The organism is Rhizobium grahamii, assembly GCF_009498215.1.
Classification (GTDB): Bacteria; Pseudomonadota; Alphaproteobacteria; order Rhizobiales; family Rhizobiaceae; genus Rhizobium; species Rhizobium grahamii_A.
The window spans coordinates 1,247,672-1,363,014 of record NZ_CP043499.1; the positions used below are offsets into that span (position 1 = coordinate 1,247,672).

Consider the following 115,343-nt stretch of genomic DNA (forward strand, 5'->3'; position numbering starts at 1 on the left):
CGGTGTCGCGCGCGGCTTGCATAGCTTCGTTTATCTTTTTCTCGGCAGAGGGGTCGGCGCGGGCATGTTCCTGGATGGTCACCTCTATCGGGGAAGCCACCAGAATGCCGGGGAGATCGGGCACATCATTGTGGTGCCGAATGGCCGCCCCTGCCCCTGCGGCAAGCACGGATGCCTCGACCGCTATGTCTCGCTCGGCTCGGCCTATGAACATCTCGGTATCGAAGTTGCCGGCAAACAGTCAGCAGAAGAGATCGAGACGCTCTTGGATGCAAACCGCGAGGCGACGGATGCCTGGGTAGAGGCCGCGGTCGAGCCCATGCGTCAGACGATCGACTTTCTGGAACTTGCTTTCGACCCACAGGCAATCGTGCTGGGCGGCTCGATGCCGCCTTCGCTGTTGAACCTGCTTGCCGATCGCCTGGAGCCTCTTTACCCGCCCGTCGATCCCGCCGCTGACCGCGGTTTGCCGCGCATTCTGATCGGCGTAAGCGGTGGAGACACCGCGGTTCTGGGATCCGCGGCGCTTCCAATTTTTTCCGAGACAAACCCGCAGTTCGAGATACTGCAGAAACCCCTGGGCTGACGCTTCAGGGATAGGCGTAGAGCACAGGCATCAGGCCGGCGACTGCCCGGAAGCGTTCCCAGGATTTATCAGCCGGTCTCGTCCATGCGCTCTCGGCAAGCGCCGAGATACGGGGGAACACCAGCCGATCGAAGACGGCTCGATCGGTCATCGGTTCCGACCAGATGCAGGCCTGGATACCGCGTAGATTCTTCTTCTGCTCATCGCTCCAGCCTTCGACAGGATCGAAGTTATACAGCGTCTCCGGTTCCGACCACCCGGCCCAGCTGGCGCCAGGCTCATCCCAATCGGGGCTGTTTGCCATGTCGAGGTAATAGACCTGCCCGGGGCAGACAACCATCTCATAACCCTGGCCGGCAAGAGCGGCCGAGACTTCGACACTGCGCCAACCGCAGAGATAGCTCTTCGTCTTGTCGATGACGTTGCCATGCGCGGCTTCTTCCCATCCGCCCGTAATGCAGCCCTGTTCGGCAAGGAACTTCTGAACCCTTGCGAGGAAAATGGACTGCAGGACCGCAGCGCCCGATCCGTCGATGTCGTCGGCACCGTGCGTGTTGGTAATGACGTTGAGACGTTTGGCGTGGACCTCGGCCATTGTATCGCCACCGATCTCGCGCAAGCGTGCCAGCGCTTCGGGTGAGCCGGACCAGGCGCCCAGCGGCACTTCGTCGGCACCGATATGGATCGTCTTGAATGGGAACAGCTCGATCAACTCGCGCAGGATCGTCTCCAGCACCTCATAGGTCTTCTCGCGAACCGGGTTGAGGCAGTTGTCCGGGAAACCCTGGACCGAGTAATAGCTTCCGGCTTCCTGCGGGTCGCGCAGCTCCGGGATAGCCTGCTGCATGGCAAAGCAGTGACCGGGGACATCGATCTCAGGCACGATTTCAATCCCAAGCTCCTTGGCGTGAGCAACGATCTCCCGCACCGCATCCTTGGTGTAGTAGCCACCGGTACGGGCCGCGCCGGACCCGAGCAGCGGTGGAATAGCCAGGCCATGTCCACGCCAGGCTCCAACCTCGGTCAATGCTGGATAGGCATCGATCTCGACACGCCACGCTTCATCGTCGGACAGGTGCCAATGGAAGCGGTTCACCTTGTTCCAGGCGAGAACGCTGAGCAGTTTCTTGATCTCAGCCTTGCCGTAGAATTGGCGGGCAACGTCGAGGTGCAAGCCGCGCCAGCCCATGGACGGTTCATCGCGGATCTCGCCTTCGACCGGAAAGCGGAACGCATTCGGATAGAGATGCGCTCCGCGCCAGACCTGGCCGAGTGTGATCAAGCCGTAGAGCAGACCGGTCTGCGTGCTGGCCGCAATGCGAACGGCATCGGCGGCGAAAGTGATGCGATAGGCTTCCGCCGAGAAGCCATCGGCAACCTCCAGAACGACAGGCATTCCGCCTTCGGATGCTGGTCGCACGATCCCTTCGACGGAAAAGAGCTGGTCGACGAGGCCGGTGAAGGCAGCTGCCGCGGCCGTTGCCCGGGGATCAGCGGAGCTGATTGCGAACCCTGGCGGGACAGAGCGCTTGCCCGACACCGAAACCGCGTTCGGCCACGGGACGATCGCCACAGGCACCGGCGGATTGGCAGGAACAGGATAGATCTCAGCGCCGCGCTTCAGCGGCGCATTGTTGGCAAGCGAGCGCGTCGGCTCGACCGCGAGGGACTGCGTGCTACCGTCACCGAACGCCACATAGGCGCCGGTCGCACCATCAGTCCAATGCTGGAACGGCCAGCTGAGGGCCGAGATCGTCAACGTCCATGTCTTGCCAGCGCCGAGCTCGAAATTTTCGGGCGGCAGAAATTCGGTGAAATTCGACAGGCGGCGCCCGACCGTCCCTCCCTCGATCAGAACCGCTGGATCAACCCGGCCCGGTCCGCTGATACATAGCGTAAAGCCTGCGATCGGTTTTGAGGACAGGTTCTTCAGATGGAGCGTGTAAGCCTGGCTTCGTCCCTCCGAAGCCGGGAGCCACGACGTTTCCAGCCGGAGAGCGGGCGGAAGCTTTATTGACATGTTCACCTCTTCGCGAGCATCGGGATACATGGCGCCTTTAAGCGGCGATGCCGCGCCTTCCCCTGAGATCGCATTTTTCGATTTCTTAAACTGGAAGATATCGCCGCGCCTCATTTACTCAATCAATTTGATTTAATCAATCGATACGTAATTGAAGACACTTGTTCACAGGCTCTCCCGGGACGGTTCCGGGCCGAACGTACGTCTCAGCAACGCAGCCGGTCGGCGCCCCTCGCCGTTGCAAAAAGCCAAACCTATATTAGGCGCAAACAGGCCGGCGATTTCCGTCGGCGACATCGGAGACATGAATGAGCCGCGATCCATACGAGCTTCTCGGCGTGAAAAAAGACGCCACACAGAAGGACATTCAGACTGCATTTCGAAAGCTTGCCAAGAAACTCCATCCCGATCTGAACCCGGGCGACAAGACAGCCGAAGAGAAATTCAAGGAAGTCTCGACGGCCTATGAGATTCTCGGCGACGAAGACAAGCGCGCGCGATTTGATCGCGGCGAGATCGACATGACCGGTGCTGAACAGGCGCCAAGAAACTATTACCGCGAATATGCGTCCGCATCCGGCGCCGAGAACCCGTATCACAACGGGTCGGGCTTTGCCGACTTCGGCGACAGCGACGACATTTTTTCGAGCTTCTTCTCCGGCCGGTCGCGCGGCCAGCAGTTCCGCTCGCAAGGACACGACCGCCACTATTCGATGGAGGTCGATTTCCTCGACGCCCTCAACGGGACGAAGACCCAGATCCGCTTGCCGGAGGGGCCAGCGCTTGACCTCCAGATCCCGGCGGGAACCCGCGACGGGCAAACGCTGCGCCTGAAGGGCAAGGGCGACCCGGGCATGAACGGCGGTCCGCCGGGCGACGCTCTTGTCGAGATCAAGGTTCGCCCGCACCGGTTTTACGTCCGGGACGGCGACGACATTCGCTTCGACCTGCCGATCTCGCTTTCGGAAGCAGTCCTCGGGGCAAGATACGCGTCCCGACGCCATCAGGTGCGGTGAACGTCACGCTGCCGGCGAATTCCAGCAGCGGCAAGGTATTGCGTCTGAGGGGCAAGGGTGTGCCAAAGCGCGGCGGTGGGGCCGGAGACGCATACGTTACCGTCAGGATCGTGCTGCCCGAAGCGCCGGATCCTAAACTCGCCGAGCTCATCAGCAGCTGGGCCGAGACCAATCCTCAGGATCCGCGAAAAGCGATGGGAGAATAAGGATGGACGACCTCGAATTTCGCCGGATCGTGAAGGTCGATGTCACGGTGCTGGAAATCTGGCTCGATCAGGGCTGGCTCCTCCCGCAGGCCGAGGATGGCCGGCGCCACTATGGGCCGGCCGATGTCGCGCGTGCCGAGCTGATCCTCGACCTTACTCAACGCATGGGGGTCAATGACGAGGGTGTCGACCTGATCATCGACCTCGTCGACCAGATTCATGGCCTTCGCGGCACGATGCATGAAATGCTCGATGCCATGGAGCGCCAGGACGACGATATCAGGCATCGCATTCGCGATAGGCTCGACCACATCCGCCGCTTGCGCGGGCTTTGAAACGCCGGCGTTTCCGAACCACGGCGGGAGACGGCGCCGAGAAGCGCCGTCTGTGCTTATGCCGCGACCACGTCGAGCCCGATGTCGAGCGTCGGGGCGCTGTGCGTCGCCCATCCCACGGAAATGAGGTCGACGCCCGTGGCAGCGATTGCGGCGACGGTTGAAAGGGTTACCCTGCCCGAGGCCTCGCTGATCGCACGGCCGTCTATCATGGCAACGGCCTCGCGCAGCTGAGCGCAGGTCATGTTGTCCAGCAACACCGCGTCGACGCCCTCTTCCATGGCCTGCTGCAGTTGATCCAGCGTATCGACCTCAACCTCGATCTTGACCATGTGCCCGACACCCGCCTTCGCGCGACGGATCGCCTGGAGAATGCCACCGGCAATGGCGACATGATTGTCCTTGATGAGCACCGCGTCGTGGAGCGCGAAACGATGGTTGACGCCGCCGCCTGCACGCACGGCGTATTTCTCCAGGGCTCGCAGACCCGGCGTCGTCTTGCGCGTGCAGGCAATCGACGCGCTGCTGCCTTCTATGGCTTGAACGAGCGAAGCAGTTACGCTTGCGATCCCGGAGAGATGGCCGAGGAAATTCAACGCCGTCCGCTCTCCAGTCAAAACGCCACGCGCAGGCCCGCTGACCGTTGCGATGACATCGCCCGGCGATACGCGATGACCATCCCTGATGTGACGCTCGAACTTGATATCTGGATCGATCAAACTGAAGGCGAGCTCTGCGGCATCGAGACCGGCGATGGTACCGGGTTGGCGCCCTACCATTGCCAAAGTGGTTTGATGGTCCTCCGGTATCACAGAGGCGGACGTCAGATCTCCGGCGAGGCCGAGGTCTTCCAGCAGTGCTGTACGGACGATCGGCTCGATGATGACACGGGAAGGTGAAACAAGCGTCATCTCAGGCGCTCCTTGCAAAATTGTCGACGAGGGTATCTGCGCGGGCAAGGCCTTCTTCCAAAGTCAGGAAACTGCGCTCGGCCTTCTCCCGTTTCTCAGGAAAATCGCTGCGCGCATGCGCGCCACGGGATTCTTCCCGCAGAAGCGCCGATACAGCGATCAGGAGCGCGGTCAACGCAGGATCACGGCTCGCACCGGCTGACCTAGCAAGCGGCAAGAGCGAAGCAATCGCGCTCTGGAGCCCGCAACGCTCGCGGATCACGCCGAGCTGGCGGGAAACGATCGCACGCACGGCGCCAGCGTCGGCAGCGCAAGCGCCAGTCATGAAATCGCCTGGGGAGACGTGCCGAGGCCGAGTTCCGGAAATATCGTCCGCGGCACGCAGTCCCATGACCGCGGCCTCCAGGAGGGAATTGCTGGCAAGTCGGTTTGCTCCATGCAAGCCGGTTGCGGCGGCCTCGCCCACGACCCAGAGGCCTTTCACCGAGCTCCGCCCGCAAATGTCGGTCGCCACTCCTCCCATGTGATAGTGAGCAGCCGGACGAACCGGAATGGGTGCCCGTGCAGGATCGATGCCGGCCTCATGGCACAATCGGTGGATTGTCGGAAATCTAGCCGCGAATCCAATGCCGAGCGCCGACCGGGCGTCGAGAAACACGCGGCGCCCCTGCGCGAATTGTTCGGCAATGGCGCGCGAAACGACGTCGCGCGGAGCAAGCTCCTCGCCATCGACGCCCACCATGAAGCGGTCACCGAGATCGTTGATCAGGATAGCGCCTTCGCCGCGTACCGCCTCGCTGACCAGAGGCATAGGCCGGCGAGAGCAAGCCAGAGCGGTCGGATGGAATTGAACGAACTCCAGGTCCGCCAGCACGGCACCCGCACGGGCGGCCATCGCTATCGCCTGACCAATACTCGCAAGAGGATTGGTCGTCGCTTCGTAAAGCCCTCCGACCCCACCAGTCGCCAGCACAATCCGGGAGGTTGGAATGACAGCTGCGCCTGCAGGACCGAGAATCTGCAGGCCCGAAACCGCGCCGTCGCTCGTGAGAACGGCTGTCGCCTCACACCCTTCCAGCAGTGAGATCGACGATCGTGTAGAAACGGTAACCGCCATAGCCTGCGTGATGGCTGCACCCGTGCCGTCTCCCCGGGCGTGGATGATGCGGCGACGTTGATGCGCCGCTTCCAGACCAAAGGCAAAACGGCCGTCGGCGTCACGATCGAAGGAAACGCCTGCTCGCTCCAGCGCGGCGACAGCTTGCCCCGCATCCGCAAGGATCGACCGCGCCACCGCCTCGTCACAGAGACCGTCGCCGGCACGAAGCGTGTCCTGAAGATGCAGCGAGGGGCTGTCGTCATCGGCAAGTGCGGCAGCAATGCCGCCCTGCGCCAGGACGCTCGAACTCCCGCCTGCGAGTTTGCCGCGGCTGACGATCAGGACCGGCTGCGGAGCAAGCTGAAGCGCCGTCATCATCCCGGCAAGGCCGCCACCGACAATGACCACATGATCGCGAAACGCCTCCAGAATGTCGCTCATATCGCCAGCATCCTTTCGACGGCGCGGCGCGCTGCGACCGCCACCTCGGGGTCGACCACGACTTCGTGGTGATTTTGCTCAAGCGCCGTTCGTATGTTGGAGAGCGTGATCCGCTTCATGTGCGGACACAGATTGCAGGGCCGGATAAACTCGACGTCGGGGTGATGCACGGCAACGTTGTCGCTCATCGAGCATTCCGTGAGAAGAACAACGCGCGCTGGACGCTTGGCCGCCACATAGTCGGACATAACCGCGGTCGAGCCCGCGAAATCCGCTGCCGCGACCACCTCAGGCGGACATTCCGGATGCGCAAGCACCGTGACCCCCGGATGATTTTCGCGAAGTTGCCTAACGTCCTCCGCGTTGAACAGCTCGTGGACCTCGCAGTGCCCATGCCATGCGAGAATCTCGACATCCGTCTCGCGCGCCACGTTGCGCGCCAGATACTCGTCGGGGATCATCAGAACACGCGGAACGCCGAGAGACTCGACCACCTGTTTCGCATTGCCCGATGTGCAGCAGATATCGGAGGCGGCTTTGACGGCCGCCGACGTGTTGACATAGGTGATGATGGGAACGCCGGGATGCGCTGCCCTCAGCAGGGCGATATCCTCCGGCGTAATGGAATCGGCGAGCGAGCAGCCGGCAGCCATGTCCGGTATCAGCACGGTTTTCTCGGGATTGAGCAGCTTGGCGGTCTCGGCCATGAAGTGAACGCCGGCGAGAACAATCACATCGGCCTCAATGTCGATTGCCTTGCGCGCAAGCGCCAGGCTGTCGCCAACGATATCCGCGACGCCGTGGAAGATCTCTGGCGTCTGATAGTTGTGCGCGAGGATGACGGCATTGCGCTCGCGCTTCAATCGAAGGATCGCCTGGACGTCGTCCTCGAACATCATCCATTCCGCCTTTGGAACGACGCGGCTTACTCGTTGGTAAAGGTCATCAGTCGTCAAGGATTGGTTCACGGTCGCTCCTCCATTATGCTCCATTTGAGCATATCACGGGCAAATAGATATTCTCAATGTGAGCATATGTCAATTGCGAGAGAGAGGCAGTTTCGAACCGGCGAGCTCGCGCTCTTCGAGAACAGCATGGCGGTAACGAAAGAGCTTGGCCGGCCTACCACCGGTTTCTGCCTCGGTCTGGCCCGTTTCCTCGACAAGATCCTGCTGCTCGATCAGTCGACGGAAGTTCTGCTTGTGCAACGTGAGCCCCGCGAGGGCCTCGACGCTGCGCTGCAGCTGCAGCAAGGTGAAAGTGTCAGACATCAACTCGAATACGACGGGCCGGTATTTGATCTTTGCCCGAAGCCTTGCGATCCCGGTCGCAAGAATGCGCCGATGATCGGCAAACATCGCGCGCCCGAAGTTGGCGTCGCCGCCCGCCTCAGCAACGAGTTTCGCTTCGTAGAGCAACTCGTAGCGCTGCAGGACGAGATCCTCGTTCCAGGAAATGTCATCGAGCCCAAAAGCGAAGGCGGCGCGGCGTTTGCGCTCGGCACGGCGCGCCGGCTCGCTCTCGGCCCAGGCCGCAAGACCATCGACAAGCTCGCTCAGGACGGCCGGGATCCCCCTTCGCCGGTCTTCCCAGGGAAGATATTCGTACCAGCCATGCCAGCCCGGCCGCCCCGCGCCGGCCTGCTCACGGACGAGCCCGAGATAGCTGATCGAGATCGTCCGACCACCCTGGATGTCATTGTTGCGATCCCGATCCGCGAAGGTATAGAGCTGCTCGAGATAACCTACCGGATGCGCCGTCTGCTCCTGAACCCATTCCCTCAGGCCGCTCTGCAACGTCCGGTGCCCCATTTCGAACGGCCCCGACGGCAATGCCTGACCCGAGCGGATCGTCATGACACGCGGCTCTCCCGCTGTCACGGCCGTTAACACAGCGATCAATTCTGCGTGGGCAAATCCAATGGTCAATGCGCGGCGATTCTCGTGTTGTCGGATGCTCCATCTCTGACACAACAGCGGCGGAGGCGAAAGGACTGCCCCTCTGCCCGCGCCCATCAATTAGCAGGAATTCTCAATAGACATTAGCAGCGCCGCCTAAAGGGCTCTTTGGCGCTGCGAAAACCTAAGAATATCGTACCTTTAAGGCGCGCGTGGAGCGCGCGAAAGGGAGCGCGAACGACCAACCATGGCGCTAAAAACATTTTCTTCTAATGAAGATCTATGGTTGCCGTCCCAACGTATAGGTTTTTTGTAACCAAGCGACCTGTTTCAGGTGCACGTCAGGCTTTTCAGCCACATGCACCATAGGCAAGAAAATTTGAGGGGCACAATTGATCCGTTCAAATATCTTCGATAGGTTGTTTAATCGCAGAAAAGTCGCGCCACAACCGGCGTTGAAAGGATAGGGCCATGAAAGACGCACCGCATTCAGTCGACGTCCACGTCGGAAAAACCATTCGCATCAAGCGTCTGATGCGCAAGGTCTCGCAGACCGAGCTGGGCGACCGGGTTGGCGTGACCTTCCAGCAGATCCAGAAATACGAGAAGGGCTCCAACCGCGTATCGGCAAGCATGCTGGTGGAAATCGCGGGCGCCCTTGAAGTCGATGTGCGGTCTTTCTTTGAAGATCTGGCTCCTCAGGGCACGGCCAACGACAATCCGACCCCGAGCGAAGAGTTTGTCGTCTCCCGCGACGGCGTCCTGCTCAATGCGGCGTTCCTTTCCATCAAGAACGAGCAGGTCCGCAAGAAGATCGTCAAGCTCGTCCAGGCTATCGCCGGCATGGAACTGGCTGAAGGCGAAGCTGCGGAATAACGCGGCCTCGCCTCACAGGTCAGTGGCAATCCAGGACGACGATGTTTTCGCGTGCGTCCTTGATCGCGATCTTGGTCTTTGCACCCATCAGCTTTTCCAGATTGACGTCGAGTTCCCGTTCGGGATCGATTCCATCCCAATCGATCACGACTTGAAGCAGCGCCATGTTGGCGAGATGAGTCAGATTGTGCAGCTTGAGCTTCGCAGCCTCTTCCTTTGCCGCTGAAAGCAGCCGGAAGATCCTTGCGTATTCGCTGCCCGTGCCTTCGTCCTTGGTCTGAATGTTCATCAATGCCGCCTTCTCAGATGATCTGGAATCCGCTTGAATTCCAGTCCTGTGACGATGATCGAGGTCGGGCGTTACTTGAGCGTTACAGGCGTGACGGAGCGCGCAACTTCACTGCGAAGCAGCTCCCAATGAGAGGTTGCCGCAAAGCCCCAATCGCAGCTGCGCGACACCGGCTCAGCCTGGTGATGAAGGTACCGCAGCACGGTTTCCGCATCGGCGCGCTTGCGCTCGACCTTGTTGGCACGAACGAGGCGCAAGATCTCCTTGGCGCGACGCTCGTCGGCAAAGCCGCAGCGTTCGATTGCCTTGGGATAGGTGCGCTCGGAAAAATGCAGCGCCCTGCCCGCGATGAGCAGCATCTTAGATTCTTTCTCGGAGATTCCGTCGGCGCGGCGGAGCATTTCGACCGTCGGCTGAAAATCGACCCACGGGATCGAGAGCGGCAGCCAGCCAAGCTCCTCCGGGGCATGAACAAGCGCGACCGCCTCGTCGTCCATCAGGCGACCTTCGGCATAGTCATCGTAGATGGTTCCGAGACCCACCATCCCGAAGGCGGCGCACTCGGCCGCCCGCAGCGCGCCCATGCTCGCGCCACCGGCGACGACGACATGCGCCTGCAGAGCGTAAAGGATTTCCTTGTGCCAGACGGACGGCACTTCGCCGAAATAGCCGTCGACGATGCCGATCGCGCGCGCGCCATCTTCCACCGCCTGCAGGATGTCGCCACGGGCAGCTGGCGGGCGAAACACGATCGACGGATAGGCCTTCCGAAGGGTTTCGAGATCGGCCCCGAAACTTGGGCCCGCGAAGATCACTTTCATATCTGCATTCCTTGCATGGCCCGCACCGCACGAAGGCCGAGCTGGATGAATTCGCCGCTGACATCCACTTCCAGGCCCGGCACGATCACACGGACGACCGAGACGGGCAGACGCGGATGGTCGATCGGCACCGCCACCAGCTGCGTGATGCCCTTCGAAGCGAGGCGCTCAGCGATATGGGAGATCGTTTGCTGGATGCTGCGTTTTGCCGGCTCCATGGAAGAGACCCAAGCTCTTGGCTGCTCGTCGCACAGTTCGATCAGCTGCTGCATCGGACCGTTCTCGTCCAGCCTTTGGTAGATGCGCGGGGAAAAATCATCGCGGCTGCCGGCAATGGCCGTGAGCCGGCTCTGCGCCGCCTCCGTGATTGCCCGCAGGATCGCGCGAACAGGATCAGGATGGCAGCCGCATCCGCCGCAGACATGCGTCCAGCGCGCATCGACGCGTTCGCCGAGATTTCCGGGGATGATTACGGCCAGGAAGCTCGGAACGCCGATGTCGGTCGTCATGTCGAGGACAAGAAGCTGCATGCCTGCGCGTTTGATGCGATCAACGATGATGTCGACAACCGGATCGCCGAGAGAGCCAGGATCGACCCGCGCTCCTTTCAGCTGATCGTATGGACGCAGCTGCATCAGTGCCCAGGCGTCTCGCTCGACAAGTTCGCAAAGCCCGTGCAGTACGGCTTCAGCCGGCCGGTTGCCCGATGCGAGGCCGTCGCTCGACTGCTCGAAGCCGCTCGGCCGGATGCCGCGGTGGTCAAGCCCCACGAGCGACCACGGCACGAACACCTGCCGGTTGGAAAGAATATCGAAGCCCTCACACCAGGCGATCGGGTCCGTGCCGATGTCGGAGGGTACGCAACGAGCAACCGAGTCGAGGTCGATCATGGGCGCTTTCTCGGCCCTCAAACCCTCGACGGACGCCATGATCATGTTATCAGGCCGCATCTCGGCGACACGCGTCTCGACGGCCTCCATGGCCGCGGAGGTCATGGCTGCCTCCTCGTCGATGCCTTTTCCCTGAAAGACCGAGAGCGTGTGGCTGTTCGGGCGGGTCGCGAAAGCGACGGGAATATCGAGGAGGTCGAGCGCGGTCAGCAATCCGACGCGGGTAATGCCAAGCTCGGCAAAATGCGGCTTGATCGCCGCGAACGTCTGCCCAGGCGTCAGTGATCGATCATGGTAGGCGTTGACACCACCGGCCGAGAGACCGAGATCCGTGATCAGATCCTGCAAAGCACCTTGGGCAGACATTCGCATCGACCTCAACGGAACTTCAGCGCGTGAACGATGCTGGCCGTAGCGTTCGTGTCGAACTGAACGGACTGCTGCTTCAGAGCAGCCTGGGCAGCGGACGAAAGGCGAACGGCGGGCGCGGTCTTGATGTCTGTCGAGTTCATTAGGTTTCTCCAGCTGGAAGCAGCGCTTTGCTGCGGGCGAGGAGAAGATGAAGGCGAGGCGTTATTCCGGCGTGACTGGCGTCCGCGCCCAACGGCGACGGAAATCCGGCAGGTGTAACGGTTTAGGACAGACCGGCAAGCCGGAGCCCATCGATGAGCTGGCGCGTGTCGTCAGGGTTGCGATCCGGTACAAAGCGCCAGACGTCGTCCGTGCGGAAATCCGGGAAATTCTCGAGCACGATAGACGCGTAGTGGGCGGCCGCCTTTGCATTCCCGTTCTTCGCGTGCGCGGCGGCGAGCAAGCGCGCGGTCGCCGGACGCGCCTTCACCCGGTCCAGAACCTCGATCGCCTTGGCGTAGTTTTCCTGGACAAAATAGATGCCGCCGAGGTTCCAGTAATAGTAATCCGGCGGCAGCGGATTAAGTTTCAGCGCCGCCAGGCTGAGCTCGAGGGCTCGGTCGCTCTGGCCATCATGCACCAATGCGTCGGCGTGATCTGCGAGAATATCGGCGTCATTCGGGCTCAACATCTGCGCCTCCGCGAAGAAGTCGAGGCTTTCGGCAAAGCGCCGACGATACAGGGCAACAAATCCAAGCTCCCGCATCGCGCGTCCGCTGTTCGGATCCGCGTCACGCGCGTGCCAGGCAGAGCGCTCCGCTTCCTCGAGAAGCTCGGTTTCCCGCATGCCGCGGACCAACCATTCCATCCCAAGCACGCGCGCCATGCCGGCATGTGCGGACGAGAAGCTGTCGTGTTTCGCGAGCGCCGACTTGAACCATTTACGCGCCTGACGCAGGTGCTGCAGATCCGTCTTCGAGACCAACCGCTTGCCTTCAAGGTACAAGCGGTAGGCGGACGGACTGACCTCTTCCGCCATGTCGGAGAGTTCTCGCCGCTCGATCGTATCAACGAGGGTAAGAACGATCCGGCGCGCGAGCAGACCGAAGGAGTGCGTGACCTTCTGCATCGCCAGCGGAAGATCGATCGCCCATAGCACCTCCGCGGTCGACGTCTTGGTCAGTCGGCACGTTGCATAGATATCGTCCTCGCGGCCGTGGATCGTCACATAGACCGTATAGTCGAAACGCAGCTCGGGCGGCGTCGGCTGGTTGACCTCCGCCACACTTCGATTGAGAATTTCGACGCTTGTGTGGGCGGCAATAACCTTGAAGCCACGCTGCTGGCTGAGCCCGATCGTCACCTCTTCGAGCAGCGCGCGACCGATCCTCTGCAGCAGTGGGTCGGACAGCATGGTCTCGGGCGGCAGGATCAGGACCCGCGGCTCGCCCACCAAGTCGGCATTCGCGAGCTCTGGCGGCACGAAGACACTCGCCTTTGCAGCCGGCGCCGGCGGCGTGATGATCCCGAGCTCATAGGCGAGAGACTGCGTTGCAGGCTCCGGCTCCGCGCCGAACTCAGTCTTCAATTCATTCCGGCAGCGAAGATAAACCTGCCGCGCCGCCGCAGCGTCGCCGGCGCTCGTGTGAGCGCGCATCAGCGCCCGGCACGCAACCTCATTCGACGGATCATTGTCGATCAAACGCCCGGCAAGCAGCAGAACATCCCGTGATGCCAGGCTGCCCGCGTCCTCGACGAGCCGCGTCAGGTGCGTGTCGCGCCATTCGACTGCGCGACGGCGCTCAAGTGCCAGTCGCTCGTCGGCCTCTATGGTCGGCGCACGAAATCCTTCGAGAAGATCGCCGTCAAGCAAGTCCCAGCTTTCACGTTCAAGCGGCGGCAGCGTGTCGCGCAGAATGAGGACATCGACCTGCCAATGGCCCGCGTTAAACGTCAGATCGGTATTGGTTGCGTCCAGCAGCCGAGGGAACTCGGACGGCACGCTTCGCTCGATACGGGCAAGGAGCTGCCGCAAGCTGCCAGCACGCTGCTTTGCAGCGTCGGCATCCCACAACACATCACGCAACGTTTCCCTGTCCATCGACAGATGCGGCGAGGTCACGAGAAGAGCAAGAAGCGCGTATGCCTTCTCGGGAAGCAGAAGCTCACGCCCATTGGCGAAAAGCGAGGGCTTTCCGAGCAAACGAAGCAGAAGGCTGTGCTGGGCAACCAACGTCAACAGACAACTCGCGATTGGATAAGTCGGCCCGATTATAGGGGCACGCGATCCAAAGGCAAAAGGATTATGGCCACTTGGTTGAATTTTTCAACCACCGGATTAAGGGTAGGATTATGATTTTGTATACAAATATTTCATAACATATTGATTAACTTGACGATTCAAGGTATTTTTAGGTTACACCTAAGGAGTCTCGGATGCGAGTTGCTATGCAAGTTTTCCACGACGGCGAGCGATTCCCCATGTTGTTGGGCGATGACAACGTTCCTTTATTCGAGCCCTTAGTGTGGGTAGCGACAAAATACCGGGCCGCAAGCGCCGCCTCGATGGAGGCGGCGCTGCGCGGAGCGATGTTCTTGCATCGTTTCTGCGACCGCCATCAGATCAACTTGTCGATGCGATTGAAGCGAGGGAACGTTTTCAGTTTAACCGAAATTGAGGCTTTGCTACGTGAGGCTTTGATCCCCGCCAAGTTCGCTAACGATGAAGTTTCAGTCGGGCGGATGCGCAACCGCTCAAGGAAGTCTCAGGATGAGGCCTATCTGCCAAAGCGGATACCTGCTTCCAGAAAGGCTGCTACCGTGAAATCTTCGACGGTTGCACACCGACTTATGTTTGCCACGCAGTATGTCTTGTGGCTCGCCGATCGCCGAGTTGTGTCGATTCTGGAAAGCGATTACGGAAGTCAGCGAACCGAGGAGCGGATAACTCGGTATCTTGCTGCAGTGCAACGAACGGTGACGGCTATCCAAGCGCAGATTCCCACCCCATCGTCCGGTGACAGGCTGAGCCTGGGCGACGCCGGCAAGAAGCTGTTCATGCAAGTGGTAGACCCAAAATCCAGCCAAAACCCTTGGAAAAGACCCTTCATTAAGGTTCGCAATGGCGCGTTGGCGCAGCTGCTGTTAGCCGTTGGAATTCGCCGTGGTGAACTTCTCGCACTCCGCAGGCGTGATTTCGATCGAAGGGAGGGAATTCTCAAAATAGTGCGGCGGCAAGACGACCCTACCTATCCCAAGAAACGCCAATCCAATGTCAAAACTAAAGAGCGCGACCTAGCTTTGACTGAAGATATGTGCAGGGTGCTCGAGGCCTACTTAGTCGAACGCAACAAGATTGCGCCAGCGAGAAAGCATGACGTTCTATTTGTAGCTCAAAACGGTGCTCCACTATCAGAAAGCTCGTTCACGGCCATTTTTGGTGTGTTAAAGACTCGTTTCCCGCTGCTGGGGCCACTATGCGGCCACGTCCTTCGTCATCAATGGAACGAAGACTACTCTAATCTGGCAGATCGAGAAGGCATGTCGGAAAAAGATGAGAACGAAACTCGAATTTATAACATGGGCTGGAGCGAAAAGTCTCATATGCCTTCTCACTACAACCGCCGGCGGATAAGAAAGAAGGCGACTGAATTTTCCCTAAAGCATCAAAGTCAGGTTATGGCCAATGCGACGATTAAACCCGATGAATGACCGGCCTAGCGATTTTTCGCCCGATTGATTTGTCGAAGCGGCCGGTCAAGGAACTCTTCCGTCAGGTTCTTGGTGCTCGCGTTGACCGCCCACCTTGCGAACTTCTCCAACAGCGTATCAACTAAAGCCTGCAATTCGTTTACTTTCCGCTCGAGATCACGAACCTTCTTGTCGGCTTGGTTTTCGGAGTTTGTCGAACGTTTTGAGCATGGCTCTGGGCAGCTTTATAGGCACGGAAAGCGCTTTTTATCTGCTCGTATTTTGACAGTGTCTGCCTAGTATAGAATAATCCTGTTTTATTGCCGACCGCAGCGCATAAATCGTCCCATGTCAGCGTCCCGCTCCAGTTATTGATTAGTGTTACCACAGTTCTAACCATCGCAGCGGTCATGGCGGGCGACCGACTACCCTTCTTGTTTCCTTTCCGCTTCACGACTTCAATCTTTCAGTCGAACTCGGAGGTCAAAGGCGTCCGGCGGAACAATTATGTTGCCAGTCGCGGCTTCGTGATCTCTGACTGCCTGCTCAACGAGCGAATACCGGCCGGACTTTGACAACCGGATGACCGCTCCATCAGGGATCGTATCGTCCTCAAGGATGGCTTTCAGTTGCGATAGTCGATCAATAGTCTCTTGGTGACTATTAACCCAATCGTCTGCACCAAACTCCTCGAAAATTGCCCCATGTTTGGCCTGTTCCAAGCTTAACTCGGCCAAAGCTAGTGCATCGTCCACTCGCGCTTTGTGGCTTGGATCGAATCCTTTGATGCATAAGTGTTCGGTGCAGTGCAAACAATCCATGAACATGGTGCATGGAGCGCCAGAGAAATCATGTTCGCAATATCCGATCTCCGTGGCATGCCCATGGAAGCGCTTTGGGACTTGTAATTTTGAAACCGGTGCGCGTTGCTCTGACCGTAAAGCTGCCGTCCCATTATTTCTCTGAAGTCGTTTTACCTTGTGTATCAACTCCGCAGGTGAGCGATGGTCGTAGGCCCGGTTCTGGTTGAGGTCGACACGTCCACTCCATGCGGCTATCTCGTATTCCGAAAGGCCACCTCGCTGCGCGAGTGTGTTTAGAAAATGACGGAAGGCATTCGTCTTCAACGTTATAGGCTGGTCTGGCGTCGACAGGCCGAGGCGTGCGAATACCCCCCTGCTTTCATGAAGCCCTCTTGAACACGGGAGTAGGTTATGGGCTCAAACATACAAGTGAACGCCTGCGTCTTCATATCGAATAGATTTTTGGGCACGACGAGTAGCGCCTCGCTGAACTTCAGCCCGGTTTTCCTGTCCATAATCGGAAAGGTAGATGGCAACATTGCTATAAAAAGACGCTCCACCTCGCCAAACGAGTAGCGAGCAGTCGGTCCCCCCACGACACTTTTCAAGCGTCTGTTAGTCGCCCACCATTTTGAGGTAATACCTGTAATGAGGGAGATATCATCGACCGAAAGGTCTTTACCGCGAAGGTGCTCTAGGTCTGAAGTCAAAAAAAGGGCACCCGGATTTTTTTCGTACCATAAGGCCACATCCCGCGCCGCCGACGTACATTTTCGGAGCAGTCCGATACTTTCCTTCGCGAGCGGCGTGAGTGCTTCGGGTATTCCCTTGATGAAATCCTGGTGCCTTTTCGATCCCGCCCACCAGAGCATATAGCGGTCGTCGTGAGGATCGAGAGGCCGGACCTCGCAATGCGACGGCAAGGCGAATAACTCGTTGATCCGGCTCGGCGCGACGACGAGGAGCGCCATGACATTTGTCAGTATTACGTCGCGAGGATGTGTCGCCAACAAGCGTGCCTTAGGTAGAGCTTCCAGAGCTTCCTCTGATGGCAGGCCTTTTTCAGATGCCTTTCTGTAACTTCTCGATACCCCATGTCGGTAATCCGGGGGTGCAAACGGTGCTAGCCGGTTCGTAAATAGAAATCTTGATAGCTCTGCGAGAGCCACCCCCACTCTCGCAGCGTGGTAGCTGCTCGTCTCCCCTGCTATTGCGACCGCAGTGTCTACGAGAGACGAGGTGAGGTTTGTCAAGTTAGGTACCATTCCGGTCGTGCGGTACGCTTGGAGGAGAGTTTTGTAGGCACTGAGAGACAACAATGGCGCGGCTTCTCGCCGTTCAATACTCTCGCGATATCTGAGGACGGACTTGATCTGCGCAGCGAATGGCTCTTCGAGCGGCACCGGGGTAAAGGTACCCTCTTTATCTCGGTCGCAGAAGCGCAGCTTAATTCTATGTGGACGACCTCGAACGAAATATGAATCCGTCACATCCCAAATCGGCTCATCAAAGATAAGGTCTGGCCCCCAAATTGTGAGGTCCTCTTTCGCGAAGGCTATAAATCTGGTCATATTACTTTCGGCGGAGGCAACTCCGTCTGGTGTGAAGATCATCACGCAATACCTTTAGTCTGGGCGACTTTCATGTCGGCGCATTGCCTCACGACCTCGGCACATGCGACAATTGTTTCGTCGAGTGCACTAGCAACGAAGTCCGACCCAAGATCGAGCAATCTCCCCCGCCGAGCCAACAATCCATCCAACATTGCTTCGTGGGGGCCTTCAAGCCATGGCCTGAAAAGTCGGCAGGTGTAACACGCAACCGGCTTGCCCAAATGGCAGGAACCGCATTTCCCGCATCCCCCCATCGAAAACGGAACTCCTCCGGGACTGACTGATCCGATCACAGGCACGTCGGTGGATGTGGCCTGCGAGATGATCGTTCCAGCGAACCTTTGAGCGAGCGGCGCAAGGTATATGCTGAGTTTCTTATTGAGGTTCGCAATTAGTTCGGAACGGACTTCAACATAAGCTTTCGACGACTGTTCGTTGGTGTGGTCAAGAATTGCGGCAATCTCGGCTACCGATCGGCCTTCTGCAGCCGCCCTAGTTCCTAAATTTTTCCTACACCTATCCGAAGTGACCCGAACTGGTTGCCCAGTCCTTTCCGAGACGACCCGCAACTTTGTCATTGTCTCTCCGTAGAGCCTCGCAATCTTGTATGGAGGAACAGGGACGGGACATCCGGACCCATCGTAAACGATACCTTCCGCATTTTTTTCGGGAAAAAGAGGTGCATCGCTGATCCGCGTAGCGTCCACCTTCGCAGCATCTTCACTTACAGCGCGCACTTGGGCTTCAACGATAATCCCGAGCTCAGGAACCAATCTCCGCTCAGTAAAGGTGTGTCGATAATGTCCCCCGGCTGCTTGGCGCGTGGCACATTTAGCCGGTAAACCTTGCCTCCGTCGGCTTCCTCGACTGAAAGGTCCTTCACCAAGAAACTCGCGGTTTGTGTTGGCCGCAACCCTAAGACCATTTGAAGAAGTGATATCGCGTAACTGTCGAGGTCTACGTTGCCTGCCGCGAACTCTCGATGAAGAGTGGAAGTCAGTCCATCAAACTCTAAGGTACTGAATGCGCCCTTGAGCGGGTCGAACAACCGGGCGACAAACAAATTCTGGTTTGGCGATAGTCCGGTTGGAGTTGCCAGTAGAAGAGCGGCAGCTCGTGTGAGGCCTGGCAACTCGATCTTGCTCCAGTAGCGGAGAGCCGCGCTCACTTTTAATATCACAAATGGGGACAACGCCCGCGACGCGCGATCGTTCAAAACATGGGCATCTGTAATTTGCGTAGCCGTCGGATCACTCTCCCATACCCTGTGAAGGAATGCACGCGTAAACCTGTAATACGAATGCGCTGTGATGACCGGCTTGAGTCTTAGACAGGTCGTTACGAACTGCTTAAATTTACCTTTCAGCGCCGGAGGGACCGGGACGGTTTCGAAATCAAAGTGATGCTTTGACCAAGGGTCGATGATGTACCAATGATCCTGCTCGGGATCGTAGAGGTAGCCATCTCGAGTCCTGGTCTCCGTGGCCGCTTTGTCGCCGTATGACATATCTTCCCCGCTCGGCAGTCACTTGCGCTCCAGCCGTTTGACTAACAGAATTGACAGCTTTGATTTTTATCGCGCGCGGAGTTTGGCCAACCTGAAGAGGAGGCTCCTGTACGAACAGACTCGCGGCACAATATCGCAGACAGCGCTCATCGCCTCTCCCAAACTGGCGGAGTTGAAATCAACATTCCTCATTACGCCATCTATCTAGCATATTCCATCAAGACGGTCAACTAAGGCATTGATTTCACTGGGGTCTTTAATTTCGTGTCTTTAATTGTGCGGCATCAAAAACAGCAGACTGGTTTGAAAAATCAGGACCCCAATGTCTGCCGACTTCCTTCTAGGGCATTCGCACGCGCCCCGTGAGAATATCGAGGTCGGGATATTCTAATGGCCAACCAAATCTCGATGCCAAACTTCAAAGGTTGGTACTACGGTCTGCTTGTCAGACCAAGCAGCATATGAAGCGCGGATAGTCGTCGCGACGTTGCATCACCCAGCCGAAGCTCCCCACAACGCATACTCAGGATATCCAAACTGCGATGCTTCTGGCATTCACAGCCGGCATATTGAATGACAATCCGATCGAGTTCGCTGGGTTTATCGCCGATCATGGACATGATGTTTGACCCGGAGGCCCCCAGGCTCGCACGACTTGGCAAGCGAGACCCAAGATAGCGATCATTGAAACAGCTAAACGGCATTAGCCGTCGAAGGCCGGTCCCGCCATGTGCGAACGTGGATCGGTTCTCGATCGACGCACTCTCAGTTCGCGCCAAAACCTCGAAGCACGAAAATCGACAGCCCTATGGTCTACTTCGCAGCCCGCGGTTTCACACCGGCGCGGCCATCACATAGTCCGCTATGAGCTTGAGGGAAAGCAAAAGCAGCGTCACTTCGATAATCCGGAAGAAGACGCCGTCGGGCAACATCTGGGTCAGCCTCTTCCCGACGACCGTCCCGACGATTGCCGCCGGCGCGAGCCACAGAACCAGCTTAGTATCGAAGTTGGAGAATTGGTGAAGCTCCCAGTACGGAATGATCTTTGCCGCGTTGACGATGGCAAACAAGATCGTCGCTGTGCCCGCGAACTTCATCTTCTCCAGGTTTTGCGGAAGCACGTACATCTGGAAAGGCGGCGCGCCCGAATGCGAAACGAAGCTGGTGAGCCCCGTTAGAATGCCCCAGAACGTCCCTGGCGCGACCTTGGCATCGGCCTCACCTCGGCTCGCACGGTAGCGCCGGCCGAACCATGCGTTCAGACAGAACAGCACACCGACAAGACCCACCAGCATGCCGATGAACAAGCTCGATAGGTGAGCGCTGAACCCCCATCCGATGGCCACGCCAACCAGCGATGCTGGGGTGAGGATCATCAGATTTCGACGCGAATAGCTGTGCCGATAAAGGTAGAGGCCCACCATGTCGCTGGCGACGAATATGGGCAAAAGGAGCGCCGCCGCGGTCACAGGCGAGATGACTGTCGCCAGCAGTGGAACCGATAGTGTCCCGACGGACGGAAGTCCGCCTTTCGAGAGACCAACGACGAAGGCGGCGATGACAGCGACTGCAATAATGATTGGGGTGTGCTCGATCATGACTGAAGCCGTGAACCTATGCGAGAAGCGGTATAAGCGCGTCGATGCTCTTCTTGGCGTCCCCGTAGAACATCCGCGTGTTGTCCTTGTAGAAGAGCGGGTTCTCGATGCCAGAGTATCCCGTACCCTGACCTCTCTTGGACACGAAGACTTGCTTTGCCTTCCAGACCTCCAGGACGGGCATGCCGGCGATCGGGCTGCCCGGGTCTTCCTGCGCGGCCGGATTCACGATGTCGTTCGACCCGATGATGATAACAACGTCGGTTTCATGGAAGTCCTCGTTGATCTCGTCCATCTCGAGCACGATGTCGTATGGAACCTTGGCCTCTGCTAGGAGGACGTTCATATGACCCGGCAGCCTCCCCGCGACGGGGTGGATCGCAAATCGCACCTGCTTCCCGGCTGCGCGTAGCTTTCGAGTGAGCTCTGAAACCGCCTGCTGGGCCTGAGCGACCGCCATGCCGTAACCGGGTACTATTACGACACTGTCGGCGTCGTTGAGTGCCGAGGCCACACCGTCGGCGTCGATCGCCACCTGCTCTCCGATGATTTCCATCACCGAGCCACTAGCTGCACCGAAGCCGCCGAGAATGACCGAAACGAACGAGCGGTTCATCGCCTTGCACATTATGTACGAAAGGATAGCGCCCGATGATCCGACCAGCGCGCCGGTGACGATCAGAAGATCGTTGCCCAACGTGAAGCCGATCGCCGCTGCCGCCCAGCCCGAATAGCTGTTCAGCATGGAAACCACGACAGGCATGTCCGCCCCACCGATGCCCATGATCAGGTGATATCCGATGAACAGCGCAAGGATCAGCATCAGAACGAGCGGCCAGATTCCCGCGCCATTCGAATAGACCAGCAGGAGACCCACAGAGAAAAGTGCCGCGACTGCGTTCAGGTAGTGTCCGCCTGGGAGTTTCGTCGCTTTGCCGTCGACTTTACCCGAGAGCTTGCCGAAAGCGATGACCGAGCCCGTGAAGGTCACAGCGCCGATGAAGATGCCCAGAGACACTTCGACCTTCATGATCGATAGTTCAACCGCGCTCTTGTGCGCGAGGGTTGCCGCAAAGCCGTTGAGAGAAGCGCGAGCAGCTTCGTCCAGCGCGATAACGCTTGCCGCCTCGATATGCGTGTTGAAGCCAATGAACACCGCGGCTAGGCCGACAAACGAATGCAGTGCTGCGACGAGCTGCGGCATTTCGGTCATCTGAACGCGGGAAGCAACGACATACCCGAGCACCGCACCAATAGCGATCAGCGGTAGAAGGATCAATCCGTTGGCGATACCCGGCCCGATCAAAGTCGCCACCGTTGCCAGAGCCATACCGACTATGCCGTACCAAACTGCACGCTTTGCGCTCTCCTGCCCTGACAGACCTCCAAGCGACAGAATGAAAAGAATGGCCGAGGCGATATAGCCGGCCGAAACGATACCTACCGACATCGATACCTCCTACGAGCGCTGGAACATGGCGAGCATGCGCCGTGTCACGAGAAATCCGCCGACCACGTTGATCGTCGCCACGAGAACCGAGCACGCGGCAAGCGTCACCACCAACCAGTTCCCGGACCCGACCTGCATTAGCGCACCGAGAATGACGATACCCGAGATCGCATTCGTTACGGCCATCAGTGGAGTGTGGAGGGAATGCGATACATTCCAGATGACCTGGAAGCCGATGAAGCAGGCCAACACGAAGACAACGAGGTGGTTCATGAGGCTCGGCGGCGCGTACGCACCCGCAGCAAGCAGCAGAGCTGTGCCAATCAACAAAGTGAAACCCTGCTGCTTGGTCTGCGATCGGAATGCACGCATTTCTTCAGCGCGCTTCTCCGCCGGAGTGGCTTCCCTAGCCTTTTCCTTTGGCTTCTGCGCCGCAATAGCCTTGATCTTCGGAGGCGGCGGAGGGAACGTGATCTCTCCGGCAAACGACACGGTCGCCCCCCTGATCACGTCGTCGTCCATGTCGTGAACGATCTTGCCGTCCTTACTAGGCGTCAGGTCCGAGAGCATATGACGGATGTTCGTCGCGTAAAGCGTCGATGCCTGATTGGCCATGCGGCTTGGAAAATCGGTGTATCCGATGATCACCACGCCGTTATCGGATACGACACGCTGGTCGGGCACAGTCAGATCGCAATTTCCACCGCGTTCGGCGGCGAGGTCAACGATGACCGAACCGGGCTTCATCGACGACACCATGTCCGCAAGCCACAGCTTTGGGGCATCCCGACCTGGAATGAGCGCTGTCGTTATCAGGATGTCGATCTGCGGTGCCAGCTCACGGAATTTGGCCAGCTGCTTCTCACGAAACTCAGGTGAAGAAGGTGCGGCATAACCACCGCTGGCAGCACCATCCTGTTGTGTTTCCTCGAAATCGAGGAAGACGAATTCAGCGCCCATGGACTCGATCTGCTCTGCCACCTCCGGGCGCACGTCGAAAGCGTAGGTTATTGCGCCGAGAGACGTCGCCGTACCGATCGCGGCGAGACCCGCCACGCCCGCGCCAATCACGAGCACGCGCGCTGGAGGCACCTTTCCCGCTGCAGTGATCTGGCCAGTGAAGAACCGACCGAAATTGCCGCCGGCTTCGATAACCGCGCGGTAGCCGGCGATGTTCGCCATCGACGACAGCGCATCCATCTTCTGGGCACGTGAAATCCGCGGAACCATATCCATGGCGATTGCATTCACACCATCCGCCGCAACACGATCGAGCAAGGCAGTGTTCTGTGCCGGATACAGGAACGAGATGAGGGTCTTTCCGGACGGTATTTCGTCGACCTCCGATAACTCTGGCGGTCGGACTTTGGCGATGACGTCGGCCTCGGCATAAAGAGCGGAAGCAGTGTCGACGACCCGCACCCCGGCATCGAGGTAGACCGTGTCGGCAAACCCGGCCCTGAGACCTGCGCCGGCTTCGATCAGGCATTCATAGCCAAGCTTCTGCAGATGCCTCGCCGAATCGGGCGTCATCGCAACGCGCGCTTCAGCGGAGGCCACTTCCTTCGGTGTCCCGACCTTCATGGTCATATCCAAGTTGTGAGAGGGAGAGAATAAGGCGAACGCCGGCGTAGCCGGCGTTCATTACGGGCTTGACCACAGGGTTGCTCAAGCCCAATTCGAGCGGCGATCAGACCTTCTTGCGCTTCTGTCTGTAAACGTCGGCCACGACAGCGGCCACGATGATCGCGCCTTTGATGATCTCCTGGTAATACGCATCCACACGGAGGAAGGTGAATCCCGAAGACATAACGCCGAGGATGATTACCCCGATCACGGTGCCCGTAATCCGTCCCACACCACCGGCGAGCGAGGTTCCGCCGATGACGGCCGCAGCGATAGCATCGAGTTCGTACATCACGCCCATGCCGGACTGGGCGGTTTGGGCACGCGCCGCGGTCACAATACCCGCCAGGCCTGCCAACGCACCAGCGATTGCGTAGACCTTGATGAGATGTGCTTCGATGTTGATGCCCGAAACTCTGGCAGCTTGCGGGTTAGCGCCGATCGCGTAGGTGAACTTGCCGTAACGCGTGTACCGGAGTGCAATGTGAAAGATCAGGGCGACGACGAGGAACACGATAACAGGCCATGCACCGCTACCGATGAAATTGAACTGGTCAGTCAGTCCGGAGACGGGTTGACCTTTAGTGTACCACTTAGAAATGCCTCGGGCAGAAACCATCATACCAAGCGTGGCGATAAACGGCGGGATTTTCGTGTAGGCGATCAGCCAACCGTTGACCAATCCTGCTGCCAGGCCGATCAAGATACCCGTTGCAATCGGTATGATGGCGGGCAGATCAGTCATATTCGGGTATATCGCCCTGGTCCACGTCGAGGATTGGGCAAAACCGGCAGCGATCATCGCGGTCATACCAACAACCGATCCGGAGGAAAGGTCGATACCGCCGGTGATAATGACCTGCGTGACACCCACGGCTATGATGCCGATTACCGAGACCTGGAGAACCATGATCGTTAGGCGCTGCGAGTTCATCAAGAAACTCTGATGGACGAAAATCCATCCCAGAATTTCATAAACGAGTGCGATACCGACAAGCACTAGGAAAATGCTCAGCTCCGTAGGCAGCCTCCGTTTCCGCGGCGCTGGGTGATCTTGGGTTGCAGTTTCGGCTAGGGCTTTGCTTTCCATAATAAATCTCCTCCGATCCGGCTTCAGCGGGATGCGAGTTCCATGACCTTGACTTGAGTGGCCTCGCTACGATCCAAGAAGCCAGTGACCTTGCCCTCGTGCATGACCATGATGCGGTCGCTCATGCCGAGAACCTCGGGCATCTCCGATGAGATCATCAGTACGGCGACGCCCGCCTTCGCGAATTCGGTGACAATCCGGTGGATTTCTGCCTTTGCACCGACGTCGATGCCACGAGTGGGTTCGTCGAGAATTAGAATCCGTGGGTTGGTAAGTAGCCAACGCCCAATCAGAACCTTTTGTTGATTGCCGCCGGACAGGTTTTCAATCCGCTCGAACAGACCTGGTGTCTTCACTCGTAGGCGCTTGGCCATATCCTCACAGGCTTTTTCGACAGCGCTCTCCTGAACGAAGCCGCCTTTGACAAATCTGTCGTGAAGAACGGCGACCTGCATATTCTGCAAGATATCCAGGATCAGAAGACACCCGGTATCCTTGCGGTCCTCGGTGAGAAAGGCCATGTGGTTCTGGATCGCGACGGCGGGCGATTTAATGTCCACCCGCTTACCATAGAGGTCGATCGTGCCCGAGCTCGCTGGTGTCACACCGAAGATAGTCTCGGCGACGTTCGAACGCCCCGATCCGACAAGGCCAGCCACGCCCATAATTTCGCCGGCCCTGACGTCGAAAGAGACGTTTTCGAAGACGCCCTTGAGCGTCAGATTTTTCACCGAGAGGACGACGTCGCCGATCGCAACGTCTTCCTTAGGGAACATCTGCGTGATTTCACGTCCGACCATCATTTTGATGATGTCGTCGCGGGTGACGTCAGATGCCGCATGGGTACCGATGTAGCGCCCGTCGCGGAACACTGAGAACTCGTCAGAGATTTCGAAGAGCTCGTTCATCTTATGCGTAATGTAGACGATCCCGATACCGTGCGACCGCAGGTCCCGGATGATTGAGAACAGGTGCCCAACCTCGGTCTCCGTCAGCGCCGAAGTGGGCTCGTCCATAATGAGAACGTCGGACTCATAGGATACCGCCTTCGCGATTTCGACCATCTGGCGGCTTGCCACCGAGAGGTGCCGCACTTCGATCTCGGGATCGATGTCGATCCTCAGACGCTTGAAGAGGTCGGCGGTCATGCGATGCATTTCGCCGTGGTTCACGAAGCCCAACCTGTTCCGCGGCTCCCGTCGAATCCAGATATTCTCCGCCACGGTCATGTATGGCATCAGGTTCAATTCCTGATGGATCATCGCGATTCCGTTTTCCAGCGCGTCGAGCGGAGATTGCAGTCTGATCGGAACGCCACGTAGGGTGACTTCGCCCTGGTCTGGTGTGTAAATCCCGGCAAGGATTTTCATCAACGTTGATTTGCCAGCACCGTTTTCCCCCATCAGTGCATGGACACTACCGCGCTTGAGCCGGAACGATACGTCGTCGAGAGCCAATACCCCTGGAAACTCTTTGCGAATACCTTCAGCTGCAAGAAGGAATTCGGCATTTGGGACGGCACCGCTGCGGCGAACCGCGGCCATCGTAGATGGACTGATTGATGTCATAACTGGCCTCCCCATTTAGACATTGGGGCGCGGTTTGGTACCGCGCCCCAGGTACCGTTAGTTCTTCGCAGTGTACTGGGCGAGGTTGTCCTTGGTGACGAGTTCGAACGGGATGTAGGTCTTCTTCTCGACCTTCTCACCGCGCGCGAGCTTGAGGACGGTATCGATCGCGCCTACACCCTGACCCTTTGCGTTCTGGAAGACAGTCACGTCCAGATCGCCCGCCTGCATTGCCGCCAAGGCATCTGCTGTCGCGTCGACACCGCCAACGACGACCTTGTCCATCGACTTGCCAGAAGCCTTGAGTGCCTGGATAGCGCCGAGTGCCATTTCATCGTTGTTGGCGATGACAGCGTCGAAGTCACGTCCGGCCGACAGCCAGTTGGTCACGAGGTCGAGCGACGGGGTGCGCATCCAGTTTGCGCTCTGCTCGTCAACAACTTCGATGCCCTTGCAGGCATCGGTCGCGAGAACGTCGTGCGTTGCCTTCGTGCGGCCGCGCTGACCAGTGGTACCCAGCTGACCCTGGATGATGACAGCCTTGCCCTTCCCGCCGAGCATCTTGCAAACCGTCTCGGTTTCCAAAGTGCCTGCTTGCTCTTCGTTGGAGCCGACGAATGCCTGCTTGTCCGGGAGGCTGTCGACGTTCGACGGGGCGTTGTTGACAAACACGAGGGGGATGCCAGCTTCAGCGGCGCGCTTGGAGATAGCCGCACCAGCGTCGGCGTCCACGAGCATGATGACAATTCCATCAACGCCGGCGGCGATGAAGTTGTCGACCTGGCTCTGCTGCTTGGCGATGTCACCCTGGCCGTCTTCGGTGTTCACCGTGACGTCCTTGAGACCCTTCGCATGATCTTCCATCGAGTGACGAAGGCCCGTCAGCCAATTGTCGTCGAAAAGCGACATGGCGACGCCAATCGTCTCGGCATGTGCGACGGCCGACGTCATGGCAACGAATGCCGCGCTGAGCATCAACTTCTTCAGTTTCATTTTCTTCTCCTCCACAGTGACGCGGGGCCCTCGGCGACCGCTTGAAAACCGGCAACAGTTATCCAATCCGGCGGAAGGTCATTCCGCTGGTTCCACCGCCCGGCCGCGGTGTGATTTCTTATGGATGCCTTAGCCTGTTGCCGAACCCGTTCCCGTCAGGTTCGGCCTTCAGGTCATTCCATGTCAGGCGAACTTCGGCTTCAGCCAGCCGCCGCCTTGTTCATGGCTGTCGACGACCGCGTCGACAAATGCCACGCCCTTCAAACCGTCATATGATGTCGGGACATTTGCTCCCGACGCGTTGGGCTCGCGACCGTCGGCTTTTGCTCGGATCGATTCTGCAAAACCCTGGTAAAGATTGGAGAAAGCCTCGATATAGCCTTCTGGGTGTCCTGGCGGTGTGCGCGTGCGCGCCCGTGTCTCCAGGCTCAGGTCGTCGCGCCCCCGCTTGATAACCTTTGGAGCGCCGAACAATTCCGTGAACACGAGTTCGTTCGGTGCCTCCTGGTGCCAGGCGAGGCTGCCCTTCTCGCCGAACACGCGAAGACGAAGACCGTTTGATTGGCCGATCGCGACCTGCGACGACCAAAGCAGACCACGCGCGCCGCCTTCATAACGGATCATGACGTGAGCGTTGTCGTCCAGTGCTCGACCCTCCACAAACGTGGCAAGGTCGGCAGCGATCGCCTCGGCCTTCAAGCCCGTCACGAACCCTGCCAGATGATAGGCATGCGTGCCGATGTCACCGATCGAACCGCCGCGGCCGTTCTTCTTGGGATCGGTGCGCCATGCCGCCTGCTGATTACCCTGCAGTTCGATCCCGGTCGCCATCCACTCGAGCGGGTACTCAACCTGGACCACCCTGATCTTTCCGAGGTCGCCGCGCGAAACCATCGCGCGCGCCTCGTGGATCATCGGGTACCCGCTATAGGTATAAGTGACACCGACGAAGCGCCCGGTCTCTTTGGCCAGGTCGTGCAACGCAATCGCGTCCTCGATGGTGGTGGTCATCGGCTTTTCGCAGATGACCTCGATACCGGCTTCGATGAACGCCTTGGCGATCGGAAAATGCGTGTGGTTCGGCGTGCAGATCGCGACGGCATCAATACGGTCAGGGCGGTTGCGCTCGCCTTCTACCATGGACTGGAAACTATCGTACGAACGGTCAGCCTCGATGAAGTTGTCCGCCGCAAATGCATGGCCGCGAGCGGCGTCTACGTCGAACGCGCCGGCGACAAGCTCGAACTGGTTATCGAGGCGAGCTGCGTAGCGATGGATGCCCCCGATATACGCGCCGAGACCGCCACCGACCATTCCAAGTCGCAACCTGCGTTTTGAGAGAGACGAGCTGCTCACCGAATTACCCTTCAATTCCGAGAATTTCGTTGTTCACCGCACGGTCCGCGCCCGACTTCACGAAGTCGTCGAAGGCGCGTTCCGAAACGCGGATGATGTGATCGCTAATGAACCGAGCGCCCTCAGCCGCTCCGTCCTCGGAGTTTTTGAGGCAGCACTCCCACTCGAGCACAGCCCAGCCATCGAAATCGTAGCCGGAAAGCTTCGAGAAGATCGCGCCGAAATCGACCTGGCCATCGCCCGGCGAACGGAACCGGCCGGCTCTGCTGATCCAGGGCTGATAGCCGCCGTATGCACCGGTCTTCCCCGTCGGGCGGAACTCCGCGTCCTTGACGTGGAAGGTCTTGATGCGCTCATGATAGTGGTCGATGTATGTGAGGTAATCGATCGACTGAAGCACGAGGTGGCTAGGGTCGTACATGATGTTGCAGCGTGGGTGGTTGTCGACCCGCTCCAGAAACATCTCGAACGTCAGGCCGTCGTGCAGGTCCTCCGTCGGATGGATTTCATAGCAGACGTCGACGCCTTCGCGGTCGAACGCGTCGAGGATCGGCCGCCAGCGGCGTGCGAGCTCGTCGAAGCCGTCGGAAATCAGGCCATCCGGCCACTGCGGATAGGGATAGAAGTAAGGCCACAGGAGCGTGCCACTGAAGGTGGTGTGGCGATCGACACCAAACCGCCTCGATGCCTTGGCGGCGCAAAGCAGCTGGTTTACGGCCCACTCCTGCCGAGCCTTTGCGTTCCGATGAACCTTCTTCGGTGCGAACGAATCCGCCGGCAGATTGAACGACGGGTGAAGCGCGACGAGCTGGCCCTGTAGGTGGCTGGCGAGATCGGTCACCTCAAGGCCATGTTCGGCCAACGTACCCTTGAACTCATCCACGTAATCCTGGCTCTCAGCGGCAAGCTCGAGATCAATGACGCGGGTATCCCAAGTCGGAATCTGAACGCCCTTGAAGCCCTTGTCAGCGGCCCATCCTGCCAAACCCTTGAGGTTGTTGAACGGAGCCTCATCTGCCGCAAACTGAGCGAGGAAAACTGCGGGACCCTTGATAGTGCGCATTTCTTTCACCTGGATTTAAAGAGCTGCAGCGGGATGGGGAACACCGTCGTACGCACCCCAGATACCCTGATCAAAATTCACGATCGCCCCGGTCATCAATCCTGACTCGGCGGAAGCGAGGAAAGCGATTGCCCGGGCGACTTCGGCAGGTTCGATCAGCCTTCCGTTAGGCTGCTCTGCCGCGGCCTTAACCAGCCAGTCGTCGGGCTGACCATCGATTTCACGCTGCGTTCGATCCTCTCCTTCCGATGCCATCCAGCCGATGTTGAGGCTGTTGACTCGGATACGGTTCCGGAGGACGGCGTAAGCAGTATTTCTCGTCAACGTGTCCAGCGCGCCCTTCGACGAGCTGTAGGCCGCGAGGAACGGCTGTCCGCCCATCGATGACATCGTGGAGATATTCACGATCGTGCCTTCGATCTTGTCGCGGCGGAGAAGTTTGACCGCCTCCTGGATCAAAAAGAACGGAGCGCGGATATTGATCGCGAAGAGCTTGTCGAAGAGCTCAGGGGATGTATCGATGATTGTTCCGCGGTCGGTTGCGCCGGCGACGTTGATCAAAGTATCCACACGGCCGAACGCCCGGTCCGCTTCCGCAATGACATTCCGGCAATCATCCACCACCGAAAGGTCGGCGCGTACAAAAAGGGCGCGGGAGCCGAGCTTCTCGAGCTTGGCGACCTGTTCCCTGCCCTTCGATTCCGATCGCCCACAAATGACAATGCCTTCTGCCCCGCGACTAGCGAACAGCTCCGCTGTCGCGGCACCCAGACCTTGGGTACCTCCGGTGATGACGGCAATCTTGTTTTCGAACTGGTTTTCCATTTTCAACCTCAACCCCGCCCGTCACACACCAACACGCTGGCGCTTGCGGCCTTTTTGCTGGTCTTCGGCAGCCGCATTGACTTCCTTGCGTGCACTGACCTGAGGGACACCGACATCCCACCAAGCATCGCCCGGCGTCCATGTGAAGGCGTCAGAAACGATCGTGAGAACGGTGGTGCGGTCGGTCGACTTTGCCCACTCAACTGCGGCACCGAGATCGGCAAGACTTTCAACATGCCGCGTGAGCGCGCCCATCGCTTCGGCATGCTTTGCAAAGTCAACCGCGAACGGCTCCTTCACGCGGCAATCCTTGAGAAGGTTGTTGAAACCCGGAGTGCCCTTGGCATTCTGCAGTCGGTTGATAACTGCGTATCCGCCGTTGTCGCAGACGATGAGGATCATCTTATGACCTGAGAGCACGGTCGAATACACGTCCGAGTTCATCATCATGTAGGTGCCATCGCCAATCATGACGATTGGAGTGCGACTCGGATCGGCCATGGCTGCGCCCCAGCCAGCCGCGATTTCATAGCCCATGCAGCTGAAGCCAAATTCGCAGTCGAAAGTGTTCGGCGCTTTCACACGCCAGTTCTTCATAACTTCGCCGGGCAACCCGCCTGCAGCCGTGATCAACAGATCGCGTTCGCCGGCCTTCTCGTTCACGACACCAACGACCTGAGCATAGGTAGGAATGGCGGCATTCGTTGGCTTCTGATAGCCGTCCAGTGCTGAATTCCACTTCGCGAACTCGGCTCGACCTTTTTCAGTCCATTCGGCGCTCGCCTTGTAATCACCGATGGCCTCCTCAAGCTCGGTGATGCTCTCCAATGCGTCGCCGACCACAGCAACGGCCTGGTGCTTATGGGCGTCGAAGCGAGCAGCGTTGATCGCGACGAACTTGGCATCCGGCGAAAATGCCGTCCATGAGCCCGTCGTGAAGTCCATAAGACGCGTGCCGACCGCAAGGATCACGTCGGCGTCGGCGGCCATGGCGTTCGCCGATGTAGACCCTACGATACCAATCGGACCTACGTGCGCTGGGTGGTCATGGGTGACGGTCCCTTTGCCGGCAATGGTCTCGCAAAGCGGAATGCCATGTTTTTCGGCGAATGCAGCGAGTTGATCCTGGGCTCCGGAGTAGCGGGCACCGCCGCCGGAAATGATCAGCGGACGCTTGGCGCGCTTGAGCGTTTTCACAGCCTGTTCGAGGCTGCCGCGATCCGGCCGCTGACGCGGTGAACGGTGCAACGTCGGCTCAAAGAAGCTCTCGGGATAATCCCATGCAATTTCCTGGACGTCCTGTGGCAGACCGATGAACGCAGGACCGCAGTCCGCGGGATCGAGCATCACGGCGACCGCCTGCGGCAGAGACGAGATGATCTGTTCAGGATGAGTGATACGGTCCCAGTAACGAGTAACCGCTTTGAAGGCATCGTTCACGGTCACAGTCGGGTTGCCGAAGTGCTCGACCTGCTGCATTACGGGATCGGGGCGGCGGTTCACGAAGGTATCGCCGGCCAACAACAGTACAGGAAGTCTGTTCGTATGAGCGACGCCAGCAGCAGTGACCATGTTGAGGGCACCTGGCCCGATCGACGCCGTGGCGACCATGATCTGGCGGCGGCGGGTTGCCTTCGCAAATCCGATTGCAGCGAGCGCCATTGATTGCTCGTTCTGGCCGCGCCACGTTGGCAGAACGTCTTGAACTGCCTCAAGAGCCTCGGAAAGGCACGTCACATTGCCGTGTCCGAAAATTGCGAACACGCCAGGGAAAAGCGGCTCGCGCTTTCCGTCAACTTCAGTAAACTGGTTGCAAAGGTAGCGCACCAGGGCTTGAGCCATGGTCAAACGAACGGTATTCATAGATGCCTCCCAGATCGACAAAATGGGTCGATCAATTTTGTCCGGGAATTTTTATTGCGACATTCGAATAATTGCAAGTGATTTTGCTAGCATCTTCGCGAAACAACCGCATGTGGCTGTTTTCGCTTGCTAAAATAGACGCAATAAAAATTGTCATCCTGACTTGGTTGCAACTCTTGTCATTTTGGTCGCGCGGGCCGAGGTTTATTCACCAAGCCAACATCATCGAGTCCGCCTCTTCGCCACCGACGGCCACGCGCGCTTGCCCCTCAGCCGCCGAGAATTTTTATTGACAATTCGTATATTATGCAATTTTTCTTGCGCGGCGTCGTGATCAGTTTGGGACGCGACTACCTTGGAGGAAAAATTGCTAAAGATCGCTCTACTTGGCTGCGGCAGAATCGGAAAAATGCATGCAGCAACAATCGACCGCGCACCGAATGCCACACTCGCAATCGTGTTCGATCCGATTGCGGATGCCGCGAAACAGGTCGCAGCTCAGTTCAAGTGCCCCGTAGCAGCAACCGCAGAAGACGCCATTGACCAGGCAGATGCTGTATTGATCGCCACATCAACACCTACCCATGCCGATCTCATCGAGAAGGCTATCGCAGCAGGCAAAGCTGTCTTTTGTGAGAAACCAATTGATCTATCGCTCGAGCGAGTGCTTGCATGCAGGCGCGCGATCGCCGGATCGAAGTTGCCTATCCAGATCGGGTTTAACCGGAGATTCGATCCAGGCCACAGAGCCGCCCGGGATGCAGCACGTGCCGGCGATATCGGCGACATCCAGCAGGTCATCATTACCTCCCGCGATCCCGGTTTTGCATCTCGAGACTATATCAGGGCGTCAGGCGGTATCCTCCGCGACATGACTATCCATGACTTCGACCTTGCCCGCTACATGCTGGCCGAAGAGCCTGTCGAGGTCTTCGCGACGGGTAGCGCGATCATTGACCCGACGCTTGCCACCGAGTTTGGCGATGTGGACTCTGTCATGGTCGTTATGAAGACTGCGAGTGGTAAACTCTGCTCGATTACGAATTCGCGCGTCGCTACATATGGGTATGACCAGCGTGTCGAACTGCTGGGCGCGAAGGGCATGGTCATCTCCGGCAATCGCCGCCCTCACGAGCTGCAACGTTTCGGCGGCGAGAGCACTGGTGGTGGAGAGCCTTATCTCAACTTTTTCATCGAGCGTTACACCGAAGCGTTTGCCGCAGGTCTTGAGTCGTTCATCAAGTCCGCGATCGCTGGTTCGGCGACCGAGGCTGACTTTGACGATGGCGTGAAGGCCCTAGCACTCGCAGAGGCGGCGGTTGTTTCGCTGAGGGAGAACCGAACCGTCGGGGTATCGGAAGTCCTCAAGTAGTTCATAAGCAGCCATGTCACCGGCGCGTGCGGCTGACGTCTGGTTCGTCACGCGAGAGATGACGCCTTAATCGCGATCCCGCTTGGCGAAGTGACGCCAAGCTAGGCGGGTTCGCTTCCACTACCGAAGTTCATATCGCGATCGGCCCTTGCTGTCAGAAAGGCTTGAAGTCCAGGGTATGGTGGTGCACCGGCTTTCTCCGCCTTGCTGTATTGCACCACGCTTTCGCGCCAACACATATCGGAATGAGGTCCGGACATCACTGATAACCTTCCTTCCTGCAGACCAAAAGAATGGAGAAGATTATTGCGGATTTCATCGCAAACATGGTTGGCCGCACGCGTAAGCTCCAACATCAGGTCTTCAACAAGGTCCACATGAAATTCATACCGGTCGAAGAGCCTGTGGTAACGTTCCTCGTTCCATTCATCGATTTGATAAAATTTCTTTGTGATCAACTCGTCATCGTCGATACGCGAGGTCTCGCAATGCTCATTGAACTTGCCGATAAAATCGCGAGCGACTACTGCGAAGTTCTGCAGCGCGCTCTCAAGCTCGGGATAGCGACGCGGCCAGACACGTTTCACCGTCCACGAAACTACGGTGGTGAGATCATCGCGAACGGATTTCTCAAGCCCTGGCTGCCCGGAGCTCAACACGAAGCTCGACCATTCCCTCCACCGGTGCATATGGCAAAGGTTTAACCACTCGTCGACGTAGCCAGCGTAGGTGATATCGTCACGAACTTTCTGGGCGTCGTAATTGGGGTTAGAACCGACCCAGGCTTCGTGGTCGGCCTTTAATATTTGCAGGCGTTCGACCGTCCAATGGAGCGGCTGCTCATCAATCTCTCTGTGATGGTTTCGACATAGCAGCAACAGGTTTCCATAGAGGTCTCGTTCTGCCGGCGTTAACGGAGAAACTCCACGCGGACCGTCTACACTTTCCGCGACCATATGGGCCATTTCTCCGATCAACGCCGGGTCGTCGGTCTCGGTCTCGTCAACAACAAGAAGTTTGCGGCAGTCTGGCATCGAACACCGTGCCGCCGACTTCCCCCAGAGCATCTTGGCAGTCTTTGAAGATATTGGCATCGTTGAGATCAATCTGGATTTGACGTGCACAGGACACCAGATGAACGTGGTTCACGATCAACGGCCCCCCATCCATTTCGGCGTCATGCGTCGGTGATTATGAGTAGGTCAATTGATATGGTAGTGCGTATCCCAGAAACTCGTCGTGCGGATGCCGCAACGTTGTCCACCGCCGATAGCCAGGAAACCCGACCGGCCGCTCTCGGCTTGCTGCGACAGTAAGTATCAACTCTCGCTTCGCTCGCGAAATGGCAACAAAAAAGGCGGATCGCTCGTCTGCAATCTTCCCCCAGAACGTTTCTTCCTCGACTCCCATTACTGCCACGGTATCGAATTCCAAACCCTTGCTTTTGTGAACGGACATGACCCGTACGGCCCGATCTGCGGCAAACGCGGAGAGGGCCAACCGGATATCCTCATCGTGCGAAAGCACGTCGTGCAATCTGTTTACTGCCGCGTCGACCAGTTCGTTTAGCCTACTGCCGTGAGCGTAGTCTGGCGACATGGCGACGATCGCGTCGCGACCGACGACCTGAAAGAGACGTTCAAGGATACCTTTCAGCCCCACCACACTCCCTTTTGCAATGCCACCGCGAGCGATGACCTCCCGCGTCTCGGTAACGAACCTATTCCATCGGGAACGGGCACGGTATTCCTGCTCGTCATCCATCGCCCGACCGTACACGATCGCGTCTATCAACCGTCGGTGGGCGTCGCCACTTTCAGCTGTTCCAGCGACAAGCAAAAGGTCAGTGATGACTTTAACGATCGGCTCCGCCGTGAATTCCTGCGTACTATCTTCCTCACGAAAGGGAATTTCGTGCGCTTGAAAGGCCGCCCTAAGGCGCTGACAGACATACTGCTGATCGCGGCTGACAAGGACGGCAATTTCGGAAGGTTCTAGTCCCTCGTCAATCCGGCTTTTTACCGCCGCAGCAAGCTTTTCGGCCTCTTCAGTCGCGTCAGCGGCTGTGAGGACTGTTATTGAGCCTTCCTCACCGGGCAAATCAGCGTCATCGACCGCCGCCGACGGGTCCATCTTCCGCACCATCGCGTTTTGCATTCTTTTGAGCCGGGGTTTTGCACGGAAATTCTGGTAGAGGCTTAATGGCGTCGCTTTGAAATCCCTTGCGAAGTCTTGAAATATACCCTCAAGCGCTCCTGCCCATCCCATGATCTTCTGTTTAGTGTCGCCTACGGCTGTCAGCTCCGCGCCCGAGCTAAAGAAGCAACTCTTCAAAAACTCATATTGTTCGCCGGTACAATCTTGGAATTCGTCCAAAAAGACGTGGCTATACGTGTGTTTCAAGGCATTCTTGGCGATGGTATTGGACTTCACGATCGTGGTGGCCAACGGGACCATGTCCTCGAAGGTGATCGACTGTCCTTGCACCCTGCGTTCGCCGACGCTGTAATCGGGTTCAAGTTGATCTTGGCCCACCAATGCCGTCCGAAATCGATCAATGATGCGCTTCGCAAAAGCGTGGAACGTGTAGCTGTCGAACCGGCTTGCGAGTTCGTGACCACATCGGAGCCTGACCCTGCCTTTTAAGTTTTGACTCGCATCGGCCTTAAACGAGATCGCGAGAATACGGCTCGGATAACGGCAAGTCGCAGTGCGGAGCAGAAAGTCGGCACGTTGCGCGAGAGCTTCAGTTTTTCCGGCCCCAGGACCTGCGGTGAGCGCCAGGTTGCCGGACACCGCTCGAGCTGCCAGAAGCGCGTTAGGTTCAAGCGTTAAACCGCCTGCGGGTGTCCACCGGTCCCGAGAGATCATTCGGGAACTACCTTCAGAGCATTAAGGGCGTGCTTAACAAGACGATCCAACGAGGCGGGCGTAAAAGCTTCGATTATGAAATCGTCAAGCTGTGACATTGCTCGAATATGCCAGACGGGTTTACTTCCGTTCTTGAAGCGACGATTGTAAGCGTCGAAATATGACAGCTGGCTTTCGCTGTACTGATCTGTCGCGGTATCGTGCGACTTCCCTAGCACTGATTTGAACGTTGCCTCATCCGGAACGACCAATTCGGCCTGGTCAACGTCGTATGCAGCGGGAAAAGCAATCATCATTGCAAAGTCGAGGTCGAGCGGCGTCGAGAAAAAGATACCTTTTCCTTCAAGCCAGCTGATGACCTTAGGACCGACGCTATCGGCAGCGAGTAGTCGCGAGGGAGAGTTCCATACTGGATATTGGTCGGTGATGGCCGCTGTGACACCTGTTTCCTCCACATCGGAATAGGCAAGCAGTTGCTTACAAACGTATCGAATTCGTCCCCATCCACCTTCGTGCCGAGAAAGATCGAGATCAAGCAGCGTTACGAACGGAATCTCCAAGCCGTGAAGCAGTCTCCAGAAATGGTTCACATGCCTACCGCCCAAAGGCACTACCGAGATCGAGGCGTCGTCGATTTTTGTGCCAGCGGCACTTATAAGGCGGGGTAGAACTACCTCTTCACTATCGCCTTCGCCGAGTACGACATAGCGGGCGAAATAAAGCTCAGGGTACGCTTGAACCGCCTCCTGCACGAACTTGTGCGCATCAGCCTCTTTTTCCGTATCAGGAAGAACGATCCTCCTTGAACGTGTCGTCCGGTCCGCAGCCAAGCGCAAATAACGAACGCTTCTCGGATCGACCCGACGCATTATCGACGCTGAATGGGTTGCCAACACAGCCTGCGAATCCTGGCCCGCTGAGAACTCTTTGAGGCTTGCCACGATCCGACCCAGGTAGTGCGGCGATAGACTGTTTTCAGGTTCTTCGACGGCGATCATGTTGAACACTGCCGGGCGAAGTTTGTCGATGTCGAACTGGCCCTCTAACTCTCCAGCGAGGACACGCTGGCTGAGCTGATGAACCCCCATCACGATCGACAAGTACAGTATCGATTGCTGCCCATCGCTAAGGCGTGAGAAATCGACCCGCTCTTCATCATGCCCAGGCGCGAACACCAAGCTCATGTGGCGCAGGAGAGCTTCGATTTCGTTTCGTCCGAAAAAGACTGACGGGTTCGTAAAGTGGCTGCCCTTATGGAGCGTTGTCCATGAACTGGACAACGCGCTCGTCACGCTGGTCATTGCGGCGTTACCGGCAAGTGCGGAGCTGATCTGTTCCGTGAGCCCGTCAACAGCGGTCCGTTCGCTCGCCCAATTCGCAGCTCTGAGTAGTCGACCGAGCAGTGCATTCGCTGAGTAGGAAATATGGTCGGCCGGATCACGTCGGGCTGGTAAATAATGGACTTGAATGCTGTTGCGGTCCTGTTTCGCAACCCGACTTTCAACGGTCGGCTGGCCGCCTGCATCGGTTTTCTGAACGTTGGTAAAGTTCTCCTCGATTTCACCGTCTTGGTCGAGAACGGCCATCAAGCGGAAGCGAATCTGTACCGGGCCCTCCGGTGCCATAAGTTGCATGTGGGCGAACGCACCGGGAATACCGGGCTTTGGCGATCCGTCGTCGACAACGAGTTCCGGGAATTCAAAATCCGCCTCCAGCCAAAGCTGTCGCTTCGAGGGAGTCTCACTCTCATTGCAAGGGACATGGAAGTCCGATTTGCGAATCTTTCGCTGGCCCGGGTCCAAACTGAACATTCTGGCCAACGCTTGTAGTACCGCAGTTTTACCCGATCCATTTGGACCGAGCAAAAACGTCATGTTGTCGAGATCGATCGTTGTCGGAATTACGCCGAAAGACCGGAAATTGCTGAGCCGAAGACGAACAAGTTTCATGATTCCCCCATGACCAATGGATTAGCAAATCACCATGCAGCGCGGAAGGTTACTCTACCGACTTGAGCAACTTTAAGCTGCTTTTTCCATGGTTTCAGCTACGAGCTGGCATAGATTGGGATCGTCGAAAATAACGCCTTACGGCTTGCGGCGGAGGTTTCCTGTAACGGTAGGAATGCGCGGCGCGTCCTTGCCGTTGGTCTGCAGCATGGCGGCCAAGGAGACTGCGATACACTGCGTCAGACACATCGGCGCTGCGAGGCTGCGGGAGAAGGAGTACTCGTCTTCCGGCACAGTGAATAGCACCGCCGCGCCTTTTGCCAGCGGGGACAGCTGGCTGTCGGTAATTGCCACCATCGGCGTTCCATTCTGCGCTGCCACATCCGCAATCGCGATTACTTCCTTGGCGTAATGCCTGAACGAGATCGCGACAAGCACGTCCTTGGGGCCCATAACCTGGGCCATTTCGGGCGCGAGACCACCGGCGGGATCGAGCAGAACGACCCTTCTACGCAACATCGAAAGAACATAACGAAGGAAACGCGCGATCGGCTCAGAACGTAGCTGGCCGACGATAAAGATCGTGTCGGCGTCGTTCAAGACTGTCGCCGCCTGCGTCAGGTTTTCCTCGCTTACCGTGTTCAGAAGGCCCTGAAGCGTGGCAATGTCTCTGACAACTAGATCGTGGAGGAACCCGAGATTTCCATTTTTCTTGGTCTTCTCAAGATCGGCATCCAGCGCGCTGATGCGCTCTCGGTAACCCGGCGCAGCCGTGGACAGGCGCGTCTGAAAAACTGCCTGGAGCTGTTTAAACCCTGAAAACCCGAAATGCTGGGCAAACCTCACCAAGATCGATGGGTGTGCGCCGCATTGCTCGGCAATGACGTTGATGGACTGCATCGCGACGATATTCGGGTTTTGCGTGATGAAGCGGGCGACCTGCTGGAAGCGATCACTCAAACTGTCATATTGCTTTGTAACCTCATTGACGAAGCCCTCGTAGTGAGCAAGCTGGACTGGCGGCTCGGTCGTTTCTTTTGTCCGTGGCATGCTGGCGGCTCCCATCCCGGTTACAAGTTCCCGTCGTTGCGACAGGTGAGTTGCCGCCCACAGGTATTGCAAGAATCCCAACTTCGCAATGAATTATGTGGAGGCGCGAATTGCGCCCCCACGATAGCCTAGCACTCAGTAGGGTGCGTCAGGGAAGTAGTACTGTGCGGCGTTGTCCTTGGTGATGAGCGGGCTGCCGAGGACGTAGCGCCCGTTGATCGGGGCCTGGGTTGCGAACTTCATCGTTGTGAGTTCGATCGCCGGGATGATCAGGGTTGGCGGATAGAAGATGTCGGCGTCAACCATGTCATTCCCGTCTTGGACGAGCTTGATGACCTTGTTCATGCCCGAGCCGCCGAGCACTTTCACGCCTTTGCGATCCGTCTGTTTGATTGCCTCCATTGCACCAAGCGCGGCGTCGTCATCGCCAGCCCAAACACCGTCGATCTTGGGGAAACGCTGAAGGTAATCCTGCATAACCTCGAAACCCTTGTCCGGATTCCAGTTGGCGTACTGCATGTCGAGAATTTCGATCTTCGAATCCTTGAGGGCGTTCTGGAACGCCTCGATACGGATGTTGTCAATCGCCGTGGGAATCCCACGCATTACGACGATTTTGCCGCCGTCCGGGAATTTTTTCTTGAAGTACTCTGCAGCGGCGACCCCGTACTGCGGATTGTCGCCGCCCACGTAGAGGTCCTCGATGTTCTTCTCGGCGAGGCCACGATCGACGACCGTGACGAACACGCCCTTGGCCTTCGCTGCTTTAACCGGCTCGGTGAGCGGATCGGATTCCTGTGGCAATACAACGAGCGCGTTTATCTTGCGGCTCATCAGGTCTTCGATGTCGTTGACCTGTTGCGTAGCGCTCGATGAAGTGACGACAACGAAGTCGATGTTCGGAAACGCCTTCTTCATGGCTTCGACGGTGCGCTTCGTGTGGTAGACGAGGCCCCCTGTCCAACCGTGGTCAGCCGCGGGTATCGAAATCCCGATCGTCGCGTCGGCACCGTACGAGGTGCCTGTCAGGCCGGCAAGAACCAGTCCTCCAGCCACGACGACATTCCTGAGTTTACTGAGCATGCGTTACCCTCCCATTGGGCGTGAGTTTTGAAACGGCAGTCGCCGGTTCGGTTCAGATTGAAGATTTGGAGAAGCTAACCTTGGGATCGATCACGCTGCAGGAGCACTGCGATGACGATGATCGCACCTTGGACCGCCCCGTTAAGATACGGCGAGATAAATCCGGTGAGGTTCAGGATGTTGGAGATGAAGCCGAGAATGAGAACGCCGACGACGGTGCCCCAGACACGTCCGAAGCCTCCACCAAGCGCCGTACCCCCGATTATGACGGAAGCGATCGCTTCGAGTTCCCACATCATTCCCGTCGACGGCGTCGCCGCACCGAGGCGTGGTACGTAGATGACGGTGGCGATCCCAACGCATAGGCCTTGGATGACATAGGTCAGAATACGCACACGATCGACCGGGATTGCCGAGTACAGAGCCACGTAACGGTTGGAGCCAATGGCAGCGACATGACGTCCGAAGCGCGTGCGCCGCAAGACCACTTCGGCAATCACCGCGATCGCGATGAAAACGAAGATCGGAACGGCAATCCCACCGATCGTTCCATAGTAAATCGGTCGGGCTGCATCGCGGAGGGCGAAGTCCAACGAGATGGAGCCCCCGTCGGAGAGCCACGTCAGGATCGAGCGGAAGACCCCCATGGTTCCGAGCGTCACAATGAACGCTTCCACACGCCCCTTGACGATCATCGCACCGTTGAAGAAGCCCGCTGCGGCTCCGAGCAGAAGCGAAAACACGATGCCGGCGGCAACAAGGAGCCATCCCGTACCGAATGACCCCGTGGCCTGGTTCATGACCATGATCGCTACGCCTGCCACCAATGCGCTCAGCGAGCCCACCGAAAGGTCCAGTCCCCCAGCGGTGATGACGAAGGTCGCGCCGATAGCGATGATGCCGATGATCGCGCTTCGCGTGAACACGTTCGAAAGATTTTCGGCACCGAGAAAGCTGCTGCTCATCAGAGAGCCAATGATCATCAAGAAGATCAGTGCAAGGAGAGGACCTGCAGCCTCGAATGCCTTGAGCGCTTTCTGACGGCCCGAACCGCCGGCGCTACCGACGTGCGTTGCCGATATATCGGACATTATCTAACTCCTCCTGAACGCCCATAGCGAGCCTTATGATCTCGCCCTCGTTGATGCCATCGCCCGACAATTCCCCGACAGCTTTGCCTTTGCGCATCACGACAACACGGTGCGCGAGGCCGACGACCTCCTGCATCTCGGAGGACACAACGACGATCGCCTTTCCCCGAGACGCCAGATCGGCGATGATCTTGTAGATTTGCTGTTTTGCTCCGATATCGACGCCCCGTGTCGGCTCGTCGAAAATGACAACGTTCGGATCGCTGGCCAGTGTCTTGGCGATGAGGACCTTTTGCTGATTACCCCCGCTGAGAGAGCCGGCCGTTGTGTCGATGTCTCCGGTGCGGATGTCATATGCCGACACGGCGTCGAGCAACTTTGCCCGCTCCGCCTTTTTGTCGATCCACGTTCGTCCGGAAAGCGCTCCAGATGTCAGTGCGAGGTTGACAGCGAGTGGCTTGCCCAGCAGCAGCCCCTTTGCTTTTCGATCCTCCGTGAGATAGGCGATACCCAGCTGCCATGCCTCGCGCGCGGCCGGCAACTTCCGTACAGTGCCGTTCAATCGGAACTCAACGCAGGTTGCCGAACGCAGTCCGCAGATCGCCTCGAAGAGCTCTGTGCGGCCCGAGCCTACCAAGCCGGCGACGCCTAGAATCTCGCCCTGCCCTACCGAGAGCGTCGCCTCGGAGACAAAGCCTCGACTGGCGAGGTTGTTGATGCCGAGCACTTCAACTGGGTTCACCGGAGGGCACTTGGCCGGGAAGATTTCCGCAAGCGGACGACCAACCATAGCCTCCGCCATTTGCGATTCACTCAATTGGGACGCCCGCTCCAGGCGAACGATCTGTCCGTCGCGCAAGACCGCGACCCGATCAGCGATTTCCTTTACTTCGTCGAGACGGTGAGACGTAAATATGACGGACCCACCGGCGGCCCGGAATTCGCGCACACGTTCGAACAGCCGCTCGGCCTCGGTGCCAGAAAGCACCGCGGTTGGCTCGTCCATCAACACGAGCCGCGGATTGCGCGCGAAAGCCTTCGCAAGCTCGATTAACTGCCAGTCGGAAACCGGCAAGTCCTTGAGTTTAGCTCGCGGGTTGGCCGATGACCCAAGCCGCGCAAGGCTTTCTTTGGCAAGGCGCTGCATGATTTTTGTGTCGGTGAAGGGTCCCTTGCGCACTTCTCGGCCGAGGAAAACGTTCTCGGCCACGGTGAGATGTGGTGCGAGGCAGAACTCCTGATGGACCATTATGATGCCTGCAGCCTCTGCACCAACAAGCGAGGTGGGAGCCGAGACATCATCGAAGCTTGCTGTGCCGGCAGTCTGTTGGGCAAGACCGGCGATGATGCGCATAAGCGTCGACTTACCCGCGCCGTTTTCTCCAACCAGCGCAAGCACCTCGCCAGGCTCGACATCGAGATCGATCCCTTTGAGAACAGCGACCTGGCCATAAGATTTCGTGACTTCCTTCAGTGAAAGGAGCGCCATTGGTTATGCTCCGATCGCTGCTCCGCTGGGCGCATGTATCTGGTCGTGGTTCACCACCAACGCCGGGTCGAGCTTCCCATCGAAGAAATTCAGGATGTTCGTAGCTGCGGAAATGGCCATTCGTCGGGCGCACGCCTCCGTCAGCCCTGCGTTGTGCGGTGAGACGATGGCCCTTTCGCATTTGAGAAGAGGACTATCTGTCGCCGGCGGCTCGTCGGCGAAGACGTCGAGGCCCGCTGCGGCGAGACGCCCGTTGTTGAGCGCCTCGACCAAGGCCGCCTCGTCAATCAGCCCCCCGCGCGCCGTATTGATCACGATCGACGTAGGTTTCATGATCGCGAGTTCGCTGGCTCCGATAAGAGGTTGATCTCCGACCTTAGGCACGTGAAGGGACACGACGTCAGCAACGCGTAGTCCTTCACTTAAATCGGTGACCGGCTTCGCTCCACGGGCCAGGATAGACTCATCCGCCTGGAACCTGTCGTATGCGAGAACATCCATTCCGAGTGCTGATGCGATTTCCGATAGACGCCGTCCAATCCTGCCGAAACCGACGACCAGAAGTGTTTTTCCGTCCAGCTCGTCACAGTCGAGACTGTTTCGATAATTCCAGTCTCCGGCTCGCATGCGCTGATCGAACAGTACAGTCCTGCGTGCTGCAGCCAGCATGAGCATCGCCGCATGTTCTGCGACTGCCCTCGAATTGACATCGCCGACGACGGTCAGCGGAATCTTCCGCTCGTTGAGCGCGTTAACATCGACCGCGTCGTAGCCCACACCGTGACGCGATACGATCTGCAGTCGGGGCGCGGCGGCAATGTAATCCCCCGGCAGCGGTTGCGTCCTGATGAGAATCGCGTCTGCGGTCTCCAGATACGGCTGATAGCTCACCGACGACACTTCTTCGACGTAGTCGAGCTGAACATCCGGCCGGTTCAAAACAGCAAGCCCGTCCGGATGGAGCTTTCCCGCAACAAGAATACGCACCATGTCAGTAGCCTCCCTTGGCGGCGGCATCGGACTTCGCGGCATCGCTCCCGGTAAGCTCACGGAATTTTTTGACACTTGTCTCAGCTGCACCAGCCAGCAGGCGGACATCGTTGGACACGGTCACAAGATCGAAGCCCCAGCTCACCGCCTCGGCAGCGTAATCTGCAGTGCCGTTGTGAAGAGCAGCTCGCTTCCCTGCCTTGTGGGCGCGTTCAAGAATGTGTTTGATCGCATCGATCATTTCCGGCTCCCGTCTGTCGAAGCCGGGAGCGTACTTGCGCCCCTGCAAGCCAAGCGTGAGATCGGCAGGTCCGATATAGACGCCGTCCAGGCCGGGCGTCGCCAAGATATCTTCGAGATTCTCAAACGCCTGAGCCGTCTCGATCATGGCAAGGCAGATCATTTCGTCGTCCGCCTCGTTGGCATAGCCGGCCCCCGCGGAAAAAAGCGCACGGCTTGGACCGAAACTACGAACACCATTTGGTGGATATCGAACGTAGGAGACAAGCTGCTCGGCTTCGGCTCGCGTGTTGATCATCGGGCAGATGACCCCATACGCGCCTGCGTCCAAAGCCTTCATGATGTCGGCCGGGTCGAGCCAGGGGACGCGAACCATAGGAGTGACGCCGCTTGCGCGCATCGCTTGCAACATCGGCACAGCGCCGTCATATCCGACGATCCCGTGCTGCATGTCGATTGTGATAGAGTCATAGCCCTGTGCAGCCATGATCTCGGCGCTGAATGAATTGGCAATTGATAGCCAACCATTGAGCACAGGTTTCCCATCCGCCCAGAGGCGTTTAATTCCGTTGTTGATCATGTTTGACTACCTTAGATGACCATTTGGGCCAGCTTGACGTTGGAATAGTCGAGAATGCCCTCGACGCCACCTTCACGGCCCATACCACTTGCCTTGATACCGCCGAACGGGGCCTCCGCCGCCGCCAGCGCAAAGCTGTTGACCCCGACCATACCCGCAGCGAGCGTCTCAACAGCCTCGCGAGCGCGGCCTTGGTCTCTGGTGAAGACGTAGGCCGAGAGCCCCATTTCAGAGGCATTTGCTCGCTCAAAGACCTCGTCCTGTCGGGAGAATGGCGTGATCGCGGCGATAGGACCAAAGTTTTCTTCCGCCAACGCCAGACCGTCATCCGCGAGACCGGAAATAACCGTGGGCTCGAAGAAGAACCCGGTATTCATCTCGGCAGGACGCTTGCCGCCGGTGACGATCTTGGCCCCGCGGGAGCGGGCGTCTTCTACGATCGCCTCAATCGCAGACAACCGACGCTGATTGATCAGCGGGCCCATCTGAGTATCCTCTTTCAGACCATTGCCGAGCTTCAGCGCGCCAGCACGACGCGCGAACCCTTCGACGAACTGGTCATGCAGGGATTCATGCACGTAGAAGCGATCCGGGGTCACACATACCTGGCCAGCGTTTGCGTATTTCGTCGCGACCGCTAGATCGAGGGTCTTTTCAAGGTCCGCGTCATCAAAGACGATCATCGGCGCATTGCCGCCGAGCTCCATGCTCACCCGCTTCACCGTTTCGGCGCTGTCGCGGATCATCTGCTGTCCGACGTTCGTCGATCCGGTAAGCGAGACCTTCCGGACGACGCTGGACGCCATGATGGGCTTGTAAGTGTTGGACGTCGGGCCGATCAGCAGATTCGCCACCCCGGCGGGTACACCAGCCTCGCGGATGCAATCGAACATGATCATCGCAACACCGGGTACTTCGACCGATGGGCGGACGATGACGGAGCAGCCCGCCGCCAAGGCGGGAGCCACCTTGCGCGCAATCAACGCGGCTGGGAAGTTCCATGCGGTGAACGCAGCGACAACGCCGACAGGCTCATGACTGATCTCAAAGCGTCCGCCGGGAACGCGACTTTCTACCACGCGCCCGTATATGCGGCGGGCTTCCTCGGCGTACCAGCGGAATTGATCAACCGCCAATCCCCACTCGCGCCCGGCTTGGACCAGTGGCTTTCCGGTCTCCAACGTGATCTGGCGAGCAGCTTCGCTGGCACGTGCCGCCATAACGTCTGCCACTTTATGGAGCAGATCGGCGCGGGTCCAAGCAGCTGTCGCTCTCCACTTTTGGAACGCGCGTTCAGCCGCAGCAATCGCCGCGTGTGTATCCTCTACCGAAGCCGCGGGCACAACGCCGAGGACCTCGTTGGTCGCAGGATCGGTGATCTCAGTCGACGCGCCGGTTGGTTTACCCGACCAGCTTCCATCGATGAACAGACCAAAAGTGTCGTACATGTATCCTCCTCCTACGCACCCTTAACGACGCGCCTGCCATAGAAAATGTGACTCAAAGCAATAAGCAATATTAATTGCGTGTCAAGATTTTTTGCAATTAACGATGCTCTAGCTTGGAACGACGCTCCCGGCCCATAGACCGGGAGCGCCGCAGGTGCCTTGGGAGGCGAAACCCTATGCCTTATTTGTAGTCGTTGGCATTTTCTTTGGTGACCAGCACCGTGCCAGGGTCTGTGACCATCTCGACCTTCTTGCCGGCCTTGAGGTCGACAAGGGTCTGTATGCCCAGGCCAGCCATCTTCGCCGGAGCCTGCGCGACCGATGCAGTCATTTCCCCGGCGAGGATCGAGTTTGCTGCGTCGGGATTTGCGTCGTAACCGACGACCATAACCTTATCCAACTTCGCTGCAGCCTTCAGAGCTTCGACAGCACCAAGTGCCATGTTGTCGTTGGAACCGAAGATGCCCTTGAGTTTCGGATTGCCGCTGAGGATCGACTCCGTCACGGAGAGGCCCTTTGCTCGGTCCCAGTCGGCAGGTTGAGCTGAAACGATTTTCATGCCGCATGCCTCAAGGGCTTCTTTCGCCCCGTTGTAGCGGTCTGCCCCGTTCGTCGTCGTCATAACGCCTTGCAAGATCGCGACGTCCGAGCCTTTCTCAAGCTTTTTGCACATAAACTCGCCGGCCAGCTTGCCCCCCGCAAGATTGTCGGTGCCGACAAACGGAACGTCCTTGTTCGAACCAGCGCCGTCGACGAACACCACGTTGACGCCAGCTTCTTTCGCTTGATCCACGACTGGCCCGAGTGCGGCGGGGTCGGTCGGCGCGAGAGCAATGCCCGAAACCTTCTGGGCAATCAGGTCCTCGATTTGACTGATCTGGGCCTGAATGTCTGTTTCGCTAGGCGGCGCGACGACGAGAACCTCCACGCCCAGTTCCTTACCCTTTTCCTTTGCGCCCTTTTCAAAGGCAGCCCAGTAAGGATTACCGGCAGCCGGACCCTTCATGCTCACGACATAGGTATCCGCCATCGCGGTCCCCATCATCATTGCAAAGGCGACGCTCGACAGAAGCACAGTTTTCATTGTCAATCCTCCCGATTGGATCGTCTCTGGAAATCCACCGAGCGCGCAGAGACGGGACGCGTCGGAATTGGCTTTAAGCTCTGACCGCGGCCTTCCGTCGAAGGACGTCAATGTAGACGGCGGCGATAATGACGATGCCGATCAGGATCATCTGCCAGAAGGCGCTCACGTTGTTGATGTTCAGGCCATTGCGTAGGAGGCCCATGATGAGGACACCTGCCAGAACGCCAAGAACGCTTCCCCTACCTCCGAAAAACGAAGCCCCGCCGATGATCACGGCCGCGATTGCGTCCAACTCGATGCCAATACCTGCGTTGGGAAAACCGCTTCCGGTGCGGCCAACAAGGAGCAATCCTGCCAGCCCTGCGAAAAAGCCGCAGATCATGTAGACGATGATCAGGACGCGATCGACGTTGACGCCGGACACACGCGCCGCATGCGGATTGCCGCCGATCGCGAAAATGTGGCGACCCGTTGACGTGAACCTGAGGAACAGCCAGAGGCAGACAGCGCAGACCGCCACAACAACCAGACTGACGGGGATACCGGCCGGTGGATCGAACAGACCGAGCGTCCAGTACTTCAAACCAAGGAAGCGCGTTTCCGGAGCCAGGCCGGTGACGGGCGCACCACCGGTAATGAGGTAGGTCAGCCCTCGGGCAATATTCAGCGTCCCAAGTGTCATGATGAATGGATGAGGTAGCGTCAGCCATGTTAGGCCCGCGCCATTGATCCAACCAACTGCCAAGCCCACGAGCGGCCCAACAAGCAGGCATAGCTCCCACGGAACACCAGCTTGGCCGGCAAGAGCGATGCAGACCATCCCAAGGGCCATGGTGGAACCGACTGAGAGGTCAATACCACCGGTAATGATCACGACGAGCATACCGAGTGCCAAAAGGGCCAATGACGCGTTTTGCTTGATAATGTTAGACAGGTTCTCAGCTGAGAGAAACACGTCAGGCTTGATGAGTGCCAATACGAGCATCATCACCACGACGACAGCAATAATTCCGTAGGTCTCAAGATGTTTAGAAAGCTTGGGATGATAGAACATCATTTCACCTGGTCGTGGGCGAGCTGTGCTGAATGGCCTTTTGTGCCCATGATCCAGCCGATGACTTCATTTCGGTTCGTATCGGCGAGCCTCGACTCGGCGAAATTGGTGCCCTGAAAGAGCGCGATGACGCGGTCGCAGCAGTAAAAGATGTCGTCCATTCGGTGTGAGATGATGATCACCGCGACGCCGTGTTCCTTCAGAGACCGTATGAGGTCCAAGACTTTGCCGACTTCCTTGATCGCAAGCGCGGCTGTCGGCTCGTCCATGATGACGAGCTTTGCGTCGAAAGCGGTGGCCCGTGCAATTGCGACCGCTTGGCGCTGACCACCACTTAGATTCTCGGTGTTCTGATCGATCGATTTGACGTGGATTTTCAGCTTGTCCAAATGGTCGGCAGCCATCTGCCGGGCTCTCGAATGGTCGACTATTCTCAACGGACCGACTTTGGGACCAGGTTCGCGCCCCAGATAAATGTTCTCATAGATCGGCATGTTCCCGGCCAGCGCGAAATCCTGGTAGACCATTTCGATCCCGAGCTTTCTGGCCTCCTTGGGGCTGCTGAAGTGGACACTCTTGCCCTGGAAGACCAGCTCGCCCTCGCTCGGCGCGTAGAGGCCAGACAGGATTTTCATCAACGTGGATTTACCCGCACCGTTGTCGCCGACAACACCAAGGACCTCACCCTCCCCAACATGAAAGTTGATGTTGGAAAGCGCAGTAATCGCGCCGAAATATTTGGATATTCCCCTGGCTTGCAGAAGAATGTCTTTGTTCGAATCTATTGCGGTCAAAACCTCTCCTCCCACCGTCCCTCGGACGTTGGCACTTACTTCCAACGATTGATTGCACCCCTCACCGGTGTTTGGTCACGATGGGTCGATCCTGGCATTACCAGGGCACGGCTCGGTGAAATGGGACTTTAGGTCTGCCGCCGCACAAAGGCCGGCGGGAAACAGCGCGCCTTGCGGCTAGAGGGTTAACTCTTCTGTCAAGACCGCTCCTCCCGCTTGACGCTATCTAATGCTACACGCAACATTAGTTGCAGTTTTTGCTTCGTGTCAACAAAATTTCCGTATTTAATTGCAAGCAGCTTATATTACGCAGGATTTCCACTCACCGCCGGATTGAGCGGAGTCCGACGCGGCCTCAATGAACTTGACCCCGAGCGCTCCGTCCCAAACGTCAGGGTATTCCAACATTCCTTCCGGAAGTTCAGAACCAGTCCGGCGGGCCTCAATTGCGATTGCAAACTCCTCGTAGAGATTCCCCCAGGCGTCGGAGAGAGCTTCAGGATGTCCGCGGGGCATATGGACGAACCGTGCGGCCGAGACATCTATCCCAGCGCCTTCGCCGCGCGACAACATCTGCGCCGGAGCGTTGAACGGCTTGTAATGGAGATACTCGGGATTCTCCTGGTTCCATTCCAGGCTCGCCTTATCGCCAAAGACCCTGATCTGAAATCCGCAATGCGTTCCTGCGGCGACCTGCGAAATCATGATCGTCCCTGGCACCCCACCGACGTAGCGCACATGCATGAAGGCGGTATCCTCCAGCGGTTTATCTGGACCCAGCGTGTGAAATTCCGCTCGAACCGTTTCCATTTCGAGGCCCGTCACGAAGGTACCCATGTGATGGCAGTGGGTACCGATGTCACCCGTTGTAAACGCTCGACCGACAAGCTCCGGCTTTACTCGCCAAGCTGCCCCGGCCCCTGCTTGATCCGGCGGAACCATTGCCCATTCCTGAAAGTACTCGACATGTACCTGACGGATTCTACCGAGAAGTCCTTGGCGGATCATTGCACGCGCTTGGCGAACCATAGAATGCGCCGCGTAGGCGTAAGTGACACCAAAGATAAGGCCGGTGTCCTTCTGACGACGGACGAGATCAAGCGCATCCTCGAGATTGGTAGTGAGGGGCTTGTCACTGATGACATCAATGCCTTTTGCCATAAAGGCGCAGGCTATGTCGTAGTGCGTATTGTTTGGCGTGGTGATCGCGACAGCGTCTATGCCGTCATCACGCTCTGCTTCCTTGGCAGCCATTTCCCTGTAATCGGAATAAATTCGATCCTGATTGAGCAGCCATTCGCGGCCGGATTGCAGAGCAACATCCGGCCGGGAGGAAAGTGCGCCCGCTACGACGTCCCAGCGGTTTGAAACCCTCGCGCCACGGGCGTGCACCCTGCCGATGAAACTTCCTTGACCTCCTCCGACAACGCCAAGCCTGAGACGTCTTTTCGCCGGGGGAAAGCCCAATGAGCCTTGATTTTCCGATCCCATCCTATCCTCCAATAACTCCAAAGAAAGATTTATTGCCAAACTGATTACTGCGCAACAATTTTTGCACTCCACCAAATCTCTCGTTGTGCAATTTTTATTGCGCCATTTGACAATAAGCATTTAAAATTGTAAACGGCCCGCCATCGCCCTGCCATGCATTGGACGGACTTTGGATGACCATCAGAAAGATACTCGTTGCAAACCGATCCGAGATCGCGATCCGGGTTTTCCGAGCGGCAAACGAGCTCGGGATAAAAACGGTTGCGATATGGGCTGAGGAAGACAAACTGGCGCTGCACCGCTTCAAGGCGGACGAGAGCTACCAGGTCGGGCGTGGCCCGCATCTTGCTCGTGATCTGGGCCCTATCGAAAGCTATCTATCGATCGACGAAGTGATCCGGGTTGCCAAGCTCTCCGGCGCTGATGCGATCCATCCCGGTTACGGCCTGTTGTCGGAGAGCCCGGAATTCGTCGACGCCTGCGACAAGGCCGGCATCATCTTCATTGGCCCGCGAGCCGACACGATGCGGCAACTCGGCAACAAGGTCGCGGCGCGTAATTTGGCCATCTCAATTGGCGTTCCCGTCGTCCCGGCGACCGATCCGCTGCCTGATGATATGGCTGAAGTCTCACGGATGGCCGAAGAGATCGGCTATCCCGTCATGCTGAAGGCTTCCTGGGGCGGTGGTGGTCGCGGTATGCGCGCCATCCGCGATCCGAAGGACCTTGCCCGCGAAGTTATCGAAGCCAAGCGCGAGGCGATGGCCGCCTTCGGCAAGGACGAGGTCTATCTGGAAAAGCTCGTCGAGCGCGCCCGCCATGTCGAGAGCCAGGTTCTTGGCGACACGCATGGCAATGTCGTGCACCTGTTCGAGCGCGACTGCTCGATCCAGCGCCGCAACCAGAAGGTTGTCGAGCGAGCACCGGCACCGTATCTCTCATGGGAGCAGCGCCGAGAACTAGCTGCCCATTCGGTGAAAATAGCCGAAGCGACCGGCTACATCGGGGCGGGCACGGTCGAGTATCTGATGGATGCCGATACCAGCAAATTCTACTTCATCGAGGTCAATCCGCGCATCCAGGTCGAGCACACGGTCACCGAAGTCGTCACCGGCATCGATATCGTCAAGGCGCAGATTCACATTCTCAATGGAGCGACCATTGGGACGGATCAGTCCGGCGTTCCGAAGCAAGAAGACATTAGGCTGAATGGACATGCCTTGCAGTGCCGTATCACGACCGAGGACCCGGAACACAACTTCATTCCCGATTACGGTCGCATCACAGCTTATCGTTCAGCGTCGGGTTTCGGTGTCCGCCTCGATGGCGGCACTTCTTACAGTGGCGCAGTGATCACCCGCTATTACGATCCACTGTTGGTGAAAGTGACGGCTTGGGCTCCCTCACCTGGGGAGGCAATCTCGCGCATGGACCGCGCGCTGCGCGAGTTCCGTATCCGCGGCGTCGCTACCAACCTGACGTTCCTGGAAGCGATCATCGCGCATTCGAAGTTCAAGGATAACAGCTACACGACGCGCTTCATCGATACGACGCCGGAGCTCTTCGAACAGGTCAAGCGTCAGGACCGCGCCACAAAGCTCCTGACCTATTTGGCCGACGTCACCGTCAACGGCCACCCAGAAGCGAGAGATCGCCCTCGGCCGTCGCAGGACTCTGCTGTACCTGTCGTTCCCCATGTCGATGGCAGGCTCGTTCCTGGCGGTACGAAGCAGCTGCTCGACAAGCTTGGCCCAACGAAGTTCGGCGAGTGGATGCGCAACGAAAAGCGCGTTCTGATGACCGACACGACGATGCGTGATGGCCATCAGTCGCTGCTCGCCACCCGCATGCGTACCTACGATATCGCCCGCATCGCCGGCACCTATGCCCACGCGCTGCCAAACCTGCTCTCGCTGGAATGCTGGGGTGGAGCAACGTTCGATGTCTCCATGCGCTTTCTGTCAGAGGACCCGTGGGAACGGTTGACGAAGGTGCGCGAGGCAGCTCCGAACCTGCTGCTGCAGATGTTGCTGCGCGGAGCGAACGGCGTCGGCTACAAGAACTATCCTGATAACGTCGTCAGATACTTCGTCCGCCAGGCTGCATCAGTCGGTATCGATCTTTTCCGTGTTTTCGACTGCCTGAACTGGGTCGAAAACATGCGCGTGTCGATGGATGCGGTGGCGGAAGAGAACAAGCTCTGCGAAGCGGCGATCTGCTATACCGGCGATATCCTGAATTCGGCGCGTCCGAAGTATGACCTGAAGTACTACACCGATCTCGCGGTGCAACTGGAAAAGGCGGGTGCGCATATCATCGCACTGAAGGACATGGCGGGCCTCTTGAAGCCCGCGGCCGCCAGAGTGTTGTTCAAGGCGCTGCGCGAGGCCACCGGCCTGCCGATCCACTTCCACACGCATGATACCTCGGGCATTGCGGCTGCGACCGTTCTCGCCGCCGTCGACGCCGGTGTCGATGCAGTCGATGCGGCAATTGATGCTCTCGCCGGAAACACCTCGCAACCCTGCCTTGGCTCGATCGTCGAAGCGCTGCGCGGTTCCGAGCGTGATCCGGGTCTCGATCCGGAATGGATTCGCCGCATCTCCTTCTACTGGGAAGCGGTGCGCCATCAGTACGCAGCCTTTGAAAGCGATCTCAAGGGACCGGCTTCAGAAGTCTATCTGCACGAGATGCCGGGCGGTCAGTTCACCAATCTCAAAGAACAGGCTCGTTCGCTCGGCCTCGAAACCCGCTGGCACGAAGTGGCGCAGGCCTATGCCGACGCCAACCAGATGTTCGGTGATATCGTCAAGGTGACGCCGTCTTCCAAGGTCGTCGGCGACATGGCGCTGATGATGGTGTCGCAGGACCTGACAGTTGCTGACGTCGTCAGCACCGACAAGGAAGTTTCCTTCCCGGAATCGGTCGTCTCGATGCTGAAGGGCGATCTTGGCCAGCCGCCGTCTGGCTGGCCTGAGGCGCTGCAGAAGAAGGCACTGAAGGGTGACGCACCCTACATGGTGCGCCCGGGTTCATTGCTTGCCGACGCCGATCTCGATGCGGAGCGTAAAGTCATCGAGACCAAGCTTGAGCGCCAGGTTAGCGATTCCGAATTCGCTTCTTACCTGATGTATCCGAAGGTCTTCACTGACTTCGCATTGGCCTCCGACACCTACGGCCCGGTCTCAGTCCTGCCGACGCCCGCCTATTTCTACGGTCTCGGCGATGGCGAGGAGCTGTTTGCCGATATCGAGAAGGGCAAGACCCTCGTCATCGTCAATCAGGCGATGAGCGGCACGGATAGCCAGGGCATGGTCACGGTGTTCTTCGAACTCAATGGCCAGCCGCGGCGCATCAAGGTTCAAGATCGCGCCCACGGTGCCACCGGTGCCGCCGCCCGGCGCAAGGCGGAGCCGGGCAACGCCGCCCATGTCGGCGCGCCGATGCCGGGCGTCATCTCCCGCACCTTTGTCTTGGCCGGTCAGACGGTCAGCGCCGGCGACGTGCTGGTATCGATCGAGGCCATGAAGATGGAAACGGCGATCCACGCTGAGAAGGACGGCACGATCGCCGAAGTTCTCGTTAAGGCCGGCGACCAGATCGACGCCAAGGACCTGCTGGTAAGCTACAACACCTGAAAGTGACGCCTCAATGCCTCTCCTGAAGTTTCATATCTACGAAGGTCGGTCCGACGAAGAGATCGCGACGCTGCTCGATACGTCGCACGCTGCAATGGTTCGTTCGTTTGGAGTACCCAATCGCGACAGATATCAGCTTGTCACCCAACACACTGCGCGAACCATGATCGCGCAGGATACCGGTCTGGGTCTCGAACGCTCACCCCGTTTTGTCCTGCTTGAGGTCGTTTCACGGCCACGATCGCGCGAGGAGAAAATCAGATTCTACGAAACCCTTTGCTTAGAGCTCAGCGACCGCTGTGGCATCACGGCAGAAGACGTCATGATTTCATTCGTACAAAATTCTGACGACGATTGGTCGTTTGGAATGGGGCGCGCGCAATTCGTAACGGGCGAGCTGTGATGCCGTTCCTTAGCAACGCCTGAGTGAAGCGTTCAGGTTCATCTCCATGGCCGCTGCCGGCCCAATGCAGACATGCGCGGTCCAGCATCGTATTCCTTCGGGCGCTCGATTTGGCAAAAATGAGGAGTCTGCGTGGCTGAATACAGCGTTGATCAACCCACTTTTCGTGTCCGCTTGTGGGTTGACGAACGTCCAGACCTACTTGTTGCAAACTGGGGATGGCTCCCGCGCAGCCGACTACGCTGATTACTGCCGGGGAGCCACACCCCGGAAATAGATCGAACCTACACTTCCAAGCTGGCGCGAAGCGCTGGGGGTAGCAGGTCGATCGGAAAATCCTGGTAAGAGACTGGCCGAAGAAAACGATAAATGGCCAAGGTGCCCACAGAGGTCGAGCGGCCGTCCGATGTAGCGGGATATGGGCCACCATGCACCATCGCAGGAGAAACTTCCACGCCAGTTCCGAAGCCATTCACGAGGATGCGGCCCGCCAGCATTTCGAGGGTGGGCACCAGAACACGCGCGGCATCGAGATCACCATCGTCAACGTGCAGCGAGACAGTTAGCTGGCCCTCCAGTGCCTCCAATACCCCACGGAGTTCGTTCTCGTCTCGGCATCTCACGATCAGGCTGGAGGCACCGAAAACCTCCTCATGCAGAGCGTGATGGGAAAGAAACGCAGCACCGTTCGTCTCGAACAACGCCGCACTGACCTGATGAGAACCGTTGGCCGTTCCGGTTGAGAGCTTCGTTACCTCGACATGACCACTGAGTTTTGCGACGCCGTTCTTGTAAGCCTCGCAAATACCACCTGTGAGCATTGTCTGCTCAGGCGTCACCGAGAGCGCAGACGTCGCAGATGCAATGAACCGCTCGAGGTTCGAATCGTCGATCGCTAGCACGAGACCGGGATTGGTGCAGAACTGTCCGGCTCCGAGCGAGAGCGACGAAACGAAGGCCTTTCCGATTTCTTCGGCGCGGTTTCGAAGCGCGTTCGGGAACAGGATGACCGGATTGATACTGCTCATTTCGGCATAGACAGGAATCGGCTGCTTCCGCTCGGAGGCGATCTTCATGAGCGCGAGGCCGCCACGCTGAGAACCGGTGAAGCCGACCGCGCGAATTCGTGGGTCCGCAACCAGGGCCTGACCGACTTCGAAGCCGGAATCCTGGAGCATCGCAAATGTTCCAGCCGGAAGGCCGGCAAGCTCGACGGCCTTTTGAACCGCGCGGCCAACGAGTTCCGACGTTCCTGGATGGGCGGGGTGCGCCTTCACGATAACAGGACAGCCTGCGGCGAGTGCCGATGCTGTGTCCCCTCCCGCGACGGAGAAGGCCAGCGGAAAGTTGGATGCACCGAACACCGCGACCGGGCCAAGTGCCACGTTGCGAAGACGAAGGTCTGGTTTGGGCACTGGTAGTCGATTGGGGTCAGCTGGATCAAAACGCAGTTCCTGGAAGTCACCCCTCCGAACCTCCTTGGCAAAGAGCCTTAGCTGGCCGACTGTCCTTGTACGTTCTCTTTCGAGGTGACTTGCTGACAATCCAGTTTCGCGAGTGGCGCGATCGATCAGCTCATCGCCGATTGCGATGATCTGGTCCGCGATTGTTTCCAGGAATCCCGCCCGCTTCTCCAGCGTGGTTTCTCGATAGTTTGGAAAGGCTTGCCATGCGAACGCGGCTGCTTTTTCAACGTCGTCGCCTGTCCCGCCATGAAACGCGGGTTCGAGGGCATTCCCCGTAGCGGCCTCGATCGCATGGAACTCCTTGCCCGCGCCGCTGACGGATCGCCCGCCGATGAACTGGTCGCCGGTAACTGTCATCATATCTTCCTTTTGAAACTCCGGCGGGCACGTCTCGGCACATGGCCAGACTGACATTGCTCTCGCCTCGAATGTCTGCGGCAGTTATCTAGCGACCAGCATGACCCGTTTTAAGGGGAGCGCGACAAAAAGTATTACTTTTTGTCGCCGTCGCGAATGCTGCGTCGGCCTTACGAGACGCGCACCAACAGCTTGCCGAAGTTGCTGCCTCTGAGCATTCCGATGAAGGCTTCGGGAGCGTTCTCGAGGCCGTCAACTACATCCTCGCGGTACTTTATCTCACCCGAGGCCACGAGCGGACCGAGCTCCTGTTGAAACGCCTCATAGTGCGTGGGGACGAATTCGGTGTTGATGAAGCCCCTCAACAGGAGACTACGGCGCAGGATCGCCGACACCGTCGCGGGAAGCCGGTCCTGCTCGCCGATAACAGGTCCATTGTACTGAGCGATCAACCCGCAGACGGGCACGCGGGCGTAGAGGTTCAGCAGCGGAAGTACAGCATCCCAAACGTGGCCGCCTACGTTTTCGAAGTAGACGTCAATGCCCTTGGGGCAGAGGCCTGCCAGCTCCGAGGCGAAATCCGGCGAGCGGTGGTCGACGACGGCGTCGAAACCGAGTTCGTTCTTGACGTAGTCGCATTTGTCGCGACCTCCCGCAATACCGACCGCTCGAGCCCCGACACGCATGGCAAGCTGACCGACGAGCGAGCCCACCGGACCGGAAGCCGCGGCAACCACGACGGTCTCGCCCGACTTGGGCTGGCCGATTACCTTCATGCCGCCATACGCGGTGAAACCTGGCATACCGAGAACACCAAGTGCTGTAGAGGCTGGCGCTCCGTAGGTGTTCACCTGCTTGACGCGTCTGGCATCCATGTTTGCATGGGTACGCCAGCCTGTCATCGCCCGTACAATGTCGCCCTCCTTGAACCCTGGGTTCTTCGACTGCATGACTTCGCAGACGGTCTCGCCTTCCATGACGCCGCCGACAGGCACTGGCTCGGCGTAGGATTTGGCGTCGCTCATGCGACCACGCATATACGGGTCGAGCGAGAGGTAGAGCACGCGAAGGGAGACTTCGCCATCAAGCGGCGCTTCAATTTCGATCTCCTCCGTCCGGAAATTTTCTGGTCCCGGTGCACCGGTGGGCCGGCTGGCCAAAACGATAGCTGTCGATTTCATGGCGTTGTCCTTTCGATCAGATGTTCGGTAATGGCGGCCCTGAAATGGCCGTTCATGCGTGAGGGGTGGTGAGGTAGCGCTCCGCCGGTTTGTTCAAGGAAATCTTGGGGACCAGGTTCCGACGAGCGGCGTCGTATGCTTCCCACTCGGATATATCCGGCAGGGACGGCAAAGTGATCAACTCGCCGAGGTCAAGGCCGGCAAGTGCCGCATCTACGGCGTCATCAGCACGCATCACGGCCCTCTCGGGCAGATGATCCAACGATCCTCCCGATGCCTTCCAAAACTCGGTGGCGATCGCGCCAGGAAGCACTGCCTGGAAGCGAAGACCAGTTCCGGCAAGCTCCTTATCCAATGATTGGGTCAGTGTGACTACGAATGCTTTAGAAGCCCCGTAAACGCCATTGAACATGCCGGGTGCCAAGGCGAGAGCGGATGCGAGGTTTATGATCGTGCCACCCTTGCGCGCAATGAAAGGGGGGACAGCCGCATAGACCAAACGAGTCAATGCCACGACGTTGACATCCGCTCCATGTCGTCTGCGTTGGCTTTGAGTAAGGGTGCGACAGAGCCAACGCCGGCATTGTTGACGAGCATTGTGATCTCGGAGTTTTCTTTCAAGATGGCCTCCACACGATGGAGGTCCTCGGTGCTACCCAGGTCGGCCTGAACGGTCGCGACCGATCGACCCGTCGCGTCGATGATCGTTCTGGCGACGGCGGCCAAGGCTTCTTGGCCCCTTGCCACTAGGACAAGGTCGAAACCCCGCCGTGCGAGCCTGTCGGCGTAGATCGCTCCGATGCCGGAGGAAGCACCCGTGATCAGCGCTGTACCTTTCGCGGAAGTCATTGCAATACTCCTTTGTTGGGTTCGGCCGCTCGGCGGCGAGGTTCTCAATTGCCCTGGGATCAGACGAGCTTGATCGTGACGTCGATGTTCCCGCGCGTAGCCTTCGAATAGGGGCAAATCTGATGCGCCTCTTCGATCAGCGATTGGGCGACGTCGCGCTCCACACCAGGGATGCCAACATTCAGGCGAGCGGTCAGCGAATAGCCATCGGTGTCGGAAAGATTGAGATCGACCTCTGCGTCGATGGTCACATCGCCGCCGAGCGTGATGCGCTTCTTCTGAACGATAAGCCCGATGGCGCTCTCGAAACAGGCCGACCAGCCGGCAGCGAATAGCTGTTCCGGGTTGGTGCCGATACGTGCCGTCCCCGGAACGCCCAGCCGGACGTCGAGACGCCCATCGGAGCTGCGGGCGACACCGTGTTCGCGACCGCCAGTAACGTGGGTCTTTGCAGTGTATAGAACTTTGGAATTCGCTTTGTGGTCCATGACGCACTCCTGTTTACGTTCGTTGCGGATGCCCGGAGGGGCGAGGTTCGCTTCGTTGATCAGGCGTCGGCGACGTCGATGATCGCTTGGGCGAATGCGGTTGGCGCTTCCTGAGGCAGGTTGTGACCTATGCCTCCCTTGATGAGCCGATGCTCGTAGCTGCCGGTGAATTTCTGCGCGTAGGCGCTTGGGTCTGGATGAGGCGCGCCATTCGCGTCACCTTCCAACGTAATGGTGGGCACGGTGATGGCAGGGAATGACGCAAGCTTGTGTTCCAGCGCGGAGTAGCGGGCTTCGCCTTGGGCAAGCCCAAGCCGCCAACGGTAATTATGGATCACGATCGCTACGTGGTCGGGGTTTTCGAAAGCTGTGGCACTTCGGTCGAATGTGGCGTCGTCGAAATGCCATTGTGGCGATGCGAGCTGCCAGATGAGCTTCGAGAACTCGTGCCGGTATTTGTCGTAGCCCAACTGGCCGCGTTCGGTGGCGAAGTAAAACTGATACCACCAGGCAAGCTCGGCCTTTGGCGGCAGCGGTGCCTTCCCGGCCTCCTGGCTGCCGATGAGATATCCGCTGACGGAGACGGTCGCCTTGGCACGCTCAGGCCATAGCGCCGAAACGATGTTGACCGTGCGCGCACCCCAGTCGAACCCTCCGAGGACTGCCTGTTCGATCTTGAGAGCGTCCATGAAGTCGACAATATCGGCGGCCAGCGCGGTCGGCTGCCCGTTGCGGATCGTGTCGGACGAAACGAACCGCGTTTCGCCATAGCCACGAAGGTACGGCACGATGACACGGAAGCCTTTGGACGCGAGCAAGGGGGCGACGTCGACGAAGGCGTGGATGTCGTAGGGCCAGCCATGGAGAAGCAAGACGGGTGGTCCGTCTGAAGGGCCGACGTCGGCGTAGGCGACGTCAAGCAATCCGGCGCGAAGTTTCTTGAGGGGCGGAAAGGCAGTGTTCGATCCAGGCTTCACTTCGGGCAAGGCCAAGGGGCTTGCCGTAGCTCTGCCGGCGGTCAGAAGCCCTAAGGGAGCGGCCGTGACAGCCGCGGCTGCCGTTCCGATGAGGCAGCGCCTGAGAAGGTCGATGCTTTGTCCAGAATGCGTGTCCATGACATTGCTCCTTCGTCGCGGGCTCGCCCGCCCTTTGGGGTTGCAGAGGGCGGTCGAGCCGCCCTCTGGAGCGTTTGACTATGCCGCCGGTGCCACCGTCTCCATGGCAGCCAAGGCTTTGAGGATTTCCTCCGTCGTCACGATGGCGCTGGCGTAGTTCGGCATGTTGATTTCCAAGGCCGCGTGCATCATTTCGTCGGAGTAGTCGGCGACGGCGTCCTTCACGACCGTCACGTCGTATCCAAGCTCTGCCGCAAAGCGGACAGTCGCCTCGATGCAGGTGTGGGCGATCAGGCCGATGACGATCAGTCTGTGAATGCCCCGCCTCTTGAGCTGGTTGTCGAGGTCGGTGTTGGCAAAGCCGCTGGAGCACCAGTGCTCCGAAGCCACGACCTCGCCCTTGGCGGGAACGAACTCCGCCCTGAATTCGCCACCCCAGGTTCCGTACTCGAAAGTCCGCCGGTTCCATGCCAGTTTCTGGATCGGCGCGATGTACTTCCAATTCTCGTAGTCGCCTTCGCGGAAACGGTGATGCATCGCGAAGAACACGGGCAGCTTAACCTGCCGGGCCGCGTTGAGGATTTGCTCCATATGCGGGACGCAGTTATTGGCTTCGGCGACATCCTTGATGCGCGGCCAGATTTTGCCGCCCTCGGAGATGAAGTCGTTGTACGGATCGACCACCAGGAGACCGGTGATGCCGTGTTCGTAGGAGAGTTCGGACATCGTTTCCTCCGTTCGCCCTCAGGCGGCCTTCGACGGTTGCTGGTTGCGAAGGGCGAAGCGCTCGATGCTGGCGGCAAAGAGCGGGGTCTCTCCCTTGTTGTGGGCTATCGACATCGGCTGGCGCTGCGTGCGGAAGATTTCGAAGGGAATGCCCTGCCGATCGAGGGAGGCGAGCATCTCCGGTGTCGCGAATGACTGCACTCGGTTGGTGAATTCGCAGCGGTCCTTGTCGATCGCCTTGACGCTCATTTCCCAGGTCACATGAATGGTGACGCGGCCGGTTGGCGTGAAGACGTCGGAGTCGGAATCGAGGATAAGATGGCCTTTCTCCCCGAGCGTCTCGATGTAGTGCTGCACCATCAGGCTGCCGCCGATCGTTTCGACGTTGATGGACATACGCTTGCCATCCGGCGCGGTCGTGAAGCCGGCAGCGATGTGAGCTGGCGAGCAGCCCTGATACTCTTTCTCCGGTAACGTGAAGCACCAGGTGGGAATATCCACCTTCTCGATCGGCGCATTGATGATGGCGGAAAAGCTGGAATCGACGATCTGGTTGTCTGACATTGTCTTTCTCCTTCATGCACAGGGGTTGAAATGCTGAATGGACTGCGGCGCGGGGCACGCCGCAGCTCTGGTCAGATCGATTTGCGAAGCGGCTTGAAGGCTGCGCGCAGATCGGCAGTCAGGAGCATGGGTTGTTCCCAGGCTGCGAAGTGGCCGCCCTTGGGAGGCCGGTTGTAGAAGATGAGTTTGGGGTAGGCCTTTTCGGCCCAGCTCTGAGGAGCCTGGTAAATTTCGTCAGGGAAGGCGCTGACCGCGACCGGTATCTTGATGCCGCGTGGGTCGAAGAAGCCACCAGACGGGAAGTGGGCATTATCCCAATAAAGACGGCCAGAAGAGATTGCCGTATTGGTCAGCCAATAGAGCGTGACATTGTCGAGTATGTCGTCCTTCGTCAGGCCTTCCGTTTTGCCGTCGAAAACGCGAGCGATCATGTCATAGCTACGGATATCGTGGTCGAGCATCCATGAGGCAAGGCCGATCGGCGAGTCGACGATGCCGTAGAGCGTCTGCGGCCGGTTATTCATCTCGATGGCGTAACCCAGACCATTCTTGTAGAAATCGTCGAGCTGGTCCCACGCACGCTTTTCATCAGGCGTGAGGTTGGCAGGCGGGGTGCCGGCGGACAGCGATTTGGCTACGTCGGCCGGAACGGTTGCTGCCATATTGGTATGGATGCCGAGAAGACCGGCGGGTTCCTGGACGGCCATCAATTCGGTAACGGCATTGCCCCAGTCGCCACCCTGAGCGACATAATTCGTGTATCCGAGGCGCTGCATCAGCGTGGCCCAGGCCTTGGCGATACGTGGCGGATTCCAGCCAGGCTCGGTCGGCTTGCCGGAGAAGCCGTAGCCCGGAAGCGACGGGATGACGACGTGGAAGGCATCATCGGCGCTGCCGCCGTGTGCTGTCGGATCGGTCAGCGGTTCGATGATCTTGAGCTGTTCGATGATCGAACCCGGCCAGCCGTGGGTGACGATGATCGGCATAGCGTTTTCATGCTTGGACTTCACATGGATGAAGTGAATATCCAGGCCATTGATCTTCGTCGTGAACTGCGGGTAGGAGTTCAGTTTCGCTTCGATTTTGCGCCAGTCGTAGTGCTTGGCCCAGTGGTCGGCGAGGTTCTTGATGGTAGCGAGCTGTACGCCCTGAGAGTGGTCCTTGACTGTCTCGCTATCTGGCCAACGTGTGGCGGCAACCCGGCGGTGGAGGTCCTTGAGCGTTTCGTCCGAGAAATGGACCCTGAATGGCGTAATACCGTCTCCGCTTGGTGTGGCGGCAAGCAAATGGGAGGGCAGAAGCGCACCGGTGCTAGCGACCGCGACGCCCAGCGAAGCGGCAGCGAGAAACTTGCGGCGGTCCTGATCGACTTCTTCGATAACTTTCGTATGCATGGCCGTCTCCTGTGTTTTCGTTTCGGCTGCACCTTTGTGCTGTCCAAAACCTACGGCGGGAGGCGGATGAACGCTCGTTATGCGTTGTTAGACGCTGTTAGGAATCGACGGCGAAGCACACTAACAATTAGTGCGGTTCACGCTTCGCCTGTGTTGTGCAATGTCCTATACCTTCGCGTAGTGGCACAGAGCGAACCGGTGGACTAATGTCCGCCAGCGTAAAAACGTCGGCTTGAGGGAAAGTCATGGCGACCGCAGCAGTTGGGGAAAACACACGAATTCGCTTTGGGCCGTTCAAACTGGCGGTAAGCGAGCGGATGCTGACCAGAGAGGGCATCCGGGTGGAGCTGGGAGGGCGCGCCCTCGAGATTCTTATAGCGCTCGTGAGTTCTCCGAACGAAATCATCAGCAAAAAGGAGCTGATGGACAGGGTTTGGCCGGATGCCATCGTTGAGGAGGGAAGTCTTCGGTTCCATATGGCCGGGCTGCGCAAAGCCCTTGGCGACGGCCACGATGGGGCGCGCTACATCGCCACGCTTGCGGGGAGAGGCTACTGTTTTGTCGCTCCCACTGAACAGGCACTCTCCGACGATAACGACACTGGGGCACCGAACGGATCGTTTCCTCATGCCAACCTTCCTCAGCGGCTCGGCCGCATGGTTGGCCGGGATGTCGACGTTATGAAATTGGGGGCGCAACTGACGGGCTCGCGGCTCGTCACGATTGTTGGCCCGGGAGGCGTCGGAAAAACGACGGTGGCAATTGCCGCTGCCCATCAGGCGGCTGAGGCTTTCGCCGGACACGTGCTGTTCGTAGATTTGGGTGTTATCTCCGATCCAAAGCTTGCGGCGACGACAATCGCCGCAATGCTCGGGCTCCCGGTCCAAGCCGAAGACGCGACACCCGATGTCATCAGGTTTCTCAGAGACAAACACCTTCTGCTGATCCTTGATACCTGTGAGCACCTCGTGGAGGCGATCGCCACTATTGCTTCATCAATCCTCGACGCGGCTCCCCAGGTGCACATTGTCGCGACGAGTCGGGAAGCACTACGGATCAATGATGAACGCATCTATCGGCTGGATGCGCTGGCTTGTCCGCCGGAAGCCACCGCAGCTATCCAGGAGTATCCGGCGGTCCAGCTATTCGTCGAGCGTGCGATAGCAGGCGGTGCCCAGCTAGAGGGAAACGAGGCTGAAGCCTCGATTGTCGCTGACATTTGCCGAAAGCTGGACGGGGTTGCGCTAGCCATCGAACTCGCCGCTCGACGCGTCGAAACCTACGGTCTCGAACAGACGGCTGCATTGCTCGATCAAAGGCTGACGCACTTGTGGCAGGGATTGCGCACCGCCCCGCCGCGCCATCAAACGCTGCAGGCGACCCTCGATTGGAGCTACGGACTTTTGTCCGATACCGAGCGGGCGGTTCTGCGCAGACTCGCAGTATTCGTAGGCAATTTCCCGCTTGATGCCGCTCTGGACGTGGTGGCCGACGAAACTCTCGAGCGCGCTTCCGTTTTTGCCGCCATCGACAGTCTGGTGGAAAAGTCGATGGTGGCCGCTCGCCCGATCGGCGCGATGATGCGTTATCGGCTGCTCGACACCACGCGCGCCTATGTGGTCGAACTCAGCGAGGAAGACGAGCGGGAAGAACTGGCGAGGCGGCATGCCGCCTACTGCCGTCTTTGGTTTGATCAGAACGGCAGCGAGTGGACGTCGCTCTCCACCCCAATGGAGCGAGCGCCGCATTTTAACGCCATCAACAATGTCCGCAGTGCCCTGGAATGGTGCTTCGGAGGAAAAGGCGACGTATCTTTAGGGGTTCGCCTCGTTGCTTCGGTCGCCCCAGTTTTCCGTGCCATGGGCCTGCTTCCCGAATGCCAGCGTTGGACCGAGCGCGCCCTACAGTCGTTGGACGACACAACGCGCGGCGGCATTGAGGAAATGCAGCTTCAGGCGGCGTTCGGCGTTTCGGTCATGTTCATGAAAGGCCACAACGAAGTATCGTCTTCGGCGCTGAACAGAAGTCTGGAGATCGCCCAAGCTCGAGGCGACCAGTTGAATGCCGCTCGGCTGCACGGCCCGATCCATTTTTTCCACTTGCGGAGCGGGGAGTTCCGCCGGTGTCTAGACTACGCCGAACGTTGCTCTGCAATTGCGAGCCAACTCGACAATCCGGCGGCATCCACGCTCTCCAAGGCACTCCTTGGTCTCTCGTATTGTCTGATCGGACGCCTTGAGGAGGCCCATGCGACCTTGGCACCGGTTGTTGGACCAGGACTACTTGCAGCCAGCAAACAGATGCACTACGGGTTCGATCACTATACGTGGGCGAGAATCGGATGGTCTACGAACCTCTGGCTGCAGGGCAACGTCGATCAGGCGCGCGCGGTGATCCGACAATGCTTCAAAGATGCGGAGACGATGCGCCATCCCGTCTCTTTCGCTATCTCCTTGAGTTCGATCGCGACACTCCTCTGGATCGGTGATCTCGATGTCGCCGAAGAGCATTTGATCCCTTTCATCGCTCGCGCGGAGACCCAGGCTTTCGGCCCCTATCTATCCATGGGGCAGGCCTACCAGGCCGAGATTGCAATCCGTCGTGGCCAAGCTGCGGCCGGTGTCACGGCACTCCGGGAACAACTCGAAGTCCTTCATGGGCAACGCTTCGAACTCTTCACGGTCCGGTTTCAGTTCGTGACAATTATGGGGTTGTTGGCTCTCGGACGATTTGCCGACGCGTGGATGCTTTCGGAAGAAAGCGAGCAACTGATCGAAGCTCAAGGGTACTATTCATATCTCCCGGAACTTTTGCGATTGAAAGGTCAAATCCTCTCGACTGCACCGGAACTGAGCGCCCTCGGCTCGGAGGCATATCTCAGAAAGTCGTTGGACCTCAGTCGCAGCCAGGGCGCTGGCGCGTGGGAGCTGAGGGCGGCGACTGATCTCGCGCGGCTATGGGTAGGACAGAGACGAACCGCCGAGGCAGTTGGTTTGCTTCGCCCCGTCTACGAGCGGCTCACCGAGGGAAGAGACACTGCTGTTTTCCGTGCGGCTGCGGAGTTGCTTGCGCGTGCGTAGGATTTCGACAGACTTGCAAGTAATCCGCTCAAGGATGGCTGCTTTTGGCGCTTTGCGGACGAGGCGTTCTCGTTTGGCTCGGCCTCTTTGCAGACACTTGAATCGACCTGTAGGCTTAATCAGTGGATATCGACGTAGCGGAGACTTGCATGAGCGAAATTGCCCTGACGTCTGTCGTTCCGATCCTCTTTGTGCGTGATGTGCCGGTGAGCGCCCAATTCTTCAACGAGAAGCTCGGATTTGACGTCGATTTCCTCCACGGTACGCCGCCTTATTATGGCTCTGTGTCGCGCGGCGCGGCCTGCCTGCATCTTCGGTGTGTCAGCAAACCGAATTTTGCCAGTTTGGCGGCACGCGAGGTCTCGCTTATTCTCGCTACAATTGAGGTTTCGGACGTACACGGGTTGTTTGACGAGCTGCGGGGCCGCGGCGCGGAGTTTGCGCAGGAGCCAACCAGCCAGCCCTGGGGTGGAACTGACTTCCATGTCCGTGACCCGGACGGGAACGTGATCTCGTTCGTCGCCTATGAGTGATGGAACCATAGCAGCAGCAGTCGTGAAATGACCGCTTCTGGCGCTTCTGCGTCAGGAGACCCGTTGGCTGAAGCTGACATCAAACCGCCCACCCGATCGCTCCCCATGTCTCTCGACTGGTCGATCTCCAGCATAAATGTATTGAAGCCTGTGGCTCAGCCCCATAAACGCTGCCGGGGCAATTTTTTTATTGCGGCAGCCGATCCTCTGTCCTTGGAGCGTGTATCGGTTTGAATGGAAGCTGACAAAGGAATGCAGATGTCGATCACTGTCCAGAAAACAATCCCCGCTGCGCGAATGCATCAGTTCGACCAGATGGTCGAGCGGTGGCTTCAGGAAGGTCCGATCAAGCTCGCGACCAATGCCACGATCACCGCGATGGAAAATGCCGCAATCCCGAAGGAAGAACAGGCGGCGATCATCGAGGACCGGGACATCATCATGAAACACAATATGCGACTCGGCCTGATCAGCGAAGTCTTCGCAGCGGCCATCGAGAAGGCTGTGAAATCATCCCGGTCTGGACATGAGGCGCAGGACGAGATCGCTCGATTGATCGTCACTGCAATCGGCATCCGTCAGGACGATGAGAGTGAGCTGGTCACGTTCACCTTCGCTACTCAAAGCGAGGCTGATGCATTCAGCGGGTTCGCTTGACGGCGGCTATCGGCGCTTCTGCGATATGACCGCAACCGGACGTCCTCTTCCGGCCCTTAGCGGCCAACCTGATGGTTCTACTTTCCACGTAAGGCGAAGTTGAACCAAACCGTAAAGAGACGAGAAAACTCCGCCAACGCCAAAAGCAAGAAGCAGCCTCCCCAATGTGGTTCGCCAAAAATCACCCTGCTTAGGAGAACCACCAACAAGTACGAAGCAGAAAGTATCGAAATATACCGCAATAGCGCCACGTCACACCCTCCGTCACTTCTGCCTTAGTGTTCGAAACTCAAAATACAATCTGAGGCAGTGCAATGTAAACGGCTGCTGTCGGCCCAAAGCGGACATCGGCGCATCAAGTCTAGGCAATGGTCCTCTCGACATTTGTGATCGCGCCAACGATGGTGTCCGAAACGAGCTCGCGTTGACGTCGCCACCCCACAGAAACTTGTTTCTCGATATGAAACTGGCTGCCAGCGGGTACAATGCGATATATACGATTGCGGTTGCGTAGCGTTAAAACCCCGTTGTCGATCCGCCAGTCGAATACACGCCGTCGGATGTTGTTCAGGGTCGCGAGGAGATCGGCTGCCGTCGGATAGCGACTATCTTTGTCTAAGTGGCATGCCTTTCGAATGACCCGCTTCAACGTGTCGGGAACATAGGGTGGCAGACTTTCGAGTTTAAGTACGTTACCTTTGCGGATAAGTGCCTCAATCGATGAGTTGTAAAAGGCCTGTCTGTCAAAGTCGTCTAAGGCCGCTCCGATAGCGATTTGCCGCGGGGTCAACCAGTTCTCGATCTCATATGGAAGTACACCTCCCAGCAACTGATAGAGAACCATCCCGAGTTGGTAAATATCTCCTTGCCGATAAAACTGGTTCCCCACGAAGTCTTCGGGAGGGCGATAGATGATAGAATGCTTCGAAAGGCTGTTTGCGACATCATCTTCGCCGATGCGCACTACGGACCCAAAATCGCCGATCACCCTACTGCCATCGTCGGTCACGAATAAGTTGGACGGTTTGAGATCGCGGTGGACGTAACCTTCACCGTGCAGGTAGCTTACCCCTGCACCGAATTGAAGAAGTGCATCGATTGCTTCGACAGGTCCGAAAACTCTGGTAGCTAGTTCGTCATCTAGGTCGCCTGCCGAGCAGTAGCGAGTGATAAAGAAAGCATCGTCCGCGTCTACCGCTTCGGCGTGATCGACTTTGAGAACATGTGCTGACTCTAGCCGAGCCAGCATTGCTGGCTCGATATGAACACCATCACCCCAGTAGTAGAATTTTACGACAACCATTCGTTCGAGGAGCCTATGGTGGCCGATGAGGACGTGACCATTTGCTCCCTTCGTAATGCTTTCGCTGAAAGTGATGCTCTCGCTCAATCGAGCTGCCACCGGTCGCAAGTTGGCCGGCAAGGCCTCAATATCGTATGGCACTAGATCGCACCAAGCTTCTTCAGTTGGTAAGCACCTGAACGATAGGCGTCTGCCAGATAATTCTGCAGACCATTTGGAAGGCCGGCGGCGTTGGTCTTTGCGAATTTCGATAGCGCTACAGGATTTGCAAAGTAGGTCGAAATATCGGGTACCAATTGCACCAACGCCTCGATCTTAAACGACGGCCCGCCTGCGCCACGTTGCCCACCCGATGCGCGCTGCTTGATACAAAAGCCTTCGACCTTGTTCTCATGAGCGAACGCCGTTATGGCCTTGAGAAATGTTCTCAAAGAGTCGCTGGACTTCTCGTCCTCCAGCGTGATCTTGCGGGTGTGGCATGGATGGTACAAAACTCCGCCCGCGCCGTCCGACGACACAACAGCAAGATTGGCTGTGCTTCCGGAAATTTGTACACCGCATATCCTCATTTTTCCCCCAGAAAGCAATCACATCCAGCAAAGCAGCGTAGGTATTCAATGTATAGCTACGCGACTTGCCCGCAATTTTCCATGGATAATTGATGCGCGTACAACCGAGAAGCAGGCGGCAGTAACCGCATCGCACGAGCCAATCAAGAGCTCTAAATTATGCAGAACACAGAACATTTAGTTATGTCCGCTTCTGGCGCAAAGCAGACCTCAGCGGGCTCGGGTTCGATGATTACGCTTCGATACCACTCGTAAAGTCCAAAAAAATCGATCGAGAGCAACAGGTGAGCCGATTACTGCCAGCAAAGTCCTTGTCAAGGACCTGGTGGTAATAGGACCATACGCTTTCACGTTGAAGCTCTAGCTCGCGGTGCCAAGGATTTTAGGACGAGAGTGAGAGCATCTAACGTTCACGCGACAGGAAGCTTGATTTCCACCCGCTGCCGAGTCTCCAACGCAACGAGCACCTGCTCAGCGATGAAAGTCGCTGCGAACCCGTCCCATGACGTCGCCGCCCCCTCCGCGACGGTCCCGTTTGCGATCGCGGCCACCCATTTCTGGTTCTGAATGCGATAGGCGTCAGCGAACCTGGGAATCCAGTTCTGCGGATAAGAGGTTTGTTCACTGCCATTGATCCGTAGCCGTTGTGTCGTTGGCTCGGCAAGCGAGACGGTGCCATTCGAGCATACCGCCTCGGCCTGCACATGATAGCCGTAGGTAGCATTCATGAAGACTTCGACAGAAATCACCGTACCGCCTGCGGTTTCGAAAACAAACAGCGCGGGGTCCTTTTCCTTGGTGGGAATCGCGCTTACAGCAATCAACTCGTCGTTGAGCAGCCAGCGGCATATGTCGATCTCGTGCACCAAGGTATTGGTGACAGGCATCGCGCCGACAAACCATGGTGGAGCCGACGCATTGCGATGACTACAGTGCAACATGCGAGCCCTGCCCAGTTCTCCACCGGCCAACGTTGTCTTCATAGCTCGATATGATGGATCAAAGCGTCGCATGTAACCTGTTTGGACCAACGAGCGACCCAACCGCTTTTCCAGGCGAACGATTTCGAGTGCCTCTTCGGACTTGGTGGCGAGCGGTTTCTCGCAAAGAACAGGCTTTCCCGCTGCCAGCGCTGCTTTTAAGAGACCGAAGTGTGTGTCATCAGGCGAAGCAATCAGCACCGCGCCAACGGAGTGATCATAGACGAGCGCCGATGGATCGGTCGTCGTTCGGGCACCTTTTGCCGCTGCCTCCGCCCGCCCAACGTCCTGATCGGCGACCATCGCCAGGTGCGCGCCAGATATTTCTTCCCTAATGATGCGTGCATGATCTGCACCCATCACCCCTGCCCCAATGACACCAATTCCAATGCTCATTGAATGTCCCCTCTGATATAGCGACCGGGATCAACCCATACGTTGCCGCCGGCTTGCGAGGCCAATGCGGCTTCCACAAAGGCAACGCCTGCCAGTCCTTCAACAGCTGTCGCGAAGAATAACGGAACATCGACCGGTCGCCCTTCCCGCTTTGCTTCGATTGCCACCGCGACCTCGGAATAAACGTTCGCGAACCCTTCGAGGTAACCCTCAGGGTGTCCTTTGGGTACTCTCGTCATCATGTAGGATTCGGGTAGAAGGCCAGAGTTGCCCTTCGACAGGAGCCGCGGCGCTTGATCGGTCGGGGTGTACCGTAGGACGTCCACGTCGTCCTGCCGCCATTCGATCCCGCCTTCGGTTCCATAGACTCGAATTCGGAGACCGCAGTCATTGCCCGGAGCAACCTGGGTGATAATCATGGTGCCCCTCGCCCCATTTTCAAAGCGAAGCAAGACATGCGCGTTGTCGTCAAGCCTGCGCCCAGGAACGAGGGAATCGATATCTGCGAGCAACTCCGTCACCCGCTGCCCTGACACAAACTGCGCCAGATGCCATGCGTGGGTGCCAATGTCGGCGATGGCACCGCCGGGGCCCGACCTTTTCGGGTCCGTGCGCCAAGCAGCCTGTCCGTCGCCCGTCTGGTCGATCGGGCGAGTGAGCCAATCCATGACAAACTCAACATGCACGAGACGGATGTCTCCGAGTTCACCGTTCGCGATCATCGCTTGTGCCTGCCGCACCATCGGATACGCAGCGAAGGCGTGGGGGACAGCAAACAGTAGATCGGAATCCGCTGCTCGCTGAACCAAGTCCCTTGCGTCTTGTAACGTCGTCGTTATGGGCTTGTCGCACACGACATGGATGCCAGCTTCGAGGAACGTTCGCGCGATCTCGTGGTGAGTAAAGTTCGGGGTGGTTATGGCAACGACCTCGATACCGTCCGGCCGCGCTGCTTCTTGCCGAGCCATGTCTTGGTAACTCGTGTAGCTCCTCTCGGGCGATAGAAACCATTCCGCCCCAGCCCGCTTTGCTGTTTCCGGATTAGAGGACAACGCTCCCGCCACCAGCTGGTAGCGATTATCCATGCGAGCCGCGATTGCGTGAACGGGACCGATGAAGCCGCCACTACCTCCGACAATGCCCATGCGTATGGGACGGCTCGATTTGGGAAGTTGAACGTTGGACGTCCGCCCCCGCTTCTCCTCCTGCATCATCTACTCCACCGTCAACCATGACTGTTCTCGAGACGAACGCTGGATCGTCTCTATGACGGTCTGAATTCTCAGGCCCGCGCGGAAGTTAAACGGTTCGGATCGCAACCCTGCGATTGCCTCGATGTATCCGGCCACCTCGATGGCTTTCAGGTCATTGAAACCAAGTTGATGCCCTGGCGCAACGCAGAAGCGGCCGTAGGGTGCATGGTCGGGTCCTGCTTCGATCTTTCGAAAACCCTGGCGTCCCTTCGCGTCCGACGTCGAGTAGAAATGCAGCTCGCTGAATCGTTCTTGAGTAAACGAAATCGCTCCCTTCGTGCCGTAGACCTCGAAATCGTGCTGCATTTTGCGGCCGGTTGCGATCCAGTTTCCCTCGATCGATCCGGTGGCTCCATTCCCAAAACGCACGAATGCCCTAGTAACGTCGTCGGTCGTGACGCTCTTGTTTCCACCCCGTCCGTCCGGGCGGCTGTGGATCATGGTTACGCAATCCCCCATCACTTTCGTGATAGGCCCGAGCAGGAATTCAGCAGTCGCGAGAGCATGGCTACCTATGTCGGCCAACGCGCCACCGCCGGAAGGATCATGTCGAAAAGTGAACGGGTTGTTCTCGTCGACCATGTAGTCTTCAGCATGAAGACCGCGGTAGCCGCGAATGTCTCCCAGTTCGCCGGCAGCAATCATCTGCTTAGCAAGGACGACCATGGGATTGCAGAGATAATTGAATCCGACCTGTGTCTTGATCCCTGCGCGTTCTGCTGCTTCGGTCATCTCACGGGCATCGGCAGCCAAGGGAGCCAACGGTTTTTCACAGTAGACGTGCTTTCCAGCCGCAATGGCAGCGAGCGCCATTTCCTTGTGAAGAGCGTTGGGAGCTGTGATGTCGATGATGTCGATCGATGGGTCGCTGACCATGGTATGCCAGTCGTCCGTCGCTTGAGCAAAGCCAAGTGCACTGCGGGCAGCCTCGGCCTGAGGCAGGTTCACATCCGCGATACACGCAAGTTCGACGTCATACGGAAGCTCGAAGACCCTCTGGGCTGCAGCAAAGCCGAAGACGTGGGTCTTTCCCATGAAGCCCGATCCAATCAGCCCGAGCCGGAGTTTGTTTTTCATGTAGTAAATCCTTTGATCGTGGACCTAGTCGGCTTCGTGCATGCGTCAGGCATGGCTGAGCATCCCGCTCAACGGGGAAACACACAGTTCTTGGTCGGGTTGTGTTGGAATTTGTGGCTAATCGCCGCGACTGAAGGTTAGCAAAAAATGGTCAAGCAAGGTCTCCTCCACCCTCCTTGTAGTTTCGATTGCAGCTGTTTCGGTTGATGCCGCCCCCACGCTACAGCAGTCACGCAACATTCTTTGCAATTTTCTTGATCTGTCAACATATATTCTGTAGGAGCGGATCATGATGACCATGATCACTTTGATCGCGTTTGGAGAGAGGGTCGAATGAAGGCAAAACTTGGAATCGCACCAATCGCCTGGTGGAATGACGATCTGGCGGAGATCAGCAGTGACATTTCTCTGGAGGGATGCTTGGCAGAAGCTAGCCAGGCGGGCTTCACTGGGATGGAAACTGGTCGACGGTTCCCGATGGACGCTAAGGTTTTGCAGCCGATTCTCGATCAACACGGCATTAGTGTCTGCGGCGGATGGTTCTCCGGTTTACTGCTGGAGGGCGACATCGAAGCGGAAAAGGATCGAATTTCTCAGCAGATGGAGCTATTCAAGGCCGTGAATGCTCCCTGCATTGTCTATGGCGAGACGGCAGGAACGATCCAAGGCGATCGAAATGCTCCCCTTTCTACGAAACGGAAGCTCAGCGAAGATCAAATCCGCGACTACGGGCGGAAGATGACGGCTTTCGCAGAATGGTGCGCCGACCAGGGGATGCCGATCTCCTACCATCATCACATGGCCGCGCCGATCGAAACCGAAGAGGAGGTCGATCTGTTGATGAAACATTCCGGCCAAGGTCTCCCGCTCCTGTTTGATGCCGGACACATGGCGTTTGCTGGCGGAGACGTTCTAAGGGTAATCGACAAGCATCATGCACGCATCACACATGTACATACGAAAGACGTGCGCCTTCCCGTAATCAATGCTTTGGATCGCACTAAGGAAAGCTTCCTCGATGCTGTGATCAAAGGTGCGTTCACCGTTCCCGGCGACGGTAGCCTCGATTTCGACGCTATCGTAAAGCGACTTGCCTCATACGGCTACGAGGGTTGGTTCGTCGTCGAAGCGGAGCAAGACCCGATTGCGAACCCGCCGTTGGAGATGGCCAAAGTGGGGCACAAGGAATTGCTCCGTGTTATGGCCGCCGCAGGTTACGAGGTTGTCTCGTAAACCACCTGCCGCACGAGGTGACGTAGCTCTGGGGATCGTCTCGGCGTACACCAAGACGATCCGCTTGGCCTGAGGCGAGATGCCTGACGACGAAGGCAGCACACTTTGTGCAGCTCTCGCGAATTCAGCAACCTCGATTTCTCCGGTGTAGTTTCAGCTCGGTTCCGCAGTTTGCAGGACTTTGCTCGATCAATTCCGCGGCTGACAGCCGTACTTCGAAGACATTGCTCTTGGTTTTTGCTCCGCCAGGCTACCGGTTTATGCGACGGTCGGTGGTGTGACTACCTTCAGTGCCAATTCCGTTCCACGCTTGATTGGAAGCGTGATCGATATGAAACCGTTCGCCGGGTCGCGGATGAATTCAAGAAAGTCCGGCTCGGCGTTGTCGTTAAGAACATAACCTCCGACCCTGAGCTGCGGCGCGACGATTTCGATAATCTGCCGAGCAAGGGACGGCCCCTCCGGCTGTGGCCACCCATCGATAAGGGCAAAGTCTATCTCGCCACCAAGTTCGACGAGAGTTTCCCTGGCGTCGCCCTGGCGAATATCCGCGTAGTCCGAGAGACCCGCGTCCGCGAGATTGCTTCGGGCGACATCAACCTTCGCCTTGACTAGCTCCGAGCCGATGACGATACCACCGCCGTTGTCGCGGATTGCGGCCGCGAAATAGATCGCGGACATGCCGACGGAAGTGGCGAAGTCGACCACCCTTTTCGCCCCCATCGCCCTGCACAGCAGATAGATCAAATCGCCCTGATCTGGGTGGATGGAGAAACCGAAGTCGGCGAAGGCCTCGGCGTCGTGGCGTGACGCACCATCAAATGCTTCACGACGCGGCTGGCGGCGCTCCTCGTTCATTCGTTCGAGCACGCGCAGTACGCGGGTGTCTCTGATCGGACTGGGTTTGCTCTCTAGCTTTTGTTCAGACATCACGTGCTCCTGTTTTTGGTTCTCAGTTCAAAGCGGGTTGCGGCTGTGCCGTGGTCGCAGGTGCCTTGCGGTGGAAAAGCTTGCCAACGACCACGAAAAACATTGGCACGTAGAAGATTGCGAGGGCTGTGCCAGTGAACATCCCTCCGAGCACAGCCGTGCCTATAGCGATACGCCCCTGCGCACCTGCACCCGTCGCCACCGCCAGCGGCAGAACGCCAGCGATAAAGGCGATCGAGGTCATAAGGATCGGGCGCAACCTAACCCGAGCGGCTTCCAGTGCGCTCTCCAACAGGTCCTTGCCTTGTCGACGCGAGGCCTCGGCGAATTCAACGATGAGGATGGCATTCTTCGAGGCAAGACCGATCGTTGTCAGAAGACCGACCTGGAGCAAAATGTTGTTCTCGAGCCCTCGGAGGGTGACGGCCAGTACCGCACCGATCACACCAAGCGGGATTACCAGCATGACCGCAAAGGGCACGGACCAGCTCTCATAAAGAGCGGCCAGGCATAGGAAGACGACGATCACGGACAGTCCGTAGAGATATCCGGTCTGTCCATTTGTCTCGTTCTCCTGGTATGACAGCCCACTCCAAGCATAGCTCGTGCCCGGCGCTACCTCTTCCTGAAGCGCCACCATTTCAGCCATGGCTTCACCCGAGCTGAACCCCGACGCAGGCTCGCCGTTGATCTCGTAGGACGAGCGGCCATTGAAACGCGACACGCTGTTCGGTCCCATTTCCCAGCTCATCGATGCGAAGGACGAAAACGGGACCATCTTCGTGACCCCGTCCGCGGACGTGGCGCTCGAACGAACAAACCATTTGTTCGGGTCCTGCGGCAACGCGCGGTCTGTCGCATCAGCCTGCATGTAGACCTTCTTGATACGGCCCCGATCGACGAAGTCGTTGACATAAGTGCCGCCCCAGGCCGAGCTGAGCACCGAGGCCGCGTCCGCATCGGTCAGCCCCAACACCGACAGCTTGGCGTCGTCATAGGTGACCCGCAACTGTGGAGTGTCCGGTAGCGTTGATGCCCTGACGCGAGCAAGCTTGGGATCAGTTGATGCGGCGTCGATCAGCTTGTCCCTGAGTGCGACGAACTGATCGCGAGGCATCCCCGAGGAATTCAGTAGCTCGAAGGTGAACACGTTCGACTGCCCAAGGCCGTGGATCGAGGGCGGCGTCATGATGAAAACCTCGGCGTCCCGCAACTTGGACAGCGTCGCGTTGGCCCTGGCTGCAATGGCACTTACGGCCTGACTAGCCTCTTTACGGTCATCGAAGGACGACAGACTCGCGAAGGCCTGCCCGGAATTCTGCCCCGAACCACCGAAGCCCGTCCCTGTTACGGCGAACATCGTCGGGACGTCCTTGGATTCGTTTTTTTGGAAGTAGGCATCGATCTCGCCGCGCACCTTCTCGGTGCGTTCCTTCGTTGCGCCTGCAGGGAGCGTGAACTGGATCATGAGCTGACCCTGGTCTTCGGTAGGAAGGAAGCCCGTTGGGAGGCGGATAAACAACGCACCCATGACGACAAGTATGACCGCGTAAACCACGAGGTGGAGCCCTCGATGTCCGATCACTCCTCGCGTCAGGTGAACGTAGCGGTTGGTGCTCCGGTCAAACCATCGATTGAATGCTCCGAACAGACCCCGGCGATGAAGCGGATCGTGAGCGCCGGGCTTGAGGATCGTTGCGCAAAGAGCGGGCGAAAGAACGAGTGCGACAAGCACTGAGAGTGCCATCGCCGACACGATCGTAATCGAAAACTGGCGGTAGATGACGCCGACCGATCCTCCGAAGAAGGCCATGGGAACCATAACAGCGGAAAGCACTGCCGCGATGCCGACCAGCGCCGAGCCGATCTCGGACATCGACTTGACTGTCGCGGCTTTGGGGTCAAGCCCCTCCTCCGCCATAAGACGCTCGACGCTCCTCGCATGAGACTTGGCCGTGTCAAGACCTCGGCGGACGGCTGCGAAGGTTTGAGGCTAGCCCGGACATAGTGTCTTCCCGTACCAGCCCGAGCGCAGCCGCGACGTGCCACCACCCATGATCGGCTTGACGAACGATCATGCATTCCGCGCTCACGCCCATGTGGTTTCCCTCGAAGGAGTGGCCGACCGCGATGTGGGCCACCTCCTCTGGAAGGCCAACAGTCAGACAGACGTACATACCAAACACCGAGTGCCGGAAGGTAGGCTCTCCAGCATCGGCAGGCCGTTCTGCCCAACGCTGCCGGTTCGTTGGATCGAACTCGTACGGTTTGCCAACATCATGACAAGCCGCTCCCGCCAGCAGAATATCCCAGTCTATGTCGACCTGCGGATAGGCCTGCTCGAATTCCCTGGCAATCACCTGTGCGTATCTGAAGACGCCGCGAAGATGGTCAGCCTGCGTTCCGGATTTCAAGACGGGCGAACCAGGGTTGCCATCCGGCGGAATGTCGCAAATCCTGCCAAAGTCAGAGCAGCACAGCGCGTAAGCCCAGGCCTCGATTACTCCCTCGCGGAGGGTTTGGTTTGAAATCTGAGTGATTTCTGGGAAGTCGTCGATCACGCCCCGTCGGGTTTCAGGCGTGATCGCGCGACGGAGGGTCGGATAGTGGTAGGTCATACTGCTGCCGTCTGTGAATTGGGATAGGGTTTGGTCGTCGACGGAGCGAACTCCGGTGCGATCGGCTTGCGGGTCATCGTCAGCGTGGCGATTGCACCGACGACCAGGAGCGCTGCGGCGATGCCAAAGGCGTACTGGTAGCCTCCGGTAGCCGAAACGACGTAACCTGTGATGATCGGAGCGATCAGGCCAAAGAAGTTTCCGCCGAGTGCGGTGATCGCGATCACGCGGGACACGTCGCGCGGATTGCCGAGAAGGTCGCTAGCCAGCGAGAAATTCAGCCCGGCTCCGGTGGTGGAACCAGTTAGCACGAGCGTCAGAACGATTAGCAGCTCGGTAAGATTGGAGACGAACGGTGCCGCGACGATTAGGAGCGCCAAGCAGGCCATGGCAGCGATGAAGTTACGCCGTTTGCCGCTGCGGACCGCATCCGAAGAAAGGAACCGGTCACTGGCTCGAGCTACGATGAGGCTGAGTAGGACGGTGATGAGATAGGGGATAGCCGTTAGGTAGCCCGTATTCATGGTTGATAATTCCTGGGTGGATTGCAGGTACGTCGGCAGCCAAGTCAGGAAAAGGTAGGCCGTATACACGAGGCAGGCCTGCGTAACGACCAGTCCCCAGACACTTGTCTGCGAGAACAAGTAGCGCAGGCTAGATGGCGGCGTCTCGGCATGCACGGACTGCCCGGCCCCGTTTCGCTCGGCCAAAATCTTGGTGCGCTCGGCGTCCGAGAGCCACGATGCTTTCTCGGGAGGCGCATACCAGATCAGCCATGCCGCCAACCAGACGAAGCCGAGCGCGCCGAGAAGCACGAACGACGTCCGCCAACCTGCATATTCAACCAATCCAGCGGTGACGATGGCACCTACAGCCGGGCCGGCTGACGAGCCTCCGTTTAGGAGTGTCGTCACAAGACCGCGTTCTCGCTCAGGAAACCAGTCGCGGATCACCCGGCCGGATGCCGGATAGGACGAAGCTTCGCTAGCGCCCATGACAAGCCGTGCTGCGAAGATCGACGCAAAGCCCGTGGTCGCGGCGGTCAGTGCGGTCGCGGTGGACCAAAGCGCGATACCGCCGCTGATGACACGCTTGGCCCCTATTTTCTCGACGAGAAGACCTACCGGGATCAAGCACACGACGTATGTCCAAAGGAAGCCCGAGAAGAGGTAACCCATTTGGACGGGCGTAAAGCCGTATTCTGCTGCGATGAACTTCGACGCGATCGATAGCGCGATCCTGTCGATGTAGTTGATGATAACGGCCGTGAAGATAAGGACGGCGATCCAAACGCGGCGTCTCTGCATAATTTCCTCCAAAATTTCAGACCGCGACAACCGTGTGATTACGAGTTCGATCTCTATCGATCAACCGCGTTCACCTGCTGCGAGGCCCTCCCCCTATTTTCGAAGGCCAAGTATTCAGATATAGGTAAACGATGTCCAATGAGAACAAATCCGTAAAACACATAGGCATTACCTATGAATAACTTCAGCATTCCTCAGTTGGTGGCGTTTCGCTGGGTGGCCGAACTAGGCAGCGTTCAGCGCGCCGCCGACAAGCTGAACATCACCCAGCCGTCCGTATCCCTGCGTATGAAGCAGTTGGAGGCGGAGTTGGAACTGCCGCTATTCGAGCGGCACGGCCGAGGCCTCAAGCTGACACGACACGGCCACCTCTTTCTTCAGAGGGCTATGCCTGTCGTCGATGCGTATGAGCAGCTTCAACGGAATACCGGGGCTTCGGCGCTGATTGGGACGCTCAAAATCGGGCTGGCAGAAGGCTTCGCGGTGGCATCTATGCCGACGCTGATCGCTCGGCTTCGAGAGGATTTCCCACAGTTGCGGCCGGAGTGGACGGTCGCAACCAGCGCGGGATTGGAGCAACAGCTAGCCGACGGTACCCTTGACATGGCGATCCTGGTCGATCCCCTCGGATTGCGGGACGTCCGGTTGTTTGCTCTGGGGGTCCAGCAAAATTGCTGGGCCGTCTCGTCATCCACCTTCCCCACGATGAGCGCGTCGAGAACCGCACTCTCGAAAATGACGATCATCACCACGCCTCCTCCCACAGCCATGTACCGTGCGACGATGGGTTGGTTTGCAGAAGGTAAGGTGACGCCCGAAAACCTCTGCCTCTGCACGAGCCTCAACGCGGCAGCCCAACTTGTTGCAGCGGGTCTGGGGGCTGGCATCTTTCCGACAAAGATGGTGGACGCTTACCCATTACACGGCACGCTGCGGAAGTTGGAACTGGATGGGCTTTTAAGTTCAGGACGTGTGTTCGTAGCCGACAGATCAACCTCGGATGAAGCGAGAACCCAGTCCATGATGGCTATCATTGAACAAGCTGCACAGACGATTGGGTACTTCAATTCATGACTACCGGACGTGCCTGTTGCCGCGCTCGCGAAACTCATGGTTATCCTTCATTGAAGTGATAGCGGCGGCTGCGCATGGAGGCCCTTTCGCTCTGGACGCATCGTGAAACGGGACCAGGAACAAAAAGTCGGCAGACGCATTTAGTGGGCCAAAAGGTTCTCTCAAACCTTTTCCAAAGACCCCAACGCTTGGCTGGCACTATTGGCTGGCCACTGCTGTGAGGCAAGAGATGTTCTTTACGGAGGATGTTGTGATGTCTCCCAAAATTTTCAGCCGCCACGATGAAGCGCTCAACTCCGATGACCTTCGCGCGTGCCACTTGGTTCTGGAGGCAACATGCAAGGATTTTGGGATTGAGCTTGGCTCCGAGGAGTCCGATCGTATAGCGGCAATAACCATCGAGCTGTATCAACAGGGCGTACGAGACGTCGGCCAGCTGACACAGCTTGTTGACGCGGCGCGTGGACTCAGACTCAATCCTGATGAATGAAGGGGTCGAGAACGGCTAATGAAAGTTCCGGCTCTTCACCTTGAGAGTGTCGATGTGAAGGTCGGGAATGAAGATGTCCCTCGGCTTTACGGCTGCTCTCTCCCGTGAATCCGGGCTCCCCGGTGAACCATGGGCAAACTCGTCTCCCCGGCCCGTCGGAATTTTGAAATCTGCGTCACGGTCTGCGAGGGCGGATAGATCGCTGGAGAGGTCGAAGAGCTGTTGCGCTACGAGGTGAACGACGTCCCCTTCGCGCTGGATGCGGCCGTTGATCGCCATCATGGACGATCCAAGCACGACCTGGCGACGCTTTTCGAACAGTGACGGCCAAACGACCACATTTGCGGGCCCGCTCTCGTCTTCGATCGTGATGAACATGACACCCTTGGCCGATCCCGGCTTCTGACGCACCAGGACGAGACCAGCAGTCATCAGCCATCGACCGTCGCGGGCGCTCATCGCCTCCTGGCAGGTCACGATATGACGTTGCTTCAGATCGCTCCGCAGGAAACTGATCGGATGGCTGCGCAAGGTCAGGCCGACATGACTGTAGTCCTGAACGACGTTGTGCCCTTGTGTCATCTGCCGCAGCGCGACCTCCGGCTCCTGTTGTTCGGCAATCGCCCGCGCCGCTCGCTCGGATGCCGCGGCAAACAAAGGCAGCGGCTCGTCGCGCAGCGCCTTGATGGCCCAGAGTGCATCGCGCCGCGGAAGCGCGAGCGACGGCAGGAACGCGTCGGCCTCGGCGCACTGTACCAGCGCCTCGGTCGGCACATGCGATCGCCGCCAGGTGTCGTCGACGGTCTCGAATGCGGAGTTCATCCGGGCAGCAACAATCCTGGCGGCATCGGCTGCCGCTAATCCCTTGACCATACGCATGCCGAGACGCACGGCGTGGCGGCCCGTTTTCTCGACTTCCTCGAGAGTGCAGTCCCACCGGGACCTGTTGATACAGACTGGTCGGACTTCGACACCATGCGCTCGGGCATCGCCGACGATCTGGGCGGGCGCATAGAAGCCCATGGGCTGCGAGTTCAGTAGAGCAGCGCAGAAGACATCGGGGAAATGGCACTTCACGAAATTGCTGGCATAGGCGATCAGCGCGAAGGACGCAGCATGCGACTCCGGGAAGCCGTAGGACCCGAAACCCTCAAGCTGGCTGAACGTCTTCTCTGCGAACTCGGGCGAGTACCCGTTCTTGATCATCCCTGATACCAGCTTGTCCTTGAAGCGCGAGACGCCGCCGGTGAATTTGAAGGTCGCCATGGATTTGCGCAGCTGGTCCGCCTCACCGCCGGTGAAGCCGGCACAGACCATCGCCACTTTCATCGCGCTCTCCTGGAAGAGCGGGACGCCGAGTGTCTTGCCGAGGACGGCCTCCAGTTCAGGCGTTGGGTACTCGACGGCCTCCTTGCCTTCGCGCCTCCGGAGGTAAGGATGCACCATGTCGCCCTGGATCGGACCTGGTCGGACAATGGCGACCTGAATCACCAGATCGTAGAACGTCCGTGGCTTCATGCGCGGCAGCATCGCCATCTGGGCGCGGGATTCGATCTGGAAGGTACCGAGGGTGTCCGCCTTGCGGATCATTGCATAAGTGGGCGGGTCCTCCTGCGGGATGCCGGCAAGGTCGAGCGGTTCATTCTTGTGCATGCGGATCAGTTCGAAGGCCTTCGACATACAGGTCAGCATGCCTAGCGCCAGGACATCGACCTTCATGAACTTCAGTGCCTCGATGTCGTCCTTGTCCCATTCGATGACCTGGCGGTCGGCCATCGAAGCCGGTTCGATTGGTACAAGATCGTCGAGCCGATCATGGGTGAGAACGAAGCCGCCGGGATGCTGACCAAGATGACGGGGAGCGCCCATCAGTTGCTGCGCGAGCCTGAGCGTCAGCGTCAGCCGCCGGTCCTCGGGGTTCAGGCCCTGCTCCCTGATCTTGCGATCGCTGACCAGTTCCTCGGACCAAGACCACATGCCTGACGACAGTGCCTTGATGATATCCTCCGGCAGCCCCAACGCCTTGCCGACATCGCGGATCGCGCCCTTGGCGCGGTAGCGGGTGACTGTCGCACAAAGGGCCGCCTTGTCATGGCCGTAGGTCTTGTAAATCCACTGGATGACCTCTTCCCGCCGCTCGTGTTCGAAATCAACATCGATGTCGGGCGGTTCATCACGCTCCTGGGAAATGAACCGCTCGAACAGGAGGTCATTGGTCTCTGGATCGATCGAGGTGATCCCGAGGATATAGCAAACCGCCGAATTGGCTGCCGATCCTCGTCCCTGACAAAGGATGCCCTGGGAACGGGCGAAGCGGACGATGCTGAAGACGGTCAGGAAATACGGCGCGTATTTCATCGAACGGATGAGACTGAGTTCGTGCCTGACGACTTGCAGGACCTTCTGCGGCAGCCCTTCCGGATAGCGGATCGGAATGCATTCCCGGACGTAGTGCTCTAGCGACTGCTGGGCATCCAAACCTTCAATGATCGCCTCCTCGGATACTGGTAGGTCAGCTCCTCCAGGCTGAAGCGACAGCGATTGACGATCTCCATCGTCCGAGCCAGCGCTTCGGGATAGCGAGGAAACAGGCGTCCCATCTCCTCCGGCGGCTTCAGGTAGCGATCGGCGTGCCGTTCGCGTTCGAAGCCGACGTCGTCGATCGTAGTGTTGTTGCGCACACAAGTGACCACGTCCTGAAGCTGCCGGCGACCCGGTTCGTGGAACAGCACGTCGTTGGTCACCACCGTTCGTACCTTGAAGCGAGACGCCATGTTGGAAATCTCGTGCAGCCGCAACTGGTCGTTCGGACGACGCCTTAGACAGAGCGAGACGTAGGCTCGGTCCTTGAAGACATCGGCCATCTTCCGGAGCTGGATCGCGCAGGTCTCGTCAGGCAGGTCTGGAACGAGGATGCCGATGAGGCCGTCGGCATAGAGCGCGACATCATCGAGCGTCAGGATGCAGTTCGCCTTGCCGCCGCGACTCTTGCCCAGCGTCAGCAGCCGGGTCAGCCGCGAGTATGCCGTACGATCTGTCGGATAGACGAGGATCGACATGTCGTCCTGGAGATCAAGGCGGCAGCCGACAACGAGCCGAATGCCAGTGCTCCGCGACGCTTCGAGCGCACGGATGATCCCGGCGAGACTATTGCGGTCGACGATACCGATCGCATCGATGCCGAGTGCCTTGGCGGTGGCAAACAGCTCGTCTGCCGAGGACGCGCCGCGCAGGAACGAGAAATGCGTCGTGACCTGAAGCTCGGCGTAGCTCATGCGAATATTCCGTGCAGGAACCAGCGATGCGAGCCAGTCTCGAGATCGATGCCGTCGCCGGAGCGGAACACCCAGAAGCGCTGACCGCGGTCGTCCTCGACCACGAAGTAGTCGCGGACCGCCTCCAGCTCGCTGTCACGTTTCCACCACTCCCCGAACACCCGCTCCGGCCCATCGGCCCGGGTGATCTTGCGACGCTTGCCGCGCCAGGTAATGCTGACCGGCGGCCGGTCCGGCATCAATGCGATCGCATCGATCGGGTCGGGCTTGTGGAGGAGACGCACCGGCCGTGGCCAATGATGGACCCAGCTCTCCTCGGTCGGAAGCGTCGCTGCGGCAATCCTCTGGATGCTACGCTCTGGGACATCGGAAGCGACGGGCGCGAGCCGATAGACGCGTTGCCCGCGATTGCCGAAGACATCGATCAACGGCGTGATATCGGTTGTGTCCTCTTCGATGAGGGATGATGCTCGCTGCTCCTCCTCGAGCGGCTGCGTCATGATCGCGACCAGTGACAGCTTCTCGATGCCAAAGCCCGGCTCGATCTTCTCGGTCCTGTCTCGAAGGAGCTTGGTCAGCCACGCGACATCGCGAACGGGTTTCGCGGTGCCGGCACGGATCGCCTGCCTCACACCGTCGACCTTCTCAACGATCAGATCGAGCCGTCTGACTCCTAGCCCCTTTCGCTGCAGCTCGGCAATCAGCTGGACGACCAGCCGCCCGACGTATTTGTCGATGGTTTCCGCAGCTCCGATGGGCTCGACGAATGCGCGGGAGACCTCGATCAATTCCGCGCTTCGGATTGGATCGATCGGTTCGGCGAGGCGACCGTACATCTGGTCGAGGCGGCGACCGATCTCGGGACCGAACCGCAGCGTGAGTGGTGCGCGAGGCGTTGCGGAGAGTTCGGCGATGGACTTGAACCCCAGGGTCCGGAGATCGATGACGATCTTCTCTGGCAACCGAAGCAAATGGATCGGCAGCTGCTCCACCGCTCGCACCGTCTCACCCGGCGGAACGATGACCGTTTCGCGCTGGATTGCACGGGCGCAGGCATGGGCCGCACCCCACGTGTCGGCGATCGCGATCCTCGCGGTCAGGCCCTTGGCTCGGAAGCGATTGGCGATGCCCGTCACCATGATCTCCTCGCCACCCTGAAGGTGATCGGCACCTTCCGTGTCCATGACGATCCCGTCGGGCGCGTCCACCGCAACGATCGGGGAATACTGGGTCAACGCCCACAGAGTGATCCGCTCCAGTGCCATCGCATCGGCCGCCTGATTGGCATCTTCCAACATCAGTCCGCGAAACAGCGCCTGGGCCTTTGCCGCCGGCATCCCGACACGGACACCGGCCTTCCGTGCTGCTGCGTCGGCAGCCGAGACCCAGCGCTTCGAGCCGCTGCGTGCGATCACCGCGATCGGCTGTTCAGCGGGAATGGACGGATCGGCCCGCCTGATCCTCTCGGTCGGCAAATCCGGTAGAAAGACTGATACGACCCGCGGCATCACACGCTCCAACTTCAAACTCAGCGCACTCGCCCGCTTTCACGCGCATTAATTCGAGAAACCAACGTGCCCGCCCGACACCTGGAACCGGAAGTACTTCCGACGGCAGCACGCTCACCCGCCAGCGCGTCGACGACGCGGTTGGTTGGCCGAAGTCACTTGCCTCCGTCTGCCGTCGCCATCGTCGAACCACGAGACCCATCGCGCCGGTCTTTTCCGCGGCAAGCTGCAGCCGTCGCGAGGCCGTCATCGGCAGGCGGACGAGCTCGGCGACGACTGCCCCTAACCCGCCGAACGACAGCGCCTCTTCCATCGAGGCAAGAACGTCTTCTTCCCGATCCGCCTCGACGAAGATCACCCGGTCCGGGTGAAGACCCGCCTGAGCAAGCGCCGGAAAGAACAGGTCTGGGCGCGTCAGACACCAGATTACCTTACCCTTGGTGCGTGCCGCTATTCCGGCAGCAAACAGCGCCGCGGCGGCCCCGTCGACTGTCCCCGCGCCGCCGCCGGCGAGCTCGTGCAAAGCCCCGAAATGCAGTCCGCCACCGGGCAAATGCTCATCGATCTCGGTAACGCCGAACGGCAGGGTCTGCGCCCGGCGCGAGCGGCCGCCTTCAAGATGCGAGATACGCTCTCGAAGCTGTGTGATGACGGTGTTTGCGCCCGAATGCGCCATCTGTGGCCTTCGTCAATTCAAGGGTTCCATCTCGTCCAAAAGCGAGTATGTTCTACATTTGTTCCTTTCTGGATTTCGAGTCAACGGGCGTGTTTCGGGTGGATTTTGTACCAACCATAAATTCACGGCCGCGGCGGATTGCATTCCACGAAAGAATCCAACGCGGTAACGAGGATTGGTCCACAGGCCTGCGATATCTTATGGATGAGAAAAATCTGAACGCCAAAGCGTAGACGAGGTGCGAAATCCTGCCATGACCTTCGACCCTATCGAAGAAGCCGAGCAAATACTTCCAGACCCTACTTTTTGGGCTTGGGACGATCGGCTTCGACCAGAAGAGAAGGAAATGATTGACGAGGCGAACGAGGCGTTGCTGCGTCTATCGGACACGAGAGCCATCGAAATCAATGCCTCCGGTCCATTTCGTCGATCCAAACTAGCATGGAAGATCGCGGTTTATGCGCACGGGTTGCAGCATCGGGTCGTTGGCCTGAGCGACGCGGTCGCCCTGTGCTGGAACAATCGCAGCACGCTTGGCGCGATACTGAACGCCCGCGCGTTGCTCGAAACGATAGCCGTCGTTGCGCATCTAGAACGCACCATTCAGCGACTGCTACTCACCGAGGACATCGGGGCACTGAACGAGTTTGTCGACAACGGCACGTTCGCCACTAGAGATCGAGAACTCCTCTCGAAGTCTCCCGATATTGAAGCACGCAATATCCTGACGTCTATCGCAGTGCTCGAAAAGACGATACCTGGCACGCGTGCCCATTACGACCGGCTCTCCGAGCGTTGCCATCCCAACTACATGGGCCACGTTGCACTGTTTTCAGAGTTGAACCGAGAGGACGGTTCGGTGAGTTTCAAGAAGGAACGTCACCCCGAAGCCAATGCACGGGCAGTATTGGGAGCCTATCTCTTTCTCCCACTTGCGGAGGATACGTTGGTTTCCGTGGCTGATCTCAACAGCTTAGTTTCCGACTTGCAGCACCGACTACACCCGGTCGTCCGCGAACGGCCTTAGAGTATGGTGATGGAGACGCGAGCCCCCAATCCGGATCGTCCCCGCAAGATCATCCATATCGACATGGATGCCTTCTATGCTTCCGTGGAACAGAGGGACAATCCTGAACTTCGAGGTCAGCCGGTCGCCGTCGGCGGTTCGGAGGCGCGTGGTGTCGTCGCCGCCGCAAGCTACGAAGCACGGAAGTTCGGCGTCCACTCCGCCATGCCTTCCGTAACCGCAAAACGGAAGTGCCCCGACCTCATCTTCGTGAAGCCTCGCTTTGACGTCTACAAGGCCGTTTCGACACAGATCAGGGAGGTGTTCGCCGAGTATACGCCCATGATCGAGCCGTTGTCCCTGGATGAAGCCTATCTAGACGTCACGGAGAACCTGAAGGGCATGGAGATCGCGACCGAGATTGCGATGGAAATCCGCGCGAAGATCAAGGCTACAACTGGTCTCAATGCGTCTGGCGGAATCTCCTACAACAAATTCCTGGCCAAGATGGCCAGTGATCTCAACAAGCCCAACGGTCAGGCGGTAATCACGCCTAAGAACGGGCCGGCATTCGTGGCGCAACTGCCCGTCAAGAAATTCCATGGGGTCGGGCCGCGACAGCCCAGAAGATGCATCGCCTTGGCATCGAGACCGGAGCCGACCTGCGGGAGAAGAGCGTCGAATTCCTTGTGCAGCACTTCGGCAAGTCCGGGCCGTATTTTTACGGCATCGCCCGTGGAATAGACGAGCGGCAAGTAAAGCCTGATCGCGTACGCAAGTCCGTGGGCGCTGAAGACACCTTTGCCCAGGATATCCATACCTACGACCCCGCGCTTGAAGGCGTAAAGCCGCTGATCGCCAAGGTATGGCGCTATTGCGAGGCGAACGGCATCACCGGCAAGACCGTCACACTGAAGGTCAAGTATGCCGATTTCACCCAGATCACGCGGGCCAGAACCATGCCCGATGGGTACCCGTCGCCGGAGGCGATCGAGATGACGATCAACAGCTTGTTGGAGGCTGTGTTTCCGACGCGGCAAGGCATTCGCCTGCTCGGTGTGACTCTATCGTCGCTGGAGCGACAAGCCGGCGCGGGCACGACGCAACTGGTGCTGACGCTCTAGGTACCGGTGCGGTTATCTTGAGATTGGCTGGCTTGAATGTTCCTGCGAGATGTCGGACGTTCATGCTCTGGAACAGGGAGATGACTGCCGCATGTGTAATCTCTACCGGATGGACGATCGAGACTGGGTCAGCAAATGGGCCCAGGACGTCGAAAGCTTGATCAACCTGATGCCAGCCTATCAGATCAACCCCGATCAATGGGCACCTGTGCTGAGAAATACAGCCGACGGCCGAAAACAACTGGCGAATTGCCGCTGGGGTCTTCCATCACCCACCTACGTCCAGAAAAAGGCTGCCGAAGCCCGCGCCGAGAAACTGCGTAAGAAAGGCGCTCCCGTAGACATGGACGAATTGCTGCGGATGGAGCCGGACGGCGGCGTGACGAACGTCCGAAACCTCGCCCTGCCCCATTGGAAGCGCTGGTTCGGCGTTGAACACCGTTGCCTCGCCCCTGTGACATCGTTCGCCGAACCCGACCACTCGAGTAAGGAAGAAGGAGGCAAGACGCCGAATGCCTGGTTCTCCACAAACCCGGACAAGCCAATCATGTACTTCGCGGGCTTGTGGGTGCCTCAATGGCGGAGTGTCCGGAAGGTGAAGGACGGCATGACGACCGACGATCTATACGGGTTTCTGACAACCGATCCTAACGACGTTGTCCGACCAGTCCACGAAAAGGCAATGCCGGTATTGCTCCAGACCCGTGAAGAGACTGACGTCTGGATGAGCGCGCCGTGGGAAGAAGCCAAACACCTGGCACGGCCACTTCCGAACGACCGCATCATGATCACCTCGCGAGAGCCATACGGCTCGACGATTGTCGCCAAATCGGGTGAACCGCTAGAGGAGGCCATGGTACTTTGAGGAACGAAGCGCTGAATTCCGACCGCTAAGAGTGGTGGACCTAAGCCGTGATACTGCGGGCACCTGGTATGCTTAGAGGGCGACGAGCGGACCATTCACCGCGCGCCCCGGCCTAGAAAGCGCCCGCCAAATCCAATTCAGCGTCCGTCTTTCCAACAGCGCATGAAGAAAGACTGACTCCCAGTTGTTCTTCGTTCGATGCTCGCGAGTGGCCTCCTCGATCTCGTCGCATAGCAGTCGAACCAACTCTGCTTTCGATTCTGGGTTCTTCCGTCGCAAGGCTGTCACCACACTCGATGGCCGGCGGCAGAACTTTTCGAAGCCGCGCTTTACATGTTGCTTGATCCCCTCCTTCGACACGAGCGTTTTGGTGTGGAAGTCGAATGCGGCGCTGTCACGAACGCGCTTTGGCTTCTTGAACATCACCTCGAAGGTTGGGGTGTCGCCGTGGTCTCGTATCCGAACATAGATAGCACGGTCCGAAATTTTCCTATCGTATAGTGGATGAAGAAATCGCTCCCCCGGAGCGGGGCCGACGGTCTTGCCTAGTTTACTCTGATTGCAAACACATATCGGAAAAAGGTTCGGCTTGAAGATCGAGAACTCGGGGTAATGAGATTGCGGCAGAAAGTGGTCGACCTGGGTACTTGTCAACGAACCGCACATCGAGCAGCACCGCCCCGAGTGACTCTTCCTGATCTCGCGGATATAGGCGACCTGCTTGATCTTGGACGAGTAGAGCGCAGCCATCGCCGTGCTCAAAGGCTCTGTCGGTCCGTAGTGTTGGACATGCCAGGGATTCCCTTTGTTACGAAGGTAATCCTTGTATGCCGCAATCAGAAAAGGCGTATTTGCTTCGATCGTATTATGGTGCGGGAACTTCGTATTCTGCGCAACATCCCGAAGTAGACCAAACTGGCCGATGAAATCGTGTTGAATTTGCTTCATAAGCTTACCGGAAAGCGTCTCTGATCACGCTCAACACCTCGCGCGAGAGGTATGAACCGTATTTTTCTTTGATTTCATCAAAGGAAGAATGCGAGGCAATCAGGCGCTTCACTGTATCGTCGGCAAGAAATGACTGCCCGTCCTCACCAAAAATGAATGATGAAATGGACGAGATGTCGGCCCCAAAGGTTCTCATACCCGGCACTCTTACATTCACCTTCCCATCGTCATCTTTCTCGACGACGAGCACCTGATCATGAAATACCTCCCGCACAACGTAGACAGAGTGCGTTGCCACGATTGCACAGGAGCCTGTGTCCGAAAGAAGGCTCTCAAGAGCGCTCATCAGTCGAGCGACGAAATTCGGGTGCAGGTGAGTTTCCGGTTCATCGAGCAGTATCAGGGAGCCGTTTTCGATGAACATACACGCTTGGGCAAGGAGCTTTATGAAGCGAACCTCGCCTGTGCTGAGGTGGTAAAAACGTCCGCTACTAACTCGCCCAGGCTCGACGCTCTGATTGATATCAAACAACAAACCCAGACGGCGCTGCTCGCTGCTGTGCCGCAAATGGGCCAAGAAGATACACTCTTTGCTGCTCTGCGAACGGAAGACGATTTCTTCGGGACGATTGATCGCGAACACCGCCTTCATGAAAATCGCGAGGCGTGTCTTCTCCGCGATCATGCGATCGTTTCTGGCCAGTTCAACGATGCTCGCCGAAGCGGTGTTGCCAGAAGAACTATGGCGAAGTCGGCTGGTAGAAAACCGCTTGTAGTAGGTCGCTGGATTTTTCCAGTTCTCACTTGGAAAGGTTCCCGTGAACTCGTTACCAGGGGTAAAGGCTAAAACACGGCTGGCTACAACTCTGTCATCCTCGCTACTCGCGTCTCGCTGAATCCCGATCAGGGCCTTCCTCGCCACAGTCCCAAGTGCGCTGCTTTTTCCTACGCCGTTCTTCCCAATAAGAACGCAAGTGCGCTTTGGGATGCCCGAGTCATGATTGAACGCAAAATCAACCTCGACGATCCCCTGTTGTTGATTAGACATTTCGATTCTCACGGACTTAGGTCCAGATGAAACATCTTCCTGATCAAGTCCTCGCAGTATCGGCTTCGAGTTCTTGAGGGCATAATAGGCTTCGGATTCCCGTGCGAGCGAGTATTTAAAAGCATCAGATGCAAGTGCTCGGCGCTCGAAGTCCCGACGGCTTGGCGTTCCAGCAATAGCGACAAGGTCATTTGTGGATTGAAGAAGCTCAACGCCCTCGTCAACACCAAGGCTGCGGATCACATGCCGATACATTTCTTGCGAGTAGGCGAGAGAGAAGACGTGATCCCGGTCGGTAGATATAGGAATTCTTCGACGTTGGTCCAACGCATTTCCCACGCCAATGAACCTCTGCGATTCCTCGTCAAAAAAAGCGACCTTCGCGAGATATTCATAGTTGATCTCCCGATTTGCAACCCGTGAGATAATCGCTCGAGACACGTGCCCAAAGTCATTCCAAGTGGGATCGTTTGGCTTAATCCATATGAAATCAATAGGAAGAATAGGCAAATCGTCGAGATCAAACGCGATGATTACGTCGCGCGTGCTGTCACCCATGCCGAATTTCCCCTAGCGCTACATGCAGCTCTTAATTGCGATTGGAATCGAACGCGATACTTTTGATATCAACTGGATCGCTTTTCAAGGCAGCGGATTGGCCTTTCAGAGGTTTGGACTCGGAAATTTAGTCTTGTAGTGCGACAGATCGATTGGTGGCTTGCACTGTTAAGGGCGACGTCCAGAAAGTTGCAGACGATAGAAACATAGTTGAACGGCTGATATTCATTGCGCTGTTAACGCTTTTCGTTCCGCCTATCATCAACTTCATACCAGAGCCGCTCGGTTCAATGGGGGTTGGGCTATTCTACATTGGAGCGCTGATAGTCGCCTTCCCAACGCTTCCAGCCGCGGCAACAGTCGCTGCAAGGTATCTAACAGCCCCGCGGTCTCTTGATGCGATCTCGATCGGGTCCGTCGCGCGGCTTCAAGGACATGAAGGTCATCCACACCCAGCGCGTGGCAGACGAGGTCACGGCGGTATGGCTGCAGGCCTTGGATGGCGGAAACCTGCCCGACTACTTTCCCGGTCAGCACATCACCGTGCAAACGAATGACCCTGTTTCGGGCGAGCAGTTGATCCGTTGCTATTCGCTCGTCGGCTCCGCTGTCGAGGAAGGGCGCAAGACCTACCAGATCGCTGTCCGTTTCGTACCGCGGCCGCACGATCGGCCCGACCTGCCGGACGGCCGCATGTCGACAGTGATGAACCGGCATCTCGCCGTGGATCACAAGATTCAGGTTCAGGCCCCGAGCGGACATTTCGTCATTCCCGCCGAATCCACACGGCCGATCGTCCTCGTCGCGGGCGGCATCGGAATCACCCCGATGATCTCGCACCTCGAAACGATTGCGACCTTGCAGGAGCAGCCCAGGGTTCACTTGGTCTATGCAAATCGATCCCGGGAGACAGAAGCATTCGCAGATCGGCTCAACCAACTGCAGGCGAGAATGCCCTCGCTGACAATCACTCGCCTATGGGGAGCCGGCGAAGGTGAGTTGCCCTACGGAGTACGGGTTGGATGAGCGAGCGTCGCGGACGTTCTCCTGGACGACTTCAAGGAACACCCGGAGGTTTACTTCTGCGGTCCGCCGCCGATGACAGCCGCGCTACGCAAGGCGCTTATCGCTGCGGGACATTCGAGCGAACTCGTATTCGAGGAGGCTTTCACCGCCGCTCAGGTGGATACGTCCAAACTCCCGGAAGGCCCGTTCAAGGTCACGTTCCCCAAATCGGACAAGACTGTGATCTGGAAACGGGAAAACGGCTCACTGCTCGAACTAGCGGAAGCACAAGGTATCAAGATCACAAATGGATGCCGTGCCGGCCAGTGTGAATCGTGCGAGGTCCGCATCCTGGGCGGCGAATGTACTCATCGCATCGAGGTCAACCATGACGGCGGCGAGACTTGCCTGGCGTGCCAGGCCGTGCCGACCGCCGACCTGTTGATCGACGCTTGACCACAGTGCGACCGAGATGCTCTTCAGTCGCCACCGTCATCATAGCTGTGGAACAGGAAGTGAAAAGGTCGTCTCCAGCCTGTCCTGCGGTGAGGTCACATCGCCCGAGACGGCCAACTCTGCCGCCGACATCGGCAACCCGAGGCGCGCTAAGACCAGTCTAGCCAAAGCTTTTTAATTGCGTCGAGGTAAGTCTGGCAATCACCGGCGCGCCAAGTCACTGGAGAATTGCCAATGAGCGAATGTATTCCGTTCGCACATTTGAACTGGCTCCTATCGGCCTCAGCTACGAAATTGAAAGTTTCGACGACGGTATCTTGGAATGTTTTGCCAAACAGCGGATTCGGCGCGTTGTAGAGCATACCCTCGATGAAATAGGAGGGTGCGACTCCCTCCTGCAGCAGTCCATTATCGACCAAGTAGTTCCGCATGTTTTTGTAACAACGAACTGTGTGTTTGAACCACGTGCCGGTTTGCTGGTGTTTCTTTGTACAGTTGTCAGAATGCTGCTTTGGATAGTTTACGATTTGGGTGCCGTCTGGCATGAAGAAACATATGCCACGTGCGTAGGAGTGGTCAGTTATGGTGTCAAATCGGTAATAGTGCCGATATTCCATGGCTGGTAAGACGTCGCAATCCCTCCTGTTCTTACCCTTCGGGACGAATATCGCCTTCTTCCCCGGCACCACGTCAGCGCCGTAATTCTTTACCAGCCAAGTCGTAACGTCAGCCCTATAATGTTGGTAGGTATAGGCGGCAGCGCCGCCGTAGGTTCGAACGAACGCAGCATACTGATCGGCGGGAAGTGCTCCGGCATTGTGGTAGAATGCGGCGGATGTAAGCGAAACGACGTCGACATCGCTATCCCTCGCGACGTTGGTGTCGTTACCATAGGAACCTTGCAGAAAAACATCGGAAGCTTTGCCAGCAAACGGCGACCCGCGATCTTCCAGAACTTCCTTTACCGATCGGTAAGTGTCCCTTGATGGCCCGGCTTCAGGCTGGGTTGACCACGCTGCTAGCTGATGCTCCGGAATCGCCATTCTTGCCCTCAAATAATGCCTTCAACGCAAGCTCGTATTCACGGAAAGACTCTCTTCCGCGCTGGTAAATCTGGTCGAGTTTATCGAGATCGGACTCGAATAGGTCCGCAGCCATATCGGGCTCACTGTACGTCTTGCTGATTCGAACAGTGGCGACGTCCTTAAACAGAACGTTGCGTAGCTGGTGCATGGATTTCGTGTTTATCTCCAAAACCTTTTGCAGAAGGCGGACTGTGAAAAGGTAACCTATCCAGTGGGCGATGCTGGTGTAACGCCGGGGTGACGGATACTCCCCGACTCCCACGCTGACAACACGGAGGTCTGACCGTGCCAACCCGAATGCTTCGGTAGCGTCTGCAATTGCATAAAGCGTAGGATTGTTGGCGCAAAAACCTCCGTCTGCGGCGAGGATTTTCTGCCCATCGCTCGTCACGATAAGTTTGCGGCTAAAGAATGGATAAGCCGAACATGAGGCCTCGACGGCATCTCCGATGGTGCAACCCCATCCCGGGTTGAAGTTACCCGCGTCCCCGTGGGCTTGGCTGCGAGAGGTCTTGAAGATCAACGGGGTCTCGAATGCCCACCGTGTCGAGACGATGCCGATGTTCGTCTTAAAATCTTCAAATTTCTTCTGCTGGAAGACTTCAGTTGCCAGTTCCTTCAGCGCCATCGATTTCGTCCAGGGAAACAGCCGGCCCATGATCTTGACGACGTGTGTTCTATAGAGCCTATGAATTTCGTCGACGGAGTAGCCCAGACAAATTAATGCCGCAATGATGGACCCCGTGCTTGTTCCATACACGAGATCAAAGCGCTCATGGAGGCGGCATCCAAGCATACCCTCAAGGCCCTTCAGGACGCCGAGTGAGTAAAACCCCTTGGCACCGCCGCCATCAAGGCTGAGAATTCGAAAAGGCTGGCCGGAACGAGGCTGCATTTGACCTTGGTGACTATTATCCTGCTGCTCACTAAAGCATTTTGCGGAAGCAATTCCCATTGGCTACACATCGCATTATGCAACTTCTCAACGAGTTTTTGAGATAGAAGCACGCACGACCCCGCGCAGATGGCGCATCGACGTGACGCCCCCTGACGACGATAGCCGAAACAGTGTCGGCGTCCGGGGTCAAGGTAAGAAGATACAACACTTATGGATTTCGGGTAACGCTACACCTGTTCGATTAGCGCCTCTATCTCCGCGTCCGGAGACCGGCGTCAGCGCGGTGGATGATTTGAAGGATACTGGCTACTCTTCCTCCCGATCAGGATCGACGTCAGGCACATTATCGAGGACAGCCAACGCCGAACCCGCGAGTTCCTCATTTGATCTTGGATTTGCACCGATCTCCACGACGAGGCCGGGATCGAACCCTGTCCATTCACCTGGGTATCCACGAGGATTGCTGACCACGCGCGTCCCTCCGATGTTGTAGTCATTGCGGCTATGGACGTGCCCATGTATCCAAAGCGATGGCTGGGCATCCAGGATCAGGCTTTCCAGATGAGAGGCATAGCAGCCGACCACCGAATCTTCTTGGTCCCACGTCGGAATCGATCGGCTGGAGGGAGCGTGATGCGTTACGACGACGGTCGTCTGTCCCTGGCTTTCCTGCAATGTCTTAGCGATGAAATCGCGCGTCTCCTGATGCTTTCGAAAGGCATGAATGGGCTTGAATTTCTTGTAGGGCTGCTTTGTAAATTTGATCCGCCGGTAGTCGTACATTCCCTCTTCCGCGGCAGCCATTGCAAGGGCCGGTTCGCGGCCAAACAGACGGAAGTCGGTCCAAAGGGTTCCTCCGATGAACCGGGCGTCGCCAATATCGACAATCGCATTCTCGAGGAAATGGATGTTAGGGAGGCCACACGCAAACTCGCGGGCGTCGCGGATGTTTTCCTGGACGGAGCCGCCCCAAAACTCATGATTTCCCGCGACACAGACGATCGGAATTTCGGGCACGATCGTGTCGGCCAACCATCTAAGACTGGGGATGATGCCCTTCCTGTTGATGTCCCCCGCACACACGACCACATCCGTCTCTTCAGGCGGTTGGTGGTTGAAAGGCACTCGAAATTCGAGGTGCAGATCGGAGATCACCCATAGCTTCATTGGATCAACACCGATTGACTACTGGTGAAAATGAGTTTGGCGAACGAAGGCTGTCGCCATATATCGCTGCCAGACCGGCTCATTCGGACAGGAATGGAGCGTGTGGAAGGTACCAGGCAGCAAACTCGCTGACCATGTTGATCGATACAGCATCGTGTTCGATCAGCAGTGTCCGCTCGACCTCTTGAACCGAGAGCCATCCGTCGTTCAACCGCCATCGCCTGAGGAATATTTGATCAAGGTTCCATCGGCTCCAGAACCTGAGAGATTTGAGAGCGTCATCCCGGGTCTTCGTCGTCGGCGCATGCTTGGCCGCCACCTCGAGCCATTCCACTATGCTCTCTTCGGTGATGATGCCTGACCCTTTGAGCCTCTCAGCAATGTCATCTGGAACACTGGCCAACGCGACGTGAAGGGCCACCGTAAACCGGCGGTCCGCGGTAAAATCAATTCCCCATTCATTGGGGAAGTCACGCCACAGGATCGTTTCAGCTTGTTCCGTCCACCGGGCACCGAGAACAAGGCCGAGGCTTTCGAAGACACCGAACGCTTCAGGCGCAAGGTATGCAGGACCACATCCATGGGCTGCTCGTATGTTCGCAGGCCGGAGGCCCGTTGGACTTGGTCGGGCCCGCGCTCCGACGAAATGTCGGTACTCCAGCAGATTGACTTGGGCGGCGAGAGAAACGACGACTGTGGCGACATCGTCCCATCGTGGCAGCGTCGCCGGCAACGTCGGGTGTGCACTTCTCTCGATGCCACCGTCGGCCGCTTTGACCGCCTCTCCGAGCCCGACCAAGGCCCCGCAAGCAGCTTCAAAGACACTGATGAAGAGATGGTCCCATTGACCGGTTGCTGGATCGGGAAGTGCCGACCACAGGAACTCGGCGACTGGGCCAACCCATTTCGGCTGTAGAGGGTCTTTGACTGCGGAGCCATCGGAAATCTTGATCCGTCGGCCCAACGGCTCAAACCCCGCGTCGTCGAGCATTTCGCCGAGCGAACCCGGGGAAGGCTTTCCCGGCGTCTTCCGATTGCCGGATGATCGTGTTCGTTTCGCTCTCACGGGGCCGTCCTCAGTAGTGGCTTTGCAAGGCTGACGACAGAACGACGATGGTGACCAATGATCTCAAATACCTCATCGCCCGCTAACTCCCCCGCCTCGAGCAATCTGTCGGCAACCGCGTCCAACGCCGGTCGTTGGGCACGGATAATCGACCGCGCGCGCGCAAGCTGCGTTTCGAGAATGTCATGCACTTCGCGCCTCAGCTCGGGCAGGTAAAGGCGTAGATTGGAGGTCTCGCTCTGCTCGAACGCTCCCGCGACCAGCGTGTACCCCATACCAAGGGAACCTTCGAGCGCGGTGGCCAGATCGGTGGCGCGGTTGAGGTCCGCCCCGTCGGCTCCGCCCGCCCCGTCGGTGAATGATCCGTACACCTCCAACTCGGCGGCAATCCCGCCCAGAAAGGTTGCTATCGCGTTTTCGAAGAACACCCTTGTTCTCCGCTGCGGCGCGGGCGGCTGATACTCGACGTAGCCGAGTTCACGGATTTCCCCCTCGACTTTATGGCGGGAAATCTTGATGGCGGAGACCCTCGAATGTCCCACCTCGGCACTGACGACCGCATGGCCAGCCTCGTGGACTGCCAACGCGCGGAGATACGCCTCCGGTAGTTTGGTCAGAGGTCGAAGGTTGGCGACGATATGGTTGCTGCTCAAGCGCTCCGATTTCCGCCGCGCGGCGCGCTTGGCATCGCGGACAATTCGTTCGATATCCGCGCCTGTCAGACCTTCCGTAGCCAGATCGAACAGTTCAAAGTCGGCAGAGCAAAGCGTGACACCGCTATGAAATACAAGGATGCGCCTCCGCGCAGCTGCATCGGGTAACGGCACTCCGATATGCCGGTCGAGCCGTCCGGCCCTTTTTATCGCGGGGTCCAGAAGGTCCGGATGGTTGCAGGCTCCCAAGACGATCACGCCCTCACGGCGTTCGAATCCGTCTAGCAGCTGTAGCAAAGCTGTGATCACCGAACGCATATAGGCGCTGTTTCGATCCTTCTCACCGCGATTGCCAAACACATCTATTTCATCGATGAAAAGGATCGATGGGGCCTTTTCTTTGGCCTCGGTGAACGACGCCCGCATTGCCTTTAAATGCTCGTCAAGTGCTCCCGCCTCTTGCCATCGCGATGCCGATCCATAGATCACAGGGACAGAGCAACTGTTGGCCAGAGCGCTGGCGAACATCGTTTTGCCAACGCCAGGCGGCCCAGAAATCAACACCCCATTTTCGACATCGCTCCAGGGAATGATACCGTTCTTGAAGTCCGCGATATCCTGCGCGAGATCATATCCCCACTCAATGAGGCTGCCATAACCGTGCATGTCGGAGAGAGTTGGCCCCCTTGGGGGCAGCGGTTGTACCGGTTTAGGCTGGCTCACGACAACAGGTTTTGGAAGACTCCGCAACCGATGGAGGGCTTGCAGTGGCTGGCGGCGATCCTGGAAGGCCCGGCTCAGCCGAGACCACGGCTCGGTTAGCAGCATTTCCACGCTCTCACGGCTGACTGGAAGTCCCGCACGCCGGAGCGCGGCCTCCGCATGTCGAGATGTACGGGGACCGAGCTGTACCACGGCATCAGAAAGCAACCGGTCGTCGTCTTGAAGTTCGTATGACGCCGGCGCGAACAAGATTGCTCTCTCATCTCGCAGCGCCTCCGCCTGATGACGAAAGTTATTCTTGTCACTCCATTCCATAACGTTCCCGTGAAACATTTGGGCTTGCCAGATTTGGGAGGCAAAAAACCGCGCAGCTTCTGCAAAAACAGGGAAGTAAAAATCGCCGCTCGTCACCAGCGTTATGATGGACTTCGTACCGAGCCTGTTCCATGGGCGCAGTGAGCCGGCCACGGCGCAGTAGGCCATGTACACAGGCAGCGTCAGCGGCAGCTCCTTATCGTCGGCCACGCCCCGCCATGGCACGCGAAGGCGTTTGCCGGATTGCTTGATCGGCATTGGAGTCTCCAAGTCGTCTTTGCAGGGTTCTATCGGTTAGTGACCGACAAGATACCGATGCCGCTTTCCGGCGGCTCATACGATCCAAGCTTGTACCAGCGTGACAAGGTCCGAGCTAAACCCCGGCCAGGGTCGACGTAATAGACTTCGCTTGTGATCGCGCGTCGCCCGTCACCGATACTCGGATGACCAAAGGCATGACCGATCAAGCAGGGAGCCAGGCGAGTTCCGACCGACCATGAAGTAAGAAGTGCATCTGGCAATTCTGGGAACCGCCCCGCACCCACGGCCTCAAGATCATCCGCAAGACTGCGTAAACGTGCGATTGTCTTGGCTGTGGTAGACCATTTCCAACGCGATTCAAGCGAAGCGAATTCATCCATCCCGACCGCCACTGTTCGACGCACCGATTAACATTGTCCCATTTGCACGCAACGGCGATGACCAATGTTGCTCATTAGAATCACTCATCGAACACGCTCCTACTTCGTCCTTAACGATGTCTTTAATTACAGCTTTTATGACTCTATTCAATCCCCTTTTGACGTTTTTTACGTCCTATTTGACTCATCTCTGTGCAGCCGGTTTTCTCGCCAATAATGACCACTTTGCTGACTGGTGATTTAATTAGGGCCGCTAGAGCGCTCATTGGCTTGAGCCAAGTCGAGCTGGCCAATAAGGCTGGCATCACCCAGAAACACTTGGGCGAATTCGAGCTGGGAAAACGAAAGATCACAGCGAGAGCGAACGAAAAGCTTCGGCGGGTGTTCGACGAGAGTAAAGTCCAGTTTATCGCGGCAAACATCGAGGCGAGTCATCTCGACGGAGCAGGCGTCCGCTGGAAGCCGCAACAGCCAAACGCGGGCATCAAAACTATCTAGCCGGCGTTAAAGACATGGAACTCAACGAATTCGCTCGAGTTCATGAGACCGGGTGACGCACGCAGCGGGGGTGGGCGTTCGATCGACCGGAGGTCATAAATTAAGATGGCGATCGACCAAATCAGGCCCGCCGACGGCGTTGCGTGGAGAGCGGAACCGCTGTTCGAGGGCCAGCATGATCGAGAAGCCAAAAGTCCGAAATTCAAAAATACAATGAAGTATTGAAATCGTTCAGAATTTCACCCGGCACAGCCGGTTCTAAGCGATTCTAAAGTCAATTTTACCCGCTACCGCAGTCGTTAGCCTCCGAAAATAAAGTCATTTCTTGCCGGTCAGTATACGCCCGGCGGGTGGGCACGCCTACGTGGATGACGGGTGAACCTGTCGGTTGAGGCCTTGCGTAATGACCCCATAAATATCCCGACTCGGTCACTCACTCAATGTGCGACGTAATGCGCCCATCGTGACCAGTCACAGCCCTGAGATGAAAGTTGTGTCCAGCCCTGAGCGCTGCCTTTGTTAGGCACGACAGAGAAGCCTGCCAATTATTCGGGAAGACTTGCGAGCCAGTCGCTACGGCAAGCATTGCTCGTCGCTATAGCATCGAGCGGCACCAGTCGTTCACCCGCCGTAACCTTCCACCCAATGGGCTCTGACGGCAGCCGTTGCCGAGCTGGTTGTCGTTCCAACATCGGAATGCCCTTCAGAACAAGGTCAAAGAGTTGCAGCGTTTCTTCGCCAAGAAGACGATGAAACGTGAATTGCGGGGAAGCGCTTTAGATTGCGACCAGCCCCAGGAAACATCTGTTGCATTCGCTGTCATAGACGAAGTGCTCAGCGGGATGTGCGTTGGTGCTATCGGCTGCGACAACAAGGGTCCGCGTGGCCCTCTCGCTCGACTGCTATAACCGCGAGGCCATTGCCGATGCGCCGCCACTGAAGTTATCACGACCGAAGACGTAGGAACCGTCACAACGATCTTCAAAGACCGCTTCGGCCGCTGCGATACTCTACCTAAGCCCCTCGAATGGCTGACTGACAGTGGATCGTTCTTCGTTGCGGCGTACATGAAATCGCTGCTCCTAAATATTGCAATGAAGCCTCGCACGACGCCAGTCCGCGGCCACACTTCGGTGAAGTTGTCGCTAAACGACTGAAAGAACGACCAAAATAACGGTTTCCATGGAGCTAGAACCGATGCTTATCAGGTTACAACTCCCATCCAATAAACCTCAGTTTGATACGTTACGTTATTGATTTTCCCTAATATTTCCCATCCTGTTTACACTTTTTTATGCGCATAACCGTCATGCCAAACTGGCACAGCCGGTCGCCAGATCTTTCCATAAGGAAAAAATAATGCGCCGCCAATGATCGCGACGCACGAAGAAACGAAGGCGCCGGTCAAAAGACCGACGCCTCGTGATTCGGCTCAGTAAACCCTGGCTTAGGCCGCTGCGGAAGCGAAACCAGCCGCCGGAACTTCCGAGATCGTCTTCAGAACCTGAGAAGCGATCTGGTAAGGGCAACCCTGGGAGTTCGGACGACGATCTTCCAGATAGCCCTTGTAGTCGTTCTTGACGAAGGAATGCGGAACGCGGATCGAGGCACCACGGTCAGCAACGCCGTAGGAGAACTTGTTCCACGGAGCAGTCTCGTGCTTGCCGGTCAGGCGCTTGTCGTTGTCAGGACCATAGACCGCAATGTGGGCTTCGAGGTTCTTTTCGAACTGGGCCATCAGCGCTTCGAAATAGGCCTTGCCGCCAACTTCGCGCATGAACTTGGTCGAGAAGTTGCAGTGCATGCCCGAGCCGTTCCAGTCGGTATCGCCGAGCGGCTTGCAATGATACTCGATGTCGATGCCGTACTTCTCGGTCAGACGCTGCAGCAGGTAGCGAGCCATCCAGATCTGGTCTGCGGCGCGCTTGGAGCCCTTGCCGAAAATCTGGAATTCCCACTGGCCCTTGGCCACTTCGGCGTTGATGCCTTCGTGGTTGATGCCGGCAGCTAGGCACTGGTCGAGATGCTCTTCGACGATCTCGCGAGCAACCGGACCGACATTGCTGGCACCAACGCCGCAATAGTACGGACCCTGCGGAGCCGGGTAACCTGTTTCCGGGAAGCCGAGCGGACGGCCGTTCTCGTAGAAGAAGTATTCCTGCTCGAAACCGAACCATGCATCCTCGTCTTCGAGGATGGTTGCGCGGCTGTTCGACGGATGCGGGGTAACGCCATCAGGCATCATGACTTCGCACATGACGAGAACGCCGTTGGTGCGGGCCGGATCAGGATAGACCGCAACCGGCTTCAGCACGCAGTCAGAGCTGCGGCCTTCGGCCTGGTTGGTCGAGCTTCCATCGAAGCCCCAGAGCGGGAGCTGTTCGAGCGTCGGAAATGCGTCGAATTCCTTGATCTGCGTCTTGCCGCGGAGATTTTGTACCGGGGTGTAGCCGTCGAGCCAGATGTACTCGAGCTTAAACTTGGTCATTTGCGAGTCTCTCAAACAAAGATGTGAGCAAATCCTCAAGTGACCGTCGATGCCGTCGCACCAACGCCCACCTAGGGGATGCCAGAGGAGATGCACGTAGCGTGCCAGTTCGAAAACAGGCTTGGAAAACAGGTCGAGAAATCCATTCTCCTTGATGGCCTCGACAGCCCGATTGTGAAGGATATTTAAACGGCCAGGCGGGCGAACAATGAGTGGAGTCAATCGTTTATCCCCGAGGCGGCGAAATGGCTCGCGGCTCGGAAACGTTCGCGCCGGAGTGCATCAAACTTTCATCACGAATAGGAAAATGCATAATTATTATGCATTTGATTAACATAAGGACATAATTGAATCCTGATATAATCCTAAGCAAAAGCGCGACGCTCAAGATTCCGACATTCTGTGCCTTTTTTTCAATCAAATAGAGCAGTTTATAAGCATCTGTGCTATTGTCTCGAAATGACCGAACCAGGAGGCATCACATGGCCATCGGAGTGCATCACGAGTCAGCGGTGATTTACGCGTTTCCGGCGAAGCGTTTCTCGAAATCCGCGCGTCCGGCAATCGAGATCGAGGCTGAGCTTGAGCCCTGCGTCTATGACAGCTGCTGGTACCACGAAGACGCCATGAAGGAAGAGGCGGCTGCTACGAAGCCGACCTTCAAGCCACGTCTGGTTGATTGATCCATCGGCTGCCGCAGGCGTGACCCGTTCGCCATCCGACGGGAGGAAATCAGCTTGCGCGCAGTAGCGGGGCGCGTCATGAGGAAAGCCGATAATCAGATCGGATGCTCGTGAATGCAAAAACAGGTGGCGATATTCGGCGGCGGCCCATCCGGATTGGCGGCCGCCGAGGTTTTGTCGGAACTCGGCCATGCCGTAACGGTGTATGAGGCGATGCCGACCGTTGCCCGGAAATTCCTGCTGGCGGGCAAATCCGGCCTGAACATCACACATTCCGAACCGTATGAGCGTTTCGCGAAGCGCTACGGGCAATCGAGCGACAGGCTCCGCGAAGCTCTCGATGAGTTCACGCCCGAAGACGTCCGCGATTGGGCGGCCTCACTGGAGACCGAGACATTCGCCGGCTCCTCGGGTCGTGTTTTTCCTGTCGAGATGAAAGCGTCTCCTCTCCTGCGCCGGTGGCTGAAACGACTGGAAGCGCAAGGGGTGACCGTCCTTACGCGCCATCGATGGATCGGTTTCGCGGAGGACGGTTTTCGCGTCGAGACGCCGGTTGGCGTGGTGACCGTGCAGTGCGACGCCGCTCTCCTTGCCTTTGGCGGCCCGAGCTGGCCCCGGCTGGGATCGGATGGCGCCTGGACACCGGCGCTCGCCGACAGAGGTGTCGGCCTGCAGGCGTTCCAGCCTGCGAACTGCGGATTTGACGTCGATTGGAGCCCTCACTTCACGGATCGGTTCGCTGGTCATCCGATCAAATCGGTCGTTGCGCGTTCGCCGGCGGGGTCAATCCCGGGGGAATTTGTCGTAACGAAGCACGGCATCGAAGGGAGCCTTGTCTATGCCCATTCGGCCGCGCTGCGCGACCAGTTGGCATCCGGGCGATCGACAAACCTCTGGCTCGATCTAGCGCCTGGCCGCTCGCAGGAGAGGATCGCACGCGATCTTGCGCGGCAAGACACCAAGGCGAGCCTGTCGACACGGCTACGCAAGGGGGCCGGCCTCGACGGCGTGAAGGTTGCCCTTATCCGCGAGGCTGGCGGCGAAGAATCGCCGGAAGCGCTGTCCGCACTTATCAAGGATCTGCCGATCCGCCTCGCCCGACCTCGCCCGATCGGGGAGGCGATTTCGTCGGCGGGCGGCGTCGACTGGAACAGCATCGACGACCGCTACATGCTGCGAGCCCTGCCCGGCCTGTTCGTTGCCGGTGAAATGATCGATTGGGAAGCCCCGACAGGCGGCTATCTCCTGACGGCGTGCTTTGCCATGGGTCGTGCAGCTGGCAGAGGAATCCATGCCTGGCTCAGCGAAGGCTCGAGCTGACCGCCCTCTACTTCCGAACCTGAAACGTATGCTCGGCGGCCGGGAAGCGACCGGCTCGCACGTCCTCGGCGTAGCTCTCCACCGCGCTGGACACCAGCGGGCCAAGCTCGGCGAACCGCTTCACGAATTTCGGCTTGAAGTCGTTGAAGAGGCCGAGCATGTCATCGGAGACGAGCACCTGCCCGTCACAGGCCGGCGATGCGCCAATGCCGATCGTCGGAACGCTGACGGACGCCGTGATTTCGCGCGCAAGCGGCTCGACGGTGCCTTCGATCACGATCGCAAAAGCGCCAGCCTGCGCGACCGCCTGGGCATCGCGCCGGATCTTCTCTGCCTCCTGGTCCGAATGCCCAAGCGAGCGAAAACCGCCGGATGTGTTGACGAGTTGCGGCATCAAACCGACATGTCCGAAGACGGGGATACCGCGCGCCACCAGAAATTCGATGGTCTCGGCCATTTCCTCGCCGCCTTCGAGCTTGACGCCGTCGCAGCCGGTTTCCTGCATCAGCCTCACCGCGCTGCGAAAGGCTTGCTCCTTTGATTCCTGGTAGCTCCCAAACGGCAGATCGACAATGACGCACGCATGCTGAACGCCACGCATGACGGCACGCCCATGCGCGGCCATCATGTCCAGTGTCACGCCAACAGTCGTTTCCATTCCGTAGAGGACCATGCCGACGGAGTCGCCCACCAGCAGGAGGTCACAATGCGGATCGAGAAGCTTGGCGATCGGCGTCGTATAGGCCGTCAGACAGACGACCCGCGCCTTGCCCTTCATCTTGCGGATAGAACTGGTGTTCAGCCGCTTCTGACTACCATGCGTACTCATCAGGCAGCCCTCGTCTGGTTCGTGGCGCCGATGACGCGGTTGTCGAGGAGGCGCGTATTGCCGATGCGAACGAAAAGCGCGACGAGCACCGGTCCGGCCTGCAAACTGGTCAACGGCGCCAGCGTCACCGGATCGCGGACAGCGACGACTTCAGGGATCGCCAGCGGTTCGGCTCTTATGAACTGCGTCAACGCAGCCTCGAGGCTGGCCGGATCGGCGCAACCCTCCCGGTAAAGCCGCTCCGCTTCTTCCAGAGCCCGGGGAACGATAACGGCAGCGGCGCGCTCCTGCGGGCTGAGATAGACGTTGCGTGAGGAGCAGGCCAATCCGTCGGGCTCGCGAACGGTCGGAACCGGCACGACACGAACCGGCTGCGCCAGATCGTCGACCATCCGGCGGATCAGCGTCACCTGTTGGTAGTCTTTCTCACCGAAATAGGCGGCATCCGGCTGCACGAGATTGAAGAGCTTGGTAACCACAGTCGTAACGCCGGCGAAGTGCCCCGGTCGTACTGCCCCTTCCAGCTCGCGGCCCAATTCCGGAACATCCACCACCGTCTTCATGGGGTGCGGGTACATTTCCGAGACAGGCGGTGCAAACAGCACGTCGACACCTGCCGCATCGAGAAGCGCACTGTCACGGGCGAGATCGCGTGGATAACGCGCAAGATCCTCGTTCGCGCCGAACTGCAGCGGATTGACGAAGATCGATACGACAGTCACGTCGTTCTGCGTCTTGGCCTGCGAAACCAATGTCATGTGCCCGACGTGCAGAAAGCCCATCGTCGGCACGAAGCCGATCGTCTTGCCGTCGCGTCGAAAATTGCCAAGGCAGTCGCGCAATTCGGCGACGGTCTCGATAAGGCGCATGTGTCATCTCCTCCCGTTCCGGCACCAGCCGGAAGGCGGCGGATAAAACTCGATTTGAGCAAAAGCGTCAACGCGAGCAGCGCCATTATATCGATTAAGCAGTCAAAGCGGCATAGACTCTTTTCAGATCGCCGTGAAACCTGTGCGACAGTTTCCCGTCACGCAGTCCCGATGACCGTTATCGGGGCGTAGATCTCGATAATTTGCAAGGGAACGTCCGCCTGCTCCTGGCGTCCAAAGACTTTTGCGGGATCCACGGGTTCGTCATTTTCGGGCGGGAAGAACTGCCCCCATGGATCTTCGAGCCACTTCTGGATATCGGCCTGTTGAAGGTTCGCACGTCCGGATCGAACGGTGAGAATTCTGCCGACTAGCGCCTGCCCGGTAAGATCTCCACCGGCATGAAGCGCGAACGGCTGCAAGCCAACGGCTTTCTTGGCGCTGTCATAACCCGTGGACGAGTGAAACAGCCCCACAAATATCTCGTCCGGTTCTCCAGACACGCTGGTGATGCTTTTCGTCACCAGCAACAAATTGAAAAGCCCCTGATTTTCCCGTCCCCTGACGCGCTCCGAAAGCAGCCCATTCGTGCCGAGCCAGCCCCATTGCGTGCCGCCTGCGCTCAACAGCAGATTCTTGGTGTCGTCGGGATCTACCTGCATCGCGAGGCCTGCAAGCGAGACGCGGCTCGACCGCACCAGCGCTGCCATGTTCGGCATGAACTGCGCCCAACGTCCCTCCGTCGGTTCCGATATTTGGAGCGATCGGCTCACCCGTATGTCGCCGGTTCGGGCTCCCTCCACCGTCCGCGTGAGATTGACGGTCAGTTCTGTCGTCGCGGGATCGGCATCCGCCAATTCGTCGGGCTCTAGCACGTCAAACCACTTGGTTTGCCAGGCAAGCCTCCAATGCCCGCCCGAGGGTTTGACCAAAAGAAAGATGTCGAACCAGGCGTAGGATGCAATTCCCCCGTCGCGCTTGATGTCCGACACTCGGCGGACGGCGACAACGCGGAGATCGAACGCTGACCTTGAAAGTGCGAACGTCTTGTTCGCAGCACCGTCGATCGCGAGGCTGCACGCGCCGTCCGACCATTCAGCAGCAACCGAAAATGCCTGGCTGATCTGTTTCGTACCATTCTTCTGGCGGCGGGCAAGGCTTGCGGCAAAGGTGAATGTTGCCGTTGCTCTCTCGTTGTCCGGCCGGGTATCATGCTGGGTGATCGAAATCTGCGACGATGTGGACTTTGCAGGCAGCAGCAATACGTCCGACCAATAGCCTTCGGTCGCCTCGGCAAGCACGAGCCGGCGGAATGAGAGCTTTGCCATCCACCAGGCATCCGGATCCTCATGCGTGAACTCCGGTGGACTGATGACGAACGAACTGTTGAGAAACAGTCCTGTTGCGGTTCCGGTGTCGAAGCTGTGGCCGAGCGGTCCCGCGACCGTCAACGGTGCAACATTTCGAAGTTCGTCGTGTTTTCTCGGCATCTTCCTTTCCGCCGGTGATGCCGAACTCAAGCCATAGGCTCGAACCAGGGGATCGGGACCCATCTCGACCGCAGTCGCGCTGATCGTGGCACCTTTCTCGCGGAACTTGGTCCGTTGCGCGATGTCGACTCCGCCGAGCATCCAATCGCCCAGGCCGGAATGCTCGAACCAAGCCCCGTCAACCACGGCCAGCACCCCGGCAACCGGAGATACCTCATCGCCCTCAGCCACGGCGCGCGTCAAAGGAAGAACCGCCCGGATGGAGGGGGGTGGTAGCGCTCTCGTGCTGCGGGCGGTACGAAGCATTCGGTACCACGGCGTCGACCAGCCGCTGGCGCTTTCCCAACGCGCCTTGATCGGCAGCACCGGAGCTTCAACCGCACGATAGGCTGCTGCGTAGCGCGAATACGCCGTGGCGACAAAGCGCAGATATCGCGTGCTCTCGCGCCGGCCCGTCGAATTCAGCGCAATCCGGATTGGCAGTGTCGTTGCGACCGACGATGCGATCGTCTCGGCAATGGGCACAGCCGCCGGAGTATCGTCCAACGTCTCGCCCAGCCGTTCCGCAAACCCGGCGACATCCCAGAGCAAGGGATATTCGCCAGGTGATGGCGGAGCCGCTCGCTTGCTTATGTCGTCATCGTAGGGATCGGCTGGTGGTACTGGTGGAAAATCATTGAAGGTTCCTTCCTTCTTGAAAGGAAACGGCGGGAGCGGCCGGCCTGTCCAGCGCCAGGCCTGCGCCCCGACGGCAATCGCGCCGATTGCGTCCATTTTCGCAGAGGTCGCCCGCGTGAAATCCAGTCGGAAATCACCCTCGCTCTCATCTGGAAAGGCGTCAGCGGTCACGATCGTCCCGGAAATCTGTCGCGCGATCTCAGCCGGCTCCGGCAGGTGTGTGGAAGCCGCCTCGACGGCAAATTCATGTAAACTGAACAAACGGTAGTGCCCGCCGTCGGTCGGATCGACGACATCGACATCGCCAACCGATGCTTCCCGCACGACCTTGTCGAAGCGACGCTCACCAGCCGGATCGACCTTGCCGGAAAACCGTTCCGTCCTGACCGCCGCGAATAGCTGCACGACAACGACGTCACCGGATGCGACCGCAACTGTTCTGCTGCCGCTATCGAACGCAGTTTTGGTCCCCCGCTGGACGACGCAAGTGAGGTTGATCGACGGTCGGCTGGCAAAGGGATCCTGAGCAGTCGTATCGTTATCCCAGTTCCAGCGCCACGGTACGAACACCGGCGCAAAAGGCGCGCTCGAATCCGCCGCAAGCGCCCCATCCCGTCGCACGCGTCGCACTGAGATCGCGAGCGCATCCACTGCGGGATCCTGGATGACAAGTTCCTTCCTTATTTGTTCGGAACTGGCCTTGAGGGCGTCGGAGTCGGCCCGCCGCCGCTTTTGTTCCAACTCGTGGAGTTCAGCTGTCAACGCGGCATGCCGCGTTCGGACAGCCTTTCGGAAATCCCGCAATTTGAGCTTCTCGGCGCTATTCTGATTCAGCAAAGCTTCATCAAGCGCAATCCAGCGGTCGAAGTCCTCGATAGGAGTGACGGGCGGCTCGATCGTGAGCGTCAGTTTTCCCGCAGTCTCGCTGAAGGGGTCGCCATCGTCGTTCGACAGCAGCAGCGCGGTCTTCATCTTCAGCGGTCGGCTCCCTGTCGAAGCCGATGGGTTCCATGGCTCGACCGCAATGGCCGGGACCGAAATCTCTTCCGCTATCGGCTTCACATCCTTCCCCAACAGCAATGGATGAAATGCTTCTCGACCCGTTGCCGTAGGATCGACGCGAAGCGATCCGATCCCGGTCCGCCGCAGATAGGTGAAACGTCGCACTGCTTCCGGCGGCGGAAAAAAATGGTCCTCGGCGAGCTTCGAGGGATCGAGCAGGGCGGGAAAATCGTTGTTTCGAATCTCGATCGGTAGACCGCCCTGATTGGAGATACCGAAGGGAGCGATCTCGTAGGTGGCGCCGTAGGCGAGAAACGGCAGCAGCGTCTCAGCCGGCGGCCTTTCCTGGACACGCGGCTGCACCTGGCGGATTATGCGTACCAGCGGAACGTCACCCGAAGGCTGGTCGTCCGGCTTCATGGCTCCCTGCGAGTCGCCAATCACGGGTCTGTTGTCATAAGGCAGGATTGCTTGCGGAGCACGTCCGACATAGCCGACCGGCAATGCCGAAAGTACTGTCCGGGGAGCGCTCTTGAACTCGACCGGCTTAGGTCCCGCGCCATAGCCGGCGTCAGGATTAATCTCGGCAAATCCCGCCGTCAGGCAGCGCCAATCCTCGGTCGGGGTCGAGCGACGCATCATCATCCCGTAGCCTGCCATGTCGTCGTTCAGATCGGTCGTGCTTTGTGCCGCCACGACAAGACGATCGACCTGGAGCATCACGGGATGCGCATCCGCCACCAGATTGCCCGATAGGAGCGTGTCTCCATCGCTATCGACTGTCGGCTGCGGGAACCAATCGCCCCTCTGCGCCCTGAGTATTGTGTCGATGCCGCTTGCGATCCCCTTCCGCGCGCTGGCTGGAAGCATGCCGATCCGACCATGGCAGCTCTCGTATCTGGCTTCGAGCGGCGTCATCCCGCTGGCGTCGCTCTCGCACAGCGTCCCGAAAAGGCTGGAGATGACAGAGTCGCGAATACTTCCGCGGTCATCATCACTGTCCGCTCCGCAAAGAATATCCAGGTCCGTCTGATCCGGCGCTCCCGCGTTTCGCCAGATCCCCTCTGGATCGGTCCATGCGAGGTCGATGTTGGAAGCCTTTAGGAGTCTCACAACGTTGAAGCCCTGTTCGAAAAGCGAGCCAAAGGCAGTCTCGGCCGCAGAGAACCACGGTCGCAAACTCTCCTGTCCGGAAACAGCATCGCGCCAGACGGCAATCTGGATCGCCGCTGCGTTCGTGGCGGTGATTGCCCCATCGACGACCTTGCGCAGCAATGCCGGCTCGAACACCTCCGGTTGATTGACGTTGTCAGTCATGGCATCGGCCAGCGCCCTCGTAAATTCGGCCCCATCCTTCGGCATGCCCAAAGCCGGTCCCAACACCGAAGCGAGAATGTCGAACCATCGGCCAAGCTGAGCCTCCTGATCGGGCGTCCGCAGACGAAAAGCGTTGCGGAAGACGCGATCCGCGTTGGCTACTGCGGTCGCAAGTGCATCCGTATCTTGCAGGCGAACACCGCGCGGCGTTGCCTCATTAACCTGCTCGATGATCGCCGCATGCACAGGCGATCCGTTTGGCCCTGTCACCAGCTTCGCATCCCCCACATGCGGTGAATCCAATGCGATGCAGCCCGGACCCACGATATCGCGAAGCGCTATCAGGACCGCTTCCGACAGAAGCGCAGCGCCCCTGCGCTTGTCACCTCCAGCAATCGCGTGAGCGATCGGAGCGCTCTGCGTGGCCGCGTCGCTTTCGATCGCGCCGACGAGTAATTCCGCGAGGCTGAATGCTTCCGAGAGCTTCGCGGGCAGGCTCGCCATCGCATCATCAAAGGCCACGCCTTTCCTCGAATCCGACGCCTCGCCGGTATGGGTTCTGCGCACCCAGAACGTATCGCGATCGAGAAAGCTGGTGTCGCCGCTTCCCGATGTCCCGGGATCCATGGCGCGGCAGATCGCCTCGATCGGCAGGCCGTTGAAAGTCGTCGTGTAGGGTATCGTCGCGACGACACCAGCCGGCGTGGTCTCCCAAACAATCTTCGAGGGATCGCTGATATCCGGCTCGAACACCGTGCTGCCTTTACGCGGTTTCAGGCGGGGCGCGGCAACCAGCAAGGTGCGCTCGCCCGGCTGGACGCTAGGCAGGCTGTCGAGGCGGGTGAACCGGACCAGGTTGAGCCGCCCGTGCGGGATCGGCGCGGCCATCGAGGCGAGCCCGGCCAGAAAGGCCTCGTATCGGAACAGCGTCTTGCCGCCGTCGATCTCGTCGAGCGGCTGGCGATGGTTGCTATCGTTCAAGCCCGCGAGAACGAAGGGACGCAGATCGGAAAAGCTATTCGTGCGATCCGGCCCGGCGAGATCGTGCAGAGCCGTGTAGAGAAGCCAGCGCCAGCTTTGATCGGCGAGCTCGAAATTCGGCTTGCCGGTCTCGCTGCTTGCCGGGAGCAACAATTTCTGCTCATCCGATGCGATGATAGTTCCGCTCGGAAGGCCAGCTGAAGGCGCAGTCGCGAAGAATGACGAGAAACCCAGTTCACCGCCGATCCAGGGAAAGAGCGGGCCGGCATCCTCGCCGAGGATATCGAGATAGTCGTCCAGCCCCTGGTCGGGCGATGAGGGAAGCGGCGTAGCACCTGCGCGTTTGAAAAGATCGCTTTTTGCGGGATCGTCCCCTGGAGACAGGCGAAGACCGGCGCCAGAGAGGCGGATCCCGAAGATATTCTGGCCGCCGCCCGGCGCTGCGACGAGATCACATAGAAGAACGATTTTCATGGAACCCTCACGCGAAGTTGTCGAGATGGTCGCCGGAGGCGGTGGCCGCGTTTTTCTGACCTCCGGCGAGGTAGTAGGTGATCGCTTGGCGAACCTTGATCTCGCAGCACCAGCAGATCTTGAAACTGACCTCCAGGGTTCCGCGAGCCACCGCACTGCCGTCGTCGCGGTACACAAGCTCCAGAAGCATCGAGAGGCCGATATTGAAGCGCCCGAGGATCACGACACCGCCGCGAACTAGGAAGATGACGGCAATCGAAAAGCTCTTGCCGCCGGATCCGTCTGTTTCGAACTCCGCGTAGGCGCCGAGCATCGCATAGACGAAGCCGCTGCACGGCCCAAAGGCGAAATCCATGCCGACGCCGGCGGTGAGGCCGATCGATACGGCGCTCGAAAGCCTTCCGCTGGTCGGGAAATATCGTGCGCGTGCCTCGAACCAGCCGCCACCGAGAAAGAGCCATACCCGCAACACGAAGGGTTCGCTCTTGCGCCCAAGCGCCATGCTGGTCGCCAGGGCGAATTCGCCCGACCTGCCCTCGCCTCTTTTCAATGTCACCAATTCAAATGAAGTGGCGAAGCGCATGCCGGTTGCCGAAAAGGCGCCAAACGACAGCGGCGGCAGCGGCAGTTCGATACGCGCCGAAATGCCGGCCGGAACCCCGTTCTCCTCCAGCATTTCGAGGAAGAACCCCGAGTTCGGGTCGCTGAACGACTTGATGAGATCGGACAGAAACTTGATCGAGTTGTCGAGCCGCACCCGGCGCGGATCGATGTCGACATCAAGCCCCTTGCCGTCCTCGAAGAAGACGCGTGTCTCTTCAAGCGTGACGAGCGGATGGCCGCTGAAAGCCAGCTCCCAGTCGCCCGTGATCTCCGCCTTCGTGGTCCGCTTGGAAAGTCCTTGCGGGTCGATCGCGAAATCGGCCAGTGCCGCAAACGTGCCGGAGACCATCGACAGATTGAGTGGACCGAACTCGAATATCTCGGATCGATCTCCAAGCGATGTGCTCGCTTCGGCTTTCGCCCAGCCGCTCAGACTGGCCTTATCGAAGCCATGGCTGATCTTTATCTTGTCGCTGGCAAACGCTGGCAGGTGAAAGTTCTTGAACAAGCCGTCCAGCTTGAGACCCGCGAGATCGGGAAAAATCTGGCTGAAGTCGAAGTTCTCCAACCCCTTCGGCGTGAAGCGATCGAGAATTTCGTCGGTCGGCAAGCGAATGCCCAGCGCTTTCAAATCGTCGTCGAGCCGGTTCATCAACGCGACGACAGGCGACGTTCGGATCGCGTCACGCGCATCATCGAAGAAATAGGCTATGCGATCCCGATTGAAACTCAGATTTGGAAGGATCGGGGACGCCCCCGCAGCCCGCACAAGCGCCAGCGTGTCGCTGGGGTTCTGGAAGGACGGCGCGGTTGAGAGCCGCTTATATCCTTCCTCCAAAGCGCGGATATTGCCCGCCACCGAAGGAGGAATTTGCTGTTGCAGGCCATTGACGATGGCTTTGGCTCCGTCCTCGAGTTTCTCAGCGGCCTCCTTGATCGCCGCACCGTCGCGCCGAATGACCGAGATCCCGGCATCGATCGACTGAATGAGGCTGTTCTCCAGCCCGGTGATCGTCGTCCTTGCCGCGACAGCGGCCCCATCGATCACATCGTCGATTGCCTTCTCTTCGTCGGCAATTGACCTTCCGACGCCATCAAGCAATCCGCCGAGATTGTTCATTGCGCTCTTCGTTGCTGCGGCGATCGTAAGCTTCAACGAAACGACTTTGTCCGTGAGCGTCTTAAGCTCACCCTGAACATACTTGCGCAAATCACCCGTCGGCTTCCGGCATCCTTCATAGAGTGCCATCAACCAGGTTTGGCAAACACCATCGAGACCAGTCGTAAACGCGCCCAGACTCGTGACAGCTTGCTGCCGGTAACTTTCCACGAATGCATTCAGCGCCGCCATATCGTTGCCAGCGGCTTCGATAACATGGACGGTTTGACGGAGCGCTTCCCCGACCGCCGCGCGCACACCGCTCAGGTTCGCCTCGGCCTTCTGCACCTCGGAGAAAGCAGTGGAATGCATCTCGACGAGGGCTGTTTGCAACACACCCAGCAACACGTTCAACGAAACGTGGTTCGGTTCGACCGGGAAGATCTTCGCATTCATCACGACCGGCGGAAGGCTACGCCGCGCCTTGTCCATAATGCCTTCGATGATCCCCATCATGCGGCGATGAAACTCATCATAGGAAGACAGAACCTGCCCGGCATCCGGCAGCGACGCGATGGTCCCTTCGACGTCGGCAGCCGCATCAGAGACAGCGCGTACGGCATCCGACATCCCACGAAGGAGATCGGCGACACCCCGGTCGAGCTGTTCGAAGCCGGCCGAAAGTCGGTTGATCCCGGTCAGCAGTTGCGACCGTGGCAAGGCTAGCGCCTGCTCGATCTGTCGGGCGACATTTTCAGCACTGCTCGCCGTAGCGCCCTCGAAGAGATATGGATCCGCCTGCAGATCGCCAAGCGCCTTGATCAAGGCGTCCAGGCGGCGGTTCAACGTTTCCTCAATGCCTTTGGTCGCCTTGCTTTGAAAGCTCGCGGCCTCGTCGGTCCATTTCGATCGAGCGGCATCCAAGGCTGTCTTCGCCTCGG

86 protein-coding genes and 6 pseudogenes (2 of these 92 running past the window's edge) are annotated in these 115,343 nt (G+C 58.2%); 23 read left to right on the forward strand and 69 right to left on the reverse strand.

Annotation, left to right across the window (positions count from 1 at the left end):
- Positions 1–586, forward strand: the 3' portion of a protein-coding gene (locus FZ934_RS24600; protein ID WP_153273431.1) for an ROK family transcriptional regulator. It extends 611 nt beyond the left edge of the window; the window shows 586 of its 1,197 coding nt (coding positions 612–1,197); its start codon lies beyond the left edge, outside the window; the stop codon is at positions 584–586.
- A gap of 4 nt (positions 587–590) precedes the next feature.
- Here FZ934_RS24600 and FZ934_RS24605 read toward each other — a convergent pair whose 3' ends face one another.
- Positions 591–2,606, reverse strand: coding sequence for a beta-N-acetylhexosaminidase (locus FZ934_RS24605; protein WP_153273432.1), 2,016 nt, complete (start codon positions 2,604–2,606; stop codon positions 591–593).
- Positions 2,607–2,914: 308 nt separating this feature from the next.
- Between FZ934_RS24605 and FZ934_RS24610 the strand changes: the two are divergent.
- Positions 2,915–3,828, forward strand: a pseudogene (locus FZ934_RS24610) (DnaJ C-terminal domain-containing protein).
- 2 nt (positions 3,829–3,830) lie between these two features.
- A complete protein-coding gene (locus tag FZ934_RS24615) occupies positions 3,831–4,163 on the forward strand; it encodes a MerR family transcriptional regulator (protein ID WP_153273433.1) in 333 nt (110 codons plus the stop codon).
- 56 nt (positions 4,164–4,219) lie between these two features.
- Here the strand turns inward: FZ934_RS24615 and nadC are convergent, their stop codons facing one another.
- From nadC to FZ934_RS24635, 4 genes are read right to left on the reverse strand one after another with little or no spacing between them, the layout of a single operon-like run.
- Complete coding sequence (nadC, locus tag FZ934_RS24620) at positions 4,220–5,074, reverse strand: carboxylating nicotinate-nucleotide diphosphorylase (protein WP_153273434.1); 855 nt, start codon at positions 5,072–5,074, stop codon at positions 4,220–4,222.
- A 1-nt stretch (position 5,075) separates the two neighbouring features.
- Positions 5,076–6,614 carry an L-aspartate oxidase gene (locus FZ934_RS24625; protein WP_153273435.1) on the reverse strand — a complete coding sequence of 513 codons (1,539 nt, stop codon included), beginning with the start codon at positions 6,612–6,614 and terminating at the stop codon, positions 5,076–5,078.
- A complete protein-coding gene (gene nadA / locus FZ934_RS24630) occupies positions 6,611–7,606 on the reverse strand; it encodes a quinolinate synthase NadA (protein WP_153273436.1) in 996 nt (331 codons plus the stop codon). Before nadA ends, FZ934_RS24625 begins: the two co-directional genes overlap by 4 nt.
- A 45-nt stretch (positions 7,607–7,651) precedes the next feature.
- Positions 7,652–8,542 carry an NUDIX hydrolase gene (locus FZ934_RS24635; RefSeq protein ID WP_153273437.1) on the reverse strand — a complete coding sequence of 297 codons (891 nt, stop codon included), beginning with the start codon at positions 8,540–8,542 and terminating at the stop codon, positions 7,652–7,654.
- 441 nt (positions 8,543–8,983) lie between these two features.
- Between FZ934_RS24635 and FZ934_RS24640 the strand changes: the two genes are divergently transcribed.
- Positions 8,984–9,388 carry a helix-turn-helix domain-containing protein gene (locus tag FZ934_RS24640; protein ID WP_113362670.1) on the forward strand — a complete coding sequence of 135 codons (405 nt, stop codon included), beginning with the start codon at positions 8,984–8,986 and terminating at the stop codon, positions 9,386–9,388.
- A gap of 19 nt (positions 9,389–9,407) precedes the next feature.
- Here the strand turns inward: FZ934_RS24640 and FZ934_RS24645 are convergent, their stop codons facing one another.
- The 5 genes from FZ934_RS24645 to FZ934_RS24660 all read right to left on the reverse strand — a co-directional run bounded on the left by FZ934_RS24645 (position 9,408) and on the right by FZ934_RS24660 (position 13,972).
- The gene (locus tag FZ934_RS24645; protein ID WP_153273438.1) at positions 9,408–9,677 is read right to left on the reverse strand and encodes a hypothetical protein; all 270 of its coding nucleotides are present in this window, start codon (positions 9,675–9,677) and stop codon (positions 9,408–9,410) included.
- A 71-nt stretch (positions 9,678–9,748) separates the two neighbouring features.
- Positions 9,749–10,498 (reverse strand): TfuA-like protein, encoded by a 750-nt coding sequence (locus FZ934_RS24650; RefSeq protein WP_153273439.1) that lies wholly within the window; start codon positions 10,496–10,498, stop codon positions 9,749–9,751.
- On the reverse strand, positions 10,495–11,754 hold the full coding sequence (locus tag FZ934_RS24655) for a YcaO-like family protein (protein ID WP_153273440.1): 1,260 nt from the start codon (positions 11,752–11,754) through the stop codon (positions 10,495–10,497). The genes FZ934_RS24650 and FZ934_RS24655 overlap by 4 nt, the downstream gene beginning before the upstream one ends.
- A gap of 11 nt (positions 11,755–11,765) precedes the next feature.
- Complete coding sequence (locus FZ934_RS28470) at positions 11,766–11,900, reverse strand: hypothetical protein (protein ID WP_274533891.1); 135 nt, start codon at positions 11,898–11,900, stop codon at positions 11,766–11,768.
- Positions 11,901–12,022: 122 nt separating this feature from the next.
- Positions 12,023–13,972, reverse strand: coding sequence for a BTAD domain-containing putative transcriptional regulator (locus FZ934_RS24660; RefSeq protein WP_432443670.1), 1,950 nt, complete (start codon positions 13,970–13,972; stop codon positions 12,023–12,025).
- 203 nt (positions 13,973–14,175) lie between these two features.
- On the opposite strand from FZ934_RS24660, the gene FZ934_RS24665 reads away from it, so the two are divergent.
- Positions 14,176–15,450 (forward strand): tyrosine-type recombinase/integrase, encoded by a 1,275-nt coding sequence (locus FZ934_RS24665; protein WP_153273441.1) that lies wholly within the window; start codon positions 14,176–14,178, stop codon positions 15,448–15,450.
- Between the two features lie 437 nt (positions 15,451–15,887).
- Here the strand turns inward: FZ934_RS24665 and FZ934_RS24670 are convergent, their stop codons facing one another.
- The 13 genes from FZ934_RS24670 to iolD form a co-directional block, all read right to left on the reverse strand.
- Positions 15,888–16,556, reverse strand: coding sequence for a hypothetical protein (locus FZ934_RS24670; RefSeq protein WP_153273442.1), 669 nt, complete (start codon positions 16,554–16,556; stop codon positions 15,888–15,890).
- A 2-nt stretch (positions 16,557–16,558) separates the two neighbouring features.
- Positions 16,559–17,803, reverse strand: a complete 1,245-nt coding sequence (locus tag FZ934_RS24675; RefSeq protein ID WP_194273822.1) for a hypothetical protein — start codon at positions 17,801–17,803, stop codon at positions 16,559–16,561.
- Positions 17,804–18,569: 766 nt separating this feature from the next.
- On the reverse strand, positions 18,570–19,352 hold the full coding sequence (locus FZ934_RS24680; protein WP_153273444.1) for a hypothetical protein: 783 nt from the start codon (positions 19,350–19,352) through the stop codon (positions 18,570–18,572).
- 833 nt (positions 19,353–20,185) lie between these two features.
- Complete coding sequence (locus FZ934_RS24685) at positions 20,186–20,950, reverse strand: sulfite exporter TauE/SafE family protein (RefSeq protein WP_153273445.1); 765 nt, start codon at positions 20,948–20,950, stop codon at positions 20,186–20,188.
- A 16-nt stretch (positions 20,951–20,966) separates the two neighbouring features.
- On the reverse strand, positions 20,967–22,400 hold the full coding sequence (locus FZ934_RS24690) for an NAD(P)(+) transhydrogenase (Re/Si-specific) subunit beta (RefSeq protein WP_153273446.1): 1,434 nt from the start codon (positions 22,398–22,400) through the stop codon (positions 20,967–20,969).
- A gap of 9 nt (positions 22,401–22,409) precedes the next feature.
- On the reverse strand, positions 22,410–23,984 hold the full coding sequence (locus FZ934_RS24695) for a Re/Si-specific NAD(P)(+) transhydrogenase subunit alpha (protein ID WP_153273447.1): 1,575 nt from the start codon (positions 23,982–23,984) through the stop codon (positions 22,410–22,412).
- 106 nt (positions 23,985–24,090) lie between these two features.
- Positions 24,091–25,116, reverse strand: a complete 1,026-nt coding sequence (locus FZ934_RS24700; RefSeq protein WP_153273448.1) for an ABC transporter permease — start codon at positions 25,114–25,116, stop codon at positions 24,091–24,093.
- Between the two features lie 23 nt (positions 25,117–25,139).
- On the reverse strand, positions 25,140–26,684 hold the full coding sequence (locus FZ934_RS24705) for a sugar ABC transporter ATP-binding protein (protein WP_246737937.1): 1,545 nt from the start codon (positions 26,682–26,684) through the stop codon (positions 25,140–25,142).
- Positions 26,685–26,741: 57 nt separating this feature from the next.
- Positions 26,742–27,671: a sugar ABC transporter substrate-binding protein gene (locus FZ934_RS24710; protein ID WP_432443671.1), complete on the reverse strand. Its 930-nt coding sequence runs from the start codon at positions 27,669–27,671 to the stop codon at positions 26,742–26,744.
- A 189-nt stretch (positions 27,672–27,860) separates the two neighbouring features.
- The gene (locus tag FZ934_RS24715; protein WP_153274028.1) at positions 27,861–28,991 is read right to left on the reverse strand and encodes a Gfo/Idh/MocA family protein; all 1,131 of its coding nucleotides are present in this window, start codon (positions 28,989–28,991) and stop codon (positions 27,861–27,863) included.
- 46 nt (positions 28,992–29,037) lie between these two features.
- Positions 29,038–30,096 (reverse strand): sugar phosphate isomerase/epimerase family protein, encoded by a 1,059-nt coding sequence (locus tag FZ934_RS24720; RefSeq protein WP_153273450.1) that lies wholly within the window; start codon positions 30,094–30,096, stop codon positions 29,038–29,040.
- 15 nt (positions 30,097–30,111) lie between these two features.
- A complete protein-coding gene (locus FZ934_RS24725; RefSeq protein ID WP_153273451.1) occupies positions 30,112–30,921 on the reverse strand; it encodes an SDR family oxidoreductase in 810 nt (269 codons plus the stop codon).
- Between the two features lie 21 nt (positions 30,922–30,942).
- The gene (gene iolD, locus FZ934_RS24730; protein ID WP_153273452.1) at positions 30,943–32,784 is read right to left on the reverse strand and encodes a 3D-(3,5/4)-trihydroxycyclohexane-1,2-dione acylhydrolase (decyclizing); all 1,842 of its coding nucleotides are present in this window, start codon (positions 32,782–32,784) and stop codon (positions 30,943–30,945) included.
- Positions 32,785–33,151: 367 nt separating this feature from the next.
- On the opposite strand from iolD, the gene iolG reads away from it, so the two are divergent.
- A complete protein-coding gene (gene iolG, locus FZ934_RS24735; RefSeq protein ID WP_153273453.1) occupies positions 33,152–34,156 on the forward strand; it encodes an inositol 2-dehydrogenase in 1,005 nt (334 codons plus the stop codon).
- 101 nt (positions 34,157–34,257) lie between these two features.
- On the opposite strand, the gene FZ934_RS24740 is transcribed toward iolG, so the two are convergent.
- The 14 genes from FZ934_RS24740 to FZ934_RS24805 all read right to left on the reverse strand — a co-directional run bounded on the left by FZ934_RS24740 (position 34,258) and on the right by FZ934_RS24805 (position 51,373).
- Positions 34,258–35,190, reverse strand: a complete 933-nt coding sequence (locus tag FZ934_RS24740) for a hypothetical protein (RefSeq protein WP_153273454.1) — start codon at positions 35,188–35,190, stop codon at positions 34,258–34,260.
- Positions 35,191–35,347: 157 nt separating this feature from the next.
- Complete coding sequence (locus FZ934_RS24745) at positions 35,348–36,952, reverse strand: UvrD-helicase domain-containing protein (RefSeq protein WP_432443629.1); 1,605 nt, start codon at positions 36,950–36,952, stop codon at positions 35,348–35,350.
- Positions 36,953–37,023: 71 nt separating this feature from the next.
- Positions 37,024–38,976 carry an AAA family ATPase gene (locus FZ934_RS24750; protein ID WP_153273456.1) on the reverse strand — a complete coding sequence of 651 codons (1,953 nt, stop codon included), beginning with the start codon at positions 38,974–38,976 and terminating at the stop codon, positions 37,024–37,026.
- A gap of 138 nt (positions 38,977–39,114) precedes the next feature.
- A complete protein-coding gene (locus tag FZ934_RS24755) occupies positions 39,115–40,026 on the reverse strand; it encodes a MurR/RpiR family transcriptional regulator (RefSeq protein ID WP_153274029.1) in 912 nt (303 codons plus the stop codon).
- A 135-nt stretch (positions 40,027–40,161) separates the two neighbouring features.
- Entirely contained in the window at positions 40,162–41,109 is a 948-nt protein-coding gene (locus FZ934_RS24760) for a substrate-binding domain-containing protein (protein WP_153273457.1), read from the reverse strand.
- A gap of 74 nt (positions 41,110–41,183) precedes the next feature.
- Complete coding sequence (locus FZ934_RS24765; protein WP_153273458.1) at positions 41,184–42,200, reverse strand: ABC transporter permease; 1,017 nt, start codon at positions 42,198–42,200, stop codon at positions 41,184–41,186.
- A complete protein-coding gene (locus tag FZ934_RS24770; RefSeq protein WP_153273459.1) occupies positions 42,169–43,689 on the reverse strand; it encodes a sugar ABC transporter ATP-binding protein in 1,521 nt (506 codons plus the stop codon). Before FZ934_RS24770 ends, FZ934_RS24765 begins: the two co-directional genes overlap by 32 nt.
- Positions 43,690–43,692: 3 nt before the next feature.
- Complete coding sequence (locus FZ934_RS24775) at positions 43,693–44,679, reverse strand: hydroxyacid dehydrogenase (RefSeq protein WP_153273460.1); 987 nt, start codon at positions 44,677–44,679, stop codon at positions 43,693–43,695.
- Position 44,680: 1 nt separating this feature from the next.
- Positions 44,681–45,499 carry an HpcH/HpaI aldolase family protein gene (locus tag FZ934_RS24780; protein WP_153273461.1) on the reverse strand — a complete coding sequence of 273 codons (819 nt, stop codon included), beginning with the start codon at positions 45,497–45,499 and terminating at the stop codon, positions 44,681–44,683.
- A gap of 11 nt (positions 45,500–45,510) precedes the next feature.
- The gene (locus FZ934_RS24785; RefSeq protein ID WP_153273462.1) at positions 45,511–46,947 is read right to left on the reverse strand and encodes an NAD-dependent succinate-semialdehyde dehydrogenase; all 1,437 of its coding nucleotides are present in this window, start codon (positions 46,945–46,947) and stop codon (positions 45,511–45,513) included.
- Positions 46,948–47,128: 181 nt separating this feature from the next.
- Complete coding sequence (locus tag FZ934_RS24790; RefSeq protein WP_153273463.1) at positions 47,129–48,031, reverse strand: sugar ABC transporter substrate-binding protein; 903 nt, start codon at positions 48,029–48,031, stop codon at positions 47,129–47,131.
- 73 nt (positions 48,032–48,104) lie between these two features.
- The gene (locus FZ934_RS24795) at positions 48,105–49,088 is read right to left on the reverse strand and encodes an ABC transporter permease (protein ID WP_153274030.1); all 984 of its coding nucleotides are present in this window, start codon (positions 49,086–49,088) and stop codon (positions 48,105–48,107) included.
- The gene (locus FZ934_RS24800) at positions 49,088–49,882 is read right to left on the reverse strand and encodes an ATP-binding cassette domain-containing protein (protein ID WP_348649100.1); all 795 of its coding nucleotides are present in this window, start codon (positions 49,880–49,882) and stop codon (positions 49,088–49,090) included. Before FZ934_RS24800 ends, FZ934_RS24795 begins: the two co-directional genes overlap by 1 nt.
- 300 nt (positions 49,883–50,182) lie before the next feature.
- Positions 50,183–51,373 (reverse strand): Gfo/Idh/MocA family protein, encoded by a 1,191-nt coding sequence (locus FZ934_RS24805; RefSeq protein ID WP_153273464.1) that lies wholly within the window; start codon positions 51,371–51,373, stop codon positions 50,183–50,185.
- A gap of 173 nt (positions 51,374–51,546) precedes the next feature.
- On the opposite strand from FZ934_RS24805, the gene pyc reads away from it, so the two are divergent.
- Together pyc and FZ934_RS24815 are read left to right on the forward strand one after the other, a co-directional pair.
- Entirely contained in the window at positions 51,547–55,011 is a 3,465-nt protein-coding gene (pyc, locus tag FZ934_RS24810) for a pyruvate carboxylase (RefSeq protein ID WP_153273465.1), read from the forward strand.
- A 13-nt stretch (positions 55,012–55,024) separates the two neighbouring features.
- Positions 55,025–55,414, forward strand: coding sequence for a tautomerase family protein (locus tag FZ934_RS24815; protein ID WP_153273466.1), 390 nt, complete (start codon positions 55,025–55,027; stop codon positions 55,412–55,414).
- Positions 55,415–55,698: 284 nt separating this feature from the next.
- Here FZ934_RS24815 and FZ934_RS24820 read toward each other — a convergent pair whose 3' ends face one another.
- From FZ934_RS24820 to FZ934_RS24855, 8 genes and pseudogenes are all read right to left on the reverse strand, one after another.
- Positions 55,699–57,237: an aldehyde dehydrogenase (NADP(+)) gene (locus tag FZ934_RS24820; RefSeq protein ID WP_153274032.1), complete on the reverse strand. Its 1,539-nt coding sequence runs from the start codon at positions 57,235–57,237 to the stop codon at positions 55,699–55,701.
- A gap of 170 nt (positions 57,238–57,407) precedes the next feature.
- Positions 57,408–58,418 carry an NADP-dependent oxidoreductase gene (locus FZ934_RS24825; protein ID WP_153273467.1) on the reverse strand — a complete coding sequence of 337 codons (1,011 nt, stop codon included), beginning with the start codon at positions 58,416–58,418 and terminating at the stop codon, positions 57,408–57,410.
- Between the two features lie 52 nt (positions 58,419–58,470).
- A pseudogene (locus FZ934_RS24830) lies at positions 58,471–59,267 on the reverse strand (SDR family NAD(P)-dependent oxidoreductase).
- Between the two features lie 59 nt (positions 59,268–59,326).
- Entirely contained in the window at positions 59,327–59,755 is a 429-nt protein-coding gene (locus FZ934_RS24835; protein ID WP_153273468.1) for an organic hydroperoxide resistance protein, read from the reverse strand.
- A gap of 59 nt (positions 59,756–59,814) precedes the next feature.
- Positions 59,815–60,870, reverse strand: a complete 1,056-nt coding sequence (locus FZ934_RS24840) for an alpha/beta fold hydrolase (RefSeq protein ID WP_153273469.1) — start codon at positions 60,868–60,870, stop codon at positions 59,815–59,817.
- Positions 60,871–60,948: 78 nt separating this feature from the next.
- Positions 60,949–61,596 carry an isochorismatase family cysteine hydrolase gene (locus tag FZ934_RS24845; RefSeq protein ID WP_153273470.1) on the reverse strand — a complete coding sequence of 216 codons (648 nt, stop codon included), beginning with the start codon at positions 61,594–61,596 and terminating at the stop codon, positions 60,949–60,951.
- 18 nt (positions 61,597–61,614) lie between these two features.
- Positions 61,615–62,160, reverse strand: a complete 546-nt coding sequence (locus tag FZ934_RS24850) for a hypothetical protein (RefSeq protein WP_153273471.1) — start codon at positions 62,158–62,160, stop codon at positions 61,615–61,617.
- Positions 62,161–62,231: 71 nt separating this feature from the next.
- Positions 62,232–63,554, reverse strand: coding sequence for an epoxide hydrolase family protein (locus tag FZ934_RS24855; RefSeq protein ID WP_153273472.1), 1,323 nt, complete (start codon positions 63,552–63,554; stop codon positions 62,232–62,234).
- 245 nt (positions 63,555–63,799) lie between these two features.
- Between FZ934_RS24855 and FZ934_RS24860 the strand changes: the two genes are divergently transcribed.
- The 3 genes from FZ934_RS24860 (at position 63,800) to FZ934_RS24870 (ending at position 67,824) form a co-directional block, all read left to right on the forward strand.
- On the forward strand, positions 63,800–66,634 hold the full coding sequence (locus FZ934_RS24860) for an ATP-binding protein (protein ID WP_153273473.1): 2,835 nt from the start codon (positions 63,800–63,802) through the stop codon (positions 66,632–66,634).
- Between the two features lie 149 nt (positions 66,635–66,783).
- Positions 66,784–67,167, forward strand: a complete 384-nt coding sequence (locus tag FZ934_RS24865) for a glyoxalase superfamily protein (RefSeq protein WP_153273474.1) — start codon at positions 66,784–66,786, stop codon at positions 67,165–67,167.
- 258 nt (positions 67,168–67,425) lie between these two features.
- Positions 67,426–67,824, forward strand: a complete 399-nt coding sequence (locus FZ934_RS24870; protein ID WP_194273824.1) for a hypothetical protein — start codon at positions 67,426–67,428, stop codon at positions 67,822–67,824.
- Positions 67,825–68,185: 361 nt separating this feature from the next.
- On the opposite strand, the gene FZ934_RS24875 is transcribed toward FZ934_RS24870, so the two are convergent.
- The 5 genes from FZ934_RS24875 to FZ934_RS24895 all read right to left on the reverse strand — a co-directional run bounded on the left by FZ934_RS24875 (position 68,186) and on the right by FZ934_RS24895 (position 73,402).
- Complete coding sequence (locus FZ934_RS24875; RefSeq protein WP_194273825.1) at positions 68,186–69,214, reverse strand: serine/threonine protein kinase; 1,029 nt, start codon at positions 69,212–69,214, stop codon at positions 68,186–68,188.
- Between the two features lie 53 nt (positions 69,215–69,267).
- Positions 69,268–69,696 carry a DUF3010 family protein gene (locus tag FZ934_RS24880; RefSeq protein WP_153273477.1) on the reverse strand — a complete coding sequence of 143 codons (429 nt, stop codon included), beginning with the start codon at positions 69,694–69,696 and terminating at the stop codon, positions 69,268–69,270.
- 410 nt (positions 69,697–70,106) lie between these two features.
- Entirely contained in the window at positions 70,107–71,072 is a 966-nt protein-coding gene (locus FZ934_RS24885; protein ID WP_153273478.1) for a Gfo/Idh/MocA family protein, read from the reverse strand.
- Positions 71,069–72,283, reverse strand: coding sequence for a Gfo/Idh/MocA family protein (locus FZ934_RS24890; RefSeq protein ID WP_153273479.1), 1,215 nt, complete (start codon positions 72,281–72,283; stop codon positions 71,069–71,071). Before FZ934_RS24890 ends, FZ934_RS24885 begins: the two co-directional genes overlap by 4 nt.
- A 3-nt stretch (positions 72,284–72,286) precedes the next feature.
- Positions 72,287–73,402: a Gfo/Idh/MocA family protein gene (locus FZ934_RS24895; protein WP_153273480.1), complete on the reverse strand. Its 1,116-nt coding sequence runs from the start codon at positions 73,400–73,402 to the stop codon at positions 72,287–72,289.
- A gap of 333 nt (positions 73,403–73,735) precedes the next feature.
- On the opposite strand from FZ934_RS24895, the gene iolE reads away from it, so the two are divergent.
- Positions 73,736–74,635, forward strand: coding sequence for a myo-inosose-2 dehydratase (gene iolE / locus FZ934_RS24900; RefSeq protein WP_153273481.1), 900 nt, complete (start codon positions 73,736–73,738; stop codon positions 74,633–74,635).
- A 258-nt stretch (positions 74,636–74,893) separates the two neighbouring features.
- Here the strand turns inward: iolE and FZ934_RS24905 are convergent, their stop codons facing one another.
- The 4 genes and pseudogenes from FZ934_RS24905 to FZ934_RS24920 all read right to left on the reverse strand — a co-directional run bounded on the left by FZ934_RS24905 (position 74,894) and on the right by FZ934_RS24920 (position 79,490).
- Positions 74,894–75,565 (reverse strand): O-methyltransferase, encoded by a 672-nt coding sequence (locus FZ934_RS24905; RefSeq protein ID WP_153273482.1) that lies wholly within the window; start codon positions 75,563–75,565, stop codon positions 74,894–74,896.
- Positions 75,566–75,587: 22 nt separating this feature from the next.
- Positions 75,588–77,528: pseudogene (locus tag FZ934_RS24910) on the reverse strand (efflux RND transporter permease subunit); the annotation flags it as partial.
- Positions 77,524–78,183, reverse strand: a complete 660-nt coding sequence (locus FZ934_RS24915) for an HD domain-containing protein (RefSeq protein ID WP_153273484.1) — start codon at positions 78,181–78,183, stop codon at positions 77,524–77,526. The gene FZ934_RS24915 and the pseudogene FZ934_RS24910, both read right to left, overlap by 5 nt.
- On the reverse strand, positions 78,180–79,490 hold the full coding sequence (locus FZ934_RS24920) for an MFS transporter (RefSeq protein WP_153273485.1): 1,311 nt from the start codon (positions 79,488–79,490) through the stop codon (positions 78,180–78,182). The genes FZ934_RS24915 and FZ934_RS24920 overlap by 4 nt, the downstream gene beginning before the upstream one ends.
- A gap of 174 nt (positions 79,491–79,664) precedes the next feature.
- Between FZ934_RS24920 and FZ934_RS24925 the strand changes: the two genes are divergently transcribed.
- The gene (locus FZ934_RS24925; protein ID WP_153273486.1) at positions 79,665–80,564 is read left to right on the forward strand and encodes a LysR family transcriptional regulator; all 900 of its coding nucleotides are present in this window, start codon (positions 79,665–79,667) and stop codon (positions 80,562–80,564) included.
- Positions 80,565–80,817: 253 nt separating this feature from the next.
- A complete protein-coding gene (locus FZ934_RS24930) occupies positions 80,818–81,054 on the forward strand; it encodes a hypothetical protein (protein ID WP_153273487.1) in 237 nt (78 codons plus the stop codon).
- 15 nt (positions 81,055–81,069) lie between these two features.
- Here FZ934_RS24930 and FZ934_RS24935 read toward each other — a convergent pair.
- The 3 genes and pseudogenes from FZ934_RS24935 to FZ934_RS24945 all read right to left on the reverse strand — a co-directional run bounded on the left by FZ934_RS24935 (position 81,070) and on the right by FZ934_RS24945 (position 86,513).
- Positions 81,070–84,329: pseudogene (locus FZ934_RS24935) on the reverse strand (error-prone DNA polymerase).
- Entirely contained in the window at positions 84,326–85,837 is a 1,512-nt protein-coding gene (locus FZ934_RS24940) for a Y-family DNA polymerase (RefSeq protein WP_153273488.1), read from the reverse strand. Before FZ934_RS24940 ends, FZ934_RS24935 begins: the two are co-directional and overlap by 4 nt.
- Entirely contained in the window at positions 85,758–86,513 is a 756-nt protein-coding gene (locus FZ934_RS24945) for an ImuA family protein (RefSeq protein ID WP_153273489.1), read from the reverse strand. The genes FZ934_RS24940 and FZ934_RS24945 overlap by 80 nt, the downstream gene beginning before the upstream one ends.
- A gap of 253 nt (positions 86,514–86,766) precedes the next feature.
- On the opposite strand from FZ934_RS24945, the gene FZ934_RS24950 reads away from it, so the two are divergent.
- The 3 genes and pseudogenes from FZ934_RS24950 to FZ934_RS24960 all read left to right on the forward strand — a co-directional run bounded on the left by FZ934_RS24950 (position 86,767) and on the right by FZ934_RS24960 (position 89,508).
- Positions 86,767–87,540, forward strand: a complete 774-nt coding sequence (locus tag FZ934_RS24950; protein ID WP_153273490.1) for a hypothetical protein — start codon at positions 86,767–86,769, stop codon at positions 87,538–87,540.
- Positions 87,541–87,549: 9 nt separating this feature from the next.
- Positions 87,550–88,643 (forward strand): annotated as a pseudogene (gene dinB, locus FZ934_RS24955) (DNA polymerase IV).
- A gap of 91 nt (positions 88,644–88,734) precedes the next feature.
- Positions 88,735–89,508: an SOS response-associated peptidase gene (locus FZ934_RS24960; RefSeq protein WP_153273491.1), complete on the forward strand. Its 774-nt coding sequence runs from the start codon at positions 88,735–88,737 to the stop codon at positions 89,506–89,508.
- A gap of 72 nt (positions 89,509–89,580) precedes the next feature.
- On the opposite strand, the gene FZ934_RS24965 is transcribed toward FZ934_RS24960, so the two are convergent.
- Together FZ934_RS24965 and FZ934_RS24970 are read right to left on the reverse strand one after the other, a co-directional pair.
- Complete coding sequence (locus FZ934_RS24965) at positions 89,581–90,456, reverse strand: hypothetical protein (RefSeq protein ID WP_153273492.1); 876 nt, start codon at positions 90,454–90,456, stop codon at positions 89,581–89,583.
- A 4-nt stretch (positions 90,457–90,460) separates the two neighbouring features.
- Positions 90,461–92,062, reverse strand: a complete 1,602-nt coding sequence (locus FZ934_RS24970; protein ID WP_153273493.1) for an AAA family ATPase — start codon at positions 92,060–92,062, stop codon at positions 90,461–90,463.
- 396 nt (positions 92,063–92,458) lie between these two features.
- Here FZ934_RS24970 and FZ934_RS24975 point away from each other — a divergent pair, with 396 nt between their 5' ends.
- Together FZ934_RS24975 and FZ934_RS24980 are read left to right on the forward strand one after the other, a co-directional pair.
- Positions 92,459–93,088: an FAD-binding oxidoreductase gene (locus FZ934_RS24975; RefSeq protein WP_153273494.1), complete on the forward strand. Its 630-nt coding sequence runs from the start codon at positions 92,459–92,461 to the stop codon at positions 93,086–93,088.
- A gap of 72 nt (positions 93,089–93,160) precedes the next feature.
- Positions 93,161–93,523, forward strand: coding sequence for a 2Fe-2S iron-sulfur cluster-binding protein (locus FZ934_RS24980; protein ID WP_153273495.1), 363 nt, complete (start codon positions 93,161–93,163; stop codon positions 93,521–93,523).
- Between the two features lie 149 nt (positions 93,524–93,672).
- Here FZ934_RS24980 and FZ934_RS24985 read toward each other — a convergent pair whose 3' ends face one another.
- The 5 genes from FZ934_RS24985 to FZ934_RS25005 all read right to left on the reverse strand — a co-directional run bounded on the left by FZ934_RS24985 (position 93,673) and on the right by FZ934_RS25005 (position 99,688).
- Positions 93,673–94,566: a nucleotidyltransferase domain-containing protein gene (locus FZ934_RS24985; protein WP_153273496.1), complete on the reverse strand. Its 894-nt coding sequence runs from the start codon at positions 94,564–94,566 to the stop codon at positions 93,673–93,675.
- Positions 94,520–95,563: a patatin-like phospholipase family protein gene (locus tag FZ934_RS24990; protein ID WP_432443631.1), complete on the reverse strand. Its 1,044-nt coding sequence runs from the start codon at positions 95,561–95,563 to the stop codon at positions 94,520–94,522. Before FZ934_RS24990 ends, FZ934_RS24985 begins: the two co-directional genes overlap by 47 nt.
- A gap of 249 nt (positions 95,564–95,812) precedes the next feature.
- Positions 95,813–96,661, reverse strand: a complete 849-nt coding sequence (locus FZ934_RS24995; RefSeq protein WP_348649103.1) for a metallophosphoesterase — start codon at positions 96,659–96,661, stop codon at positions 95,813–95,815.
- A 91-nt stretch (positions 96,662–96,752) separates the two neighbouring features.
- The gene (locus FZ934_RS25000) at positions 96,753–97,664 is read right to left on the reverse strand and encodes a hypothetical protein (RefSeq protein WP_153273498.1); all 912 of its coding nucleotides are present in this window, start codon (positions 97,662–97,664) and stop codon (positions 96,753–96,755) included.
- A 71-nt stretch (positions 97,665–97,735) separates the two neighbouring features.
- Complete coding sequence (locus FZ934_RS25005) at positions 97,736–99,688, reverse strand: AAA family ATPase (protein WP_153273499.1); 1,953 nt, start codon at positions 99,686–99,688, stop codon at positions 97,736–97,738.
- Positions 99,689–100,341: 653 nt separating this feature from the next.
- On the opposite strand from FZ934_RS25005, the gene FZ934_RS25010 reads away from it, so the two are divergent.
- Both FZ934_RS25010 and FZ934_RS28745 read left to right on the forward strand, forming a co-directional pair.
- Positions 100,342–100,569, forward strand: a complete 228-nt coding sequence (locus tag FZ934_RS25010) for a helix-turn-helix domain-containing protein (protein ID WP_194273826.1) — start codon at positions 100,342–100,344, stop codon at positions 100,567–100,569.
- 873 nt (positions 100,570–101,442) lie between these two features.
- Positions 101,443–101,702 (forward strand): annotated as a pseudogene (locus FZ934_RS28745) (IS3 family transposase); the annotation flags it as partial.
- A gap of 314 nt (positions 101,703–102,016) precedes the next feature.
- Here FZ934_RS28745 and FZ934_RS25015 read toward each other — a convergent pair.
- Entirely contained in the window at positions 102,017–103,057 is a 1,041-nt protein-coding gene (locus FZ934_RS25015) for a glutamine synthetase beta-grasp domain-containing protein (RefSeq protein WP_153273501.1), read from the reverse strand.
- Between the two features lie 482 nt (positions 103,058–103,539).
- Here FZ934_RS25015 and FZ934_RS25020 point away from each other — a divergent pair, with 482 nt between their 5' ends.
- Positions 103,540–103,740 carry a DUF2735 domain-containing protein gene (locus FZ934_RS25020; RefSeq protein ID WP_153273502.1) on the forward strand — a complete coding sequence of 67 codons (201 nt, stop codon included), beginning with the start codon at positions 103,540–103,542 and terminating at the stop codon, positions 103,738–103,740.
- Between the two features lie 114 nt (positions 103,741–103,854).
- Positions 103,855–105,060 carry a TIGR03862 family flavoprotein gene (locus tag FZ934_RS25025; protein WP_153273503.1) on the forward strand — a complete coding sequence of 402 codons (1,206 nt, stop codon included), beginning with the start codon at positions 103,855–103,857 and terminating at the stop codon, positions 105,058–105,060.
- 7 nt (positions 105,061–105,067) lie between these two features.
- On the opposite strand, the gene panB is transcribed toward FZ934_RS25025, so the two are convergent.
- From panB to FZ934_RS25045, 4 genes are all read right to left on the reverse strand, one after another.
- Positions 105,068–105,889 (reverse strand): 3-methyl-2-oxobutanoate hydroxymethyltransferase, encoded by an 822-nt coding sequence (gene panB, locus FZ934_RS25030; RefSeq protein WP_153273504.1) that lies wholly within the window; start codon positions 105,887–105,889, stop codon positions 105,068–105,070.
- On the reverse strand, positions 105,889–106,758 hold the full coding sequence (gene panC / locus FZ934_RS25035; RefSeq protein WP_153273505.1) for a pantoate--beta-alanine ligase: 870 nt from the start codon (positions 106,756–106,758) through the stop codon (positions 105,889–105,891). The genes panB and panC overlap by 1 nt, the downstream gene beginning before the upstream one ends.
- Before the next feature lie 158 nt (positions 106,759–106,916).
- Positions 106,917–112,700, reverse strand: a complete 5,784-nt coding sequence (locus tag FZ934_RS25040; protein ID WP_153273506.1) for a hypothetical protein — start codon at positions 112,698–112,700, stop codon at positions 106,917–106,919.
- Positions 112,701–112,707: 7 nt separating this feature from the next.
- Positions 112,708–115,343, reverse strand: the final stretch of a protein-coding gene (locus FZ934_RS25045; protein ID WP_153273507.1) for a phage tail protein. 3,847 nt of this gene lie beyond the right edge of the window; only the last 2,636 of its 6,483 coding nucleotides appear in the window; its start codon lies beyond the right edge, outside the window; its stop codon occupies positions 112,708–112,710.

Coding starts and splice junctions, on each gene's coding strand:
- FZ934_RS24605 (WP_153273432.1), bottom strand. CDS start 2,606: ATGTCAATAAAGCTTCCGCCCGCTCTCCGGCTGGAAACGTCGTGGCTC.
- FZ934_RS24615 (WP_153273433.1), top strand. CDS start 3,831: ATGGACGACCTCGAATTTCGCCGGATCGTGAAGGTCGATGTCACGGTG.
- nadC (WP_153273434.1), bottom strand. CDS start 5,074: ATGACGCTTGTTTCACCTTCCCGTGTCATCATCGAGCCGATCGTCCGT.
- FZ934_RS24625 (WP_153273435.1), bottom strand. CDS start 6,614: ATGAGCGACATTCTGGAGGCGTTTCGCGATCATGTGGTCATTGTCGGT.
- nadA (WP_153273436.1), bottom strand. CDS start 7,606: ATGGAGCATAATGGAGGAGCGACCGTGAACCAATCCTTGACGACTGAT.
- FZ934_RS24640 (WP_113362670.1), top strand. CDS start 8,984: ATGAAAGACGCACCGCATTCAGTCGACGTCCACGTCGGAAAAACCATT.
- FZ934_RS24645 (WP_153273438.1), bottom strand. CDS start 9,677: ATGAACATTCAGACCAAGGACGAAGGCACGGGCAGCGAATACGCAAGG.
- FZ934_RS24650 (WP_153273439.1), bottom strand. CDS start 10,498: ATGAAAGTGATCTTCGCGGGCCCAAGTTTCGGGGCCGATCTCGAAACC.
- FZ934_RS24655 (WP_153273440.1), bottom strand. CDS start 11,754: ATGTCTGCCCAAGGTGCTTTGCAGGATCTGATCACGGATCTCGGTCTC.
- FZ934_RS28470 (WP_274533891.1), bottom strand. CDS start 11,900: ATGAACTCGACAGACATCAAGACCGCGCCCGCCGTTCGCCTTTCGTCC.
- FZ934_RS24665 (WP_153273441.1), top strand. CDS start 14,176: ATGCGAGTTGCTATGCAAGTTTTCCACGACGGCGAGCGATTCCCCATG.
- FZ934_RS24675 (WP_194273822.1), bottom strand. CDS start 17,803: ATGACCAGATTTATAGCCTTCGCGAAAGAGGACCTCACAATTTGGGGG.
- FZ934_RS24680 (WP_153273444.1), bottom strand. CDS start 19,352: ATGTCATACGGCGACAAAGCGGCCACGGAGACCAGGACTCGAGATGGC.
- FZ934_RS24685 (WP_153273445.1), bottom strand. CDS start 20,950: ATGATCGAGCACACCCCAATCATTATTGCAGTCGCTGTCATCGCCGCC.
- FZ934_RS24690 (WP_153273446.1), bottom strand. CDS start 22,400: ATGTCGGTAGGTATCGTTTCGGCCGGCTATATCGCCTCGGCCATTCTT.
- FZ934_RS24695 (WP_153273447.1), bottom strand. CDS start 23,984: ATGAAGGTCGGGACACCGAAGGAAGTGGCCTCCGCTGAAGCGCGCGTT.
- FZ934_RS24700 (WP_153273448.1), bottom strand. CDS start 25,116: ATGGAAAGCAAAGCCCTAGCCGAAACTGCAACCCAAGATCACCCAGCG.
- FZ934_RS24705 (WP_246737937.1), bottom strand. CDS start 26,684: ATGACATCAATCAGTCCATCTACGATGGCCGCGGTTCGCCGCAGCGGT.
- FZ934_RS24715 (WP_153274028.1), bottom strand. CDS start 28,991: ATGGTCGGTGGCGGTCTCGGCGCGTATATCGGGGGCATCCATCGCTAC.
- FZ934_RS24720 (WP_153273450.1), bottom strand. CDS start 30,096: ATGCGCACTATCAAGGGTCCCGCAGTTTTCCTCGCTCAGTTTGCGGCA.
- FZ934_RS24725 (WP_153273451.1), bottom strand. CDS start 30,921: ATGGAAAACCAGTTCGAAAACAAGATTGCCGTCATCACCGGAGGTACC.
- iolD (WP_153273452.1), bottom strand. CDS start 32,784: ATGAATACCGTTCGTTTGACCATGGCTCAAGCCCTGGTGCGCTACCTT.
- FZ934_RS24740 (WP_153273454.1), bottom strand. CDS start 35,190: ATGCCAGACTGCCGCAAACTTCTTGTTGTTGACGAGACCGAGACCGAC.
- FZ934_RS24750 (WP_153273456.1), bottom strand. CDS start 38,976: ATGAAACTTGTTCGTCTTCGGCTCAGCAATTTCCGGTCTTTCGGCGTA.
- FZ934_RS24755 (WP_153274029.1), bottom strand. CDS start 40,026: ATGCCACGGACAAAAGAAACGACCGAGCCGCCAGTCCAGCTTGCTCAC.
- FZ934_RS24760 (WP_153273457.1), bottom strand. CDS start 41,109: ATGCTCAGTAAACTCAGGAATGTCGTCGTGGCTGGAGGACTGGTTCTT.
- FZ934_RS24765 (WP_153273458.1), bottom strand. CDS start 42,200: ATGTCCGATATATCGGCAACGCACGTCGGTAGCGCCGGCGGTTCGGGC.
- FZ934_RS24770 (WP_153273459.1), bottom strand. CDS start 43,689: ATGGCGCTCCTTTCACTGAAGGAAGTCACGAAATCTTATGGCCAGGTC.
- FZ934_RS24775 (WP_153273460.1), bottom strand. CDS start 44,679: ATGGTGCGTATTCTTGTTGCGGGAAAGCTCCATCCGGACGGGCTTGCT.
- FZ934_RS24780 (WP_153273461.1), bottom strand. CDS start 45,499: ATGATCAACAACGGAATTAAACGCCTCTGGGCGGATGGGAAACCTGTG.
- FZ934_RS24785 (WP_153273462.1), bottom strand. CDS start 46,947: ATGTACGACACTTTTGGTCTGTTCATCGATGGAAGCTGGTCGGGTAAA.
- FZ934_RS24790 (WP_153273463.1), bottom strand. CDS start 48,031: ATGAAAACTGTGCTTCTGTCGAGCGTCGCCTTTGCAATGATGATGGGG.
- FZ934_RS24795 (WP_153274030.1), bottom strand. CDS start 49,088: ATGTTCTATCATCCCAAGCTTTCTAAACATCTTGAGACCTACGGAATT.
- FZ934_RS24805 (WP_153273464.1), bottom strand. CDS start 51,373: ATGGGATCGGAAAATCAAGGCTCATTGGGCTTTCCCCCGGCGAAAAGA.
- pyc (WP_153273465.1), top strand. CDS start 51,547: ATGACCATCAGAAAGATACTCGTTGCAAACCGATCCGAGATCGCGATC.
- FZ934_RS24815 (WP_153273466.1), top strand. CDS start 55,025: ATGCCTCTCCTGAAGTTTCATATCTACGAAGGTCGGTCCGACGAAGAG.
- FZ934_RS24820 (WP_153274032.1), bottom strand. CDS start 57,237: ATGACAGTTACCGGCGACCAGTTCATCGGCGGGCGATCCGTCAGCGGC.
- FZ934_RS24825 (WP_153273467.1), bottom strand. CDS start 58,418: ATGAAATCGACAGCTATCGTTTTGGCCAGCCGGCCCACCGGTGCACCG.
- FZ934_RS24835 (WP_153273468.1), bottom strand. CDS start 59,755: ATGGACCACAAAGCGAATTCCAAAGTTCTATACACTGCAAAGACCCAC.
- FZ934_RS24840 (WP_153273469.1), bottom strand. CDS start 60,870: ATGGACACGCATTCTGGACAAAGCATCGACCTTCTCAGGCGCTGCCTC.
- FZ934_RS24845 (WP_153273470.1), bottom strand. CDS start 61,596: ATGTCCGAACTCTCCTACGAACACGGCATCACCGGTCTCCTGGTGGTC.
- FZ934_RS24850 (WP_153273471.1), bottom strand. CDS start 62,160: ATGTCAGACAACCAGATCGTCGATTCCAGCTTTTCCGCCATCATCAAT.
- FZ934_RS24855 (WP_153273472.1), bottom strand. CDS start 63,554: ATGCATACGAAAGTTATCGAAGAAGTCGATCAGGACCGCCGCAAGTTT.
- FZ934_RS24860 (WP_153273473.1), top strand. CDS start 63,800: ATGGCGACCGCAGCAGTTGGGGAAAACACACGAATTCGCTTTGGGCCG.
- FZ934_RS24865 (WP_153273474.1), top strand. CDS start 66,784: ATGAGCGAAATTGCCCTGACGTCTGTCGTTCCGATCCTCTTTGTGCGT.
- FZ934_RS24870 (WP_194273824.1), top strand. CDS start 67,426: ATGTCGATCACTGTCCAGAAAACAATCCCCGCTGCGCGAATGCATCAG.
- FZ934_RS24880 (WP_153273477.1), bottom strand. CDS start 69,696: ATGAGGATATGCGGTGTACAAATTTCCGGAAGCACAGCCAATCTTGCT.
- FZ934_RS24885 (WP_153273478.1), bottom strand. CDS start 71,072: ATGAGCATTGGAATTGGTGTCATTGGGGCAGGGGTGATGGGTGCAGAT.
- FZ934_RS24890 (WP_153273479.1), bottom strand. CDS start 72,283: ATGCAGGAGGAGAAGCGGGGGCGGACGTCCAACGTTCAACTTCCCAAA.
- FZ934_RS24895 (WP_153273480.1), bottom strand. CDS start 73,402: ATGAAAAACAAACTCCGGCTCGGGCTGATTGGATCGGGCTTCATGGGA.
- iolE (WP_153273481.1), top strand. CDS start 73,736: ATGAAGGCAAAACTTGGAATCGCACCAATCGCCTGGTGGAATGACGAT.
- FZ934_RS24905 (WP_153273482.1), bottom strand. CDS start 75,565: ATGTCTGAACAAAAGCTAGAGAGCAAACCCAGTCCGATCAGAGACACC.
- FZ934_RS24915 (WP_153273484.1), bottom strand. CDS start 78,183: ATGACCTACCACTATCCGACCCTCCGTCGCGCGATCACGCCTGAAACC.
- FZ934_RS24920 (WP_153273485.1), bottom strand. CDS start 79,490: ATGCAGAGACGCCGCGTTTGGATCGCCGTCCTTATCTTCACGGCCGTT.
- FZ934_RS24925 (WP_153273486.1), top strand. CDS start 79,665: ATGAATAACTTCAGCATTCCTCAGTTGGTGGCGTTTCGCTGGGTGGCC.
- FZ934_RS24930 (WP_153273487.1), top strand. CDS start 80,818: ATGTCTCCCAAAATTTTCAGCCGCCACGATGAAGCGCTCAACTCCGAT.
- FZ934_RS24940 (WP_153273488.1), bottom strand. CDS start 85,837: ATGCCGCGGGTCGTATCAGTCTTTCTACCGGATTTGCCGACCGAGAGG.
- FZ934_RS24945 (WP_153273489.1), bottom strand. CDS start 86,513: ATGGCGCATTCGGGCGCAAACACCGTCATCACACAGCTTCGAGAGCGT.
- FZ934_RS24950 (WP_153273490.1), top strand. CDS start 86,767: ATGACCTTCGACCCTATCGAAGAAGCCGAGCAAATACTTCCAGACCCT.
- FZ934_RS24960 (WP_153273491.1), top strand. CDS start 88,735: ATGTGTAATCTCTACCGGATGGACGATCGAGACTGGGTCAGCAAATGG.
- FZ934_RS24965 (WP_153273492.1), bottom strand. CDS start 90,456: ATGAAGCAAATTCAACACGATTTCATCGGCCAGTTTGGTCTACTTCGG.
- FZ934_RS24970 (WP_153273493.1), bottom strand. CDS start 92,062: ATGGGTGACAGCACGCGCGACGTAATCATCGCGTTTGATCTCGACGAT.
- FZ934_RS24975 (WP_153273494.1), top strand. CDS start 92,459: ATGCGATCTCGATCGGGTCCGTCGCGCGGCTTCAAGGACATGAAGGTC.
- FZ934_RS24980 (WP_153273495.1), top strand. CDS start 93,161: ATGACAGCCGCGCTACGCAAGGCGCTTATCGCTGCGGGACATTCGAGC.
- FZ934_RS24985 (WP_153273496.1), bottom strand. CDS start 94,566: ATGGCGATTCCGGAGCATCAGCTAGCAGCGTGGTCAACCCAGCCTGAA.
- FZ934_RS24990 (WP_432443631.1), bottom strand. CDS start 95,563: ATGGGAATTGCTTCCGCAAAATGCTTTAGTGAGCAGCAGGATAATAGT.
- FZ934_RS25000 (WP_153273498.1), bottom strand. CDS start 97,664: ATGCTCGACGACGCGGGGTTTGAGCCGTTGGGCCGACGGATCAAGATT.
- FZ934_RS25005 (WP_153273499.1), bottom strand. CDS start 99,688: ATGCCGATCAAGCAATCCGGCAAACGCCTTCGCGTGCCATGGCGGGGC.
- FZ934_RS25015 (WP_153273501.1), bottom strand. CDS start 103,057: ATGACCAAGTTTAAGCTCGAGTACATCTGGCTCGACGGCTACACCCCG.
- FZ934_RS25020 (WP_153273502.1), top strand. CDS start 103,540: ATGGCCATCGGAGTGCATCACGAGTCAGCGGTGATTTACGCGTTTCCG.
- FZ934_RS25025 (WP_153273503.1), top strand. CDS start 103,855: ATGCAAAAACAGGTGGCGATATTCGGCGGCGGCCCATCCGGATTGGCG.
- panB (WP_153273504.1), bottom strand. CDS start 105,889: ATGAGTACGCATGGTAGTCAGAAGCGGCTGAACACCAGTTCTATCCGC.
- panC (WP_153273505.1), bottom strand. CDS start 106,758: ATGCGCCTTATCGAGACCGTCGCCGAATTGCGCGACTGCCTTGGCAAT.
- FZ934_RS25040 (WP_153273506.1), bottom strand. CDS start 112,700: ATGAAAATCGTTCTTCTATGTGATCTCGTCGCAGCGCCGGGCGGCGGC.